Raw genomic sequence first — 115,343 nt, forward strand, 5'->3', positions numbered from 1 at the left:
TCCGCTCGACTTGCATGTATTAGGCACGCCGCCAGCGTTCGTCCTGAGCCAGGATCAAACTCTCCATAAAGGGACTTTCGACGGCAGGGTTTCCGTGAGGAAATCCCGAGAGTCGAAATGTCCAACTGTGAAGAACCTTGAAGGCTCGTTCTGTACTGCTGGTTTGTCTCGCAAGAACCGAAGCTCCGCTCGACGATTTCATTACGCTCGATGTTCAGTTTTCAAGGAACAAGGTCCGAATCTATCGATTCGTTTGACTTGCTTGTCCGCCTCGTGTCCGAAGCAGGAATTCTATCTTACCGCATTCCGCCAGACATTGCAACCCTCAATGTTTTCCGGTTTGTCGTCTTCACGTTCAATCCAGAATCCATATTCTTCATATCGCTATGAAGCGATTCGTGCTCGGCCTCAGCGGCGCGAGAAGTAATGTACCATGAATCGACTGCACATTGCAACAGGTATTATTTTACATTATTAAATTCATTCTGAGCCTCCTCTGTTACGCCTGCAATTAACGCCATAAACAGTTGACTTTTATATTCCGATAGATTAAGTTGGTATTAATCTTATTTCTTTTATACGGAGGTGTTCTCCATGCGCGAGAATCCCATGCCTTATATTAAAGCGAACCAGACCGGAATCGTCCTCTTCGTCATCCTCGCGTTTGCTTTCCGGCAGCCTTGGCTGCTCGCAGCGCTATGGCTGATCGAGGCGGCCGGCTTGGCGACGGGCGGCCGATGGAACCTGTTCGTACGACTAGCCAAGCCTTATCTTCGTACCGAGGGGCGCGAGACGCAGGCGGAGGTATTGACCCGCTTCAACAATTCGCTCGCCGTCCTCTTCCTGACCGTCTCCGTGCTCTCCTTCGCGCTGGGGTGGACAATCGCAGGATACGTATTCGCCGCGTTCCTTCTGGTCGCTGCCGGCGCCGCGCTTCTCGGCTACTGTGTCGGCTGCACGATCTACTTCCAGTACAAGCAATTGCGCCATAAGCTCGGCCACAGCTAATCGGCTAATCCCCGTCGCCAATCCGAGCACAACTCCAAGGCTCTTGCCGCGCCCAAGCGACAAGGGCCTTGTTGCTGCTTGGATGTCCAAGACCAGTAAGCCGCCTCTCCCCGCCGATCCCTCCTGGAGAAGGGACGGCGAGCTCTTCCTGAGCGACAGGGAGAAGCCCCCTAAGCAACACAAACGGGACATACACAGCAAGCACCCCCTCCCCGTCGCTCCCCCATCTCTCTATATAAAAAAGCGCCCCCGGGACATCATTCCCCCGAAGCCGCTTCTCTTCCTCCTATTCCATCCCCAGCAATCGCAGCAGCTCGTCTTCATCCTCGAGCACCGCCACCCCAAGATCCCGCGCCTTCGTCAGCTTGCTGCCGGCAGCCTCGCCGGCGATGACGAGATGCGTCTTCTTGGACACGCTGCCCGCCACCTTCGCACCCAGAGCTTCCAGGCGCTTCGCCGCTTCGTCGCGCGTCAGCTTCGTCAGCGTGCCGGTCAGCACGACCGTCTTGCCGAACAGCGGATGGCTCGCATCCGCGACCTCCACGGCCGGACGCTCCGCTTCCGCCTTCAAGCCGGCCGCTCTCATCCGGGCGATGCTCGCCTGCATAAGCGGATCGCGGAAGAAACTCGCGATGCTCTCCGCGACGATGCCGCCCACATCCGGCAGCGCCGTCAGCTCTTCCGCTTCGGCCGCCATCAGCTTGTCGAGATCGCCGTAATAATCGGACAGCGTCTTCGCCGTCGCCTTGCCGGTATTCGGAATGCCGAGCGCGTTCAGGAACGACGCCAGGTCGCGAGACTTCGACTTCTCGAGCGCCGCGAGCAGATTGGCCGCCTTCTTCTCCCCGAACCGTTCGAGCCCGACCAACTGCTCAAGCGTCAGATCGTACAGATCGGCCGCATCTCGGACCCCGAGCTGGTCGTACAGCTGTTCGGCGGTCTTGCCGCTGAACGTCTCGATGTCCATGCAATCCCGCGACGCGAAGTGCGTGATCTTCCCGACGACCTGCGGCTTGCAGCCGAGCCGGTTGTTGCAGAACAGATGGGCGCCGCGCATCTCGAGCGGAGAGCCGCAGCCTGGGCAGACGGTCGGATAGACGATCTCCTGACCGACCTCCGACTCGTCCGCTTTCCCGAGAATCTCGGGAATGACGTCATTGGAGCGCCGAATGAACACCCTCGTTCCGAGTCCGTGCTTGAGATTCTTCCGTTCGATGTCTCCGATGTTGTTCAGCGTGCAGTTCTGCACCGTGACCCCGGCCAGCTCAACCGCCTCGACTCGCGCGAGAGGCGTAATCTTGCCCGTGCGGCCAACTTCCCAGGATACCGATTCAAGCGTCGTCGTCGTCTCTTCGGCCTCGAACTTGAAGGCGATCGCCCAACGCGGGAACTTATCCGTATAGCCGAGCGCGTCGCGCGTCGCGAAGTCGACAATCTTGACGACCGCGCCGTCGATAAGATAATCGAGGCCGTGCCGGCGTTCGGCGATCTGCTCCAGCTCCGCAGCCAGCTCCGAGAACTCCTTGAAGTACCGGACGTAAGGATTGACCGGGAAGCCGCTCCCGCGCAGAAAGTTCATCATCTCCCGGTGATCCCGGAAGCCGATTCCGTTCGTATAACCCGCATTGTAGAAAAAAGCGTCGAGCTTCCGGGAAGCGGTCACACGAGGATCGAGGTTGCGCAAGGCTCCCGCCGCCGCGTTGCGGGCGTTCTTGAGCGGCTCCGCCGCCGTCAGGTTGTATTGCTCCAGGACGGACAGGCGCATGATCCCTTCGCCCTGCACTTCGACCGTTCCTTCCGTGAACGGAATCGTCAGCGGCACCGAGCGAATCGTCTTCACCTGCGCGAGAATGCCTTCGCCGACGACGCCGTTGCCGCGCGTGGACGCTTGCTCCAGACGGCCGCCCCGGTACGTCAGGTTCAGCGTCAGGCCGTCGAACTTCAGCTCGACGACATATTCCGGGTCCGGCAGCGGGGACTCCGGATTCTTCGCGTTGTAGTCCGCGACAAGCTTCTTCACGCGAGCCTCCCAAGCCGCCAGGTCTTCCGCGTCCTGGGCCTTGTCGAGGCTCCATAAGCGCGTCAGGTGGCGATGGGGCTCGAAGCCCTTCAAGATGTCGCCGCCGACCCGAAGGGTTGGCGAATTCGGAAGCGTCGTTCCGCTCTCCGCTTCCAACGCCGTCAATTCATCGTACAGGAGGTCGTACTCCTTGTCGCTGATCGTCGGCGTATCTTCCGTATAGTAGCGATGACTGTGCTCGTTCAGCACCTTCACCAGCTCCGCCATCCGCTCCGTTATCCGTTGCAGCGAATCCGCCATGTGTCACGGCCCTCTCTTCGATTAAGAATCGACCCTCTTACATCTTCGTCACGGGGGCAAAAGCCGCCAAAAGCCGCTTCACCCCGATCGGAGCATTGAACGCAATCGTCAGCTCCGTGTCGTTGCCGGTTCCCTTCACCGCGACGACCGTACCCACGCCCCACTTGGCGTGCTGCACCTTGTCGCCCGCGGCGACCGCCAGGCCGCCTTCGCCGGCGCTCGCAGGCGAAGGCGCACCCGGCTGCGGGACGACCCGCGCGCCGCCCGCCGAAGCGCCGCTTCCCGGCTTCGCGAAGCGAGGCGCCGCAGACTGCCCGGCTCCGGCTCCGGCCCCTGCGGCAGGCCGGCCGCCGAAGCCGCCGAACCCTCCGCCGGCCGCGCCGCCGTACCCCGGTCTCGCCCCGAAGCCGCTGCCGCCTCCGGCCACTGAACCGCCGCCATAGCTGCTTTTCCCATAGCCACCGCCATAGCCTCCGCCAGCACCGCGCCCCTCGGACAGCTCCTTGAGCTCGTCCGGGATCTCCTGCAGGAAGCGCGACGGCAGGTTGCTGCTCGTGCGTCCGTACAGCAGGCGCATTCGGGCGCACGTCAGGAACAGCTTCTTCTCCGCGCGGGTGATGCCGACATAGGCGAGCCGCCGTTCTTCTTCCATCTCGTCGTTGTCCATGAACGCCCGGCTGCCCGGGAACACGCCTTCCTCCATCCCGATGATGAAGACGACCGGGAACTCCAGCCCCTTCGCGCTGTGCATCGTCATGAGCACGACCGCATCGCCGCTGTCCGCCCCCTCCTCGTTATTCATCGAGTCGATATCGGCGATGAGCGCCAGGTCGGTCAAGAACGCCACAAGCGACTTATCCTCGCTGCGCTTCTCGAATTCCTGCGTAACGGAGAGGAATTCCTCGATATTTTCCAAGCGGGCCTTCGACTCCAGCGTATTCTCCCGAATAAGCTCCATGCGGTACTCGGTCATCTCGAGCATCTTCTCCGTCAGCTCGGTCACCGACAGATACTCCACCATGGCCGTCAGGTTCGCGATCAAGTAGCGGAAGCCCGACAGCGCCGTCTTCGCCCGCCCCTGAATGTCCACATGGAACAGCCCTCCGTCGCCGAGAATGCCTTCCCCTTCGCTGATCAACGAGTAGATGGAGATGCCCCGCCGGGTCGCCTCCTCCTGCACCTTCGCCATCGTCGTGTCGCCGAGCGCGCGCTTCGGCACGTTGACGATTCGATTCAAGCTGATATCGTCGTCCGGATTGGAGATGAGCCGCAAGTAAGCGAGAATGTCCTTGATCTCCTTGCGGTCGTAGAACTTGGTGCCTCCTACGATCTGATAAGGAATCTCCGACTTGATCAGAATTTCTTCCATCACCCGGGACTGCGCGTTCGTCCGATAGAGAATGGCGTGATCGCCGTACCGCTTGCCGCTCTGCCGGCCGCTCTTGATCTGCCTCGCGACGAAGTACCCTTCCTCATGCTCGGAATCTCCCTGGTAAACCGTGATTTTCTCCCCGCCGGCCTGGTCCGTCCACAGATTCTTCGCCTTGCGCCCCATGTTGTTCTTGATGACCTGGTTGGCCGCTTCGAGAATGTTGGAGGTGGAACGGTAATTCTGCTCGAGCAGGATCGACGTCGCCTCCGGGTAATCCTTCTCGAAGTTCAGGATGTTCGTAATGTCCGCGCCGCGCCACCGGTAGATCGACTGGTCGCTGTCGCCGACGACGCAGATGTTGTGGTGCTTGTCCGCGAGCATCCGGCACAGCATATACTGGGCCCGGTTCGTATCCTGGTATTCGTCGACATGGATGTAGCGGAACTTGTTCTGGTAATGCTCGAGCACCTCGGGCTGGTCCTTGAACAGTTGGATCGTCATCATGATGAGGTCGTCGAAGTCGAGAGAATTGTTGCTCTTCAGTCGCTTCTGGTACTGAGTATAAATCTTGGCCACAATTGTTTGAAAATAATCCCCGATCCGAGACTCATACTGCTGAGGAGAGACGAGTTCGTTCTTGGCGGCGCTCATCATCGCCTGGACCGCCTTCGGCTCGAACTTCTTCGTGTCGACATTCTGCTCCTTCATAATCGTCCGGATAACGGACAACTGGTCGCTCGAATCGAGAATGCTGAAGTTCGAGGTGAAGCCGATTCGCTCGATGTCCCGCCGCAGAATGCGCACGCACATCGAGTGGAACGTGCTCACCCAGATGTCGCGCCCTCCCGGGCCGACCAGCTTCGAGACGCGCTCTTGCATCTCGCGGGCCGCCTTGTTCGTGAAGGTAATCGCCAGGATGCTCCACGGAGCGGCGAGCCGCTTGGCGATGATATAGGCAATGCGGTGCGTCAGCACGCGCGTCTTGCCGCTGCCCGCCCCCGCCATGATCAGCAGAGGCCCTTCCGTCGCCACGGCCGCTTCCCTCTGCTTCGGGTTCAGCTTGTTTACCGCATCGTCTATGTTGACCTGCCGATTCTCGGATGGATTCGCCGGTTCAAAAAACATGGTCTTGCTCCTTTGCGCTGATTTTTACCGCTTCGACCGTTGCCAGCGCCGCCTCCAGATCGTCGTAGATCACGTTGCCCACAACGACCGTGTCGGCCGCCTCGCCCGCCTGCCGCGCCTGCTCCAGGGTGCGGATGCCTCCGCCGTAGAACAGCCGCGCCTGCCGAAGCCCGCCGCGAACCTTCCTCGTCAGCGACATGTCGCCGAAGGTCCCGCTGTATTCCAAGTATACGACCGGCACGCGCCACAGTCGATCCGCCAATTGGCCGTATGCCATGACCCGGGACTCGGGAATGGCGCTGTCCGCTCCCGACACCCGCGCCGCCGTCGACTCCCCGTTCAGCACGATGTAGGCTTCGCCCGCGACCGATTCCCACGGCAGCAGGAAGCCGAATTCCTCGATCGCGCTCGTCTGGTGCCCGATCAGCCAGTCCTTGTCCCGCGCGTTCATCACCATCGGGATAAAGTAGCCGTCGAAGCCCGGAACCGCGTTCTCCGGATCGGTCAGCTCCAGCGCGCACGGCGTATCGTGCCTGCGGATGCGGGCGAGCAGCTTCGCCGTGTTGTCGTAGGTCACGCCGCTCGACCCGCCGACGAGAATGGCGTCGGTGCCGGAGCGGCACACGGCGGCCAGCGCCTCGTCCGGAATCGTCCGGTCCGGATCGAGCTTGAACACGTGCCGCCAATCGGCATAGAAAGAAGGAGATGCGATCATGCGTTCCTCCATGGCGTTTACCCCTAGTCTACAGGAATTCGACGAATAGGAAAAGCCGCCCGTACTCGCATAGCGAGAATCAAGCGGCATGGGCTTCATGCTTGGATTCGTTAGTCGATCAAGGCTTCAGGGCGAGGTCGCTCCGCAGCTTCTCGAGCAGGTACGCCCGCACATCCTCCCCGAGGTCCGGCCGGTTCAGCGCGAAGTCGATGATCGTCTTCAGATAGCCGAGCTTCTCGCCGGTATCGTAGCGAGCTCCCTCGAAGGCGTAAGCGTAGATCGGCTCCTGGCCGAGCAAGCGGAAGATCGCGTCCGTCAGTTGAATCTCGCCGCCCGCGCCGGTATTCTGCGTCTCGAGCAGATCGAAGATCGCCGGAGTCAGAATGTAGCGGCCCATAATGGCGATGTTGGACGGCGCGCGCTCCGGAGCCGGCTTCTCGACGACTCCCCGCACCCGCAGCAAGGAGGAGCCGAGATCTTCTCCTTCCGCCGGATCGACGATCCCGTAGCGGGACACTTCGCTCTGCGGAACGCGCTTGACCGCAAGCACGCTGCTCTGCACCTGGCCGAACACATCGATCATCTGCTTGAGGCAGGGATCATGATCGGATTGCACGATATCGTCTCCGAGCAGCACGGCGAACGGCTCGTTGCCGATGAACTTGCGGGCGCACCAGATCGCGTGCCCGAGCCCCTTCGGCTCCTTCTGGCGGATATAGTGAATGTCCGTCAGGTCGGACGCCTTCTGCACCTCGGACAGCAGATCGTACTTGCCCTTCGTGAGCAGGTTCTGCTCCAGCTCGAACGAGCTGTCGAAGTGATCCTCGATCGCCCGCTTGCCCTTGCCCGTCACGATCAGAATATCCTCAATTCCCGACGCGACGGCTTCTTCGACAATATACTGAATCGCCGGCTTGTCGATGATCGGGAGCATCTCCTTCGGCATCGCCTTGGTCGCCGGCAGGAATCTCGTTCCGAGCCCTGCCGCCGGGATAATCGCTTTGCGAATCTTCATGAAGCCCTGCACCCTTTCTATCCTTATCCTGTAGGTTCATTCGTCGCCCTGGGCAGCGCATCCGCAGCCGTCGACATTCCCGCGAACGCTCCCCGCGAATCGGGCAGTCGCCCCGCTCCGATGCAGACGACTCCTTGCGCATTAAGCAAGTCCGCATTCAGCGCGTTCCTTCCGTCCAGCACGATCGGACGCTTCATCCAGCGCTTGAACTGCTCCGCCGTCAGGCAGCGGAACTCCGGCCAATCGGTCACTAGAATCGCCGCATCCGAGCCGCACAGAGCTTCTTCCGCCGAGTCGCACAGCTGCACGGCGCCCGGGAGCGCCTGGCGGGCCGCTTCCCCGGCCGCCGGGTCGTACGCGGCGAGCTGGATGCCGGGATGGCGGCGGAGCAGCTCCGCGGCGAGGCGCACCGAAGGCGCCTCGCTCATCTCGGCGCTGCCCGCCTTATAGGCGAGGCCAAGCAAGGCGATCCGGCGGCGGGACGGGCCGGACAGCGCAGCCTCCAGCTTGCGGACCATCCGCAGCGGCAGCGCCGCATTGGCCCGCATCGCCGCGGCGAGCAGCGTCTGCGGAGCGCCCGCTCCCTCCGCCGTCCGCACAAGAGCACGCGCATCCTTGGGCAGATGGGGGCCGCCGAAGCCAAGCCCGGCTCCCAGATAATAGGAGCCGATCCGCGGATCGAGTCCGAGCATTCGCTCGACCGCCGCATAGTCGGCTCCGGTCTGCTCGGACAAGGCCGCCATCTCGTTCGCGTAAGCCAGCTTCACCGCGAGGAATCCGTTCACGGCCATCTTGCCGAGCTCCGCGCTCCGCCGATCCATCGTCAGAATCGGCGCCGCCAGGCGGCTGTGGAGCGAGCGAAGCTGCTGCTCCGTCGCTTCGTCGCTGGCACCGATTACAATCTGCGACGGCTCGAAGAAGTCGCGGACGGCCGAGCCTTCCCTGGCGAAGTCCGGAACGGATGCTACGGCGACCTCGCCTAGCTCCGGCAGCCGCCGGCGCAGGCGGTTCTCCAGCCGATCCGCCGTCCCGACGGGAACCGAGCTGCGAATGACGACGATCCGCCTGCAGCGCTTCTGCCCAGCCGGGAGCCTGTCCACGAACGTCCAGAGCCGGCCGAGCTGCGGATTGCCATCCTCCCCCGAAGGAGTCCCTTCCGTTAAGAAAATCACTTCCGCCGCACTCTCCGGCAGCTCCTGCCAGCCGCGGAACTTCAGCCTCTCCGCCTTCGCGTTCCGGGCGATCAGCGCCTGGAGCCCGGGTTCCTTGCTATCGACAGCGCCGCTGGCCAATCGTTCGATAAGAAGAGAATCGTCATCGTAACATTCCACTTCGTGCCCGAGCTCCGCAAAGCCCGCTCCTGTCACCAAGCCTGCGATACTCATGCCCACAACCGCCAGCTTCATGCGGCCGCCTCCTCTTTCACACTTGTTATTGTAGATGAAAAACTCCCGAATTGCGACAATTATGGAACCTAATCTTGATTTAAGGCGATTCCCCTCTCCCTGCCGAGGGAAAATCATAGACAAATTGTAGCACCGTCAAGTCGCCGAAGCTGTCGAGTTATGTTATCCAAGCGTTAACTCTTCGGCTCCTTAACGATTCTCATTCCAGCGGAGCTATGCCCGCATAGCCGCAAAAAAAGAGAGCCAAGCCGCAACGCCTTGACTCTCCCCATTCTTCTCCGGCCAACGAATCGCCGCAGTTACCCGAGCTGTACCGAATCGAGCAATCGCGCTACCCGGGCGACGTACGTATGATCTCTCATCGTGCGCAGAAGCGCCCGCCAGGCGATCTGCTGCCGCTCCTCCTCGTGCGTCAAGTAGTAATCGAGCTTGCCGAGCAACTCCTCGACGCTGCGGTACGTGACGATCTCCTCGCCGGGCACGTAGTAGCTGCCGATATCGTCCCGGGCATCCACGATCTGCAGCGTCCCGCAAGCCGAGATCTCGAACGTCCGCGGGTTCGGCGATACCGCGGGCAGAATCAGATCGCTCTCGTTGTGCTCTTCGTCGGGCGGCCGATGAATATTAAGCGAGATTCGGTGGGCGCTGTAGTTCATCGCCGTCTCGGGCGGCTCCATCCATTTGCCCGGCTCGAACGTGCCCGAGAATGAAGCGGGCAGCTCGAGCTGCTCCCACCAGAAGCCCGAGAGATGCAGCTTGCGGTGAGTCAGCGCGGGCAGAATTGCGCGGAGCAGCTCGAGCCGATTGCGGTACGCGCTCCCGATGAAGCAGATATCTCCCCGGCTCTCCAGCCGCGTCTTCTGCGGCCGGAAGGAGTTCGGGTGGACGCCGAGCGGGAGATTGAACACTTGAGCGGCCCCCAATTGCTGATAGACCGACACGCAGTTGCGCTCCGGCGTGAACACATAGTCGAACAAGGGGGCGTAAGCGGAGGTGAAGTTCATGTAATACGGATCGTCCGTCAGCCAGAGTGCCGTCCGGATGCCGTGCATCCTCAGCAGTTGCACATTGTCGGCCGCGAAGCTGGTTCCGTCCAGCACAAGCACCAGGTCCGGCCGTTCGGAGAGCGCGACGGGCACGACCGGATCGGTCGGCTGCATCGTTGTCGTTCTCTCCGCGAGCTCCGCCAGCGCCGCGACGATTCCTTCGTCGATCGGGCTGTAGGGCAGCCCCTTGCCCGAGGCCACATAGAGAATATGGTACGGCCGCCTCTGCGCGGGCGTCGACGTCGCCTGCAGAATCGCTTCGCACAGCCCTTGCCATCTCCCGTCGTTCGTTCCCTGAGCGGCCCCTTGCAGGTAGCCTTCATCGTAGGGATTCGTCGATCGGGAACGTCTTGTTTTGCGAATCGCCATCTTCGTCCCCTCCACCTTTCTCCCGGGTCGCACGGCCGCATGCCGACGCCTGCCATCTTCCGTTGTTACTATATGATGGCCAGCCCTAATAGGCATGGTCAGTTGCCCGTCCGCGAACAACCATTATTGATTTTGCTCATCTCAGCGCACCTTCTGCTCCGTTGCGTTTTGCGATTTTATGCGATTTTTCACATTCGTCGGCTTCAATTTACAGGGAATCGCAGCGTTTTATGCGGTTTTTAGCATACATCCGGCGCCTCGAGCCGGAATTTTCTCCATGTATGCTATTTTTCACATAGAATCGCCCAAAGTGCCTGGTTTCGGGCAGCGCCAATGTGATTTTTCACATAAAATCGGGCCAGCGGCTTCGGTGGAGGATTGGTGGTTGGTTTGTTGGTTGGTGGTCGGCGGGGTGTGGGCGGGTGTGATCTGCAGGCAGGCAATCGGCGATTGGCATGTGGTAGTTGGTTGGTGATCGGCGGGGTGCGGGCGGGTGATCTGCAGGCCGGCGGTCGGCGATTGGCACGTGGTGTATTGATTTTGCTCATCTCACGCGCCTTCTGCGCCGTTTCGTTTTGCGATTTTATGCGATTTTTCACATTCGTCGGCTTCAATTTACAGGGAATCGCAGCGTTTTATGCGGTTTTTAGCATACATCCGGCGCCTCGAGCCGGAATTTTCGCCATGTATGCTATTTTTCACATAGAATCGCCCAAAGTGCCTGGTTTCGGGCAGCGCCAATGTGATTTTTCATATAAAATCGGGGGCCAGCGGCTTCGGTGGAGAACTGGTTGGTGGTCGGCGGGGTGCGGGCGGGTGATCTGCAGGCCGGCGGTCGGCGATCTGGCATGTGGTGGTTAGTTGGTGGCCGGCAGGGGGATAATCGGCGGGTCGTTGGTGGTTGATAGGTGATTAGTGTTCAGTGATGGCTGGCGAGCAGGTTTGGGTGGTTTGGACGGTTTGGACGGTTTGGACGGTTTGGACGGTTTGGACGGTTTGGACGGTTTGGACGGTGATCTGCAGTTTGGGCGATGCGGGCGATGTGGGCGATGTGGGCGATGTGGGCGATGTGGGCGATGTGGCCAGTGTGGAGATGCGGGGAGGCGCGGGCAGCTTCGGCTTCCGGCAGCGGACAGCCGCACAAAAAAATCCCGGCCCAAATGGGCCGGGAATCTCTCCATGCACGATGTTCCATACCGTTATTCTCGGGCTCTCGGCTTAAACAAGTCCGTTCAGCCGCTGCCGCCCTTCCTCCAAGCCTTCGGCGAAGCCCTTCTGATAATTGGGCTCGTAGGCGTCCTGGAAGCCCTGCTGCCGCTGGGCTTCCCGAATATGCGGCGGCAGCGCGAATTGCCGCCGTTGCGCCCGCCGACGAACACGCGGCCTCAGCCTCCTGCGAGCCTTCTTCTTCGCGGAGCCGCCCTTCGCGCCGCTTCTTGCGGACAGGCTTTTCGCCGCCCGGCCTTTCCCGGACACGCTTCTCGAAGCTCCGCCAGTCGCGGATAATCCCTTCGCCGCCCTGCTTCTCGCAGGGATGCTCTTCCCGGATTTTCCTGCTGCGGATATGCCTCTGGCGAGCGTTCCCGCCCCCGGCCCGCTCCCCGCGGAGCCTCCTTGCCCAGTTGGCACACGCCGCTGCCTGCGGACCTTCCCTTCGCCGTGAACGCCAAGATTCTTCTGCGCCACGATGCGAACCCGTCCCTGACGGAGCAGGGGAACGGACGCGCTTATGGCGACTTCCTTCTTCGATGATTGGATCGCGAACGCCTCCCCGCTAAGCTCGACTGTGTTACAGCTTATGACGGAGTTCGGCGAATGTCACATCCGGTTCCTCACTTTACCTGTCCGCTTCTTCAATTTACCAATCCATTCTTCACTTCACCAGTTGGCCGCGGGTGACGCCGAGCTGGTTCGTCGCCTTGAGCTTCTTCCACACCTCGGTTCCGGTCACTCGGCCCTCCAGCGCGTCGCGATACAGCTGGAGCACCTCATGCACCTTCTCGCCCGTCTCCTCGAGGAATTCGATGCGGTACGACGGGACTCCGAGCTCCAGGAAGTTCGTCACGTATTCAGCGCCGGATTGCTCGATCGCGTTGTATACCGTGTTGCGGCAGCCTTCGTCGACGCGCACCGGGTGGTTCATGCCGATCCGATCCTGCAGCGATGCACGCGACTCTTCGCACGGGCGGCCGCAGTTCGTGAAGTTCGTTCCTTCGCTCATGAACGTGCAATAGACGCAATGCTCGGTATGGAACATCGGCATGTGCTGATGCAGAACAAGCTCGAGGCGCGACGTGTCGGCCAGCCGCAGCATGTCGACCATCTGCTGGATGTTCAGATCGTAGGAAGGCGTCACCCAGTCGAGGCCGACGTCGCGGAACAGCTCGACCGTCTTGTGGTTCGAGACGTTCAGCGAGAAGTCGCCGATCAGCGTCGGGTGCTTCTCCCCCGGCCTTCCATCCAACTGTCGAGCGGCTCGTTCCTTCAGGTAATAATAGAGAGCGCCCGTATTGCGCACGAGCACCGCGTCCGGCTTCAGGTTCAGGATGTTGCGGTGGTAGCCGTTCTCGCCCGGCATGTGGATGCGCGGCGTCGCCAGCGCGATCGGCTTGCCCGCCTCGCGGCAGATCGCGATCGCATCCGGGAACTGCTTGATGAACTCGAAGTCGGCGTAGATCATCGCGACATCCGTCTGCACGGCCGCCTTCACCTGCTCCAGCGTGCGGCACAGCGCCGTCATCCGCGGCGAAGCGACGGCGACCGCTTCCGACTCGCGCCCCTCCGATACAACCGCCCCCGCGGTCGCAGCCGCCCTCGCAGGCGCAGCCACGCTCGCCCCGGGCAGCCGGGCATACCGCGGCGGCTGCTCGCGAAGCAGCTCAAGCTGCTCCGCCGCCTCGCGGCGAATCCGGTTCAGCTCGCTCTTGGGCACGATCACATCGCCTTCCAGCGACACCTGGAGCTGCTCCAGCCAGTAGAGCGAGCCGCCGAGACGGCCGAACTGCTCCTCGAGCACCTCTTGCCCAAGCGGGCGCTTCTGCGCCTCTTCGAGCGGCATCGAAGACGAGACGACAACGGTCGTCCCCTTGTCGAGATCGGTCCACAGCGTGCGCAGCGCAGCGCCGACGCGCCCTTCGACCGTAACCGCGACCGGGAACGTCCGGTACGGCTTCTCGGTCTCGAACGTGCTGCGCAGCCGGCGGTCGAGCGCGGGATCGCTCGTCTTCCAGATCCGGTCGCCTTCGTGCAGCCGGGTCAAGTCGACGTCGTTGCGCCCCATCACGATCTCGATCCGATTGCCTTGCTCCACTTCGCCGTCCAGCTTCAGCCCGCCGCGGCGAAGATCGTACACGCGGCCGCCCTCTTCCTTCTTCGTCGGATCTCCGGCGTCGAACACGAGGCCGTCGCCGCGCTTCAGCGGAGCCTCGATGGAGCAGATCACGCCGTCCTTCATAATCTTCTCGACGCGCCCAAGGTACACCCCGCGGCTCTTCGGGAACGTCCCGTCGACGAGCTGCTTGTTGTTCGTGCCTTCCAGGAAGCCGTGCGTGAAGCCGCGCGAGAAGCTCTGCTGCAGCTCGCGAACCTCTTCCTCCGTCGGTCCCTCGTCGTCCCCGGCGAAGTACTTGTCGATCGCCCTGCGGTACTTGCTCACGACGTTGGCGACGTACTCAGGGCTCTTCAGCCGGCCCTCGATCTTGAACGAGGTGACGCCCGCCTCGATGAGCTCCGGCACCAGGTCGATCGCCGCGAGATCCTTCGGCGACAGCAGGTAGGCGATGTCGCCCATCGGCTTGTGAACGCCGTCGACCATCAGATCGTAAGGCAGGCGGCACGCCTGCGCGCATTCGCCGCGATTGGCGGAGCGGCCGCCCCATACTTCCGACGTGAGGCACTGACCCGAGTATGAGACGCACAGCGCACCGTGCACGAACACCTCCATCGGAAGCTTCGCCTGCTCCCCGATCTTCCGGATCTGCTTCAGGTTGTTCTCCCGGCCGAGCACGACTCTCTCCAGGCCGAACGGCTTCGTGAACTCGACCGCCTCCGGAGAAGTGATTGTCATCTGCGTCGAACCGTGGATCGGGAAGTCCGGCGACATCTCGCGGATCATTTTCACCAGGCCGAGGTCTTGAACGATCACCGCGTCCACCCCGGCTTCGATGCAGGCGTCCACGAGAATTCGCGCATCGCGCAGCTCGTCCTCGAACACAAGAATGTTGAACGTCAGGAACCCCTTGACCCCGTAGCGGTGCAGGAACCGCATGATCTCCGGCAGCTCCGCCATCTTGAAGTTGTTCGCCCGCGCCCGCGCGTTGAACTTCTCCACGCCGAAGAAGACCGCGTTCGCGCCATTCGCCACCGCCGCCCTCATGCATTCCCAATCGCCCGCCGGAGCGAGCAATTCGATATCTTCACGCCGTATTCCGGCTGTATCCGTCATTAGCTTCCGTACCTCCATTCCGCCTGCGCGGCGGATCATTAACCCTAGTATAGCAAACCCTATAGCACCGGGACAAAAGAAAAGTCCGGAAGAAGCGCCGCTTGCGCCTCCCCGGACCGATTACTCGGACTCCCGTTATCTATCTTGAAACAACTTTAATTGGAACGATATCATTGGAACGCGAACGATTGAACGACCTTGTTCAGCAGATCGATCGTGTAGGCCGTCCCGCTCGCTACATTATACGCTGTTAGCAGAATATAAACGTTGCCGCCATGCTCGAATACCGTCACGGTGTTGCGATAAGGAACTCCGCTCAACTCCATCTCATACACGATCCGGGTCGCAGACTGGCCGGCAACGGTCGTGCTGCCGTACTCGAGCTGCTTGAAGCCCGTAACCGACTCCTGCTGCTGCTGCTGCTGCATATAGATCTGCGCGATCTGGCTCACGGATGCCGAAGGCTGTTCAATGATGCCGAGGGCAAAGGAAGAGCCGAAGTCCGAATACTGCACGAAATCGCTCTCGAAGTCCTTGGAGATACCCGTCCAATGGCGCGGCAGCGCCAGGCTGTAGCCGTACTTCTTGCTCGTCTTCGTTGTCGTGGCCGTCGCATCGAACAAGTCGGTCGTATCTTCGATGTAGCCGATGTTGTCCTCGATTGCGTCCGAATCGATCCGAATCGAATTCAGAATTCGATCGGCCATCGGCTCGTATATATCCTTCTTGCTCTGAGAATACGAATATTCCGCATAGAAGCGATGCTTGCCGGTCAGAGAGAACAATTGGTACTCATCCGACCAAGTCTTCGTGTCATTGGAGTACGAGATCTTCAGAATGATTGCCGGCTGGCCGTTCCACGTCACGTTCTTGCGTTCGATCTCCTTGAAGTACGGCGTATTGAACAATTGCTTCAACCGTTCCATGCGGCGGTCCGCCCACTTCTCGAGCGTATCCCCCGAGACGAGGGACGTCACTTTGGTGTACAGATACGCATCCTGATCGGCGGAATAATACGACGGATAGCTCACCTCGTCCTCATCCTGCCACCAGTCGACCGGCAGCTTCACGCTCATTCCGAACTCCTCGTGAGCGAACGAGATCTGCCCGTCCTTGACCGCCGTCAGGTCCTTCACCTTCGTATCCTTCGGATCGAACGACGTCTTGAAGCTGTCCAGAATGCCGGCTTCCTTCTCCAGATCGGCGGCCGATGTCGTCTTCTTGCCGAAGACGATCGTGTACAAGCGGTCGTTCGCCAGGTAGCTGCGGTATTGATAGAAGTAGCCGGTGCTTGAGTCCTTCGAGACGGCCTTGCTGTATGCCTTGCCCGTCTGGGTCGCCGGCTCGAAGCTCATGAGAGCCTCCTTCTCGAAGAAGTACGTCTCGATCGTTTCCCGGATCTCGGAAGCGGACAGCTCGTTCGTCTCATCCTCCACCAGAATGGCCAGGTAGTAATCCTTCGAGACATCGCGGAATTCCAGCGAATCCCCATTGGAGGATTGGTAGCTCTTCACCAGGCCCGTCGGATAATTCATCGTCCAGCCGTAGTAGCTGTCCCCGATCTTCGTCTTGCCCGCGTCGGAATCGATGCCGGAGACGCCGGACGAGCCGCTCGAGCCGGAGGAGGCTGCAGTCGCCACAGTAATGACGATCTCCTTCGTCGCGAAGTTCGGCGTCACCTTCGCCCCGAACGCTTCAACGACGCGCAGGGGAACCATCGTGACCCCCTTCACCACAACCGGCGCGGACACGAGCGTCGACTTCACGCCATCCACCCACACGGTCTTGCTGCCGATCGTCAGAACGACCTTGTGCGACAGGTAACCAAGCGTAATGACCTTGTTGTCCTTAAGCTGCAGCGTAGCGCCGAAGCTCTTCGTGATGACGCTGAGCGGAACGAACGTCGTGCCGTCCTTCTGGAACGGAGCCGTAATCGTAATCGGCGAGCCGTTCACCGTCATCTCGGTGCTGCCGACCTTCAGCTTGATCGTAATGCCGCCGCCGGCACTCGCGCTGTCCGCGTCCGCCGCGAGAGCGGGAGCGGTCAGGCCGAGCAGAAGCGCAAGGGATAGCAGAATCGGGAATAATGTCGCAATTTTCTTTAATGCCGTCACTTGGGTGTTCTCCCTTCTTATTTGGCCGAGCTTGTCGTCAATACGACCTTGCGCGTCACGAGATCCCCGTCGGAGAGCGCCGTGACCGTTGCCGTCTGCCCCGGCGTGCTCGCCTTAAGCAGCTCGTGCAGCTCCACCAGGGTGGATACCTGCTTGCCGTTCACCGAGTACAGCTCGTCGCCGACCTGGAAGCCGGCCGCGATCGCTTCCTTCGAGTCGACCGACGTCACGACCATCGGCTCCTCCGTCGGAAGCCCGACGACCGCTTCCCAGCTCTCCTCAAGCTCGACGCCGAGATCCGCCCGCAGCACCTTGCCGAACTTGGCGATCTGATTCACGATGTGCTGAACGGTATCGGCCGGAATCGCGAAGCCCATGCTGTCGATGTCGACGTCCACGAACTTCATCGAGTTGATCCCGACGATCTCGCCCTTCAGGTTGACCAGCGGACCGCCGCTGTTGCCCGGATTGATCGCCGCATCGGTCTGCAGCAGGTTGTAATAGGACGAGACCGAGCGGTTCATGCCGCTGACGACGCCAACCGTCGCCGTGTTCCGCAGCGAGAAGGAGACGGGCGTTCCGATCGCGATAACGGTCTCCCCGACCTCGACCTTAAGCGGAGTCGCGGCGAACGTGGCCGGCTTCAGTCCCGTCGCATTGATCTTGACGAGCGCCAGATCGCTGGACGAATCCATGTACTTGCGCGTCCCTTCGTATTCCTTGCCGTCCGCCGTCACGACGACGATATGGTCCATCTCGCTCACGACGTGGGCGTTCGTCAGAATCAGGCCGTCGGCCTTCAGGATAACCCCGGTGCCGTGCGCCAGGCTGAACCGATTCGACGCGCTTCCGTCCTGCGGCTTGCCGATGATGCCGACGACGGACGGCGATACTTGCTTGATAACGGCCGGCACGGGGTCCGGCGCCGTATACGTATATTTCTTCGTCGCGGCATCGTAGGAGCCCGTTCCCCCCGTCTGCGCGAGCAGCGAAGACGCCTTCACGTACACTTCTCCGTTAATGACAGTGGCATCCAGAGCCACCTTGGCCGGTGCGACGGCCTCCGCGCTGCCCCCGGCGAGCAGCAGCGAGACGACGAGTCCCCCAACCAGCCACTTGCGATTCCAAGCGGAACCCATTCCTCTCACTCCTCAGTCGATATTCCTATATATGGAATTCGACGCATATCAAATAACTTATCATAATTTAAGAGATTTGAGGACATAGGAATGATAGAATTGCAAAAATATTTTGCAGCCGTTCCCCTGCAACGCCAAACAAGCCGAGGGATCGCCCCCGGCTTGCCGTTCCGCTCTTATTTAAAAATACGCTAGGCCCGCTTCGTTACCAGCCGCTGACCATCTTCACGTCCGCGATAAGGAAGACCACCAAGGCCACGAGCGTGAAGCCGATCGCGAATACGTTCTTCTTCCCGCTGGACATAACCAGACGAACGAGTCCGATTACCAGCAATACCGTAAAAATAACCATGAAAACGTCGAACGGAGTGAACGTGCTCGTCGATTCTTCCGCCGCATTCGCCGCCAAGAACATGGGTGCGACCTCCTTTTATTCATAAGCTTCCCATTATCCTATATGTTATATTCCCACAGCCGTCCACGCAAGCCCGAACTCGTCCGCGCAACAGTTTTGTCACAACTTTGTCACGGAATGTCTACAGCCATTTGTCACAATTGGGATTATTTGAAGGGATGCCCGGATCGATAAGATGCCCGAATTCGCCATAATTTATAAGCGTCCGCTCTTCCGCCCGGCGAATTCGATGGAAAAGATTCATTTGACAGCGTCCGGGCCGCCCCCTATTCTACAGGTAATTCCAATGACGGGAGGGTTCCATCCATGAGAGCAAGACCGGGAGCAGACGAGTACGGCGGCCACTTCGGCCATTACATTGCCTTGGCTCCGGAAGGGGACTTGATCGAGGCGTTGAAGCGGCAAGGGGAAGACACCGTGCGGTTCATCGGCGGCTTGACGGAAGAGCAGGCGCTTCATCGGTACGAGCCGGACAAGTGGAGCATCAAGGAGGTGTTCGGGCATATCGCGGATACGGAGAGAGTCATGAGCTACCGGCTGCTGCGGATCGCGCGCGGCGACACGACTCCCCTGCCGGGCTTCGATCAGGAGCTGTTCGTCGCGGGCGAGCACTTCGCATCCCGCACGCTCGAGGAGCTGGCAGCCGATTATGCGGCCGTGCGCCAGGCGACGCTGACGCTGCTGCGCGGTCTGTCCGAGGAGGCGTGGCTGCGCAAGGGAACGGCCAGCAACACGACGATGTCCGCCCGCGCTCTTGCGTGCGTCATCTCGGGCCACGAGCTGCACCACCTTCTTATCGTCAAGGAGCGTTATCTGGCATAACCGGCTCGCGAGACTCGCACCGCTGTCCTCGCGCTTCGGCGCGGGGCAGCACCCGATACTTGAGGTCCTTCAACTGCACAACGATAATGATGCTGATGATGACGAGCAGGAACCACGAGCTCAGCTTCCCCCAGTGCACAACGTTCCAATGCCTCTCCTGATTCGGGTACGTCCACGCCCCGAGGAACGTCGAGATGTTCTCCGCCAGCCAGATGAAGAACGCGATGAGCGCATAGGAGACGAGGGCGTGCATCCGCAGCGTCCGCCCCCCGACCTTGAAGCGAACAACCGTCCGGTAGAAAACAACCAGAAGCCCTGCGAAGATCAGCCAGCGTAAATCCGGAACGTAGTGGTGGGTGAAGAAGTTGGCATAGATGACGACTGCGATCCCGACCGCCCGGATCGCCTTCGGCCAGTTGTCGAACCTGAGGTCGAAGCGCCGCCACGCCTGGCAGATGTAGCTCGCCACGCTCGCGTACATGAAGCCGCTGTACAGCGGCACCCCGCCCAGCTTGGTCCACGCCTCCTCCGGATACGACCAGGACCCCATATTCACCTTGAACAGCTCCAGGCCGAGGCCGATCAAGTGGAACATCGTGATGACCTTGAGCTCATCCGTCGTCTCCAGCTTGAAGGCAACCATCGCGACCTGCATCGCCACGCAGATGAGCAGAATGAGATCGTACCGGTGGATAAACGGAACGTCCACAACCTTGGTAACGGCCATCGCCGAGAAAATCACAACCGGAAACAAGCAGCACAGAGCTTGCGTCCATCCGAACAGCCACAGCGTGCGCAGCCTTAGCCTCATTCTTGGCATCTTCCGCACCGCTCCTTCTTCTTGACGGGCGCTTCGTTCGACGCCCCGAATGCCCCCAGCATAGCACGCCGGCCTCCGGCTCTCAATGACGGGATGGTTATATTTCCCTGAGCTCCGCCGCCTCCGGCTTGCCGTCGCTCGCCCCTCCCCATCTCCCGTTCACCCAACTGATCAGGAATGCAATCGCTCCGAGCGCGAGCAGCACTCCCGCCTTGAACAGGCCGTTCTCTCCGCTCAGATCGAGGAAGATCGCCTTCAGCGCGACAATTCCGAGAATAAACGAGCCGAACCAGCGGAACACCGCTTGCTTCCGGTATGAGCCCCACAGCGTGAGCAGCAGCGCGTACACGCCCCAACTGATCGACAGCGCAAGCTGCTTCGCCGTGTCGCCCGCTTCCGGGGCGTAGATATCGTACACGTTGACGATCTGCAGCGTCAGCAAGCCGCCGACAACCGCATGGGAGAGAATCGCGAACAGGTGCGACGTGCCTTGGCCCCGGCCGTCCGGCAGCGGGCCGGAAGCCGCGCGGGCCGAGAAGTAGAAGCCCATCGCCGCGAGCAGCATCCAGGCGAGCGCGCCGCCGTTCAGGAACGGCACGTAGACGCCGAACCAATCGCCGCGCGGGGTATCCCATGTCACCGCGAACCAGTAGATGCCGACCGCGAACCAGACGATGACGGCCGCCCCTTCCCCGAGCGGCCAGTTCTTGAGCCGGCCGATTACGGCGGCGGCAAGCGCAATGCCGATCCACAGGTATGTGTTAATGAGCGGCTTCGCTTCCCAGCCGTTGCCAAGCTGAGCAAGCGCGATGAGCAGAAGCAGCGCCCCGCCTCCGGCATGGCTCGCGGCATAGGCGGCGAAGCTGCCGGAGAGGCGATGAACGAGCAGTCCGGCCGCAGCATACAAGAGGCCGATCGCGGTCAACGTCACGCCGTACGGCACGTCGCCGTCCCAGATCAGGAGCGCCCAGCAGCCGAAGCCGACGCCATTGACCAGGCTGAGGTAGAGGTTCGCGCCGTCGAAGCAGCGGCCGTTCTTCCAGGAGGCGACCAGGAAGCCCGCCAGGTAGAAGACGAACGCGGCGATCGCGTAGCGGATCGGCTTGCTCCACAGCCCTTCCATCCCCGGGTCGAACGCAAGGAAGTATACCGCATACAAGGTCCACGTTCCGAAGAAGGCGACGACGCGCAGCTCCGTCCACTTCTTGTAGATGCTGAGGAAGAAGAACGCGGCGTTCACGATAAGCAGATAGAGGAACAAGGTGAACACCTGATCCGTCTCCGGACGCATCATCATCGGCGACAGGAGCGCTCCGGCCAGTGCGATGTTCATCAGCAGCCGGGAATCACGGCGCAGCGAGAACAGCACGAGCAGCACCGTGATTGCCGTCATGCCGAGCAGCACGGTCATCGGCGTCCACAGGCCGTAATAGATGCCTGCGAACGAGAACGTCGCGTACAGGATCGACGTGCCGAGACCGATGCCGAGCTCGCCGACGAGTTGGTTGCGGTTCTTCAGCACCCAGGCGTAGCCCCCGAGCGCGATGCCCGCTCCGCTCAGCAGCCCGATGCCGATCTTGAGCGTATCGGTCAGCCAGCCTTGATCGATCGTGTAGCGGAACAACGTAATCGCCGCGGCCAGCACGAGCAGCACTCCGAGCAGCGACGTCCAATGCTTGCTTAGCATCTTCTGATTCATGATCGTTCGACCTCTTCCGAATGGGATGGGACACCGGCGATCCGGTCGATCGCCCTTACAATTCCATACAGCGCCAGACACATCAGGACGGCGACAAGCTCAAGCTGGACGATGTACCACGGCCACGGCCCGAGCAGGTCGAGCAGCGAGCCGCCGGCCGGCTTGCGGGCGAGGAACATGAAGTTCGTTCCCGCCAGCGCATTCGCGATCGCGGCCGGGATCGCCAGCAGGTTCAGCCAGAGCACCGCCCGCAGCGCGGCGCCGATCGTCGGCCGGTACCGCTCGACGGCGGTCATGTAGACGCTTGCCGCCACGATGGCGATGTGGGCGGCGAAGAAGTGGAAGTAGCGGAAGTCCGGGAAGCTCTGCCTCAGATCCGGAGTCAGCAGCGCCTGCAGAGCGCCGAGGATGCCGAGGAAGAACGTCGCCTCGTAGAGCCTTCGGCTTCCGGTCAGCAGCAGCGCGACCGAGAACCAGAGCATCAGGCTGCACAACTGGAAGGGGAGAGCCCCGATCCCCCAGCCGCCCGACAGGCCGTACGACACCTGCAGAGCCAGCTCGCTGCCGACGAGCGTCAGCACGATTCCCCGCTTGAGGGCGCGCCCCGCTCTCGGCTTCCGAAGCCACGCCCGGAACGCGACGATCGCCGCAATCGCGACAACCGCCGCGGCCAGAGCCGCCCAATGCGCCGCATGATAAGCCTGGAATTCCATCGCGCTTCCGCCCCCTCGCTTCGTTAATCGCACTGCTGTTTACAACCCTTATTTTAGAAAAAAGACGCAAAAAAAATAGTACCATCTTCGCCTGGTACCATTCCTTCGCGCCTAGCATTCACCGGTCTCTAACCACTTAAACGTCTAATGCCGCAAAATTGTAACACCGTTAATCTCCGTCCCGCTTCTCCTCGCCGGAACGCTCGAACAAGCCCATCTCCTTCGCCTGCTGCGCCGCTTCCTTGGAGGAACCCGTCTTCAGCTTCCGCAGAATGTTGCCGACGTGGTTCTTGACCGTGCGCAGCGACAGGAACCGCTTCTCGGCGATCTGCGACTGCGAATAGCCCTCGTCGATCAGCTCGAGCAGCTCCAGCTCCGACGGCGTGATGAGGTCGCGCAGCTTCTTGGCCTCGAACTCCCGCTCGATCCCCTTCAGCCGGCGGAATTCCTCGCGCATCCGCTCCGCGGCGGCCGGGCTGATCGGCGACTGGTGGCTCGCGGCCGCCCGCACCGCCGCAGGCAGCGACTCGAAGTCGCTCTTGATCTGGTAGTCGATCGCCCCCGCCTGGAACGAACGGAGAATGAGTTCCTTCTCCTCCATCGAGGTGAGCATGACGACCCGCGCTCCGGTCGCGAGCGCCGCTTCCTCCGCCAGCCGGATTCCTTCGGGGACGCCGTCCAGCATGATGTCCATAAGAACGACGTCCGCCGCCGGGCTGCCGCCTTCCAGCGCCTCCCGAACGGCCGCCGGGTCTCCGGACGAATAGACGACCGCAAGGTCGCTCTCCCGGCTCAGATAGGCCGTCAGCCCTCGAAGCCAATCCCGGTCATCCTCGACGATCCATACCTTGATGCGCTCCAACCCTCTCGCCTCCTCCGGCTGCTGAATGCCCGATTTTCCCCGTTGCCGCAGCCTTCACCGCCTTCGCCGCCTTCTTCGGCAGACTCAGGTACACCGCCGTCCCCTTGCCGGGGCGGCTGTCGAGATGAAGCGAACCGCCGTGCTTGCGCATGACGTGATAGGCATACGGCAGCCCAAGCCCGAAGTTGGCCGCTCCGCCGCGGGTCGTGTAGAACGGCTCCAGCGCCCGCCGCGCCTGCGCCCGGTCCATCCCCGGCCCCGTGTCCCGCACCTCGACGATCAGTTCCCGCTTCGTCGCCGCGAGCCTCACGGTCAGCGCCCCTTCCCCGTTCAGCGCTTCGATTGCGTTCGACAACACGTTGTTCAACGCCTCGGCCACCTGCGCCGCGTCCAGCCGGCAGCGCCAGCCTTCTTCCGCTTCGACGGCCAACCTCGTCCGGCCAAGCCGCGGGACGACCGTCGCCGCCGCTGCCTTGACCAGCTCCCCGAGATCGGCTTCGCCCGGCCGCAGCACGAGCTCCTCCGTCCGGCGGTGCACGCGGGAGATCATCTCCTGCATATGGCTCGATGCACGCAGCACCGTCTCGATATCCTCGAGCAGATCCGGCTGGGAGGTGCTCTGTGCGTAGGCTTTCATTTTCTCCCCGAAGAGCTTGATCTTGCCCGCATCGTTCTTGATCGCATGGTTCAGAATCGCCGTCCCCGACGTCACGACCCGCATCGCGGAATCGAGCCGCCGCCTCTCCACGAGCACGCTCAGCCCCATGAAGCCGTACGTGAACAAGCCGAGCACGAACGCGGCGACGCCAAGGCCGACGAACCAGGTGTTGTACACCCACATCCGCATCATCCCGAGGCTGGGCAGGACGAAGTTCATCACCGCGAAGAAGACGACCGGGGGCAGCACGGATAAGCAGACGATCCAGTAGCCGGACGACCATGCGGCATGGCGGGGCTTGCGCATCAGGACAAGGACGACTCCGACTGCGATATACGGCACCGCCCACCAGACGGCAATCGTATACGAGATGGGCATCCTCTCGGTGTAGCCCGGCGTGAACAGCACGCAATAGACGATCGGCGCGAGCAGCAGAAGCGGAACGGCGATCGACAGCCTCCGGGAGAGCGCCCGCCCGCGATAGGAGATCGCGAACAGCAGGAAGAAGTACGGAACTCCATAGTAGGAGGAGACGGAAGAAGCCGCTTGAACGTGATAGAGCAGCCGGCCCCAGCTCTCGTACCGCCCCAGACCGTCCAGATACGGCAGGAAGCGGCCGTCGAGAACGGCTGCGAGAGCTCCCGTGCCGCCGAAGAAGGCGACTCCGCCGAGCCGGCGCAGGTCCGCCGAACGCCGGTCGGCAAGCAGCATAAACGCCGCGACGGCCCATAATGCGATCCACACGAACAGCATGCCTGCGCTCCTCCCGATCGTTGTCCTCGTACGAGCCTTTCCTTGCTTCTCCGACAATAGTTCGACAATACCTTACTTGTTCGACAATGCAGGCTATTCCCCTTCTTCGCGCAGCCTGGACAAGGCGGCTCCGATTCGGAGCGTGATCTTCGTTCCTTGCCCGCTCGCACTGTCGATCTCCAGCTCCGTCCCGTAGAGCGTCCGCAGCCGGCGCCGCACGTTCGCCAGGCCGACGCCGGTCCGGCGGAGGCGGGCACCTTCCGCACCGGCATCGTTCATCCCGGCAGCGTTATCTCCGGCCTCGTCCCCTCCGGCTTCCTCCGCCTGCGGCATTCCCGGCCCATTGTCCGCCACCTCGACGACGATGCCTCCCGCCCCCTCGCTTCTCGCGACGATGGACACGGTTCCGCCGGACAGCCGCTTCGTTGCGCCGTGTCGGACCGCGTTCTCCACGATCGGCTGCACGATCAGCGGCGGAACGAGCGCGTCCAGGCCATCCTCGATGTCGAACTCCAGCTTCAGCCGCTCGCCGAAGCGGGCCTGTTCGATGAAGAGATAGGACTTCGTCTGCTCGAGCTCCTTCGCGAACGGAATGAGCTCCTCCCGGCTGTCGAAGTCGAAGCTGCCGCGCAGGAACTGGCTCAGCCGGCCCAGCATCTCCCGGGATCGCTCGACGTCCGTGTAGCTTGCCGAGAGGACGGCATTAAGCGCGTTGAACAGGAAGTGCGGCTTGATCTGCGCGCGCAGGAAGTCGAGCTCCGAACGAACAAGCTCCCGTGCCGAGCTCTTCATCTCCAGCAGCGTGCGCACCCGCGCCTTCAGCTCCTCGGCTTCGACGGGCTTGCCCAAGTAATCGTTCGCCCCCGCTTCGAAGCCGAGCAGGCGATCCTCCATCCGGCTGCGCGCCGTCAGAATGAGCACCGGAAGCTCCGACAGCGAGTAGCGCGTGCGGATCGCCCGGCACACCTCGTAGCCGCTCATCCGCGGCATCATGAGGTCCAGGACGACGAGCTCGACGTCCTTGCGCTCCTCCAGAAGCTGCAGCGCCTCTTCGCCGCCGCAGGCCGTCAGCACCGAATAGCTCTCCATCGTGAGCAGATTGATCAACACCTGGCGATTCGCGGCATCGTCGTCGACGACCAGAATCGTCTGCGGATGCCGAGCCAAGACGCGCGGCGCGGCGTCCTGCCGCTCCGGCTGCCGGCCGTCCGGCACCGTCGCCGCCTCCGATCTCTCCAAGGCCGCCGCCACATATTCGGCAGCCGGGGAGGCAGCCGGGGAGGCGGCCGATGAGATGGTCGGGGATGCAGCCGGGGATGCGGTCGGGGAAGTGAGCGGAGATGCGATCGGAAGCGTAAAGGTGAAGGCGGCGCCCTCCCCCGGCTGCGAACGGACGGATATCGATCCTCCGTGCAGCTCGACCAGCTTCTTCGTCACGCTAAGCCCCAGGCCCATGCCGCCGTAGTCTCTCGCGATCGAGCTGTCCGCCTGCTCGAACGACTCGAAGACCGCCTCCTGCCGGTCCTGCGGGATGCCGACTCCCGTATCCGAGACAGTGACGGCCACCCATCCGTTCCTCGCCGAGGCGGAGACGGCGACCTCCCCCTCCGACGTAAACTTGAATGCGTTGCCGATCAGGTTGTGCAAGATTTGCGTCAGCCGATCCTCGTCCCCCCGGACCCTTGGCAGCGTATCCGGCAGCCGGTCGATCGGGCGGACCCGAAGATTGGAACTGACGGCGTGCATCTCCAGCACGACCTTGACGAGCGCCTTCAGATCGACGGAGTCCGCGCGCAGAACGATCTCTCCGTTGTTCAGCTTCGAGAAATCCAGAATGTCGCCGACGAGATGAGACATGCGACGGCCCGAATTGACGATGAGGGACAGGTTGTGCCCTTGGACGGAGCTCATCTTCCCGGCTGCCCCGTCCAGCATCGATTGGGCGATGTTGATCATGGCGTGAAGCGGCGTGCGCAGCTCATGGGACGTATTCGCCATGAATTCGTCCTTCAGCTTGTCGAGAGATTTTAGCTTCTCGGACAGCCGCTCCACCGTCGTGAACGCCCGGGTGAACCGTCGCGACAGGAACAGAAGCTGGCAGAGCATAAAGCCGACGAAGGAGATCGGCTGCAGGGAGTAAGCCGCCATCGCTCCGCCGTTGTACAGGAACGAGCCGAGGTTGATGAGGAAGATGAACAAGGCGCTGAGCGCCATGTACAGCGCGCCTTCATCGCGGCGAACGGCGCTTCTGCCCATAATTCCCATGCAATAGAACATGAGCGCGAAGCTGAGCAAGTAATACAGCCAATCCCAGGAGCTGAATACGGCGGACGGAGCGGCGAGAATGACGAGAAGACGAACCGCCAGCTCCGCTTCGAACGTCCGCACGATCCACCGCTGCGCATAGCGGGGGAAGGAGAGCCGCGTATACATGAGCAAGCTGTATTCCGAGGCAAGTCCCGAGAGGAACTGCAGCTTCGTAAACGCTATGTAAGACATATCCGGGAACATCAGACCGAACAGCTTGTCCCCGTGCGTCATCAGATAGACGAAGTTCGCGATGCACGTCAGCCCGAACCAGAGCAGCGCGTCCTGATTGCCCGATCGCATCCGATAGAGCACGATCATATAAGCGCCGAGCAGCAGTATAATGAAGCCGGTTACAGCATCCAGCGCAACCGTCTTGTCCCGGTAGCCGGCGATCGCCTTCTGTTCGCCGAAGTAGATCGGGTGCGTAATTCCGCCGGTCGTGTAATCGTAATTGGCCACTTGAAGCACGATCTGAAGCTTGCCGCCGCTTGCCTCCAGATAGCTTGCATAAGGGAGGTTTGCCGCTTCCGTGCTCGTCCGGCCCGCGCCGGGGATGCCCCCCGAGCCGATCTCCGCGCCGTCCGCGAACAGCCGATGGGCCGTCTTCACATTGTTGACGATTATCCCGTATCTGCCGTCGCCCGAAGCCGGAAGCCGGATCGTGAGGCGATAGGTTCCATAGCCGAAGGAAGACGGCTCGCCCGCTTCGCCGCCGACCTCCCACGCGGACGGAACGTCCTCGTAGCCGGTCAAGCTCGAAGCGGCTCCGCCGGCCGCGTTCGCCTCCATGAAGTCCTTCGGCTCCAGCAGCCTGCCCTCGTAGAACTCCCACTGCCCATTCAGAGGAACGATGCTCTGACCCTCCCGGTTCCACTCCGTCAGATCCAATACCCCTTGCACCGCTTCCGGAGCTTGTCCGTCAATCGAGCGGTAGGAGAGGAGCAGATACCAGCAGCAGCCCGCAACAAGCAAGCTGAGAAAAACAACAGGGACAACGGCTTGCTTCAAACGGTTCACGATACTCGGTCTCCTTCTGCCCGTTCAGGGCATAAGAACTTCGATGCTTCCATCCTTCCGTGAAGCGACGACGGCGGAAGTCATGCCGATGAAGAGGCCGTTGTCCACGACGGCCGGAATCTGGTTCAGCCGGGCGTTCAAGCTTGCCGGATCGACGATGCGGCCGAAGCGGCAATCCGCGATCCAATTGCCGTTGTCCGTTACGTAGCGATCGCCGCCCGGCGCCAGCCGAATGACGGGATCGCCGCCCAGCTCGCACAGCCGATTCAACGTAAGCCGTTCCGCGAACGGAACGATCTCCACCGGCAGCGGGAACGCCCCAAGCGTCGGAACGAGCTTGGATTCGTCCACGATAACGACGAAGCGATCGCTCGCGGCTGCCAGCACCTTCTCCCTCAGCAGCGCTCCGCCCCCTCCCTTGATCAGATGAAGACGTTCGTCCACCTCGTCCGCCCCGTCGATCGTCAGGTCGATTCGATCGATCTCGTTCAGAGAGACGAAGGGGATGCCCAGCTCGATCGCCAACTGCTCGGAGCGCATCGAACTGGCGACCGCCCGAATGGACAGCCCTTCCTTCACGCGTTCGGCGATCCGCCGAATGGCCCAATAAGCGGTCGACCCCGTTCCGAGTCCGACCGTCATTCCGTCCTCGATCCATTCGGCGGCTCTCTCCGCCGCTCTCCTCTTCAACTCGTCCGCGTTCATCGCATGACAACTCCGATCCCACCGCGTTTTATCGAAAAGTATACTACCAAAGCAACCGAAAGGATAGGGTTCCGGGCGCGCCCATGGCAAACAGAGCCGGTCCCCCCAAGGGACCGGCTCTGCCGCATTCCATTCATTCTATGCGATTCGTTCGCCTAATCTATCAATTCGGCCAACCGCGCGGCCCATCAGCGTCTACGCGCCTATGCCCCGCCTGACTTCACCCCTGCGCCGCCGCCAGCGCCGCTTCCGTCCGGGCGCGATCGCGCTCCAGAACCGGCCCCAAGTAGCGCCCGGTATAGGAGTCAGCGTTCTGCGCAAGCTGCTCCGGCGTGCCGGTGCCGACGATCGTTCCGCCGCCGCTGCCGCCCTCCGGGCCGAGATCGATCAAATAATCAGCCGTCTTGATGACGTCCAGATTGTGCTCGATCACAAGCACGCTCTCGCCCGAATCGACGAGCCGCTGCAGCACTTGCAGCAGACGGTCGATGTCGTCGGCGTGAAGCCCTGTCGTCGGCTCGTCGAGAATATAGAGCGTCTTGCCCGTGCTGCGCCGGTACAGCTCGGCGGCGAGCTTCACGCGCTGGGCTTCGCCGCCCGACATCGTTGTCGACGGCTGGCCGAGCGTCATGTAGCCGAGGCCGACGTCGAGCAGCGTGCTCACCTTGCGATGGATGCGCGGAATATTCTGGAAGAATTCCGTCGCCGCTTCAATCGTCATCTCCAGCACATCTGCAATATTCTTGCCCTTGTACTTGACCTCCAGCGTCTCGCGGTTGTAGCGCTTGCCCTTGCACACCTCGCAAGGCACATAGACGTCCGGCAGGAAGTGCATCTCGATCTTGATGATCCCGTCGCCCTTGCACGCCTCGCAGCGTCCGCCCTTCACGTTGAAGCTGAAGCGCCCCTTCTTGTAGCCGCGAACCTTCGATTCGTTCGTCATCGCGAACACGTCGCGGATGTCGTCGAACAATCCCGTGTAGGTTGCCGGGTTCGACCGCGGCGTCCGTCCGATCGGAGATTGGTCGATGTCGATGACCTTCTCCAGATGCCGGATGCCAAGCATCTCCTTGTACTCGCCGGGACGCATCTTCGCCCGATTCAAGTCGCGCGCAAGCGTCTTGTACACGATCTCGTTGACGAGCGTCGACTTGCCGGAGCCGGACACCCCGGTAACCGCCGCGAAAACCCCAAGAGGAATCTTGACGCTCAAGTTCTTCAGGTTGTTCTCCTTCGCTCCCTTGACCTCGAGCCACTTGCCGTTCAGCTTCCGCCGATCAAGCGGCACCGGAATGAACCTCCGGCCGCTTAAGTAGGCTCCCGTCAGCGAATTCTCGTCCTCCATGACCTCTTCCGGAGTTCCTTGCGACACGACCCTCCCGCCGTGCACGCCCGCTCCGGGGCCGATATCGATCAGATAGTCCGCCGCCCGCATCGTGTCCTCGTCGTGCTCCACAACGATCAGCGTGTTGCCGAGATCGCGCATATGCTCGAGGGTCTGGATAAGCCGGTCGTTGTCCCGCTGATGCAGCCCGATGCTCGGCTCGTCGAGAATGTAGAGAACCCCCATCAAGCTCGAACCGATCTGCGTCGCCAGCCGAATTCGCTGAGCCTCGCCGCCGGACAGCGTGCCCGCCGCCCGCGACATCGTCAGATAGTCCAGCCCGACGTTCACAAGGAATCCGAGGCGATTATTAATCTCCCTAAGAATAAGATTCGAGATTTGCAGCTCCTTCTCGTTCAGCTCGAGCCCGGCGAAGAACCGGCGAGCGTCTCCGATGGACAACGACGTCACATAAGAGATGTTCTCCCCGGCGATCGTCACGGCGAGCGTCTCCGGCTTCAGGCGATGCCCCTTGCACTTGCCGCACGGCCGAGCGCTCATGTACTCCTCGATGAACTCGCGGATGCCGTCGGACGCCGTATCCCGGTATCGGCGCTCCAGATTGTGCACAATGCCCTCGAACGGAACGTGCGCATCCCGGCTATGGCCGAAGTCGTTCTCGTAACGGAAGCGAACCCGCTCCCCGCCCGTCCCGTACAACAAGGTATTCAATTGCTTGTCGCCAAGCTCGGACACCGGCTTGTCCATTGGAATGCCGTAGTGCTCGCACACCGCAGCCAGGAATTGGGGGTAATAGTTCGACGTGCTGCCCGCCCATGCTTCGAACGCCCCTTGCTCGATGCTCCGGTCGCGATCCGGCACCAGCAGCTCGGGATCGATAACCATCTTGGCCCCGAGGCCGTCGCATTCCGGGCAAGCCCCGAACGGCGAATTGAAGGAGAACATCCGCGGCGCCAGCTCCTCGATCGAGAAGCCGCACACCGGACAAGCGAGCTTCGAATTGAACAGCAGCTCCTCCTTGTCGATGATGTCCACAATCACCTGACCGTCGGACAGCTTGAGCGCCGTCTCGAGCGAATCCGCCAGCCGCGTCGCCACGTCGTCCTTCACGACGATCCGGTCCACAACGACCTCGATCGAATGCTTCTTGTTCTTCTCGAGCTCGATCTTCTCCCCGAGATCGCGAATCTCCCCGTTGATTCGAACCCGAACGAAGCCCTGCTTCTGAATGTCGGCGAGCAGCTTGACGTGCTCTCCCTTGCGCCCGGAGACGATCGGAGCCAGAATCTGCAGCCGGGTCCGCTCCGGATACTCCATGATTCGGTCCACCATCTGCTCCACCGTCTGCGAAGTGATCTCCACTCCGTGGTCCGGGCAGTGGGGCCGCCCGATCCGGGCAAACAGAAGACGCAGATAGTCGTAAATCTCGGTCACCGTGCCGACCGTCGAACGGGGGTTGCGGCTTGTCGTCTTCTGATCGATCGAGATCGCAGGCGAGAGACCGTCGATCGAATCGACATCCGGCTTGTCCATCTGGCCGAGAAACTGCCGTGCGTACGCCGAGAGCGACTCCACGTAGCGCCGCTGCCCTTCCGCGTAAATCGTGTCGAACGCCAGCGAAGACTTGCCCGAGCCGCTCAGTCCAGTCAAGACGACGAACTTGTCGCGCGGGATGGTCACGTCGATGTTCTTCAGATTATGGGCGCGCGCGCCCTTGATGACGATGTTCTCATTGGCCAACGGTAAAGCCCCTTTCGTTACGGTCATTGCGAGCCGGCGCCGAGCCGCCGCGATTATCCGTTCATAAGAATATGTGTTCCCATCCATTATAGCGAAGCCCTCTTTAGGTTGCAAATGGCAATCTTCCCCCTCGGTTGTCCCGACCCCAAAACTCGAATACAATCACAGGTAGAGACCAACCTACACGGCACTCGCATTCCACATGAAGGAGCGACATCATCTTGGCTTATGACGAAGAAAGCTTGCTGTTCGCATTCGCCGAACGAGCCGATCTGCCCGCCATCGTCGACATCTATAACGGAACGATCTCCTCCCGCATGGTGACGGCCGACCTCAATCCGGTCACGGCGGAAGAGCGCTTGCCCTGGTTCGAATCCCACACGCCGGACCGCAGGCCGATCTGGGTCGCGAAGCGAGGCGGAGAACTGCTTGCCTGGGCAAGCCTTGGCGATTTCTACGGAAGACCGGCGTACAACGGCACGGCGGAGCTAAGTGTCTACGTTGCGGAGGCGGCCAGGGGAACCGGCGTCGGCACCCGGATCGTGCAGCATGTGTTCGCGGAGTGTCCCCGCCTGCGGGTGAACACGATTCTCGGGTTCGTGTTCGCTCATAACGCCCCGAGCATCGGGCTGCTTCGCAAGCTCGGCTTCGAGCAATGGGGCTACTATCCGGAAGTGGCGGAGCTCGACGGAGTCCTCCGGGATCTTGCCATCCTGGGCATCAAAATCGAAAGCGAGGAGAAGCCGAATGAATCTGGGATTGGAAAATAAATCGGTATTCGTCGCCGCAGCCAGCAAAGGCATCGGCAAAGCGATTGCGTTGGAGTATGCCCGCGAGGGCGCCAGAGTCACGATTGCGAGCCGCGATAAAGATCGGTTGCAGGCCGCTCGGGACGAGATTGCCGCAGCTTCCGGCCTCGTTCCGCACGTCGTGCAGTTGGACGTCAGGAGCCCGGAGGAGGTTCGTGCCGCCATCCAATCGGCCGTCGCCCGTCATGGCGGGCTCGACGTTCTTGTGACGAACGCCGGCGGGCCTCCCCAGGGAGGCTTCGAAGCATTCGACGATGCCGGCTGGCAGGGCGGCTTCGAGCTCACGCTGCTCAGCGTCGTTCGCTTGATCCGCGAGTCCCTGCCCCATCTGCGTGCGGCTTCGGACGGCGGCCGGATCGTGAACATCGCCTCCGTATCCGTCAAGGAGCCGATCCCGAACCTGATCCTGTCGAACGTATTCCGCGCCGGCGTGCAATCGCTCGCCAAGACGCTCTCGCTGGAGCTGGCGCCCGATCGCATCCTGATCAACACCGTCGCCCCCGGACGAATCGGCACCGATCGCATCGCCCAACTCGACAGCTTGCGAGCCGAACGAACGGGTCAGACCGTCGACCAAGTCCGCCAAGCCGCCAACGCAGCCATCCCGCTCGGCCGCGCCGGCATGCCGGAAGAATTCGCCAAGGCGGCCGTCTTCCTCGGCTCCTTCGCCAACAGCTATGTCACCGGCCAAGCCCTCCTCGTCGACGGCGGAACGGTCCGCTCTCTTTGAACCTCACATCGGGGCAGCGCGGCCTGAGCAGCCGTCTCCACCGCTGCCCCGATCCCTTTGACACACAACCCTCGTTCTAATCGATTATGCCTCCTCTCCCCTTCGTTCAGGAACCGTGCAAGGATGTTTGCTTCATAGAAGCCCTGCCGTTCGCCTTTTTTTTCGCCAATTTCCCACTGATAAGATTTGCATTCCTCCCATAAAATGCTATAATAAACAAGAACAAATGTTCTGTTTTTTTGGAGGGGGAAATGTTATGTTCGGTAGCTATGCGGAGTATCTTACGGCGCGCGGCGGCGAAGCGGCTTGTTTGGCTTATTTTATCCATTGCCGGTGGCCGGAAGGATTCCACTGCCCGCTCTGTGGTCATCGCTCAGCCTATACGATCACAACTCGCCGAATGCCTCTCTATGAATGCGTTCGCTGCCGCCTTCAGACTTCCGTGACTTCGGGCACTTGCATGGAAGGCACGCGGACCCCGCTATCGAAGTGGCTGATCGCTATGGAACGAATGGGTGATCCGCAATCTGGCATTAATGCCGTTCAGCTTGCCAAGCTGATTAACGTGACCTACAAGACGGCTTATTCCATGATGAATAAGATTCGCGAGAGTCTGCTTGGCTGCGGGACAACGCTTCTTAGCGGGCGCATCGAAGCTGGCCTGGCTGTATTCGGGACTCCCGGCAAGCTCATCCTGGAAATAGGCGATCGGCAGCAACCGTTAGCCATTGCCACCGAGATTGACGACTCCAACCGTCCTAAGCGCATGACTTGGGTGATGCTGGAACGCGGCCAGATGAATGGCCGCTGTATGATTAGGGACACCTGGCGTGAATTCAAACATCAATGCTTCGCTTCCGATCCCGTCAGCCAAGCCAACGAGGTGCATCGATCCTGGTTTCTGACCGTTCGTCATTGCCGGACGATGACTCCAATTATTCGCAAGGAATTCCAACGAATCCAGACGACCTATCACGGCATCGGACTGGCTTCTTTGCCTAAGTACCTGGCCGAGTCGGTCTTCCGTTGGAATGCTCTGCAGAACGAAGAAGATTTGCTTCGACTTACCGTTCAAGCCTGTCAGTCCAGTTGCCGTGCAGAGCGATCCGATCCCTTCCTCAGGCTTGCCTGCTAATCTAAAGACGAATGCGGAGGCGGGCAAGACTTCCTGCTGCCCCTGATGCGATCAATTATCGTTATATTTGCGTGCGTCGGATTGGCGTACCTTCGATTGGCGTGCGTCGGATTGGCGTACGTTCGATTGGCGCGTTCTCGATTGGTCCGTGCACGATTGGCGTGCCTTAGTTTGGTCTGCGTTGGCGAAGCTTCTTCAAGGTTGGCGAACCTTGGCCTTCCCAATGACGCAAGCGCTTCCTGAGCAAGCGGGAGAGGAGGCATAATGAAAAAAAAAGAGATAGTATTGCTCGGGGACGGAGCGGAGATGGCGACGAGGACGAGGACGAAGACAGAGCCCCTGCAAGCAGGTAAACAAACAACGCCGGAAGGACATTGGTGCAGGCGTCCGGCCGGCGCTTGGGTGCAGCGTCATTTCGCTTGGAGGCTTATTGGCTTACATGCCTGCCTTCAGTTCCAGCAGGGCGTCCCGGAGCTCGGCGGCGCGTTCGAATTGGAGGCTCTTCGCCGCTTCCTTCATCTCGGCTTCGATGCGCTGAATGAGGGACAGGCGATCCTTCTTCGTCAGCTTGTCGACGTTCTCCGCTCCGGTGAGGTACGTGCTCTTCTGCTCGGCGACCTTCGTCGCCTCGATGACGTCGCGCACCTTCTTGCGGATCGTCTGCGGCGTGATGCCGTGCGTCTCGTTGTAGGCAACCTGAATGGCGCGGCGGCGCTCCGTCTCTCCGATCGCCTTCTCCATCGAGTCGGTGATTTTGTCGCCGTACATGATGACGCGGCCTTCCGAGTTGCGCGCCGCCCGGCCGATGGTCTGAATCAGCGAGCGCTCGGAGCGAAGGAAGCCTTCCTTGTCGGCGTCGAGAATGGCGACAAGCGATACTTCCGGCAAGTCGAGTCCTTCGCGAAGCAGGTTGATGCCGACGAGCACGTCGAACGTGCCGAGCCGGAGGTCGCGCAGAATGGCCATCCGCTCCAGCGTCTTGATGTCCGAGTGCAAGTAATTGACCTTGATTCCGACCTCCTTCAGGTAGTCGGTCAGGTCTTCGGACATTTTCTTCGTGAGGGTTGTCACGAGAACCCGCTCGTCCTTCGTGATCCGGTCGCGAATCTCGCCGAGCAGATCGTCGATCTGCCCCTTCGTCGGCCTGACCTCGATGATCGGGTCGACGAGGCCGGTCGGTCGGATGATCTGCTGCACCATCGTCGGGCAATTCTCGATCTCATATGGGCCGGGCGTCGCGGAGACGTAGACGAGTTGCTTGGCCTTCTTCTCGAATTCCTCGAACTTAAGCGGCCGGTTGTCCTTCGCCGACGGGAGCCGGAAGCCGTGATCGACGAGCACGGTCTTCCGGGCTTGGTCCCCGTTGTACATCGCGCGAATCTGCGGCAGCGTCACGTGAGACTCGTCGATGATCGTGATGAAGTCATCCGGGAAGAAGTCCATCAGCGTATACGGAGTTGCTCCTCGTTCGCGGAAGGTCATCGGTCCCGAGTAGTTCTCGATGCCGGAGCAGAAGCCCATCTCCGCCATCATCTCCAGGTCGTAACGGGTGCGCTGCTCCAGCCGCTGCGCCTCCAGCAGCTTGCCGTCCTCGCGAAGCTCGGCCAGCCGCTCCTCGAGCTCGCGCTCGATATTGACCAGCGCAACCTTCATCTTCTCTTCGCCGGTGACGAAGTGAGACGCCGGGAAGATCACGATATGCTCGCGGTCGGCGACGATCTCGCCGGTGAGCGTGTCGATCTCGGCGATTCGCTCGATCTCGTCTCCGAACAGCTCGACGCGAATGGCGCGGTCGCTTCGCGATACGGGGAAGATCTCCAGCACGTCGCCGCGCACGCGGAACGTCCCGCGGACGAAGTTCATGTCGTTGCGTTGATATTGGATATCGACCAATTTATGCAGAATCGCGTTGCGGGACTTCTCCATCCCGACCCGCAGGCTCAGCCGAAGATCGCGGTACTCCTCCGGAGAACCGAGGCCATAGATGCAGGACACGCTGGCGACAATAATGACGTCGCGGCGCTCGAACAGCGACGAGGTCGCGGAGTGGCGCAGCTTGTCGATCTCGTCGTTGATGCTCGAATCCTTCTCGATATAAGTATCCGTCGAAGGAATGTAGGCTTCGGGTTGGTAATAATCGTAGTAGCTGACGAAGTACTCCACCGCGTGGTTCGGGAAGAACTCCTTGAACTCGCTGCATAGCTGGGCCGCGAGCGTCTTATTGTGAGCGATCACGAGCGCCGGGCGGTTCGCCTGGGCGATCGTGTGGGCGATCGTGAACGTCTTCCCCGTCCCGGTCGCGCCGAGCAACGTCTGATGCCGGATGCCTGCGTTCAAGCCGGCGACCAGTTCCTTTATCGCCTCCGGCTGGTCTCCTTGAGGCGTATAGTCCGATTCCACCTTGAAGTTCGCGGGCGCATACTCGTATGACGTCTCCGACATGAATGGTGCACCTCCGTGTTTTGGTTTATTTTCAGCCGATCGAATGTATGTTCCCATCCCATTATAACTATCGTCCGCATTCGCGTCAAAAGCGACCTACTGCAACTCTCCACCGTAAAGTATAATAGATTCAACCAGGTGAATGGAAATTATCCGACGGAGGTAACGCTATGGGACTGTTCTCCTTCTTAAAGGGCCAATTTATCGAGGTGATCGAATGGCTCGGCGACAAAGAATCGATGGTTTACCGCTTCCCGGCTTACGATAACGCGATTAAAATGGGAGCCAAGCTCGTCGTACGCGAATCGCAGACGGCCATCTTCCTGAACGAGGGGCAGATCGCGGACGTGTTCGGCCCCGGAACATACACGCTCAATACGCAAAATATGCCGGTGCTGACCGCCTTGAGATCGTGGAAACACGGGTTCAACTCGCCGTTCAAGGCGGATGTGTTCTTCGTCAGCACCGCAAGCTTCCCGAACCTGAAGTGGGGGACGACGAACCCGGTCATCATGCGCGACACGGAGTTCGGCATGATTCGGCTGCGCGGCTTCGGCAGCTACTCCATCCGGGTCGGCGATCCCGCACTCTTCCTTCGCGAGATTATCGGGACGAGCTCCAGCTTCGCTCCCGAGCAGATTGCCGGGTACTTGAAGTCGATTATCGTGACCGGAGTCAGCGACCGCATCGGGGAATCGAACATTCCGGTGGCCGACCTCGCCTCTTCCTACGAGGAGTTGGGCCGCGATATCTCCAAGCTGCTTCAACCGAAGTTCGGCGCCATGGGACTTGCGCTGACCGGGCTTCAAGTGGAGAACCTGAGTCTGCCGGAGGATGTCGAGAAGATGATCGATCGCAGATCCTCGATGAACATTGCCGGGAATCTCGATCAGTATATGAAGTATCAGGCGGCGGAAGCGCTGCGCGAAGCGGCGAATAATCCCGATTCCGGAGCGGCCGGCACGGGCGCCGGACTCGGGGCGGGCATGGCGATGGGCCAGATGTTCGCCCAGGCGATGAACGGAGGCGGAGCCGCGAATACGGGAGCCTCGTCCGCGGGAGCTGCGAATGCCGGCGCTGCGAATTCGGGCTCCCCTTCGGGCAAGAAGAGCTTCTGCTCGGAATGCGGGCAGTCTCTGGCCGCCGGCGCGAAGTTCTGTTCCGGCTGCGGAACGAAGGTGTAAGGGACGATGACGATGGAAGCGACACCTCCTTCATCCCCGGAACCGATCACCTTCCCCTGCAAGAGCTGCGGGGGGCCGATGCACTTCGACTCCGAAGCGCAAGCGATGAAGTGCCAGTACTGCGGCCGCGAAGAAGCCATCGTCTCCTCGGACGAGCGGCCGGTCGAATACGATCTGGAGCTGGATGCGGAGGCGGACCCGAAGCGCAAGGACTGGGGCATCAAGCAGCAAGCCGTCAAGTGCGAGAACTGCGGAGGGGTGAGCCTGATCCCCCTCCTCCAGACCGCGACGCTCTGCGCGTTCTGCGGCTCGCCCAAGGTGCTCCTGCAAGAGGACGCCGCCGATGCGATCCGTCCGGAGACGATGATTCCGTTCCAGGTGTCCAAGAGTGAAGCCGTGAATGCATTCCGCGCCTGGAAGAAGAAGCGCTGGTTCGTGCCGAACGCGTTCAAGAAAGGGCAGATCGACTCCGCCCTGACCGGAATTTACATTCCCTACTGGACGTTCGATTCCGACACGTATTCGAATTATTCCGCGGAGCGCGGGGATTACCATTACCGGAACGAGACGCGGACAAGGGTCGTGAACGGGAGGCGCGAGACGTATACCGAGAGGGTTCGCTATACGGTCTGGCGGCATGTCTCGGGCGATTACGGACGCTCCTTCGACGATGTGCTCATCCCCGCTTCCGGCCAATACGACGGCGAGCTGCTGCAGAAGCTCGGCAACTTCCGCCTCGAGAAGCTGACCGGCTACCTTCCCGAATACTTAAGCGGCTATGTCGCCGAGAAGTATTCGGTGAACCGAAGCGAAGGCTGGCAGCGGGCAAGGAATCGGATGAGCAGCACGCTGCATAATGAGATCCGGCAACGAATCGGCGGGGACGAGATTCGGGGGCTGCGGGTCGGAACGAACTACTTCAATCGCACCTACAAACACATTCTGCTGCCGGTCTGGAACGCCAATTACAAGTACAGGAACAAGCCTTACCGGTATATGGTGAACGGTCAGACCGGCCTCGTGTCCGGGCTCGTGCCTCGCAGTGCCGTGAAAATCACGTTTTTTGTGCTTTTCTGCCTGGCGGTGGCGATTCCGATTATTTGGTGGTTCATGCAGAACGAATAGCACGGCGAGGGTCCGAAGCGCAGCTTCGGGCCCCTTGCAGCGGCTTCGGGACTCTTGCATAAGAAGCGACAATGCGATACACTTTATTTAGATGATTATCTAAATATCTAATGAAGAGGCGGCTTCCTATGAACGACACGTTCAAAGCGTTGGCCGATCCGACCCGGCGCCAGATTATCCAACTGCTGAAGGAACGGGATCTGACCGCCGGGGAGATCGCCGATCGGTTCTCGATCTCCAAGCCGAGCATCTCCCACCACTTGAGCACCCTGAAGAATGCGGGGCTGATCGATGACACGAGGCAAGGCCAGAACATTATTTATTCCCTGAATATGACCGTCATCCAGGAGACGCTGGGCTGGTTTCTCGGGATGATGGGAACCAAAGGAGACGATTCGCGTGTATGATCAACAAGCCCCTCGGCCGGACACGCCGCGCTGGACTCGCAACGACACCTGGCTGCTTCTCGCCAACGCTATTCTCTGCGCCGCGATGTACCTGATATTCGACGCCAAGCTGCCGAGCGAGGTCGCCGCACATTACAATGTCGCCGGCGAAGTCGACCGAATGATGGCGAAGCGGGACTTCTGGCTGACGTACGGAGCGACCGCCATCCTGTTGCCGGCGTTGATGACCGTGCTGCGCCGCATCGATCCCCGGAGGAGCAACTATTCGCGATTCCAAGGGTACTTCTCCCTTATTCGTTGGGGACTCAGCTTGTTTATCCATGTGATTTTTGTGCTGATGATTGCCGACCAGTTGGGTTATTCCCTCCCGATTCCGAAGCTTATTATCGGAGCGGTCGGAGTGCTGTGGATGGTGCTCGGCAACCGGATGAGCCAGGTGAAGAGCAACTTCTTCGTCGGAATTCGGACGCCTTGGGCGCTCAGCGACGAGACGAACTGGAACCGCACTCATCGCCTGGCCGCCAAGCTGTGGGTCGTCGCCGGTCTGCTCATGTTCGCCGCCGCCTGGGTCGTGCCCAATGCATGGCTTGCGGTTGTCGTGCTTGTCGCCGCCCTCGGAAGCGCGCTCGTGCCGGCCGCATACTCTTATGTGCTGTACGCCAGAGGACCCCGGGCGAATTAAGCGGGCTATTCTACGAGCTTAAGCCCGATGGCGGCGGCAACGACCAACGCCAGGAACAAGATTCTGCGACCGTTGCGCGACTCTCCGAAGAAGATCATTCCGAGCAGAGTCGCGCCGATGGTGCCGATTCCCGTCCAGATCGCGTACGCGGTGCCCATGGAGAGCGACTGCAAGGACGCCGTCAGGAGCGCGAAGCTGGAGAGGAATCCCGCGAGCAGCAGCGCAAGCGAGCTTGCCTGCCGCTTCTGATTCCACCGGTTCAATCCGATCACGCCGACGACCTCTCCAAGTCCCGCCAGAACGAGCATGATCCATGCCATGTTCATTCCCCCCTTTCCTTGTCTTCCGCCTCATGGCCGGCCGTTAACTTCAATCCTGCTATTCCGACGATCATGAGGAGAACGAGCAGCAGCTTGGCCCAACTGAGCGGTTCAGCGAAGAAAATCGATTCTCCCAGCACCGTCCCCGCCGCGCCGATTCCCGTGAACACCGCGTACGTCGTTCCGACGGGCAGAACCTTCGACACCGCGATCAGAACCCAGAAACTCGCCACGATGACCATCGCCGTCAGCGTCCATGTCCACCAACTGTCGGCATGTTTAAGCCCCGACACCCAGCCCACTTCGCTGAGTCCCGCTGCGATCAACAGCAGCCAATATCGATTCATGAGTGCAGCCTCCTTCGCTTGATTGGCTTAACATCGAACGAGGTTGGCAACAGCCGGATGACCGTCCGCAACACCAAAAAAATCCCGGGAGCTCTCCCGAGCCAAGCTGTCCGCGCAATCGCGCGCCAGCCGGCATCGAGCTGCTCCCGGGCTTCTATCCCTCCGTGTGCGCATCCCTATCGGGATCGCGCCTTCCCTCTCGGTCCAGGCCGGCTGCCGCGCAAGGCGGTCGCCGCGGAACCCTAGGGAAGCTTCCGATGTCGTTCCATCCTATCAAGCTTGAATTACTCTGTCAACCAGTTGCCTGTTGACAGTTGTTGCGGCTGTCTTATCACCCCCGCTTATGCAAGATGCTGGGTTGCACCCGTCGAGCGGACGACCGTCGAACGCCCCCCTGTTCGACGTCCCGACTCGCGCAACCGCCAATAGACGAGCAGTATCGCCAATTTACATCATAATGTTTGTCTGTCGGCATCGGTAGTGATCGCTGTCATCAGTTTTGTCATATGACATTTATACATATAATAGTAAAAAGACATTTCCGTTTAAATCAGGAAATGTCTTGATCGATCTTGCTTATTTGCTCCTGGCTCTGCGCGGAGGCAGCGCGTTCGGATCGCTCTTCGTCTCCGGCGAAGCGGCTGGAGCGGTCGCAGGTCCCGCGGGTCCGGTTGCCGGGACGGTTGAGGAAGCCGCGGAGGCGGAATCGCCCGCAGCCTCCGCATTCCTCGCAGCCTCGCCTGCCGCCAGCTCTCCGCTTGCCCCGTTCGCCTCTTCCGCAGCCTTCGCGGCGAGCGCGCCCCTGCGGCTTGGCCGCCTCTTGGCTCCGGCCCGCTGCAAGCCCTGCCAGATCGAGCCGGAACGCGGCGCGGCGACCCAATCGGCGTCCTCATCCGGCGCAAGAATCAGACCGAGCTGATGCGGCTCGCCCGCATAGCGCGCCCGCTGCGCGAACCGGACTTCGCCGTCGCGGTTCGCGATCTCAAGCTTGTAATAAGCCGCTTGAAGCTGCAGCGCTTCATGCAGTTGCTCCTTGTTCCCGATCTTCTGCCCGTTCGCCTTCATGATCTTCTCGCCCGGCAGGAAGCCGAGCTCCGCCGCCGGGGTGCCCGGAAGCACGGCAAGCACCGTCACGCCCCGGCCGTTCTGGGCGAACAGCGGTTCCCTTCCCGCTTCTCCCGACCGTCCCCAGAGCAGAAGCCCCTCGTGCAACGCGAATGCGGCGATCGCCGCAACAATCGCAAGCGGCTGCCAGTACCAGGCTCCCGCAGCAAGTCCGGCGATTACGACGCCGTACACAATAAGCCCCCAGCCGAGCTCGCGAGCCTTGATCTCCGGCCACTTCGTCGTTGTCCGATCCGTGAAGCCGATGAGCACGGGAAAGCCGAGCAGCGCCCAGCTCGCGACGGAGCCGTCCAAGTCGGACAAGGGCGTCCACGGCAGGGAGAAGCCGCCAGCCGTCCCCGTCGCGGGGACGAGCCACAGCAGCGGAACCGGCCACAGGCCCGACAGGGCGAACGCTCCGACCGGCTTGCCGCGCTTCCCCTCCAGGAACAGAGGCACCGCGAACCGGGAGCCCTGCCAACGCACGAGCAGCCCTTCCCCGATATGGAGCAAGCCCGCCAGCACGAGAAGGGCCGGGACGTCGATCCCGAGCAACGCCTTCGCCGCCGCGCCGTCCGCAGCGCTCACTCCGCTCCACTCCAGAATCTGCTGCACAACGCCGAGCGCACCGGCGCCGTAAGCGATGCACACATAGCGCAGCCGAAGCAGCGCCAGCACGGGAAGCGCGATCCAGAGGCAGACAAGCGTCGCCTCGTCCAGCCGGCCGCCCGTCCCCAAGCTGAGAACGGACAGCACAACTCCCGCTCCTATGCCCGCGAGCGTGCGATAGAAGGCGACGGTCAGCGAGCTGTACAGCCTGACGTGGAACATGGCGCGCTGAAGCACGACTTCCTGCTTCGCATGCCACCAAGCCAGCAGAACGGCCAAATATAGAAAGGGAGAGGCAAGCAACGCCGCCAGAGCTTGACCCGCTTCCCCCAACACATCCATAAGAGAGTTCACTTCTCATCCCCCTTTACGCCGCTCTACCACTTCGACAAGAGGGCCGCGAATTCCTTCCGCCTCTATCCGCGGATCTCCTCCAACGCGCGAGCGCGCGCCGCCTGCCAGCCCGGATCGTTCTCCAGCTTCTGCATCCGCAAGCTCAGCGTGTCCTCGAGCTTGTCGGCCGTGGCGGCATCGACGATGCCCGTCTCGGGCAGCTTGGCGTCCTTCTGGAACGCCAGCACCGCCTGCTCCGTCGATTCGCTGTAGTACCCGTCCTTGCGGCCGGGCTCGTAGCCCGCTCCTTCCAGCATGATCTGCAGGCTGCGCACGTCCTCCCCGGTCTCGTCCCGCTTCAGGTCGTGGTCTCTGGACAGCACCGATACCGAATAATAGTCCGGCATCTCGACCTCGATGTCGGGTTCGATTCCCTTCCCGTTCAGCCAGGTCCCGTCGGGCAGCAGCCACTTGGAGACGGTCAGCTTGAGCAGACTTCCGTCGCCGAGCTCGTTCTCGTAGCTGATCTGGACGGTGCCCTTGCCGTAGCTTTGGCTTCCGACCAGCACCGCTCCGGCCGATTGCTTAAGCGCTCCCGCGAGAATCTCCGAGGCGCTGGCACTCCCGCCGTTCATAAGAACGATCAACGGATACTGTCCGCGGCTTGCCGAATCGCTCGCTCCCTCCGACACAATCTTGTTCTGACGGCCGAGGCTGTCTTCCTCGATCACGATTGTCCTCCCCTCCGGAACGAACAGCTTCGCGATGTCCTCGACCGCGGTCAGCACGCCGCCCGGGTTGTCCCGCACATCGATCACGAGCGCCCGGAAGCCGGTATTCTCCAGCGCTTGAAGCTCCGCCTCGACCAGCTTCGGCGTATCGAAGGTGAACTGGCTGATCCACAGGTAAGCGATCCCGTCCGCTCCAACCTCGCTGCCGACCGTCTCCTCCACGATCCGATCCCGGACAAGCTCCAGCTCGAGCAACTCGTCGACCCCGATTCTTTTCACCGTGAGCTTCGCCTTGGTTCCCTTCGGCCCTCGAATCTTGGCGATCGTCTCGCTCAGCGACAGCGACTCCAGGCTCTCCCCGTTCACGGACAAGAGAATATCCCCGACCCGCAGGCCGGCTCTCTCGGCGGGCATGCCCTTGATCACCTTCTCGATCACGACGGCCCCCTCGATCAGGTCCAGCCTCGCTCCGATTCCCGTAAACGTCCCCTGCACCGAATCGGTGAACTTGGAGGCGTCCGCCGCGGAATAATAAGCCGAATACGGATCGCCCAGCGAGGAGACCATCCCCGAGACGGCTCCGTCGAGCAGCTTCTCCCTGTCGATCGGGAGCAGGTACTTCTCCTTGATAAGCTCGAACGCTTCGTTCAGCTTCTTCAGCTCCGCGCGATTCCAGCCTTCGTCCTCCGACGCGGCGGACCCCTTGGACGAACCCGAAGAGAAGCCCGCGCCGAAGCTCCAATTCGTATTCCCCGATAAGCCGATCGCCCCGATTGTCGCAATGACAGTCGCAAGCGCGGTCAGAAGGATAATTGCCAGCACCGTCCGTCCGCGGAACATCATGAAGACTCACCCCAATTGCAATGGATGGTAGACCTGTGGGAAAGGCAAAGCAGCCGCCTCCCCCGCTTGCGCGGGAGATGAGAGCGGCTGCCCCGAGAAGCGGCGCCTCCGCCGTCCTTATGGCGACGAAGAGCCTCGTCTTACTTCAAATAAGGAGCCGGGTCGACCGGTTCTCCGTTCTTCCGCACTTCGAAGTGGAGGTGGTATCCCGTCGCGGTGCCCGTCATGCCGACGAGGCCGATCTTGTCCCCGCGCTTGACCTCCTCGCCCTTCTTGACGAGAATGCCTCCCGAGAGAAGGTGGCCGTACAGCGTCCACAGCCCGCCGCCGTGGTTGATGATGATCGTGTTGCCGTAGCCGCTCCACGACTGGGCGACGATGACGACTCCCGATTCGGCGGCATAGACCGGCGTTCCCTTCGGAACGGCCATGTCGATGCCCGTGTGCAGCTTGTTCTTCTCGCCGGATACCGGGTGGGTCCGATAGCCGAACGGCGAAGAGATTCGATAGGAGGCGCGCAGCGGAACGCCCAGCTTGCCGCCCTTGTAGTAGTTCTTGATCTGGTTCTTCTTCTCGAGCAGCTTGGAGTACTCCTTGCCGAAGTCCATCAGCGCCTTCTCCGCTTCCTCGCTGATGTCCTCGGTCTCCTCGATCTGCTTGTCCAACTGGGAGATAAGCACCTCCTTGGACTGCTCCTTGATCTCCAGACTCTGCTTGCGCTCGGTCATCTCCTGGTACAGCGTCTGGACGGCAGCCAGATCGCTCTCCACCTGCGCCTTCTTGTCCTCGACGAGCGCCTTGTATTCCTCGGTCTGCACAAGCACCTGCTTGTCCTGATTCATGATCGACTTCAGCGCATCGAATCGGGTCAGGAAGTCGCTGAAGCTCGTCGAGCTGAGCAGCACTTCCAGATAGGAGACGGACCCGTTCGTATACATGAGCCGAATCCGGTTCTGGAGCAGCTCGTCGCGGTTCTGCCGCTCGGCTTCGGCCTTCTCCAGCTCCTCCGTCGTCTGAAGCAGCTTCTCCTCCGCGGCGTCGATCTGCGTCTGCGTCTTCTCGATCTCCGCTCCGGCTTGCTCGATCTCGGCGAGGAGGGCGTTGATGTCCTCCTTCGTCGCGTTCTTCTTGGCCGCCAGCTCCTGGGCCTCTTGCTCGGCTTTCTTCTTATCCTGGGTCGCCTGGTTCATCTGATCCTGGAGCTTCTTGATCTCCTTCTCGATCTTCTGAAGCTCGGTCTCCGCATGGCTCTCGTAAGGCTGCGTCAGCATAACAAAGGCGAACATCATGGCGAGCACCGCCAGCAGCTTGCGCTTCACGTTTCCTTCTCCTCCCTATACCTTCAAGTAACGGCGGACGGACACGACGCTTCCCCAGATGCCGAGCAGCGTGCCCAGAATGAGCAGCGTTCCGGTAATGGACCAGCCTACTTCTTGAACGGTGGCCAGCTTGATCAGCATCAGCCCCATATCATATTGAGCGGTATCGATTAATCTGGCGTATCCGTACATGAGAACGCCGCTTGTGATGGCCGCTCCTCCCAAGCCGATGAGCACCCCTTCGACGAAGAACGGCCAGCGGATGAAGTTGTTCGTCGCGCCGACCAGCTTCATGATGCCGATCTCGCGGCGCCGGGCCAGAATCGTCATCTTGATCGTCGTCGAGATCAGGAACATCGCCATGACCGCGAGGCCCGCGACGATGACGAGGCCGATGTTGCGCACCGCGTTCGTGATGCGGAACAGCTTCTCGACCGTGCCTTGGCCATAGTTCACACCCATGATCGGACGATCGGCGTTCGTCTCGTTGATGGCCTGAATCTGCTTGGCGACGTAGGCGACCTTCTGCGGATCGAACACCTCGATATCGAAGCCGTCCGGCAGCGGATTGTTCTCGTTCTCATATCCTTGCAGCGCCGTCTTCGCATTCTCGTCCAGGTTCTCCCTTAAGCGTTCGAGCCCTTCCGCCTTCGAGACGAAGGTCACCTTCTTCACTTCGGGAATGCGCCCGATCGTACGATTGATCTCGTCAATCCTCGCCTGCTCGGTTCCGAGCTGCACGTAGACGCGGATCTCCACCTGACTCTCGATCTGACTGGCCAGCTTATCGACATTCAGGGCAAGAAGCATGAAGACGCCCAATATAAATAAAGAGACGACAATCGAACCAAGCGAGGCGAAGGACATCCAGCCGTTGCGAAGCACGTTCTTGCAGCCTTCCCGCAGATGGCGGAGGAGGGTGCTAAATCTCATAGCCGTACTCCCCTCTCTGCTCGTCCCGCACGATGGCTCCCCGCTCGATTGCGATGACGCGCTTGCGCAAGCTGTTGACGATATCCCTGTTGTGGGTGGCCATGACGATCGTGGTGCCGCGGAAGTTGATCTCCTCCAGAAGCTTCATGATGCCCCATGAGGTCTCCGGGTCGAGATTGCCGGTCGGCTCGTCCGCGACGATTACGGCCGGGCTGTTGACGATGGCGCGCGCGATGGCGACGCGCTGCTGCTCCCCGCCGGACAGTTGCGCGGGCAGGCTGTTCGCCTTGTGCTTCAGGCCGACAAGATCGAGCACCTCCATCGTGCGGCGGCGAATCGAACGCTTCGACGCTTCGATGACTTCCATCGCGAACGCGATGTTCTCGTAAGCCGTCAGCTTCGGCAGCAGCCGGAAGTCCTGGAACACGACGCCGATATTGCGGCGAACGTACGGAATCTTGCGCGGTTTAAGCTTGCCTATATTAAACCCGTTGACGGACAACTGTCCCTTCGTGGGCACTTCCTCCCGATAGATGAGCTTCATGAAGGTGGACTTCCCTGCACCGGAAGGACCGACGATATAAACGAACTCGTTGCGATCGATCACCACGTTGATTCCTTGCAACGCGGATGTTCCATCCGGGTAGGTCTTCCAGATGTCGTGCATCTCTATCACATGATCACTTCCTGTTTGAATTCAGACTTTAGATACTTCGACATCATGCGCGAAAATCCTTCCATTGTCGATCTCCCTCGTCGGCAACCCCCGGGCCCGTTCGACCTGGAAGGCTTGTACCGCTTGCGATTGCGGACTTTTTTAAAAATTTCTCATCTGCACCGACAACAATGGCCTCTGGATAATCGTATATGTGTATGCCAGCATCTTTATGTTCTGGATTCCTGTGGATGAATCGGAGGGAATGCCCATGAGAAAGTGGTGGATTGCCGCAATCGTCGGCGTCATCGTCCTCGGGGTCGGGGCGGGAACGGCGGGAGGCCGCGCGATACGCGAGGGGGACAATGTGCTGCCGCCGAACCTTCGCGTAGGAGGCCTGCAGCTTGGAGGCATGAGCTCGGAGCAGGCGCTCGGCATTCTCGAAGCGCGTATCCGCGAGCTGGAAGGGACGACGGTCGGGCTGAACGGAGCGCTGTCCGACGCGGCTTCTCTGACCTTGGCGGAGCTTGGCATGAGCGTCGGCGCCAAGGAGGCGGCAGCCGATCTGGAGGCGTTCGGCAAGGCCAAGTGGCATCAGCGGGGGAAAATGAAGAAGGAGCTTCGAGCGGACTACGAGATGGAGGCGACCTGGGATGAAGCGGAGCTGCGAAGCGAGACCGCCCGCGCCTGGGGCGAACTCGGAGCGTCGGAGCCGCGCGACGCTTCCCGCACGATCACGGCGCAGGACGAGGTCGTCTACACGCCCGAAGCTGTCGGGACGGAAGCCGATCTTGCCGCTCTCCGGGCCTCGATTGTCGAGCTGACTCCGCAATCGTTGGCCGACTCTCCCTCCGGCGCTTACAAGCTGGCTCTCCCTCTGCAAGGCGTCGCCCCCGCGACGACGGTCGCCAGCCTGAAGGAGGAAGGCCTCTCCCGCAAAATCATGGAGTTTGCAACCTCCTTCGCCACCAGCGGAGAAGGCCGCTCCTACAACGTCGCGGCGGCCGCGGCCGCGCTCGACGGCACGCTGCTGCTGCCGGGAGACGAATTCAGCTACGCCGACATCGTCGCCAAGGCCGAGCAAGATTACGGCTTCCGGGAGGCGCCCGTCATCCAGAACGGCAAGCTTGTCCCCGGCATCGGCGGCGGCATCTGCCAGGTGTCCAGCACGCTGTACAATGCCATCATCCGGGTCGACGGCATCACCGTCACGCAGCGGCGCAACCATTCGATTCCGGTGTCCTACCTCCCGCTCGGGCTCGACGCCACGTTCGCCGACGGCTACATCGACTTCCGCTTCCGCAACGACACGGGCAAGCAGCTCTTGATCCGCACGGTCGTGGAAGATAAGACGCTGACCGTCAAGCTGTTCGGCACGATGGACGAGAACGTCTCCTACGAGATCGAGACCGTGCGGCAGCAAGGCGGCGAGGGCATCGTCATCGAGAGCTACCGGGTGAGAAAAGTAAACGGAGAAGCGACGGAACGAACCAAGCTCGCAACGAGCACCTACAAAACGCAGAACGGGCTCGTCGCCGTGAACCCGGCCGAGCCGGTGTGAGCGGCCATGGACGGTTGACTCCCCGCTGCGATAAAATCACCTTGTGTACCCGCCACTAAAAACGAGGATGCGTCGCCATGAAATCAATCACTTTGCTCGATCTCGCTCCCTGCGTGCGCCTTGTCCAGAGGATCGAAGGGCTCGACGATTATCGGCTGCCGCCCCGAATCATCTACGATTACGAGATGGTCTATGTTCTGGGTGGAATGTGCGACTATCGGATCGAGCAGATGGACGTGCGAATCGAGCCGGGAGACCTGCTGATCGTCCCGCCAAGGGTCCGGCATTCCTGCTCGGTCCCTTCCGGGAAGAGCTTCCATTACTACGCGGTTCACTTCGACCTTGTCTACATGGGGGAGCCGTTCGACTTCTCCGTCGAAGACGTCTACCTGAATCAAGATTATTACGGTGCCGCCATCATTCCGGATAAGCCGCAGCTTGCCGATCGCCCTATGCTTCGGCTGGAAGGCGTGGAGCTTCAGGGAGTCGTCCATTGCTCGAGGCCGGAAGCCTTCGAAGAAGCGTTCGCCGCCCTCTTCGCCGCTCACGAGCGGCCTGTCCACGGCAAGGAATTAAGCTTGCGCGCCGAGATGCTGCGGCTGTTCTCCCTTCTTCTGCAGGAGACGGTCACGTCTGCCGGGGTCAGCCGCAGCCATCCCCAATCGGAACGGATGCATCGAGCGGCCGAGTGGATCAAGGAGCACTACCGCGAGCCGCTTCAACTGGCAGACATGGCGGCCGCCGTCCATCTCTCCCCGGGACACTTCCGCGCCTTGTTCAAGGACTCGACGGGCCGTTCCCCGATCGAATATCTGATGCGCCATCGCATCGATCAAGCCAAGCGGCTGCTGCTCTATTCCGACCGGACGGTGGGCGAGATCGCAGACTTCGTCGGCTACGCGGACATTCATTACTTCAGCCGGATTTTCAAACGAATCGAGGGCATGTCTCCGCTCCATTACCGGGAGTCCCTCGGGCAATTCCATTGAATCGTGCAACCGATCCGGCGTATTGTCCAAATCCTTCGGCTTCCTGTGCGTCTACACTGGACAGGAAGACTATTGGAAGGATGGTGCCGCCATGCCGATCAACCGCAAGCCCGAAGTAGCCGTCTATTATTTCCCCAATTATCATGTCGATCCCCGCAATGAAGCGGTTCATGGACCCGGGTGGACCGAATGGGAGCTTGTCCGGAGAGCGACCCCCAGGTTCCCCGGCCATCGCCAGCCCAAGGTTCCCTTATGGGGTTATCTGGACGAAGCCAAGCCCGAGACGGCCGAGCGGCAGATCGCCGCCGCCGCCGATCACGGGATCGACGCGTTCATTTACGACTGGTACTGGTACGAGGACGGGCCGTTCCTGAACCGCGCGCTCGAGAACGGCTTCCTCGAAGCTCGCAACAACGACAGGCTCAAATTCTCGCTCATGTGGGCGAACCACGATTGGATGAATATTTTCCCCTACAAGAGAGGGACTACGCATACGCAGCTTCATTCGGGACAAGTCGCTCTCGCCGCCTTCGAAGCCGCTGCGCAGCATATGATCGAGCGGTACTTCCCTCACCCCTCCTACTGGCGGGTAGACGGCGGGCTCTACGTCTCCTTCTATGAGCTGATGAGCCTGATCCAAGGTCTCGGAGGCAGAGAAGAGACTCGGCGCGCCCTGGATGGCTTCCGCAGGCGGGTACGCGAAGCGGGACTGGGAGAACTGCACCTGAATGCGGTCGTGTGGGGGATTCAGAACCTGCCCGGCGAGAAGACGCTCGAGAATCCCGAAGCCATGATCCGGGAATTCGGCTTCGACAGCGTCACCTCCTACGTGTGGATTCACAATGTGCCGCTGGACGGGTTCCCGACCGTCGATTATGCGCACGTCGCGCGGGAAGCGGAGAAGGATTGGACGCGCTATCGGAACCGCTTCGGCGTTCCCTACTTCCCGAACGTCTCCATGGGCTGGGATTCCAGTCCCCGCACCGTACAATCCGACGTCTTCGCGCCGCTCGGCTACCCGTTCACGCCCGTTATCGACGGCAACACGCCGGAGCGGTTCGAGGAGGCGCTGCGCGCGGCCCGCCGGTTCATCGAAGACGGCGACACCCCTCCCGTTCTCACGATCAACTCCTGGAACGAATGGACGGAAGGAAGCTACATCGAGCCGGACACCGAGCACGGAATGGCCTATCTGGAAGCGGTCCGCCGCGTCTTCGGCGCCGAATAGCAAGGCAAACGGAAGGAGCTTCGACCGCAATGGCCGAAGCTCCCTCCGCTCTCTCTTGATCTCTTGACTCCCTTAAGAATCTCAGGTTGAATACAACCCGAATTCGTAGATGATCGGCTGCGACGAGCCGCCGGTGAAGATCAGCCGGGCTTTGCTTCCCGTCACCGCAGCGAACGTAACCGTCAACGGAGACGACGCTGCCGGGCCGATAGTCGTTCCGGTGTATGCCGTCTGCCAGGAGGCACCGTTCCACACCTCGATGCGGAACCCGGTCGTTCGATTGCCGTACTCGCTTATGACCGCCTTGTTGAAGGTGAGATTGGTCCCCCAGTCGACCTCAAGCCATTCCCCGGCGAACTGGCCTGCAGCCGCCTGCCAGTTCGTTCGCTCCGAGCCGTCGAACGCCAGCTCCGCGCTCTGCGTCGCTCCGAAGTCGGAGGAGCTCGAGTACGTTCGCCCGTAGGCCAAATTCAAGGGCCCGTCCGTCGCCGCAGACACGATCTCCGACAGCTCCCCTTCGCCCGATGCGAATACCGCAGAGACGGAATAAGAATAGACCGCTCCATCCAGCAAGCCCGTGTCCCGATAATTCGTCGAGGTTGCTTCCGAAGCAATGATGGAGAAGCCCCCCTGCGGGTACAGGCTTCTGCGGACCCGATAGGACAGCGCCCCCTCCACGGGCTGCCATGCAATGTCCACCCGGTTGGGACCGCCCGACGCTTCCAAGCCGGAAGGAACATAATAGAGCTGGAATTCGTAAATAATCGGCTGCGATGTCGTCGAGGTGAAGATCAGCCTGGCCTTGCTCCCCGTCACCTCGGGGAATTCAACCGCCAACGGACTGCTGGCATTCGCCCCGATGACCGTTCCGGTATAGGCCGTTCGCCACAGGCCGCCATCCCAATATTCCACCCGGAAGCCCGTCGTTCGATTGCCGTATTCCGACAGAACGGCTTTATTGAACGTCGTCGCCTGGCCGAAGGCGACCTCGAGCCACTGTCCCGCTCCCGTGCCGACCGCGGCTTGCCAATTCGTGCCGTTCAAGCCGTCGAATGCCTTGTCCGCCGACTGGCCGGCATTGAACTGCGAGGAGCTGGCATAAGTCCCGTCTGCCGCCAAGGACAATGCGGGCAGGGTCGTCGCGGAGGCTTCCGCCGACTGGCCGATCCGCCCTCCCGCCGAATCGATTGCCGTAACCCGGTAGTAATAAATCGTCTTGTTGGCTGCCCCGGCATCCTCGTAAACGCTGGACACGACGCTTGTCGCCAAGGCTCGATAAGGGCCTCCCGAACGCGGGCTGCGCTCGACTCGATAATGATCGGCTCCCGTCACCGGCTCCCAGCTCAATGCCACCGAGCCATGGCCGCCGATGGCTTCCAGGTCGGCGGGAACGTCATAGATGCCGAATTCGTAAATGATCGGCTGAAGCGTTGCCGAGACGATGTAGAGCCTCGCCTTGGAGCCCGTCACTTCGGGGAAGAACACCTCCTTGGCCACAGCGGAATTGGCCCCGATGGTTGCGCCCGCATAGGCCGTCTGCCAGCTTGCTCCGTCCCAATACTCAATCCGGTAAGAGGTGACCCGGTTGCCGTACTCCGACAGCGAGACTTTGTTGAAGGACGTCGCCGACCCGAAGTCGACCTCGAGCCATTGGTTGAATCTCTGGCCGTCCGCCGCTTGCCAATTGGTGGAGGCCGAACCGTCAAAGGCATATTCCGGCGCCTGGGACAAGCTGTATTCGGAAGACGATGCATAGGAACGATTCAAGACCCGATTGTCGGAGAAGCGATAATATTGAACGGTCAATGGAGACTCGATGCCGTTCTCGTCGACCGCAATGGCCTTGAGCGTCGTATCGCTCCCTATCGTCAAAGGTCCCGTGTAGGCTTACCCTTGAGCATGGGGGATCGAGCCATCCAGCGTGAAGTAGACGGAATCGGTTGGCGAGTAGACGGCAAGCTCAACGCTCATCGGTCCGCTGAACGTTCCCCCCGGCAAGCTGACCGTCGGCTGTGCAGGCGCATTCGAGATAGAGCGGATAAGCAACGCCCAGTCCTCCGAGGCCGTTGGCTTGGACGGAATGGCCCACTCCCCGTCGTTGTCCGGCGCGAATCCCGATGCAATCGTCGAATACTGTCCGGTACGCGGATTGTACCATTCCGCTTTGTAAATCCATGCAGGGTTCAATTGCTTGGCCGTCCCCGAGTATGTGCCTCCATTGGAAGGAAGATAAGCAACCACGAGATCCCCTGCCGGATCGGACAATTGATAAGGCGCGGCAGCCGACGTCAGAGCCGGTGCGCCGTCCCACTCGATCGCCTCGGCGTCGGGAGCCAGCGTCCACCAGGGAAGGGAGGTGAAGAAGTCCCGCAAGTACCTCATCTGTTCTCCCGCTTCCTTCCGGATCGCGACGTACCATGGAGTCGGAGCGTCGTTCCATACTTGCCAGCGGTCCTCCTCGTCTCTCGTCGCTTGCCAGATCCCCTCCGCCCCGTACGTAAATCCGGCGCTTCCGGAGATCATCGCATTCCAGGCGGATTCCCGGGTCAAGCGAGAGGGAATTCCGTTAATATTCTCGTAGTTGGCTTCTCCTTCGATAACAACCTTGGTCGGCTGCTCCTCGTATTGATTCAACCAGTACGTCTTGGCCTTCTGGCCTCCATGACCGGCTTGCAAATAATCCATCTGGTACCAGTCTTCGTCCCGGAACTCGTCCGGATTCCAGACCGCGTTATGCAGGAAGTTAAGCCGCTTGTACGGGTCGATATCATAGATGTACGAAGAGACGTCTCCCCAGCACTCCGAGCAGCCGGTCGCATACTCTCCCGCTCCCAGCCAGACCGTCGGATAAGCGCCGTAACGCGCAACGACATAACGCGCCAGACGGAGATAGTCCGCCTCATTCGCTTCCTCCAGGCTTCTTCCCCAATCGAGTCCGAGCGCCGTCACGAATCCGCTATTGGACAGATACTGAATTCTCTCGTCGATGTTGGCCCAGAAGGCCGGATTCATTCGCTTCATCTGCCCCGCGTTGGTCAATGCCCGTCCTTGGTCGTCATAGGGCGTCAGCTCCACGACGCTGGGAACGCTGCCTTGGTCCGCTCCCGTGATGGTCAAGCGCACATAGCGGCTCGAGAGAGCGGCCGTCTCCGCGAATTGCCGCCCTTCCCTTCCGGTCGCGGTTCGATCCGCAATCGTATCGTAATGAATTCGATCCTCCGAGCCCTCAAGCTTATAGAACCATGTATCTTCTTGCCCGAATTCGATCGCGATGTCCCCGATCGTCGCGGCTGAACCGAAGTCAATCTCGATGCTCTGCGGGTAAGTCGCGCTCGACGCTTGCCAGCGCGTTCCCCCGTTGCCGTCGAACGCCTTCTTCGAACCGTAGGAATAACCGCCCGTGCTCGGAGAAGCAAGGCTGGAATGGGCCGTCGCATACCCCGTGCCGTACCAGATCGGCCCGCCTTCATTGTAGGTCCCCTGCGGAGATACGTCGCCCCAATCGCCGCCGAACAGCGTTGTCGCGTATACCGTATATCCCTGCTCTTGCCGGATGTCGATCATTCCTTTGAATTCGGAAGCGAAGCCGGCATCGTTGGAGCCGTTCAGTTGCTCCCTTCCGGACAACCCCATCCAATGCGTATCTCCAAGCCAGAAGAACGGCGTGCCGTCATCGTGGACCAGGTAACGATTGTTGGCCGAGGGCTTGATAAATCCATGCTTGTAGACGGACTGACTCCCTGTGTAGGCCGTCGCGGTGAATGCTCCCGCTTGTCCGTGCAGCCCCGCATTGGAGGCATCCGTGCTGACGGTCTCGTAAGTCCATTCGCCGGCGGGGAGAAGCGGACCTTCCATCGATCCGCCCCGTCCCAATAGCCGGGCATCTCCATGACAATATGATCGGGACCGCTGAAGATAGCGCTTACATCCACGTCCGTATATGGATTGTCATACTCTTGCTCGCTGACAAGCTCGATCTCGATCGGAGTCCACTGGGCAACGGAGGGGACGATCCCCTCCGCCGCCGTTTGACGCCCCGATAGAATGAACGCTCCCAGCACCAGCACAATCCCTGCCGCTCCGCGAAGCAGCGCACTTCCCAATGCGAATGGATGCTTATTCCATGGGCTCATTCCTGTTCATCCTCCCCGGATTTTGAAGACGTATCCTCATTCCTCGAACCGAATCCATAGCGTCTCCTCGTCGCCCGCCCGATTCAGGCGCAGCACGTTCCCCTCGTACGGTCCCGGACTGCCCGGACTGCCCGGAATGCCGTTGCTGACCACGGAACAGGCTCTCCATTCGTCCGGAACCCAGATCGCAACCTCCCCCCGCTGGGAATACTCGCGGTCCCATCGCATGGTCAGCGTCCTCCGGTCCCAGTCCACGCTCGCGAACTCGGCCCAGCCTTGCGTGAAGTGAAGCCGCGTACCGAGCAGTTGCGGTCGATCGGCCTGTCGCGCGCGCAGCGAGACGAGCCTCATCGAACGAGGAGGAAGGCGCTCCAGCTTCATGACGCCGGCGGAGCCGGAAGCGATATAGCTTCCGCTCCAGAAGTCGATGCCGTGCACGGCCTGTTCCTCGGCGAAGCCGATATCCTTCACGGAGACGGAGATATCCGTCGCCTTCTCCCCCCAGTTGAAGATGCCCAGCACCGTCCAGCGCTGCCCGTCCCGCTCCAGCGGCAGCTTCCAGACGGCAGGGATGTCTTCGTTGAAGAAGTCGACCGGAACCGCCGCCGCCGGACCGACGGGGAACAATTGGCTCAGCATCGGACGGCGCTCCGCCTCCAAGGTGCTCAGCCGGTCGTTGCAGAACAGCAGGCCGCCGGATAACGCAACGACTCCCGCCCATACCCTCGCTTCGTCGAGCGTCGGCGCGTAGTCGTCCGACAGGCCCTCCGGCTCATGCCCCCTCACGACAAGCGCATCCGGATCGTTGAACCCGCCCCTTCCGTTCAAGAAGTAACGCGCGGCCATCGCCTTCGCGCAGATTCGAACCAATTCCCACGCGGACGGACGCTCTTGTCCTTGAACGTAATTGCGGCGGGTAATGTCCGGAGTCATCCGGTTCGCGTCGATCAGATGGCCCAGGCTTGCGAACAGCGGCGCCGCACAGCCGAGAATGTAGCAGTCTTCGCCGGCCGCCTCGCGAATGGTGCTCATCGCATTGCGGTACGCCTGAACAGTCGTCATGCCGGGGAAGAACACTTGCTCCCGGTCGACGCTCGAATGGTTGCCTTGATCCGTGAAGAGCGCCCGCACCAGGAAGTCCAGCTTGATGTAGCGATAACCCCACTCGCGGACAACCCTCCGCACAACATCGCCGAGATAGGCCAGAACCTGCGGATGGGTCAAGTCCAGCACGAACTTGATGTTGTTCTTCTCATGAAGCTCCAGAACATCGCTGCCGCTTGGATTCATGCCGGCCACCGGAACGCCGTTCTTGCGCAGAAGCCAGTCCGGATGGTCGCGCACCAGCAAGGAGCCCGCGTCCGCCAGCAAGGGGGACAGCCATAGTCCCGGCTTGAAGCCGAGCTCCCGGATTCGGTCCGCCAGTTCCTTCATGCCGGAGCCGAACTTGGAGTTCGCTTCCCAGTCGCCGAAGCCGGTCTCAAGGAACCAGCCGGAATCGATGACGACATATTCGGGGCGCAGCGCGGCAAGCTCCTTCATCGCTTCCGCGTTCTCAACGATGTCTCTCTCGGTGACGGTGCCGTAATAGTAGTACCAGGACAGCCAGCCGGTCGCCGGCCGGTCGAAGCGGCTGTATGGCTTCATCTCCCCGGCGACCCGGCTCATGTAAGCCTGCAGCAGCCGATCGTGATCCCCATCCCCGACCAGCAGAATCGCCTTCTCGGTATCGAGCGAAGCACCCGGCTGCAGAACGAGACCGTCCATGCTGTTGGCGATCCATATCTCGAACTCATCATCCGCCTTCGCCTTGCTCCCCATTCGCCCCGCAGCTTCGTGCACGTTCTCGTTCTCCTTCTCCTTCTTCCGCACGAGCACCTGGGAGAAATAATCGCCGAACGATACGCAGCCCAACAGCACATTGCGCGAGCCGTCCCCGGCATGAAGGACGGTCATCGAATCGTAATAATGCCGACGGCCTTCCTGCAGACGCTCGACGCCGACATGCATGTCCGTCGACTGCAGCCCGACATTCAGCGCGCTCCAGCCGTTCTCCCGCGAACGGCCTGCCGACCGGAGCTCCCCTCGCGCCAGATGGACGCTCTCCAGCGCGATATCCGCCGCGCCGGCATTCCCGATCCGCAGACGCCACTCCGCCATCGGCAGGTCGCAGAACAGCCGAAGCTCAACCTCGACCCGCAGGCGATCGTTCCCGTACTCCAGGCTCCATTGTTCGCCCTCCCCCGTCCGAGCGCTCAGCCGACAGACCGGAGGAGCGAACGCGGACTCGTCTACCTCCTCTTCCCCTCGCAGCTTTACGGAGAAGCCGAATGAACAGATGAGGCTCTCTTCTCCGGATTCATCGTATTGCAGCAGCAGCCTATTGTCCCTGGCCGGCGTTTGACAGATCAGCATTCGTCTTCCCCCTCTCTTCCAATCGTTCGAGCGCCTTCCCGACCTCGCTCCAGGCGAGCTCGTGCGGAAGCCGGCCGCCCAAGGCAGCCAGCGCCGCCGCCGTTCCGGCCGCTTGTCCCAGAGCGACCGCGTTGCCGGTCACCCGATAGCTGGAATGCGCAACGAAGTCGCCGCTGATGCAGCGTCCCGCCAGGAGCAAGCCGTCCACATCGGCCGCAATCAGAGCGCGCAGCGGAATATCGTACGGCCGACTCCGCTTGCCGTCGTCCCCGAAGCTCTTCCCCTCCTTCGGGTCCGTGGAATGGATATCGACACCGTAGCGAACCCGGCAGACGGCATCCTCGTGACGCCTTCCGTCGGCAAGATCATGCTCGCTCACCCGGTACCTTCCGTGAATTCTTCTCCCTTCCCTGACGCCGATCTGGGCGGCCGTCTGGACAAGCCGCAGCTCCTTCCATACGCCTCCCAGCTTCCGGAGCTCATTCACGAGACGATGCAGCTCTTGCCTGGCTCGTACAGTCGCCGCACTGATCTCGTCCGCGCGGATGGACGAGACACCGTATTCATGGTTGGCCATCAGCGCGAACAGCCGATCCCGAATATGGAACAGAGAAGGCGCGGCATACGAAGGACGCTGACCCGCACGTTCCATCTCCTCCAGAAGCAGGCGCTTGGGCTCTTCGTGCAGGCCGTCCATCGCGAACGCCGCCACGCTCTCCGGGTCGATCCCCGTCACGAGCGCCATCAAGCTCATCGGCTGGGTCTGCCCGGAGTCCGGCCTTCCCCACTCGAAGCCGCAGCCCGCAAGCGCCGCCAGATCGCCGTCGCCGGTCGCGTCGACGAACAGCTTCGCGCCCCAGGCTTCCCTGCCGGACTTCGACTCGGTCAGCACATGCGTCAGCCTCCCGCTCGAATCGACGGCGGCTTGAACGACGGAGGTGTGAAGCCGGACGATGACCCCCGCTTCCGCGCACAGCTCCTCCAGAACGAGCTTCATCGCTTCGGGATCGTAGGTGAAGTCCTCTCCAAGGCTCTGAAGCCGCGCTCCGCTTCGATCCAGCCGACCGACGATCTCGCGCATGATTCCAGGCTTGTTGCCCGCGTCGATAATCCAGGACAGCAGACCGGAGGTCCAGATGCCTCCCAGACACCCGTGCCCTTCGATGAGCATCGTCGCCGCGCCGGCTCTGGCGGACGCGATCGCCGCCGCCGTCCCCGCCGGTCCGCCGCCGCAGACGATCACATCCGCCGTCGCCGCGACGGGAACTTCCCGCGACGGCTCGTGATATCGATTCATAGATAGCTCCTCCTTCCGCCTCATTGGGCTTTCTTTTTCGCTGTTTACATTTTCACAGCGCCGTCCGTCACGCCGCCGAAGAAGTGCTTCTGATTCAGCACGAAGAACACGACCGGAATGAGGAACGCAATCGTCAGAAGCGCATAGATCGCCCCCCAATCGTTCACGTACTCGCTCATATAGGAATAAACCGCCAGCGTGATCGTCTTCTTCGATTCCGTGCGCAGGAACAGAAGCGGCATCAGAAAATCGTTCCACACATTAATCGAAGAGATGACGATGTACGTCATCGTCACCGGACGAAGCAGCGGGAACACGATGCGCAGGAAGAGGCCGATTCGGCCGCAGCCGTCGAGGCTCGCCGACTCCTCCAGGCTTCGCGAGATTCCCTTGATGAATCCGGTGTAGAGCAGAATGCCCATCGGAATCGCACCGGCGGCGCTGATAAGAATAATCGACAATCTCGTATCGACCAGGCCGAGCTTGTTGATCAGCACGTACAAGGGGACCAGGTTCGCCGCAATCGGAATCATCGAGGCGCTGATAAATACGTAGTACAGCACCTGGAATCCGGCCTCCGCCCTTCGCGCCAGCGTATGGGCGGCCATCGAGGTCGCGTAGACGGCAATGGCGATTGCGCTTCCCGTCACGAGGAACGAATTGACGATGTTCATCCACACCGAGGAGGATTGGAACACGCGCCGATAATTGGCGAAGTTGAAGGAGGAAGGCAGCGTAAATACCCGGTTGATCTCCTCATTCGTTTTGAAGCTGCTGAGCACAATGTTGAGCACCGGAATAAGGATCATGGCCGCGGCCGCGCACAGAATCGCATATTGAACGACCCGAAGCGTGCGGGGGGTGCCTGCCGAAGGATGCATGTCAGTATTCGACCTCCAATCGTCTGGTCACCCTGAGCTGAATAAGCGTAATCGCCGCGATAAAGAGGAAGAAGGTCAAGCCGATGCTGCTCGCATACCCGAATTGATTGGACAGGAACGCCGTGTTGTAGATTTGCATCGTCACCGTATTCGTCGAATTCATCGGCCCTCCTCCGGTCAGGACGAACGGCAGCTCGAATACCCGGAGGGCTCCCGTGATCGAGATAAACATGTTGACCGTAACGGCCGGCATGATCAGCGGCAAGGTGATCGAGCGAAGTCTTCGCCAGCCGACAGCCCCGTCCAGTGCGGCCGCCTCGTTCACTTCGGTCGGAATGCCGAGCAGCCCGGTCAAGTAGATAATCATCCCGTACCCCGCCCACTGCCACACGTTGATGCCCACCAGAACGTTCATCGTCAGCTCCGCGTCGGCCAGCCAATTGCGGACAAGCGAGCTCAGCCCGATTCGCTCCAAGGTCTGATTGATAATGCCGTTGTATTGGAAAAAGGAGAGCCAGGTTAGGCCGATAATTAAGGAGCTGATGACCGACGGCGTATACAGAAGAGTCCGGAACAGCCGATTTCCCTTCAGCCGGTTCACCAGAATAAGCGCCAGCCCCAGTTGCACGACGGTTCCTGCGATAATGCTGGCGACGGCGAAGTAGATCGTATTGCGGAACGCCCCGGATATTTTGCTCTCTGTGAAGAGATTCGCGAAATTATCGAACAGCACGAACCGATAATCGCCGCTGAAGCCGTCCCAATCCGTGAAGGAGTAATACAGCGTCATCAACAGCGGATAATACTTGAACGACAGGAACAGGACGATCGCCGGAACGACGAACAGGAGCGCTCCCAGCCGGTCTTGCGTTCTTCTTGTCATCTTCATGTGCGTATAGCTCCATTCGGGAGAGAAGGAGGCGAGCCGCTTCCCCGCGTCCGCCTCCCCCTCTCCGAGTTATTCCTTGATCACCATCTGGCTCTTGGTCTTCTCGAATTCCTCGTTCAGCCGCTTCAGCTCCGTCTCGACGGTCGAGCCGACAAGAATGTTCTGCAGCGCCAGATCCACTTCCTTGTTGAAGGCCGGGGTCAGCGCCGACTTGCTGCCGATCACCACCTCGAAGTCGGACGAGGAGAAGCTGTTCACGTATTCCTGCAGGACGGGAACCGTCTGAACGTCGATGCCCTTCATGACGGTGAACAGCGACTGCGACTCCAGGTACGTCTTCAAGTTGTCCGGCTGCACGAAGAAGTTGAACAGCGCCTTGGCCGCTTCCGGGTTCTTCGTCTTGGAGGAGATGACCAGAATCCGGTCGCCGCTGCTAAGCGCGTACTTCTTGCCGTCCACGACGGGAATCGGAGGGAAGAAGGCGCCCAGCTCGAACCCGGCCGGGTCCGCCCCTACGATCGGGTCGAGCGTCGGAACCCATGTGCCCTGCGGGAACATGGCCGCCTTGCCGTCCGCGAAGTATTGAACCGATTGATCATAGGTAAGCGTGGAGGACGCTTCGGAGATGTAGCCCTTGGCGACCAGATCGCCGATGAATTGCAGCGGATAATCGATCACGTCCGAAGGCTTGACCTCTCCCTTGGCCAATGCATAATAGATATCCTTGTTCGTCTTCGGCAGCGCGTAGGACCGGAACATCGCGGAATAGAGCGTGCCCGACAGCGTCCATGCGTCCTTGGCTCCGAAGACGAGCGGCTCTACGCCGTTCTGCTTCAGCGTCTCGCTGACGGCGAGGAATTCCTCGGCGTTGGTCGGCGGAGTCAAGCCGTACTTCTCGAAGATCTTCTTGTTGTAATAGATCGGATTCACCGGAGCCCCGGAATTGATCATGAAGCCGTAACGCTTCCCGTCGACCTTGAACGCTTCATCCACGGACGGATTGTCCGCAAGTATCGCCATTCCCGGCTCGTCGGTCAAATCCAGGAGATGGCCTTCGTTCGCATACTTGGTATATTGGTCGAACGGAAGCAGGAAGACGTCCGGAGCGTCGTCGGACAAGATCCGGGTCTGCAGGAGCTGGCTGTATTGATTGCCGTCAATGACCTCCTCCACAACCTTGATGTTCGGGTTCTGCTCCATGAAGGCCGCTATCGTCGGTTTGTCTTCCCCCTTGGACATCCAGGACGCGTACTTTAACGTGACCTGCTGCTCTTCGCCGGCGGGAGCGCTCGATTCCGCCGCCTTATTCCCGTTCCCTTCCGCTCCGCAGCCGGAGACCAACGCCGTCGCGACCGCGAGGCTCATCCATCCTGCCATCTTCTTCCTCATCGTTGCCGACACCCTCTTCTTCTCAGGTTGGAGGCTCGCGCCTCGGTTACGAATCTCACTATAACAAGCCTCCCGCAGCCGCAGAAGTCGCACATTTTTCGCATATGGTGCACTTTCTTGTGAACTTCGCCTCAGCCGGCGTTCGGGATATTGCCTAATGGAAGAGCCCCGATGTACAGTGAGTGTAAGAGCACAACTCTCCAAAGGCGGTGCTGCATCTTGCTCGGTTGGATTCGCCGCAAAATTCAATACAAGCTGTTCCTGCTCTATGCGCTCGTCATCTCGATTCCGATCGTCCTGTTCGGCGGCATCTCTTACGGCATGTCCACGCGGATGCTGGAGAAGGAATACCTCAGCTCCCAACAAAAGCTTAATAAACAAATCGTCAAGACGATAGAGGAGAACATCCGCAATCTGACCCGGCAATCCATGGCTCTCTATGCCAATATGGGCGATATCGCTCCGCTTCTGGCCAACAGCCAGAGCGGGAGAAACACCGAGTATGTCGCCCGGTCCAATCAGGTGTCCAACTATTTGTACAGCCTGCTTCAGAGCAACGACAAGCTGTATGCCATCACCTTGCTGACGCTGAAGGGCGATGTCCTGTTCTACGGCAGCAAGCAGGGAGGCTCGCTGAACCTGTTGAATTCGGCCGGCGAGCCCTGGTTCGTCGAGACGCTCGCCCTGCAAGGCATGCCGCTGCTCATCGAGCCTCATACCCAGAAGTATGTCTCAAGCTCATCGGCCAATCCCCCCGTCCTGTCGATCTCGCGCACCGTCATCGATCTGACGACCGGAGTGGAGCTCGGCATGGTCGTATTCGATCAGTTGGCGGATCAATTGTCCTCCGCCGTCGCCGATATCGATTGGGAACCAAATCAGAGCTTCGCCGTCGTCGGCCAATCCGGAGACGTCATCTACTCGTACGGCAGCCTGAAGCCGACTGTCTACGAAGCGCTTGCGGAGAGTTCGCAAGGCGGCCGTTCCGGTTCCTACTCGCACCCATCCGATAGCGGGAACCTGCTCGTCAACTACAGCGAGTCGACCGACTACGGGTGGAAGGTCATCTCCGCGATTCCCATGTCCGAATTGCGGCAGAAAAGCGAGTTCCTTCGGGATATCAACGTCTATCTGCTCATTGTGCTGCTGTCCTTCGCCTTTGTCCTCTCCCTCTGCTTCTCCTACATCGTCATTCGTCCGCTCAAGAAGCTGCTTCGTTCGCTCAGACGATTGGGGCAAGGGGATCTTCGGACTCGAATTGAGATACGAGGGGAAGACGAGCTCGGACAGATAGGAAGAACCTTCAACGATATGGTCGGGAATATCGAGAAGCTGATCGAGCAGAACCTCCGGATCGGCATGCTGAAGAAACAAGCGCAACTGGAAGCTCTGCAGAGCCAGATCAATCCGCACTTCCTCTTCAACACCTTGTCTTCCATTATGGCCGTGCTGGACAAGAAGGAATTCGAGCAGTCGTCCACCATGATCAAGTCCTTGTCCAATCAGCTTCGATACAGCCTGAACAAAGGCAAATTCGTCGTGCCTTTCCGGGAAGAACTCGAGAACATCCGCAATTACCTGTACATTCAGGACTGCCGGTTCGGCAGCAAATATCGGGTTCAATACGACATCGACGAGGATGTGCTCGACTACGGAATCGTGCGTCTCTCCCTTCAGCCATTGGTTGAGAACGCCCTGATCCATGGAATCGAACCGAAGATCGGACAGGCTCTGCTGAAAATTACGGCTCGAACGTTCGGCCAGCTCTTCTATGTCTATATCTCCGACACGGGAGTCGGCATCGATCCGGGGCGGCTGAAGGAGATCAACGACGCTCTTGAGGAATCCGACGAAGACAGCTCATCTGTTCACGACAGAATCGGCATCGTCAACGTGGATCGCCGGATCAGGATGTTTTTCGGTCCGAATTACGGGTTGAAGCTCTATATCGGCAGCCATCGGGAAACGGTCGTTAAACTGACGCTGCCCGCTCATCGACATGTCCCCGGTCTTCATCCACCGCAAGGCAGCCCGGAACCATCGCACCGCTGGGAGGGAACCGCATGAACATCCTTATTGTCGACGACGAACCTCTGATTCGCGAGTCCGCCGCCAACCACTTGAAGAAGGCCGGCGCCCATCGCATATACGAAGCGGCAGACGGGCTGGAAGGCCTGCAGGCGATCGGCGCCTTGCGCCCGGACCTCGTCATTGCGGATATTCGGATGCCGGGAATGGATGGCCTGGAGCTGCTGGCGGCCCTTAAGCAGAGGAACGACGACACGCTGTTTGTCCTGTTGACCGGCTACGATCGGTTCGAATATGTGCAGTCCGCCCTTCACCTTGGCGCCTTCTCGTATCTCTTGAAGCCGTTCGCGGAAGAACAGTTCACGGAGCTTCTGGCCAAGGTCCGGGAGACGCTTGAGCGTCAGAATCGCGCAAGGGAGGCTCAACTGCGCCAATCGATCCGGCTTCACCAAGGAACGGTGTGGATGAGAAGAAGGCTTGCGGAGGATCTCGTCTCCCGCAGATTAGGGAACGAGACGGCCATTCGCAAGCGATTGGCCGAATTGGAGCTGGGCACCCGCTTCGAGCGCGGCGCTCACTGCATCATCATCATCGCCCTGGATCGTTATCGTATACTTAGCGGCAGCCTGCCCTCCGATCAGATCGCCCTGATCCGTTACGGCGTGGAGAATATCGCTATGGAGGTGCTGGAGCGCCGCTCCGTCGATGCTCTGGCCTTCGACACCGAGGATGGCCAGGGGCTTATTCTAAGCTACGCCCCGTCCCCGGGCGGCAAGAGCGCGGATACGGATACGGATGCGGATGCGGATGCGGATGTGAACGCGAACGATGAGATGGCCCGTCTCGCCGCCTGGGCGGCCGACATCCAGGAATGCATTCGCCGCTACTGGCGGCAGGAAGTGACGATCGGCATCAGTCCGCCCTTCAGGGCTTTAACGCAGTCGGCCGAGGCTTGCGAAGCCGCCAAGCAAGCGCTGCTGCAGCGGCTGGTCAGGGGAGGGGCCTCGATCTACCTCAGCGAGCCCGGCGCCATGCCCAAGGAGCCCTTCAAGGGGATTGGCTTCCGGGTCGAGCAGGACATGTTGGCGGCCTTCGAACGGTTCGACACGGAAGCGGCGCAATCCATCATTCAATCTCTGTACGAACCGTTTATCTCCTATGAATACGTAGATCAAGCCAGCCTGCTGAAGCTGAACTTCCAGCTCATTCTGCTGATCTTCAAGATTGTGGAGAGATGGAACCTGGAGCCGACCAAGCTGCTTGGAGACGAACTTGCGCTATACGAAGAAATCAACGGGATGAGCCGAATCGAGACAATCAAACAGACCTTCTCGGAATGGATCGATCGTTGCTTCGAGGCGATACGGAGAGAGAAAGACAAGGGGAGCAATCGAATTATCGACAAAGCGATCTCTTATATCCATGAGCATTACTCGGAGGATGTATCGCTTGAGATGGTAGCGGAGCAGATTCCGGTGTCGCCCACCTACTTAAGCAGCCTGTTCAAACGCGAGCATAACGAGAACTTCGTGGAATACGTCAGCAACTATCGGATCGAGAAGGCAAAGCTGATGCTGCGGGAAGGGCGCCGCAAGATTCATGAAGTCGCCGTCCTGACCGGCTTCGGCAACGTCAAGTACTTCTACAAGGTGTTCAAGAAGAAGACCGGGATGCGTCCAAGCGAGTACAAAGACTTGTAGCCCTGTGCCTGTAATTCTTCCCTTGGCTCAGCTCAGGCTTGTCCCCTAGAGGGAGCCAAGGGGAGAAGCTGCCAGCAGCGATTCCCTACCCGCAATCAAGCCGTGCAGACCGCCGTCTCTGGGCTTCCCCAATGGCTTGCTCCCCCTTATGCCCCTCTCCCGCCGCTTACGTCTCCTCTCTCTTTCGCTCAGGAATCCCCGTTTGCTCCTCACACTCCCAGCCAACCGTCCCCTCTCCCGCCGCTTACGTCTCCTCTCTCTTTCGCTCAGGAATCCTCGTTTGCTCCTCACACTCCCAGCCAACCGTTCCCTCTCCCGCCGCTTACGTCTCCTCTCTCTTTCGCTCAGGAATCCTCGTTTGCTCCTCACACTCCCAGCCAACTGTTCCCTCTCCCGCCGCTTACGTCTCCTCTCTCTTTCGCTCAGGTTCGCTAATTCTGCCGCTTAGGTTGCGCATGTCCGATTCGAGCAGATCAGTCAGCGCGCCATCGTCTTCCTGAGCGAGGGGAAGAAGATACGTAATAGTACAATGGCACAATGGTGCGATGTGATGGTATATTGCGTTGATGCGGTGACGCGGCGCGTTGGTGTGGTGCGTTGGTGTGGTGCGTTGGTACGATGCGGTGCTGCGGTGCCGCATACAGTGCAGCGATGCAGTGATGCAGTGATGCGGCGCGTTGGTTCAGTGAGTTGGTATGGTGCGTTGGTGTATTGGTTCGGGAAACACTGGTATTAACTCAGGGGGCGCCAAGGCATGGTACGGTACGAAGTCGGCGGGGGCGATCCCTGGGGAGGTTCGTAGTAGGACTCGTGTCGGCCAACCTCTTCCTCAGCCTCCCGTGACGCTGCTCGCTCCACTGGTCCGGTGGCTGTTACGATTTTATGCGAATTTTCACATTCGTTGGCTTGAATTGGAACAAATTGAAGCGTTTTATGTGATTTTTCGTTTATATGCGGCAGTTCGAGCCAACAATTTCTCCATGTATGCTATTTTTCACATTTAATTGCTCAAACGGCCTGCTATCGGGGTTTGCGAATATGAATTTTCGCATAAATTCGGGTATCCGGCGTAAGAATGGCGGATGTAACTGTCGGAGTTACTGGGGAGCTGGTATGGTGCTGGTACGATACTGGTACGGGCGCCGGTGCGGGTGCGGGTACTGGGACGGGCGCTGGCGCGGATACTGGGACGGGTACTGGGACGGGTGCGGGTGTCGGTACCGGGGATACGGTGGTATGCGGGGAGAGGGATTGGTGTGCCGAAAATAGTTGTCTGGGCGCGTGACGGCGTTCCTGAGTAAACGGGAGCAGAGGCATAATGCGAGCAGAGGCAGGATGATGTGCTGCGGACACTCCCATCTGCCGCCATGCAAGATAAGAAGAGGCCCGGAGGGCCGCCGGCGCGGCGGTTCCGGGCCTTCTGCATATCTACTTGCGATTATTTGCTCTTCGCCGCGTACTCCTCGGCCCAGGCTTGCACCTTGGCGAGTTCGGCTTCGGCGCGTTCGATGGCGGCCGACACTTGCACGGAGGCGGTGCCGCCGTAGACGTTGCGCGCGTTGACGACGGTCTCCGGCTTCAGCACCTCGTAGATGCGGTCGTCGAACAGCGAGGAGAACTGCTTGAACTCGTCCAGCGTCAGATCGAGCAGGAACTTGTTCTGCTGGATGCAGTACAGCACGGTCTTGCCGATGACTTCGTGCGCCTGGCGGAACGGCATGCCCTTGTTCACGAGGAAGTCGGCAATGTCCGTCGCGTTCGAGAAGTCCTGGTCGACGGCGCGGCGCATCTTGTCCTTGCGCACCTTCATCGTCTCGACCATCGGAGCGAACAGTTGAAGCGCGCCCTGGAGCGTCTTCACCGTGTCGAACATGCCTTCCTTGTCCTCTTGCATGTCCTTGTTGTAGGCCAGAGGCAGAGACTTCAATACGGTCAGCAGGCCGATGAGGTTGCCGTATACGCGCCCCGTCTTGCCGCGGACAAGCTCCGGAACGTCCGGGTTCTTCTTCTGCGGCATGATGCTCGAGCCGGTGCAGAAGGCGTCGTCAAGCTCGACGAACTGGAACTCGGTGCTCGACCACAGGATCAGTTCCTCGCTCAGGCGGGAGAGGTGCGTCATGATCAGCGACGCGCCGGCAAGGAACTCGACGATGAAGTCGCGGTCGCTGACGGCGTCGAGGCTGTTCTCGTAGACGCGGCCGAAGTTCAGCAGCTTCGCCGTGTACAGGCGATCGATGGCGAACGTCGTGCCGGCGAGCGCGCCCGCTCCGAGCGGAAGCGCGTCGATCCGCTTGTAGCTGTCCTGCAGGCGCTCGATGTCGCGGCCGAACATGGACACGTACGCCATCAGGTGATGGGCTAACAGGATCGGCTGCGCGCGCTGCAGGTGGGTGTAGCCCGGCACGATCGTGTCGAGGTTCGCCTTGGCTTGCCCGATCAGCGCCGTCTGGAGCTTGGAGAGCAGGCCGACGAACTCGACGACGCGCTTGCGCAGGTACAGGTGCATGTCGGTCGCAACCTGGTCGTTCCGGCTGCGGCCGGTGTGCAGCTTGCCGCCGACCGGGCCGATCTCGTCGATCAGCGTCTTCTCGATGTTCATGTGAATGTCTTCGTCCGCGATCGCGAATTCGATCTCGCCGCGCTGAATCCGGTTGCGCACCTTCAGCAGCCCTTCCTTGATCGTCTCCACGTCGTCCGCCGGCAGGATGCCGCACTTGCCCAGCATCGTCACGTGCGCCAGGCTGCCTTGGATGTCTTCCTCGGCCAGTTCCTTGTCGAACAGAATCGATGCGGTATATTCTTCGACCAGTTGGTCGGTCTTCTTGGTGAATCGTCCGCCCCACAGCTTGCTCATGATCGTCGCTGGCTCCCTTCGCTTACCCGTTCAGGCCGGAAGCGCCGTTCACTCCGGAGGATACTTTAAGGCGCAGCGCGTTCAGGCGAATGAAGCCGGTCGCGTCGCCTTGGTCGTACGCTTGGGTCGGGTCGGCCTCCATCGTCGCGATATGCGGGTTGTACAGGCTGACCGGGCTCTTCAGGCCGGCGGCCAGGATGTTGCCCTTGTACAGCTTCAGGCGAACGGTGCCCGTGACGTTCTTCTGGCTCTCGTCGACGAGAGCTTGGATGGCCAGACGCTCCGGCGCGAACCAGAAGCCGTTGTACACGAGGGAAGCGTACTTGGAGATAAGCGAGTCGCGCAGGTGCATGACATCGCGGTCCATCGTCAGCGATTCCATCTTGCGGTGAGCGGTGAACAGAATCGTGCCGCCAGGCGTCTCGTATACGCCGCGGCTCTTCATGCCGACGAACCGATTCTCCACCATGTCCACGCGTCCGATCCCGTGCTTGCCGCCGAGCTCGTTCAGCTTCTCCATGACGTCCAGCGGCGACATTTTCTGCCCATTGATTGCCACACAATTGCCGCCCTCGAAGTCCAACTCCACGTACTCCGCCTGATCCGGAGCCTTCTCCGGGGAGACGCTGAGCACATACATGTCCTGCACGTCGTCCGCGCTGGAGTCGAACCACGGGTCCTCGAGCATGCCGCTCTCGAAGCTGATGTGCAGCAGGTTGCGGTCCATCGAATACGGCTTCGCCGCGGACGCCTGAACGTTGATGCCGTGCTTCTCGGCATAAGCGATCATCTCGGCGCGTCCCGGAAACGCGTTGCGGAACGTCTCATCGCGCCAAGGTGCGATCACTTTAATGTCGGGAGCCAGAGCGGCGGCGGTCAGCTCGAAGCGGACCTGGTCGTTGCCCTTGCCGGTTGCGCCGTGGGCGATGGCCGTCGCGCCTTCCGCGCGGGCGATGTCGACCATGCGCTTGGCGATCAGCGGGCGCGCGATCGACGTGCCGAGCAGGTACTGGCCTTCGTACAGCGCGCCGGCCTGGAACATCGGATAGATGAAGTCCTTCGCGAATTCGGCGCGCAGGTCGTCGATGTACACCTTGGAGGCGCCGGTCTTGATCGCCTTCTCTTCGAGGCCGTCCAGCTCGTCCTTCTGGCCGATGTCGGCGGTGAAGGTGATGATCTCGGCGTCGTACGTCTCCTTAAGCCAAGTCAGAATAACGGAAGTGTCGAGGCCGCCGGAGTAGGCGAGCACGATTTTTTCTTTAGCCATGAGGGGATAAACTCTCCTTCGTCACATGAATATCGTACGTAAATTACATAATCGCGGCCATGATGGCCTTCTGCGCGTGCAGGCGGTTCTCCGCTTCGTCGAAGATAACGGAGTTGCGGCCGTCGATGACGCCTTCGCTCACTTCTTCGCCGCGATGCGCCGGCAAGCAGTGCATGAACAGATAGTCCGAATGCGCGTGGCTGACAAGCGCCTCGTTGACCTGGTAGTTCTTGAAGGCGCGCTCGCGCTCCTTCTGCTCCTCCTCGAAGCCCATGCTCGCCCACACGTCCGTGTAGATGACGTCGGCGTTCTCCACGGCTTCGCGCGCATCGCGCAGGATGTCGACCTTGGCACCCGTCTCGGAGGCGAACTGGCGCGCCAGGCGAACCTGCTCGGCGTCCGGGTCGTAGCCTTCCGGAGACGCGCTCGCGAAGTGCATGCCCAGCTTGCTTGCCCCGATCATGAGGGAGTGCAGCATGTTGTTGCCGTCGCCGATGTAGGCGACCTTCAGCCCCTCAAGCTTGCCCTTCTTCTCGAACACCGTCTGGTAATCGGCGAGCGCCTGGCACGGATGCGACAGGTCGGACAGCGCGTTGATGACCGGAACGGTCGCGGAGCGGGCCAGCTCGACGACGTTGCGATGGCCGAACGTGCGGATGATCATGCCGTCCAGGTAGCGGGACATGACCATCGCCGTATCGCGGATCGTCTCCCCGCGGCCCATCTGAATGTCGTTCTTGCTCAGGAACAGCGCGTGTCCGCCGAGCTGGTACATGCCCACCTCGAAGGAGATGCGCGTGCGCGTCGAGGACTTCTCGAAGATCATGCCGAGCGTCTTGCCCTTCAGCGGCTGATAGATCTCGCCGTTCTTCTGCTTGCGCTTCAAGTCGACAGCCAATTCGATCAGGTAACGGATCTCCTCCGGCTTGTAATCCACCAATCCGAGAAAATCGCGGCCCTTAAGGCCCGCAGCAAGCTCCTCCACGTTAGCGGTCGGGAACATGGCGATTCCTCCTTTGCTTCTCTGTATTTTTTAGTTAGCGGCAGCCGTCAGTTGCTCGGACAGGACAGAGGCCAGAATGCTTACCGCCTCGGTAATCTCTTCTTCGGCAATAAGCAGGTTCGGGAGCAGGCGCAGCACGTTCGGCCCCGCCGTGATGACGAGCAGGCCGCGCTCTTGCAGCGCAGCGACGATGTTCGCCACCGGGCCCGTGCATTCGATGCCGACGATCAGGCCGCGGCCGCGCACGTCCACGACGTTCGGCAGCTCGCCCAGCGCCGAGCGCAGGCTGTCGATCAGCAGCTTGCCGGACTCGGCCGCGCGCTGCGGCGCCTGCTCGATCAGCATCGTCTCGATCGTGGCGATGACCGCCGCCGTGGCGATCGGCGTTCCGCTGAACGTCGAGCCGTGCGAGCCGGCGTTGAACGCCGGGATGAGCGGAGCCTTCGCCAGCATGGCGCCGATCGGGAAGCCGCTGCCGATGCCCTTCGCAAGGGTGAAAATATCCGGTTCGACGCCATAGTGCTCATAAGCGAACAGCTTGCCGGTGCGCCCCATTCCCGTCTGGATCTCGTCGAGAATGAGCAGGATGCCCTCGCGGTCGCACAGCTCGCGCACGTCGCGCACAAACTGCGGGTCCGCTTCGATGATGCCGCCTTCGGCCTGAATCAGCTCGAGCATGATCGCGGCCGTCTTGTCGGTGATAACCGCCTTCAGCGCTTCGATGTCGTTAAGCGGCGTATGGACGAAGCCGACCGGCAGCGGCAGGAAGCCTTCCTTCACCTTATCTTGCCCCGTCGCCGTCAGCGTCGCCAGCGTGCGCCCGTGGAACGACTGCGTGAACGTCACAATCTCGTAGCGCCCGTTGCCGAGCACCTTCTGGTGGTAGCGGCGGGCGATCTTGATCGCCGCCTCGTTCGCTTCGGCGCCGCTGTTGCAGAAGAACACGGCGTCGGCGCAACTGTTGTCGGTCAGCAGCTTGGCCGCCTTCTCCTGGTTCGGGGTGTAGAACAGGTTGGACACGTGCCACAGCTCGTCGAGCTGCTCGGCCACGGCGTTCTTGACGCGTTCCGGCACATGGCCGAGGCTGGTGACCGCGATTCCGGTCATGAAGTCCAGGTACTCCTTGCCCTGATCGTCCCACAGACGGCTGCCCTTCCCCTTCACTAAGGTAATCGGATAGCGCGCGAACGTTGGGAACAAACTGCTCATCTCGATCTCTCCTTTCCAACCTGTAATGGGATTAACCTTTAACCTCGCAAAATTCGGGTGCCGATGCCGCCTTCGCGGACGGCCTTGCTGAGCACCTTCGGCACGGAGCCGTCGACGATCAGCACTTCCTTCACGTCGCCGTGCAGACAGCTCATCGCCGCCCGCACCTTCGGGATCATGCCGCCGTAAATCTCGCCGCTTGCGATCATCTCCTCGATGTCCGCGAACGTAACCTCCGGCAGCACTTGCTTCTCTCCGTCTGCGGTTCTCATGATGCCCGGAACGTCCGTCACCACGATCATTCGCTCGACGCCCAGCCCGGAAGCGACCGCTCCCGCCGCCGTGTCGGCGTTGATGTTGTAGCGCTGGCTGCCCCTGTCGATGCCGATCGGCGCGATGACCGGCAGGTAGCCCAGCCTCAGGATGCCCTCGATCAGCTCCGCGTTGACGCCCACGGTGTCGCCGACGAAGCCGAGCTCATCCGCGTTCGCGACCGGCTTCGCTTCGATCAGGAGGCCGTCCGTGCCGGACAGGCCGAGCGCCCTCGCGCCGTTCTGCTGCAGCTTGCGCACGATCTCCTTGTTGATGCGTCCGGCGAGCACCATCTCGACGACCTCAAGGGTCGCCTCGTCGGTCACGCGCAGCCCGTTCACGAATCGGCTCTCGATGCCGAGCTTGCCGAGCGTCTCGTTGATGGCCGGCCCGCCCCCGTGGACGATGACCGTCTCCACTCCGCTCTCCTGCAGTTCCCGTATATCTTGGAAAAAAACGTCCGGAAGGGCAGCCAGCGTGCTGCCCCCGCACTTCATCACGAATCGGTTCATGCGTGCATCCCCCTTACGTCCGGTAGGCGGCATTGATCCGGACGTAGTCGTACGTCAGATCGCAGCCCCAGGCGACCGCTTGCCCGCTGCCGTCGTTCAGGTCGACGCGAATGGCGACCGTGTCGCCCTTCAGGTAGACGAGCGCCGCGTCTTCGTCGAACGGAACCGGCCGCGACTGCTGGAGCACGGAGATGTCGCCGAGCTTGATGTCGACCGTGTGCACGTTGACCGGACGCCCCGCGCGGCCGATCGCCGCGATGATGCGGCCCCAGTTCGCGTCCGCGCCGAACGCGGCCGACTTCACAAGGCTCGAGCCGATGATCGTCTTCGCAATCGCCTGCGCGTCGTCGTCGGACTTGGCGCCGACGATCGTCGTCTCGATCAGCTTCGTCGCGCCTTCGCCGTCGCGGGCGATCGCCTTCGCCAGCACTTCGCACACGTAGCGCAGGCCGTCGGCGAACGCCGCGAAGTCCGGATGCTCGCGCGTCAGCTCCTTGTTGCCCGCGAGGCCGCTCGCCATCGCCACCAGCATGTCGTTCGTGCTCGTGTCGCCGTCGACGGTGATCATGTTGAACGTCACGTTCGTCGCTTCGCGCAGCAGCTCCTGCAGCAGACTCGGCGAGATCTCCGCATCCGTCGTGACGAAGCCGAGCATTGTCGCCATGTTCGGATGGATCATGCCGGAGCCCTTGGCCGCGCCCGCAATCGTTACATCCTGCCCGTCCACCAGGACACGGACGCAGGACGTCTTCTTCACGAGGTCGGTCGTCAGGATCGCCTGGCTGAACTCCTCGGCCCCCCGCTCATCCGCCGCCAGGGCGGACGGAAGCTTGGCGATGCCGGCCGATACCCGGTCCATTCGCAACAATTCGCCGATTACGCCCGTGGAAGCTACCGCAACCTGGTGCTTCGGAACGCCGAGCGCTTCCGCCAGCTCGGACCGCATCGTCCGTGCGTCGTCTTCGCCTTGCTTGCCGGTGCACGCATTGGCGTTGCCGCTGTTGACAAGCATCGCGCGCAGCTTGCCTTCCTCCGCCAGGCTCTCCCGAGTCACCTGAAGCGGAGCCGCCTGGAACAAATTCGTCGTATACACGGCCGCCGCCGCAGCGGGAACGTCGCATACAATAACTCCGAGATCGTTCCTGTCCGTCTTCTTCAGACCGCAATGCAGTCCGCCTGCCTTAAATCCCTTGGGCGTCGTAACGCCTCCCTCGATGATAGCGAATGTCTTCCCCATGGTCGCTCTCGTGCCTCCGTATCGGGTCAATTATGGATATACCGGCGTAAACAGCAAGCCCAGCGTCTCGTCCCAGCCCATCATCAGGTTCAGGTTCTGGATCGCCTGGCCGGCCGCGCCCTTGACGAGGTTGTCGATGACGGAGATGATCGTGATTCTTCCCGTCCTCGCGTCCACGTTCATGCCGATGTCGCAGTAGTTGGAGCCGTACACTTCCTTCGTCGCCGGATACGTCCCGACCGGACGAACCCGCACGAAGCGGCGCCCCTCGTAGAACTGCCGATACAGCTCGTTGAAGTCGGAGCTTGTGCGGCTCTTGTCCGTCAGCGTCGCGTACATCGTGCTCATGATCCCCCGGGTCATCGGGACGAGGTGCGTCGTGAACGTCGTCGTGACCGGCCGCCCGGCCGCGCGCGACAGAATCATCTCGATCTCCGGCGTATGCTGATGCTGTCCGACCTTGTACGCCTTGAAGTTCTCGTTCACCTCGGAGAAGTGGTTCGCCATGCTGAGGCCGCGCCCGCCGCCGGATACGCCCGTCTTCGAGTCGATGATGATCGTGTCCGGATCGATCCAGCCCGCCTTGACGGCCGGGTACAGGCCAAGCGTCGTCGCCGTCGGGAAGCAGCCCGGGTTGGAGATGAAGTCCGCTCCCTTCACTTCGTCCCCGAACAGCTCGCTCATCGCGAACACGGCGCGGTCCAGGTAGCTCGTCTCCGGCGCTTCCTTCTTATACCACTGCGCGTAGACGTCCGTGTCCTTCAGCCGGAAGTCGCCGGACAGGTCGATGACCTTCAGGCCCGCATCCAGCAGGGAAGGCGCGAGCTTCGTGCTGACGCCGTGCGGAGTCGCGAGGAAAACAACGTCCGCCTTGCTCTTAATCAGCTCCGGATCGATGGCGTCCAGCGTGTCCGTGACGATCTCGATCAGATGAGGATATCCTTCCGAATACAGCGTCCCCGCGTTCGACGAGGAGACGACCGAGGTGACCGTCACGTTCGGGTGAGCGGCCAGCAGGCGAATCAGCTCGACCCCGCCGTAGCCGGTGGAGCCGACGATCGCGGCGCGTACTTGAGTTCCGTGTGTCATCGCTATCTCTCCCATTCAGGCAAAGCCTTTTTTTCTACATCATCATCTCTATGGTCATTCCGGCTTATCCGCCGACTAATATCTTCTATGAAGTCCATATTGTTCTTCAGACAAACCTTCCTCATTGTAACGAATTACGGCAGGGAATGAAAGGTCGAATCTGTGTGGTCGTCGCGTCGCTATCGCTCCCAAGCCACGGCTCGGCATCTGCTCGGTCTCTGCATGCCCCCTGTCCCGCTGCCGCTTGGCCTCCGCTCGGTTCGGGTCGGTAATTCTGTATTATTATACATCCGAAAGTGTATTTATACAACGGTTATTCACGGGGGATTCGCAGGAGATTCGCAGGAGATTCGCAGGGGATTCACAGCCTTATCTCGCGTGGGCTCATTGCGTGGGCTCGTTGTGCGGGGCTATGACAAATACGGGGCTGCGGCAAATATATGTTAAAAACCACATTCATTCGCGCCGCTGGCCCCCGAATTGCCGAATGAATACGAAAAACCGCATACATATGCTGCTCGAGCCCCGCCACATGCCCAATGAATGCGAAAAACCGCATACATTCGGCCTCTAGCCCCCTCCAACCGACGCATGAATGCCAAAAATCACATAAAATCCGGCTCCGCCTAACCTCCAGCCTCGAAATCCGCCCATCAACGCGCCAATGGATCATCGCAAACGAGAAATAGCGGCACAGGGATCGCTCCCTTATGCCGCTATTCTCATCTTGCGTTGCTCAGCTTGCATTGCTGTTCGTGCGCTGCTCTCAGCCTAAAGGCGGACGCTCGCCGGCGGTCAGCGGACCAGCTTGAGCAAGCGGTACAGCACAGCCGCGGCTTCGGCACGGGTGGACGTTGCGGTCGGCGCGAAGCTGCCGTCGCCCTTGCCGCCCATCAGCCCGAGCTCGCTGGCCAGCTTCACGGCGGACGCCGCGTAGGCGGAGATGGACGCTGCGTCCTTGAAGCCGGATGCGGCCGAATCGGAAGCCGCGCCGCTTGCGGTTCCGTTCGCAGTTCCGCTTGCCGCGCCGCTCGCATTCAGAACCTTGGCGGCCTTCGCGATCAGAACGGCCATGTCCTGCCGGCTGATCGGGTCCAACACGCCGAACGTGCCGTCGGTGCGGCCGGTGACGATGCCGAGCTTCTGCGCGGAGGCCACCGCCTCCTCGTACCAGGCCCCGGCCTTCACGTCGCTGAAGGTTGCCGTCGCCGACTCGTCCGCGAGATCGAACGCTGCGACCAGCATCGTGACGAATTCCGCGCGCGTCACCTCGCCGGTCGGGTTGAAGCGGCCGTCGCCGACTCCCTGAACTGCCCCGCGCGCAGCGAGCGCCGCGATCGGTTCGGCCGCCCATGCCGCAGTCGGCATGTCGGAGAAGCTGACTTTGTTGTATGCCGCCGCATAGACGCTGAAGTGCTGCGGACGGAAGACGGCGCTGCCGGACGTCTTGTCGTAGTAGCCGTTCTTGACGACGTCAAGGCCGCCGTCATCGTTCAGATAATACACGATAACCTGCTCCGTCTTCTCGTCTGCCTTCGGCGTGTACGGAAGCTTGACGGACAAGTCCCCGCGGGCGCCGAACTCGCCGATCTTCTTGCCGTCGACAAGCAGCTCGAAGTCATATGCTTCGTTGTCGCCCAGAGCGGCCAAGGCTGCCGCCGAGAGCGTCGAACGATCGACCTTGCCGACGGTGAGCTGCAACTGCTCCGGATTCGTCCCGGCCTTCGCGAGAAGGTCCGCGGAGATCGTAATTGTGGCGAAGCCGACGTCGAGCACAAGCCGCTCGATCCCGCTGCCATTGCTGTTGCCGTTCTCGCCGCCGCTGCCATTGCCGTTGCCGCTGCCGTCGGTGCCAGTCAGAATCGCCTTCAGCGGCACGGTTGCCACGACCGTCTTCGTTCCTTCCTCCGGCCGAACGACGATGCCGACGGAGCCGTCCGACGAGCCGCTTATCGCTTGGCTCAGGGCCGCTTCCGTCACGTCCGCCTTAGCGACGCCTTGGGCGTCCGGCTTCGGCTTCGAGGTAATCGTCCCCTTCTCCACCGACTCCCCGCTCGGAGTCGTCACGACTGTCGATCCCGGATCGGTCGTCCCCGGATTGTTCGTGCCGGGGTCCGTCCCGTCGCCCGTGCGGGTAACCGTCAGCACAATCGTCTTCGTCGCCTGGCTGGCGCGGCCGTCGTCGGTGTACCACGACTGGTCGATCGTCGCCTGCGTCGGCTCGATATGAAGCTCGAACTTGTTCGTTCCGACAGCGAGTGGAATGCCCGGCAGATAGACGTTGCCGTAGTCATCCATCGCATCCGACGGGATCGATTCGCCGTTGATCGTGAATGCAACGCCGTACGGAACCGTTGCCTGGAGCGTAAACGAATCGTCATCGGTCGTATACGCGATATTGTCGCCGTAAGAGATTCTCGGCATCGTGACGATCATCGGCATGTCGACCCAACGCAACACATAGTCGTCTACAATCATTTTGTTGCCGCCCTGGTTGCGGATGGTCAGCTTCATGTTCGTATCGGTGGAGCTGTACGCCCAGTTGCCGTAGTCCGCGGTGTCGTTCTCCGTCCGAGTATGGCTGGTGAACGCCTCCGTATTCCAGTCGCCTCTCGTGTACTTGTATTCAATGGACTTGCCCGCCATCATCTTGAACGTATACTCGACGACATTGCGGTCGGTCGCCCCGCTCGGCACGTTCAGCTTGCCGCCGTTCGCGCTCCAGCCGTTGATCGTGCCCGCAATATAGATGCTGTCCGTCGCCGGCGTGTAGCCAGGCAGATGCAAGCGGAGCGTGACATCCACCATAACGAGCTTCGGCGTTACGCTCTGCTCGTCGGAATAAGCCCGGTTGTAGGAGGCGTCGATGGCGGCCACACGGTACGTGTAGCTCGTTCCGTTCGACACGGTATAGTCCGTATAGGTGAGCGCGCTGCGTAGAGTCGCGATCTTCGCATAGGAACCGGTTCCCGACTTGCGATACACCTCGTACGCAACCGCGTCTGAGCTCGATGACGTCCAGCTCAGGTTCGCCTGCCCGGATTCCACCAGAATGGAGGCAAGCTCCGGAGCGGCTGGCGGAATGACGTCGCTCTCGTCGGCCAACGCGTGCATGGTCGTCTCTTCGGACGCCGCGAACGTCTCTTCGTTGTCCGTGGAAGCCATCGCGTAATAATGGTAAGTGCCCGGCGCCGTCGGCTCGAACTTCGCCTTGTACACCTTGGATGCTCCGTCGTCGCGCAGGTACGTCATCGCGTACTCGACCGAATTCTCTTCGTCCCCTTCCTGATAGACAACCAGGTACACCGACAGGTGAGGAGCCTCAATACCGGCCAGCCCGGAATCGTCCGTCAGTCCCGGCACGTTAACCGCTGCCTCAATATCGTCCGTCGCGTTGCCGAAGCCGATGACGAGATCGTTCGCCCGGCTTGGCGCGCCGACGCTGCCGATCGGGAAGAACGGGGTCGCGGAGACCATGTCCTGAAGCAAGCTCTCCCCCGCTCCTTGCGTTGTCGTTACCGCATAGTAGTACTTGATGCCGTTCGTTACGGTCAGGTCGACGTACCCCGGCGTCTCGACGGAACCGAGGAACGAGAGCTCGCCCCCTTCGATCGGAGCGCGGTAGACGCGATAGCCGTCTGCGCCTTCCACCGCATCCCAGCTCAGCGTGACGCTGCCGTTGCCGCCGATCGCCTGCACGTTCGCCGGCGCTTCAACGCTGACGAGTTCACCGTCCGACAGCATCATAAGCCCGGTCAGCGCCGGAACCCTCAGGCTGATCTTGCCGCCGGCGACCGTTCCTTCGATCTCGCCGCCCAGCAGATCCGTCAGCTTCGTCCCGTCCGGCAGATAGCCGGTCACGTCCGCCGAGATGACGGCTGCCTCGCTGCCGCTGTTGATGACGACGAGCGCGCCCTTCGTCTCGTTCTTGCGGGCATAAGCGATCACATTGCCCTGCGCGTAAGCCAGCTTAAGATCGCCGGTACGGAACACGTCGTTGTCGTTCCGCACGGCCGCCGCCGTCTTGTACGTCTCGTACAGATCGGCGTAGCGCCCCTTCGCGCTGTAGTCCCCGTGCGATTCGGAGATTCTCTCCCACGGGAACGTGCGGCGAGAGTCGGGGTCCTTCGTTCCCGTCACGCCGACTTCGTCGCCGTAGTAGACCGTCGGAGCCCCCGGATAGCCCATCTGGAAAATCGCGATCAAAGCCTGCTGCTTCAGGGCTGTGTCCGAAGCTTCCGGCGCGATTTTCATATTCTCCTCTTCCCAGGTCGGGTTGTCGAGCTTCGTCAGCGAGCGCACCGTGTCGTGCGAATCGACGAGGTTCAGCATCGCCAGCCACGCTTCCTCCGGATAATCCTCGCGGATGCGCTCGAGCGCCGCGTTCAGATTCGCCGCGTTGCCCGCGCTTGCGTCCCCCTTCGCTCCGTTAATGATGAAGTCCTGGATCGCTCCGCGGAAGCGGTAATTCATGACCGAGTCGAACTGGTCGCCGAGCAGGTACTTCGTTGCCACGCCCCACTCCTCGCCCAGAATGACCGGCTCGTCGATCGCCTTGCCGTTCGCGTCCGTCCGCCCGGCAACCGACTTGACCGCCTCGCGGAACTTCTGCCACGTGCCGCTCGACACGTCCGGCGCGACATCCAGCCGCCAGCCGCTCGAGCCCATCCACATCCACCGCTGCGACGCCGTCTCTTGCATTGCCGCATCGGCGTCCTCGTCGGACAGCCCCGACAGGTCGTAGCCGATGACGTTGTCCCGATAGTCGATATTGTTCCATTCGTGCTGGCCGTCCAGCGCCTCGGAATCCCCGTCCTGAGGCTCCTTCGCGTCCATCGCCGGCAACGAGTCGTACCCCCACCAAGCGTCGTAGCTGTAATGGGTCGTCGTCGTGCTGTCCTTATCGAAGTCGGTCGTGTCGCCGATCGTGAACCAGGTCGTGAAGCCGAAGTCGTCCGGATAGACGTAATTGCGGCCCGTCGTCGGGTTGATCTGGCTCGTGAACGAAGCGATGACCGATTGCTCCGCCTGCTCCTGCGTCCAGGTCGGATGGGCCTTCTTCGTGTCCCACACCTTCGCCCAGTATTCGTAAGCCCCGATCTCCGGATATTTCTCGTAGCGATCGAAGTAGATCGAATCGTCGCCCACGTGATTGAACACACCATCGTTAATAATGCGAATGCCCGCCTGTGCCGCCGCTTTGGCGAACGTCTCGAAGACGGCGTCCGATTTTTGCCTCGTCTCGTCGTAATTCAATCCCGAAGTCGGATCTCCCGGCGTGTTGTACACCGGCTCTCCGAACATCGGATCAAGATGCTTGTAGTCGGTCGCGTCATACTTGTGGTTGGAGGATGCCCAAGCGACCGGATTCAGGTAAATCGCCGTGACGCCGAGCTGCTTCAGGTAATCGAGCTTCTGCTGCACGCCCTGAATGTCCCCGCCGTAGAACTCGTTGCCCCACACGCCGTCCGTCTTCGCATCCGGATAATAAGGAGCGTTCACGGCCGTGCTGCGGTCCGGACGCTCCGGCACGTCGCTCCAGTCACCCCACACCTGGTCCGGAGCCGGGTCGTTCGTCACTCCCCCGTCGTAGTATTGCAGCGGATTCACCGTGATTTGCCCCGCGTTGTCCCCCGTCTCCGAACGAACCCCGCGAGAGCCGTCCACCAGCTTCGCCCGGTTGTTGCTCTCCTCGCCATCGAAGAACCGGTCCGGGAAAATCTGATAAACAACCGAGTTCTTCATCCAGTCCGGAGTCCGATAGTCCGCCGCGTAGACGGTCAGGTTAAACGGCACCGCACCGTCCGATACGACCGTTCCCGTTCCGCCGCTGTCGTTGTCGTCCCCGTATTCCAGCTTGGCCGAGCCGTCGACCAAGATGAACTTGTACCCCCAGATCCCAATCTCGTCGAAAATCCCGCTGTCCAGCACGACCTCATAGTAGTCGAGATCCCCTACTGTTGTTGTCCGGCGCATGGGGTAGGTGGAAGCAAGTCCCTCTCCGTTCGTCAGTTCGACCCGCGCGACCTGCACGTCGTCATGGCCGACCGCGATGCGCAGCGTCAGGTTCTCTTCGCCTTGCTTGATCGCTCCGAACGGCTTCTTGAACGTTACCGACCAACTGTCGAAGGCGATCTTCGACGCGTCGAGCTTGCCGTCGTACTTGCCGCTGCCGATCGTGTAATCCGCCGCAAGCAGCTTCGGATCGTCCGTCTGGCTGAAGGAGAACGTCACGTCCGCCGCGTCCGCGAGCTTGAAGACGTAGTTGCCTCCGGACGCTCCGAAGTTCTCGTCGTCCCAGGTCGCGCCCATGACGACCTTGGCTTCATAGCCGCCTGCAGGCAGCGTGCGCTGCAGCATGTAGACCGTGTTGTCGAAGTAATAGTCGACGAACATCTGGGTCGCGAGCTCCGGCTTCCAGTCCTCCGCATCCCCCATCTCCGTCTGCAGGTCGCCGACGAGTCTCGGCCACTTGTCTGCAGCGACCGCCGGCGCGTAACGCTGAATCCCCGTCAGCGTTGCGCTGTCGGGAGCCTCGAGCCTGACCTGATTCGTCTCCCCATTCAGGTAGAAGTTGATCTTGGCCGCCTTGGTCAGCGTAAGCCCAATATTGTTGCCGTCCACAGAGCTGGCGATTGCGTCCGCCCAATCCCCGTTCTTCGTGATCTTGAACTCGTAGCTCCCCGCCTCCAGCACCGCCGAGTAGGCGTAATATTCGCCGACCAGGTGCTTCATGCGGGTAACGGTTCCGCTCGGCGTCCAATCGCCGGACTCCCCGAGCGCCGCCTGGAAGTTGCCCGCGAGAACCCACTTCGTCTTGCCGCCTGGCTGCTCGACGATCGTATCCGCCACCGGAAGCGCTTCCGGTTCGCCGGTGTACAGCTTCTTCGGTTCGGCCCCCTGGTCGAAGGTGAACGTCACCTCCTCGGAAACGCCCGCCACCTCGAAGGCATAATTGCCGCTCGAGCTTGTCGTTCCGAAGCTCTCGTCGTCGTCCCAGCTCGTCCCCATGATAACCTTGGCCTCGTAGCTGCCTGCAGGCAGCGTGCGCTGCAGCTTGTAGACCGTGTTGTCGAAGTTGTAATCGACGAACAACAACGTGGAGAGCTCCGGCTTCCAATTATCCGCCTCGCCGAGCGCCGTCTGCAGGCTGCCGACCAGCCTCGGCCACTGCTCCTCCGCGATCGCCGGAGCATACCGCTCGATTCCGGACACCGTCGCATCGTCCGGAGCCGAGATCCGCGCCTGCCTCGTCTCCCCGTTCACATAAATATTGACCTTGGCCGCCTCCGGCAACGCGAGCTCAATGTTGTTCTCATTGTTCTCCGTGCTGCCGATGGCTCCGGTCCAGCTTCCTCCCTGGGCCAGCTTAAATTCATAGTCCCCCGCGTCCAGCACGGCGGAGAACGCATAATACTCGCCGACCAGATGCGTCATCCGCGTCGCCGTGCCGTCCGTCTTCCAATCGTCGGACTCCCCGAGCGCCTTCTGGAGATTGCCCGCAACGACCCATGTCGCCTGGCCCCCCGGTTGCTCCAGGAAGCTGTCGGCGACAAGTGTGCCAACGTTTGCATAAACGGCGCTGCCAACCGAACCCTCGCCGTCTCCCTCTCCGGCATCTGCCGCCGATGCCATCCCGGCGAATAGCTGGAACACCAACGCCACGCTAAGCAGCACACTCCAGCCCCGCCGAACTCGTCTCCTCTTCGCCCTCTTGCCCTCCTGCATCCCCATGCTCATCCTCCTTCTGTCATTAACCAACCCGTGCCCAACTGCCTTGCGTGATTTGCTGTCTGTCGTGTGCACCTTGCCGATCTCTGCGACATGCTGATTTCTGCGACTTGCTGCCACGTGCGTCCTGCTGCCTACCTCTTGCTGTCTGTCTCCTGGCACCTTGCGTACCTTGCCGTCTTCCGCGTCTTGCCGCCGGTCTCTTGGCGCCTTGTGCGACTTGCCATCTTTACGCCTTGCCGCCTGGTGTGACTTGCTGCTCTGTGCAAGTCTCCGAATTAAACTGTGCAATCGTTTGTGCAATCGTTTGCACAAACACGGTGACACCGCTCTGTAAGCGGTTACCGTATCTCCTTTATCCTAGCACCGCTCTCATCCAATCGTCAACTAGACATTTCCAATCGAATAGGATTGCTCGGTCTCTTTACGAGTCCATTCGCCTCTCCGGCCCGCTGTCTTTTGCTATTTGCAGCCTGTGCTTTACGATTTTATATGGTTTTTCACATTCATCCGCTTGGATCGGGAGGGAATCGAAGCGTTTTATGTGATTTTTAGCATATATGCGGAAATTCATCTCGTATTTCTCTCCATATATGCTATTTTTCACATAAAATCGCCCAAATTGCCCATTATCGAGCCGCATGAATGTGAAATTTCGCATAAATTCCTGACATCCAGCAGTGGCGAGATATCGGGGAGGCACGGAGGCATCGGGGAAACACATGAGCATCAAGAACGGGGAGCAGCGGCTTCTAGCATGGAGACATCGAATAAGGACGGGACATCCAGCATGTGAGATCGGAGGCTTCCAGCACGGAGATATCGAGGGCACGAGGCATCCAGCGGCAGCGAGGCATCGGAGGGCACGGAACTGCCCAGCACCGGAGGGAATTCGAGGGCATCGGAGGCCGATGCTCAAGAAGAGCCTTCCCGATCGCCGGGGAGGCTCCCATCCTGCTTGCTATTCTCAATCGCCGTCCTGGTCTTACTTTGTTTCGCTATACCGGTCCCGCTTTGTTTCGCTATATCGGTCCCGCTTTGTTTCGCTATACCGGTCCCGCTATGTTCCGTTCTCTGCCCCTACTTTGTTTCGCCCTACCAGTCACCCTTCGTTCCGCTCGCCTACTCCTGGGCTTCCGGCTGCTTGATCTGGCCGCGCAGATAACCGTCGATGAACGGATCGAGGTCGCCGTCCATGACTGCCTGCACGTTGCCTGTCTCGACGCCGGTGCGGTGGTCCTTGACCATGCTGTACGGATGGAACACGTACGAGCGAATCTGGCTGCCCCACGCGATATCCTTCTGCTCGCCGCGGATGGCCGCCAGCTCCTGCTGCTGCTCCTGAATCTTCAGCTCGTAGAGCTTGGATTGGAGCATCTTCAGCGCCTGCTCGCGGTTCTGGATCTGCGAACGCTGCGTCTGGCACGCCACGACGATGCCAGTCGGGATGTGCGTCATCCGGATCGCGGAATCGGTCTTGTTGATGTGCTGACCGCCCGCGCCGCTGGCCCGGTAGGTGTCGACCCTGACGTCCTCCATCCGGATCTCGATCTGCACATCGTCCGGAATCTCGGGCACGACATCGCACGAGACGAACGACGTATGACGGCGGCCCGAAGCGTCGAACGGAGAGATTCGCACGAGGCGGTGAACGCCCTTCTCCGCCTTCAGGTAGCCGTAGGCGTTGTAGCCGCGCACCATGATCGTGACGCTCTTGATGCCCGCCTCGTCGCCCGGCAGGTAGTCGAGCAGCTCGACCTTGAAGCCGCGCTTCTCCGCCCAGCGGGTGTACATGCGGTACAGCATGGACGCCCAGTCCTGCGACTCGGTGCCGCCTGCGCCCGGATGAAGCTCCAGAATCGCGTGGGACTTGTCATACGGCTGGTTCAGCAGCAGGGTCAGCTCGAACGCGTCCACCTTGCTCGCCAGCCCGTTGACGTTCGAAGCCCATTCGGCCTCGAGCTCCGGGTCGCTCTCTTCCTCCAGAATCTCGAGCATCGCTTCGAGATCGTCAAGCTCGCCCGTCAGCGTGCCGAACTGATCGACGACGCTCTTGACGGCGTTCATCTCGGCGATGACGCCCTGCGCCTTGTCATTGTCGTCCCAGAAGTTCGGGTCCGACATCTTCACCTCATAATTCGCGATCATCTCCAGCTTGAGATCTAAGTCAAAGAGACCCCCTAAGTTGCTGGAGTCGCTTCGCGTTCTCGCGAAGATCTTGCTTAACCGACGTATCGGCGATTGCCATGTTGAACCACCTCTTGAGGGTAATGGGAGCGAACGCGGCGGAACGGCGCCGCCCGCTCGTTACACGAGCGTCGCGGCACCGTCCCGCCGTCATTCGGCATTATTGTGCGCGGCCAGGAAGCCGCGTTGTTGCTCTATTAGCTTATGCGTCCGTGGCACAGTTTGTACTTCTTGCCGCTGCCGCAAGGGCACGGATCGTTCCGGCCGATGTTCTCGACCTTCTTCGTCGGGCGCTTCGGACCGGCCTCCGCCTTCGTGTCGACGGCTTGGCCTTCCGCAACCGCTTCGCGCTTCACATTGCTCTCGACCTGCGCCTTCATGATGTAGAGCGTGATCTCTTCTTCGATCCGCTCGATCATGGAGAGGAACATGTTATGGCCTTCGAACTGATATTCGCGCAGCGGATCGTTGCCGCCGTATGCGCGCAGATGGATGCCTTGACGCAGGTGATCCATCGCGTCGATGTGGTCCATCCACTTGCTGTCGACCGCGCGCAGCACGACGACCTTCTCGAATTCGCGCATCGTCTCGGTGCCGATGCTCTCTTCCCGCTCATCGTAAAGCTTGTTGACGCGCTCAAGCAGCCACTCCACGAGCTCTTCCTTCTCCTTGCCCCAGATCTCTTCCTTCGAGACGCTCTCGGTCGGCAGGAAGTTCGTGTGAGCGTAAGCGACCAGCCCTTCCAGATCCCAATCCTCCGGAACGTCCTCGCCCGGACAGTGACGATCGACCGCCCGTTCGACGACGGACTTGATCATGCCGTTCACGATGTCGCGGATGTTCTCCGCATGGAGAATCTGACGGCGGTCGCCGTAGATCTTCTCGCGCTGCAGATTAATGACGTCGTCGTACTGGAGAACGACGCGGCGGGCGTCGAAGTTGCTGCCTTCGACCCGCTTCTGCGCGGACTCGATGGCGCGCGTGATGAGCTTGCTCTCGATCGGCGAGCTCTCGTCGAAGCCAAGCCGCTCCATCATGCCCATGATATTGTCGGCGCCGAACCGGCGCATCAATTCGTCTTCCATCGACAGATAGAACTGCGACGAGCCCGGGTCGCCTTGACGGCCCGCGCGTCCGCGCAACTGATTGTCGATCCGGCGGCTCTCATGGCGCTCGGTGCCGATAATATGAAGCCCGCCAAGCTCCGCGACGCCTTCGCCGAGGATGATGTCCGTACCGCGGCCCGCCATGTTCGTGGCGATCGTCACGGTTCCGTGCTGTCCCGCGCTGGAGATAATGGCCGCTTCCTCGGCATGATACTTGGCGTTCAGCACCTGGTGCTTGATGCCCTTCTTCTTCAGAATCTCCGAGACGCGCTCCGAATTCTCGATCGACACCGTGCCGACGAGGACCGGCTGGCCGGTCTGGTGCCGCTCCACGATCTCGTCGACAACCGCCTTGAACTTGCCGTTCTCCGACTTGTAGACGACGTCCGGGGAGTCCTGGCGGATGTTCGGCCGATTCGTCGGCACCTGAACAACCTCAAGGCCATAAATCCGCTTGAACTCTTCTTCCTCCGTCTTCGCCGTACCGGTCATGCCGGCCAGCTTGCGGTACATCCGGAAGTAGTTCTGGAACGTAATCGTGGCGAGGGTCATGCTCTCGTTCTGAACCTCGAGCCCTTCCTTCGCTTCGATCGCCTGATGCAGCCCGTCGCTGTAGCGGCGGCCGGCCATCAGACGCCCGGTGAACTCGTCGACGATGACGACGTCGTCTTCCTGAACGACATAGTCGACGTCCCGCTTCATAATGAAGCGGGCGCGGAGCGCCTGACTGATATGATGGTTCAGCGTCACGTTATCGTGGCCGAACAAATTCTCGATATTGAACGCACTCTCGGCCTTGCTGACCCCTTGGTCCGTGAGCGCTATGCTGCGCATTTTCACATCGATGGTAAAGTCCTCCGTCTCCTCCAGCTTCGCCACGAAGCGATCCGCCGCATAGTACAGCTGTGTGGACTTCTGGGCTTGTCCGGAGATAATAAGAGGAGTCCGCGCTTCGTCGATGAGGATGGAGTCCACTTCGTCGATGATCGCGAACTGAAGCGGGCGCTGCACCATCTGCTCCTTGTAGAGCACCATGTTGTCGCGCAGGTAGTCGAAGCCATATTCGTTGTTCGTGCCGTACGTAATATCGCAAGCGTAAGCCGCCTGCTTCTCTTCGTGGCTGAGTCCGTGAAGATTGCAGCCGACGGTCATGCCGAGGAAGTTGTACAACTGCCCCATCAACTGGCTGTCGCGCTGCGCCAGATAATCGTTGACGGTGACGACGTGCACGCCCTTGCCGGCGAGCGCGTTCAGATAGACCGGAAGCGTACCGACGAGCGTCTTGCCCTCGCCTGTCTTCATCTCGGCGATCTTGCCGGAATGAAGCACCATGCCGCCCAGCATCTGAACGTCGAAGTGACGCATCTTGAGCACACGCTTGGACGCCTCGCGAACGACCGCGAACGCCTCCGGCAGCAGATCGTCGAGATCCTCGTCCTTCTCCAGGCGGGCCCGGAATTCCTCCGTCTTGTCGCGGAGCTGCTCATCGGTCAATCCCGTTAAAGAAGATTCCAAACCGTTGATCTGTTCGACGGTCTTCATAAGCCGCTTGACTTCACGTTCGTTGGGATCTCCGAAAATTTTCTTCACTAATCCGAGCATAGTCTACCCCTTCCCTCTGTGCGGGTAAAGCCGTATCTACTTATTTTAACAGTAATATAGGGGGTGGGCAAGAAAGGCCGAGCGGCTGCCGGATATAGGCAATCGACCGGGGCCGCGCAAGGCAAAGGCCTGCGCCCGCAAGCCCCTCGCGGGAACTCGTCGGTTGCAGGCCTTGCTTCATCGCTATGGCGCCGGCAGGTGCCGGCAATCTATTCGGCGGACTCGATCAGCCCGTATCTTCCATCGCCGCGGCGGTAAACCACGTTCACCTCTTGAGTATCGACATTGGAGAAGACGTAGAAGTTATGTCCAACCATGTTCATCTGAAGAATCGCTTCCTCGACGTCCATGGGCTTCAGGTTAAATCGCTTCGTACGAACCAGTTCGTACTCGTCTTCCTCCTCGAAAGTGGCGAGCGCCGTGGCGCCTCGCGTTCCCGCTTCGGCTTCCTCCTTGAACAGGGCCCGGGAAGAACCGTCCTGACGGAACTTGCGGTTGACCTTCGTCTTGTGCTTGCGAATCTGCCGTTCCAGCTTGTCGGTGACCAGATCGATCGAGGCGTACATGTCCTCGCTCTTCACTTCGGCCCTCAGCAGAACGTTAGTCAAAGGAATCGTGACCTCGACGGCATGCATGCCCTTGATGGCGCTTAGCGTTACCTGCACGTCGGATAAGGGAGGTGCATCCAAATACCGATCCAGCCTGCTCAGCTTCTTCTCGACGTATTCCCGAAGAGCAAGAGTGACTTCCATGCGCTGACCACGAATGTTGTATTTCATAGGCTTAAACCTCCTTTGCTGAGTTCATCATACCACATCCGCTCAGGCCGAACCATTACATTCAGCTAATAAATTTGAATTATTTGAAAACTTGGCTCGAAAAGTGCAAATGCGAGAGAAAGCGGTTTCAGAGGCTAGGTCCAACGCGGGACAAAGAGGAAATGAGGAACAGGGAGCAGAGTCCTGCTCCTCTCCTGCGAATTAGACCGGAACAGCCAACAGCTCGCGAATATCCTCTTCCGACAGCGAAGACAACGAAGCCTCTCCCGATTGAATGACCTCGTTCGCGATATCCTTTTTCCTCTGCTGCAGCTCGTATATTTTCTCCTCGATTGTCCCTTGAGTTACCAACCGCATCACCTGCACGACCTTCTTCTGCCCGATTCGGTAGGCCCGATCCGCTGCCTGCTGCTCGACAGCCGGATTCCACCACAGATCGAACAGAATGACCGTGTCCGCGCCCGTCAGGTTGAGTCCGGTTCCGCCCGCCTTGAGCGAGATGAGGAAAATATCGTTCTCCCCCGAATTGAACCGGTCGCACAGTTGAAGCCGTTCCGCGGACGGCGTGCTGCCATCGAGGTAGAAGCATGGTCGGCCCGCTGCGGCCAGCTCGCCGCGAATCATCTCCAGCATGCTCGTGAACTGGGAGAAGATCAACAGCCTCCTGCCGTTGTCCAAGCACTCCTCGACCGTCTCGAGCAATTGCTCCAGCTTGCCGGACTCGCCCTTGTAATCCTCTACGAACAACGCCGGGTGACAGCAGATCTGACGCAGGCGGGTCAAGCCGGCGAGAATCTTCATTCGGCCTTGCTGGAAGCCGTTCGCCTGCAGCGTCTCCTCCGTCTCGGAGCGAAGCTTCTCCAGATAAGCCGCATAGATCTTCTTCTGAGAGACGGCAAGCTCGGAGTACAGAACGGATTCGATCTTCTCCGGAAGCTCCGTCAGCACCTCGCTCTTCATTCTTCTCAAGACGAAGGGACGAATAATTCTTGCTATCTTGTCGGGGGCCATCGCCGTGAACGCCTTCTCGCTCTCGAACAGCCCAGGGAATACGACGTCGAAGATCGACCACAGCTCCCCCAGCCGATTCTCGATCGGCGTGCCGGTCAGGGCGAAACGGCGCCCGGCGGTGACCCGTTTGAGCGTCTGGGCGGTCTGCGACGAGCGGTTCTTGAATGCCTGCGCCTCGTCCAGAATGAGGATGCCGAACGGCTTGCCCTCGTAGAATTCGATGTCCCGCCGAAGCAGCGGATACGAGGTGATGATCACATCGACAGCCGAATCGATGTCCTGCTCCAGCATCCCCTCCCGCTCCGCCTTCGCTCCCGCAACGACCGACGTCCGCAACTGCGGAGCGAACTTGCGAATCTCGCTCTCCCAGTTGTAGACGAGGGACGCCGGACAGACGACCAGAGACGGCCTTCGTTCGCCGGCTGCCGCTTGCTGCTCCTCCCTCTCCGACACCATGTAGGCAATGCTCTGAAGTGTTTTGCCCAAGCCCATGTCATCAGCCAGAATGCCCCCGAATCGGTAGAACGACAGCGTCTTGAGCCACTGGAAGCCTTCCTTCTGATAGTCGCGCAGAATCGCGCCGAGCGAATCCGGCAGCGGATGCTCGAGATCCGCCGGGTTCCGCATCCTCTCCAGCAATTGCCGGAGCTTGCTCCCCCACTTGATTCGCAAGGAACCGTGCCCCGGCTCCGTCCGATCCGACATTCGCAGTCCGCGGACGGCCGGAAGCTGGATGCGGCTTCCCTTGATCTCGGACTTGCGGATATCCATATCGCTCATCATACTGGCCGCTTCCCGGAATTCCTCCTGTTCCAGAGAGAGGAAGGCTCCGCTTGGCAGCCGGTAATACCGCCGCTTCTCCACCAGCGACTGCAGAATTCGGCGAATCTCCCGTTCATCGATTCCTTCCATGTCGAAGCGAATCTCGAGCCAATCATAGCTCGAATCCACATCCACGGAAGCTCGAGGACGTTGGCTCATCGGCTGAAGCAGCGTTCGTACGGCCGTCGTCGCGAACACCTCGGCCTGCTTCTCCCAGACGGGGATGCGGTTGTAGAGGAAGTCGTAGATATCGTCTTCGTTCGCCAATACGCGGTCGTCTGCCTCTCCTGCCCATGGACTCGCGTCAAGCAAAGCCGTCAGTTGCGCTTCCCGCTCCAGATTCCTCACCAGAACGATGTCCGAGGCTTCCGACGGCTCCTTCCTCCTCGTCCCCTTGCGGGTCTGAACAAGAATCTGCCCCCCGTAGTCGAACTCCAGTCTGGTATGCAGCGATTCGTCCTTATAGTCCAGATACAGCTTGGCCTTCAGCTCAGGCTGCACGATCCGTTCTTCCAGCGACTTCTCGATATGGACACGGCCCAGCTTCCGCAGGGAAGGAAGAGCCCGTTCCAGGAAGTCGCTCAGCTTGGCAGGCGGGATTACCACATCGGAACGCCGCTCCATCTCGAACCAGCTCTTGACCGCAGACAGATGGCGAAGCTCATCCGGGTTAACGGATACCAGCTTACCGTTCTCTACGGCCAGTCCGTATTCCGAGAGAAGCCCGATTCTATCGAGCCCTCTGGGCTTCACGGAATAGGCTTTCTTATTGGGTGCCTGCCCCACATCGAACGACAGGGAGAGCATCGACGGTTCTATTGACGGCAGGGGACCGCAGGATTGCCCGTCAATCTCAAGGGTGGCATTCACTTGGCCAAGCTTGTCCCGAAGCGCCTCCCACGAGCCCGGCGGCACGCGCAACACCCGGTGATTCTTGTTCGGGTCGTAGTAGTAAGATGCCCTTCCCCCGGTGAAGAACTCCTCACTGTGCCGTATCTGCGCGAGTGCCCGCAACACTTCTTCATCCTCTTCCCTGAACCGATGAAGGTTCGGGTTGAACGTGAACGACTTCGAGAACGGGTTAATCTCGCATTGCTCCATATTGTCCAGAAACTCCCGAATCTTCGGAACGACGTACAGCCGCTTCGGCCCCACCTTCAGCTCAATCTCAATCAGCGACGCATAGCGGTGCGACTCCAGAGTCGCCTTCACAATAAACTCGACCCCGATCACGGCCAACTCGTCTCCGTTCGCCGCAGTGGGCACCGCCCTCAAGCCACGTCCTCCGGAGGGGGCGAACAGTTGCAGGAACTGATTGGCATAGCGATTCTCCAGTTCCGCAGACCCCGGTATGGCCGACGCCGGCATTCCGCCGAACATGGGCATCGACAAAAAGCTGGACGATCGGCCAGCCTTCTTCTGAGACATCGTTTCACTGGCCAAGCCCGTATCCTGGTCAATCAGAGCCAGCATAACCGTCACGATGTGCGTGCATTCCGAGTCAACGTCGAACGCTGGACAGTTGCAATAGGTATCCACATACTCACCGTATTCGTCCCAATCCAGTTGTACATCGTACTTCTCTCCCAGGCTGCCCCGAACGATCGCTTCGCAATGACCGGAGTCCGTGGATCGTTCAAGCTTCAGGACATACCTGGCGTTGAAGTAGGCCCTCGCTTGCTGATAATCTTGATTATCGAACCGCTCTCTGACATCGGCTTGATCGAGGGGGAATTCGTAAACCATTCTGCTCATTCCTTTACGCAAGCTCTCTTATGCACCATTATAACAGGCTGCTTGTCGGAATGCAGACAAAATAAGCCCCGGATCGCTCCGAGGCTTGGGTGGCCGGCAAATCGTTACGTTAACCGGTTCTCTCTATTCCTTTATGACAAGGAGGCGCGATCGCGCCGATGATTACGATTACGCTCTAACGACGTTCGCTGCTTGCGGGCCTCTGGCGCCTTGCACAATGTCAAACTCAACGGATTGGCCCTCTTCGAGAGACTTGTATCCGTCCATCTGGATTGCGGAGAAGTGAACGAACACGTCGCCGCCTTGCTCAGTCTCAATGAATCCATAACCCTTCTCTGCATTGAACCATTTAACTTTACCTTGCATGTGCTGAACATTCCCTTCATTTTCAATTGACATAGGCGATTTGGCCTGGCCCACACCCCGAATATACCATTAGGGAAAGTTTGGTGTCAATGGGGAATTGTAAGCGGTGTCATTGAGCTTCGATTATTTGTCGAGTGTTCCTAATAGGACTGCAGTCTCCCTGACGGATCGGACAACGTATTCGACATCATCATTCGACATGGCTGGGAAAATAGGCAGAGACAACGCGGTACGGTAGTATCGTTCGGACTCCGGATACGCTTGCTCCGAGTAGCCTCGCTCGCTGTAATACGGCTGACGATAGATCGGGATATAATGAACCTGCACGCCGAGGTTGCGGTCCCGCAGCTCTGCGAACGCCCGGTCGCGTCCGCCCTCCAGGACCTCCCCGTCCCAGCGAAGGACGTACAGGTGCCAACTGGACTCCGCTGCGGCATGCTGCTTCGGGACGATCAATCCCGGAATATCCCGGAACGCAGCCGTATAGGCTTGGGCAATCTCCCGCCTGCGCTCGACGAAGCGATCCAGCTTGCCCATCTGGGAAGCGCCGAGCGCCGCCTGCAGATCGGTCATCCGGTAATTGTAGCCGAGCTCCTGCATCTCGTAATACCACGGACCATCGCAACGAGTCAGCTTCTCCGGATCGCGGGTCGTCCCGTGACTCCGGAACGCCTGCAGCCGGTCGCGATATTCCTCGCTGTCCGTCGCGATAACGCCGCCTTCTCCTGTCGTCACGTGCTTCACGGGGTGGAAGCTGAACATGGTCATGTCCGCCCAAGCCCCGACTTTTCTCCCGGCATAAGAAGCTCCCAGAGAGTGCGCCGCATCTTCGATCAAGACGAGACCGCGATCGCGCGCCAGCATGGAGAATCGCTCCATCTCGGCGGGCTGCCCTGTCAGATCGACAGGGATGATCGCCTTCGTCCGCGAAGTGATCGCCTTCTCGGCCGCATCCGGGTCCATGTTGTACGTATCCGGATCGATGTCCGCGAACACCGGAGTCCCGCCCTGGTAGAGAACACAGTTGCTGCTCGCCAGGAACGTCACCGGAGTCGTGATGACCTCATCGCCAGGCCCGATGCCCGCCGCGTAGCAAGCGCCATGCAGCGCAGCCGTGCCATTGCAGAATGCGACCGCGTATTTCGCTCCGACATAATCCGCTATTTTCCGCTCGAATCGCTCGATGGCCGGCCCTTGGGTTATATAGTCGCTCCGCAGAACGCTCACGACCGCCTGGATGTCATCTTCGTCAATGGACTGCTTGCCGTAAGGGAGCAGCGTCTCCCGCTTCGAAGTCGTCATGCACCGCACCTCAAATCAAGTTAGTCGTCCGAATCCAATCCTCGGTTCTCCGAATGCCTTCCTCCAGCGTCACTTGCGGCGCCCAGCCAAGCAATCTGTTCGCCTTCGAGGAATCGCACAGCAGCTTCGCAATCTCGCTCTGAGGGTGAATATGCTCGACATGCTCGATTCGGGATTGGTCTTCCATAATAAGTCCCGCCAACTCGTTGATGGAGATGTCGCGACCGAGTCCGGCATTGACGATATGACCGTTCACGGCATCCGAGTATCCGGCTTGAACGACAAAATTCGCGCAATCTTCGACATACAGCAAGTCCCGGGTCTGGGTTCCGTCTCCGTAGATTTTGACCCCTTGCCCATTGACCTTATTCTTGAGGAAAATCGCAACAACGCCGCCCTCGCCCCCTGTCTTCTGATAAGGACCGTACGTGTTGAAGGGGCGGATGACCACGGCAGGCAGACCGTACGCATAATAATAGGAGAGAACGATATTCTCTGCGGCGATCTTGCTCCCTGCATATGGCGAGGCCGGCTTGATCGGGTGGTGTTCCGCGATGCCGCCCTCCTCCGTGCAACGATCGTACACCATGCAGGTGCTCATAAACACGACCTTCGCGTTATGCTTGCGGCACTGTTCCATGATATAGAAGGTACCGACCGTGTCGTTGTTGAACGTCGTTCGGGGATCGTCGATGGAGTCCTGCACGTTGATCGAAGCTCCGAGGTGGTAGCAGATGTTAAACGAATGTTGGGTGAAAAGAGTATCGAGCAGCGGCTCGTCCAGGATCGATCCATGGATAAAGGAACGGAGGCCGGGGTGGCTTTGGAGCTCTTCGAGGTTCGCCTCTCGCCCATTGGACAAGTCATCGAGAATCCAGACGGCGTGTCCGTCGTTCAGCAGCTTCTTCGCCACCCAGCGGCCGATAAAACCTGCTCCTCCGGTAAGTAAGATGTTCATGTAGGTAGGTCTCTCCTTCATTATTCGCTCTGAATGTTCCGCATGGCTTCCAGAATCGGGTCGGAACGGTGAGCGGCATCCTGGCTGCGTGTTACTCGTTGCGCCTGCTCCGCCATTCGAATCAAATCGCCTGGGGAAGCTTGAGCTCTTCTTAGCAGGCCGGTATACGTCGCCGCATCGATGTTCCCGTGATGCCCGGCGTTCCATACCGCTCCGAGCCGTGCCGCCTCCTCCACGCTATCCCGTTGATTGTCCGCCGCGATGGCAACGGCGGAAGGCAGACCAAGGAAGCAGCGTTCCCACATCGCCACTCCGCCCGCCCCGAGAGCGAAGTCCGCCTCCGCGATCCGCTCCGCCATGTTCTCGACTTGAACGTGCAGCTTCAGGTTATGGAGCGCCTCGCATCGATTGCGAAGAGAAGCCAGCCGTGGATTCGATGCGCCGACGATCACCTCGACGTGGAACAGTCGGTCATCACCCATGCACTCGATCGCGGATAACGCCTTGCTCGTCTCTTCCGTCGGATCGGAGCCCCCGAAGAAGACAAGCAGCCGCCCCAGCTTCCCGTCCCGTTCGCGCCGATGCCGGGGCTCGTAGAAGTCCGGCCTGAGAAGCAGATAACGGGGGCCGAGCAGCTTAACGCACCTCTCCGGAACCAGACCGTCGTAACGGCTCTCCAGGTTGGGCAACACATTCTGGTCAAGAAGAAGATCGGCTTCGTGGCAACGGTTGGCCAGGTCGTCGATAACGAGCAAGCGCGGGCGTCCGCAACCTTCAAGAACGGCTTCTTCCCAGCGATAATCGAGGCCGTAATGATCGATTACAAGCCAATCCGGCGCGACTCCTTCCTCTTCCAGCACCGTTCGACAGTCCTCCGCATCCTTTTCCCAACTTGCTTCGGTTGTGGGTTCGTCCCCTGCCAGCCAGAGAACTCGATATCCTCGGGAAGCCAAGTAGCCGCCCATATGGCCTGCCAGAGGCTTGCAGAGGAAGAAGCATTCCGCCCCCTCCTTCGAGAGCCGGTCCGCAACAATCAAGCACCGCATCGTATGGCCGCTGCCGATCTCGCTCGAGGCGTCCGCCCGGAACACCACTCTTGGTACGCCCATATGCTAGACCACCGGCTTCTGTTCGATATGAGAATTCAGCTTGGCAACCTCGGGATGGCGATTCAAGTAGTCCACGACCGCCTGCGAAGGAACGAGCTTGTCCCCGGAGAAGGCTTCCGCCACGGCTTGGCATAACGCATAGTCTTCCTCGGTATCCAACGTGATTCTTAGCTCAGGATATTGAAGCGCCTTGGGAACAGGCACCTCTGTCGTCGGATAGCCCTCCGGGAACTCCTTCGCATAATAGGTCACATGCTCGCGGTGCCTCGGTTCCTGCCCCTCCGCATCCATTCGAAGCAGGGCATCGTAGGAGACGAGCTCGACAACCAGCCCTCTGGGGATATCCCCCGACCACACGATGGCGTCGGACGGCTGATTAGCCATCGCCGACAGGAATTTGTCCGCAAGATGATAATCGACGAAGGGGCAATCTCCGGTTACCCGCATGACATAGTCGGGCTTATACGGCTTCGCGGCCTCCACGTACCGACTCAGCACGTCATCCTCGGAGCCCCGGTAACAGGACACTCCCTGCTCCGCACACCAATGTTCAATTGGATCGTCCTGAGGCAGACGCGACGTCGCCACAACGACATCCAGCGTAGCCTGAACTTGGCGGCAACGTGAGACGACGTAATCCATTACCGTCGAGTCGCCCAAGGGCATCAGCACCTTGCCGGGCAGACGCGAGGAGCCCATTCGGGCTTGTATGATGATTAGGGTGGTCATGGGGGTTCACCTGATCTTGTGTTATTTCACTAATCAAACAAACTGGTTTCCTTCCAATACGTACGGTTCCCTATATACTCGGAATGGAGAAATGAATAGGGGAATGTCTTTCCAACGTGTGCTTTATCCCATGCAATATCCTTCTTGATCATTTTCGCTGGCGTTCCAACTGCTATACAATTATTGGGAATATTCCCCTTTACCAAACTGCTGTGCCCAATAACGCTTCCCTCGCCAATTGAGCATCCGGACAATAAGGTAACCGAGTAGGCTAACCACACATGATGGCCAATTTCTATGGACCTGGCTGGATTTATTCGCTGCCCATCATGAACACTGAAGATAGGATGGCTATCGTGAGTTCGAATTTGAACGCCTGTGGCGAACATGCAATCGTCCCCGATTGTTACCTTTGTTTCTTCTGCGGTCATAATCAAACAATCGGCTGTTACAAAAAGATCACATCCGATTCTGACTTCACACCCGTTCCCAATATTAATTAACCCTCGGTATAGAGACCTCGGCCCAATTGATAAGTATCCATTATTTGCTTCAAATCGAATCGTGCATTTCTCTAATTTCACCCCATTCGCTATTTCTAATCGATTGTTTTTGCCTTTAAAAATAACCTTGCTATCTGCTCCTTGAAATTTCCCTGAAATGGAGTTGTTTAATTCATCCGAGTAATCTTCAGCAGAGGAGAGTGAGATTATAGGGAATTTACAGAAATAATAATAGTTCTCGTCACTGTCATATCCGAATTGCTGCAACTTCTTCTCAATCCTCGAGTCAAACTTCGTCGTTGCTACAAAAATAAAATAATCACTACTATTGTTTAATAAAGTGTCCGGCAAAAAAATAGGAATTCCTTCGTATGCCTGTCCCGCCTTTTCATTATCTGAATCTAGAAAATAGGAGACACGAAACCCGAGTTCCTCTATTATTAACGACAGTTGTTTACCATGTGTTCCAACACCCCAAATGACAATCCGCTTATCACTTAGTTTATTCTCATTCTTCATACTTAAAATTTTATTTATCATTTGGTTTCTATTCACATTTAATATCCTCCCGATGATTTGGCAATCGCAACATCATTGCGAGCAGATAAGTGCGATCACACATACATTCTAGAGCATGTACCAATCGAGGGCCGTTCCCGCCTTTATATCACATGAAGCCTCCCGCCCTAACACAAGTTCATAGTACTTGGGAGCCAGACCCGATCCGGGACGAATAGCGCGAACATTATCTGGCGTAAATGCCTCCCCTTTATTGACATCCTTCACAACATAAAGGGATCGGCGATGCTTCATGGATGGCTTCTCATCGTTGGTAGGTCCATACTGCACCTTCCCCAAGCTCTGCCAAGCCTTCTCCGACTCCTCCACCAGCAGCTTCATCTCCTGAGGCTCCATCGAGAATACGGAGTCCACTCCGCCTTCCGCACGAGAGAGAGTGAAGTGCTTCTCGATGACGGTGCCTCCGAGAGCGACACTGGCTATACTCACGCCGATCCCCATCGTGTGATCCGAGATGCCTACTTGGCAGTCGAAAAGCTGGCTAAGATGAGGCATTGTGTGCAGATTCGAATTGGCTGGAGATGCCGGGTACGTACTCGTACACTTGAGCAACACCAGATTCTCGCAACCGGCTTCGCGTGCCGCTCGTACAGTCTCATCCAACTCGGCAATGGACGCCATCCCCGTGGAGATGATGAGGGGCTTCCCTGTGCGCGCAGCCTTGCGAATCAAAGGAAGGTCTGTGTTCTCGAACGAAGCTATCTTGTACGCCGGCGCATCCAACGACTCCAGGAAGTCCACCGCCGTCTCATCAAACGGCGTGCTGAACGGAATGATCCCTCTCTCCCGGCACCGCTTGAAGATCGCCTCATGCCACTCCCAAGGCGTATATGCCAACTGATAGAGCTTGTATAAGGAAGCTCCCTTCCACAGGTTCGAAGGGTCATCGATGAAGAAGTCTCCCTCGTCAATATCGAGCGTCATCGTATCCGCGGTATACGTCTGCAGCTTCAGCGCATCCACGCCCGCATCCGCCGCCACATCGACAATCGCCAGCGCTCGTTCAAGGGATTGATTGTGATTGCCGGACATCTCGGCGATTATGAAGGGCTTGTGAGCGGGGCCGATCCATCGACCGGAGATTTGAAATTTTTGAGACATGATTGTTCTCCTCTCAGGATTAACGCTTTACCGCGAACATGAAGACGGAACGGCCCATTTCGATTTCAGCAAGTGACTCATACAGCTTGGTCAATTTGTTCCAGCGCCCGGTCTTCGCGAACGCCTGTTGGAACTGCTTTACGAATGGGTTAACAAGTTTCTTCGCATCCTCATCCGCATAATAATTCTGCCCTCCAAGGAGCAAGAACTCCAGAGGAAAATTAGTGGTCCGATACTTTTCTTCGAACCCACATCTGCGAAGTAAACCGCTCAACGAAGAGAAAGAAAAATAATTGATATGATCTGGGCGAACTACCCAGCGGAGCTTCTCCTGATAATATTCCTGATAGGCCATTTGGCCAGCGCTGAAGTCATTGGGAACGCAAACTCGGATAATTCCTCCGGGAGCCATTGCCTCATAGACTTGCGTGAGAAGATCGATTGGATTGGCAATATGCTCGAGAACAAACTGAATGTTTACGAATGAGATATCTCTTAAGCCAATTCCCTTAAGCTCATCGGCAAATCTTTCATAAACTGTAATACCGAACTTTCGAAGATAGGCTGCCGCATCTTGATTCGGCTCTATCACGTTAGCTTGCCAGTTATGGTTGGCGAAAAAACGACTAAGCAAATCATTGCCGCAGCCGATATCCAGCATGCTTAGCGGTTCGGCATTCCCTTGCGGCAGCAGCTTGGAGACACGGTTATAAATTCCTCTGTAAGTACCGTTCTTCGGAATGCGGCCTAACTTCTCAGCCACGAACTGCTCGTCAACCGCCTCATAACGGAATGGCTTAACCTCCGTAAAATACTTCTTGCTGTAAAAGTCCAGCAAGTCCTCCTTGGTCGGAATCGGATCGACATGAATAAACCCGCAACTCTTGCAGTCGATAATCCGGGTCCCTTCCTCTTCCCAGAAGCGTTCATATTCATGGCTGACTCGGACTTCGCTCATCGCTTATAATCTCCAATCTATCAGGCACTCTACCGCGCTCACTTCGAAAGTTGGAATACCAATATTCTCAGCAACGCTTCTCCTCTCGGAGTAAGCATCGTCGATGAAGATAGCCCTCTCCTTCTTCATATATCGGAATTTCTCATCGGAATGTTTGAGCCAAATGATGGAGTCGAACAACGAAGATAATTTGAATTTCTCCAAGGTGGTGTGCAAATCGTGACGATGCTTTGTAATGAGGTGTACCCTCTTCCCCCGATTGCGGCACTGGAAGAGAAAGGACATCATCATCTCGTTCACTTGGTCCCTAATGATAATCGTCTCGTCCAAATCGAAATAAACATCATCGTAGTCGTAATGTACCTGGCATCTCAGTTGTTGAACCGAATAGGAGCTTATATCGATATCCGTCTCCCTGACTTCAATGTCATGCCCCATATGATCGAATAAGCTAAGAGCGGCTAGATTAACCCCCTTGCTACGGCAAACAGCCATTTGTGGGGAGATGCCTAGAGTGATATGCACTTCCCCCATTTTAATAGAAAAAGACCAAACACCTCTAAGGGCAATCTTTGAGTTAATGATAGTTGCCAATTCAGTCACTAATTCTGGTGAAGAGAAATTATCGTCGCGTGCAAATTTTAAACAGCCATGTCTATCGCTCAAACAAGAAGCCGAAAGAATCTCGACATCGGGATTCTCCTCCAATATATTTTTAACTATGTCGAATATTTGAATTGGAGAACGGCAAAGTTTAATTACATCTTCTGGCGAGCTTACAACAATAGCCGGAATTGAACATTGATGATGGGCAAAGCAACTCATTGCTTCCATGCTAGCAGGATAAATCATATCGATCTCGTAACGGTCAATTGCCTGCTTTATTTTCTCAATATCTTCTTCGTTATATAAATTAAATTCTCCGAGATAATTTTTATAAATGAGATCCCCTTGAGATCGCATTCCTAATTCATCCGCGCCCCACAGCCGAAAGTGCACAATACGCCCGAGAGCTCTATTTAACTCAATGCCTCCTCTCCCGCTGCAGGGAATTACCAATACATTCTTCATATGTTGCCCATTCCTTTGTCGCTTACGAAGATAGCGTCATCGTATCTAAGCATTTTTAATCCGACCTGATACGGATGCAGAACTTCCAATTGTTGCTCATAGTCTCCTCCTAGAAAATCCGCATAGGGGATTCCCGCTTCCATCGTAAGAGGTACCCCCCCACCAAATCTTGGGTTAATCTCAATAAAGTAGAATTGTCCCGTTACATTATCTTTTATCCCCTGAATAGTCGCAGGACCGTTAATCCTCAACTTATTAAGCAACTTAATTGTAAGTCTTGTAATTGCTTCATCCTTAACCGTTACCGACTTGCTAACCTCCCCTGAACGAACTTCAAGGCGTAGTCGAGGCACCACAGAGAGAACCCGACCTTCTTTCGTAATAAAGACATCAATGCTGTATTCTTGGCCTGGAATATACCTCTGATAAATAGGATTGGATACCTTGTTCGAAAAATAATGAACCTCGTTGGAATCGACAATGTGGACATCCTTGCCTCCCATTCCAGTACGCGGCTTAATGACCCACTTTGTCTTTGCATCGATTTGCTCTAGTTTTTTAAATGTCTCCGGAGTAGGAATCCCGGCCTTTATGAAAAATTGAGCCAGTTTATATTTGTCGAGACAAATATTCAATGATTCCTCGTCTGACAAAACTAAATTTGCTCCATATTGAGCAAATTCCTCTTTTCGTTTAGCAAGTTCGAGCATCTCAGGCTCGAATAGCGGAATGACATAGTTAACAACATTCGTTCGGCAAATAGTAATCAAGCTGTCATAATAATTGGGCTCATCACACCGCGGAACCTTGAAAAGAGAGTTAATGACTCCCTGCCCGGCACAATCCTCTGGATTAGAATCAGTGCCGTATACTATCCATCCATTGTCAATAAAGTGTCTTGCAAGCTGGACTCTTCTACCTATTGTTGTAAAAAGAACACTTGGGGCCATGGCATCCCATCCTAATTTTTAGTTTGAACTTGATTTCAGGCAATCTAATACTTGGCGAAACTTCACGATGCTATTTTGAGTCCTGTTTGTTAAGCTTAAACTTTCTTCGATCTTGTTCCAGTCCTCCTCATCGATTCCATAATCCCCATAACGATGAGAAACTCCAATTTCATTTAACATGCCTCTTAATACATTCGACGGCGCTTCTCCGAATATATCCAATAGATCGTTATCCACTTCTTCACTTCGTCCCTTAACAGCATCTGCTATGGCTGGCAAAGTAAAGCTGCTTGCGATCCCGTGCGGAATCCCCCGCTCTAGAGTCATGTAATAGGACATTGCATGTGCAATTGAAGTTTGAGTATTAGAAAAAGCAAGCGCCGCTTGCATAGAGGCAAACATCATTTCCTGCCGATAAAATGAATCATTGTTGTATCGGATAAGTTTGGGGAGCGTGACAATTATTCGCTTAGCCGCTGAAACTGCATATTGTCTGGTTATAGGATTCGCATTGATGTTCCAGATCGACTCTAGCGCATGCGATAATGCATCCAATCCTGATTGAATAGTAATATTCATTGGAATGGAATAGGTCATCTCAGGATCGCAAATACAAGTTTTGAACCATAAGTTTTTTAAGTGAAGGGAATACTTTTTTCTGTTTGCATCATCCCAGACAGTGGCCCACGGGGTCAATTCGCTCCCGGAACCAGCAGTTGTTGGCACGCCTATTATAGGAGTGATTTTGTCGTCTGCAACCTTCCCCGAAGCATATTTAATTAGATCCTCCGTGTATTCCCACCCCTTCGTTTGAAGGGATAATACTTTTGCGGTATCCATAACACTCCCTCCGCCAAGGGCAACAATTAGATCAAAATCAACATTTTTTATTGTCTCGTACTGATAGTTCAGTTGTGACAGTGTAGGATTGGGACGTACATTATCCAGAATGTATTCAAACTGGTTAGTCTCGCCAAGCTTATCAATAATCCCCCGCTCTCTAAAACCATGAGAGGTTATTAACAACACCTTTTTATCTTTTGTATAGCGATTCAGTTCACCGATTCTTCCGTTTCCAAAAACAATTTCAACAGGATTGCTGTAATTAAAGGTTTTCGTCATAAAACATTTCCTTCGCTTTTTCGTAATCGCTTAAAAAATCAATTTCGATCCATGGTTGACCTTTAGTGGGAGTACAATGTACAGAATAACCATTTAAGACCATTTTGGTAAATGCATGAGTATCATAGTAACTTATGCCTTCTGTATACATGATGCCCTCGATAACATTAAAGAGAGCATTAACATTTCTTATATAAGCAATCCCAGTCCATTCTCCTGCTGATTCCGACTGAACAATTTGTTTATTGGATTCAATTAAACAATTGTCGCTGTTGACTTTCACTTTCATAGCTTCTTCATCAACAGGACCGTAATCTGTTACAAGATCGATATCATACTGTGTTTCTCGATAAGAATTAAGTACGTTTTTTATAATGCTCTCATCGTAAACAATATCGCCATGTAAATATAAAAAAGGATCATTATCAATAAAAGCAGATGCAAACCATAAAGACCCCATATTGTTACACTCTCTATAGAAAGGATTAAATATATAGTCAATGTCTGCTCCCAAGGACTTAATTATTTGTTCCTTTTTATACCCCACAACTACCGCTATCTTCGTTATTCCATTTCTTTTCAGTATGTCTATTGATCGCTCAAGAAGTGCTTCGCCATTTAAAGAGAGCAGACCTTTAGGCTGCTCCAATGTAAGGGGATATAAACGACTGGATAGACCAGCAGCAACAATCACGGCTTTCCTTATCATTGCTATCATTCCTCTATCGTTATTGTAGATGTTTCATTAATCGTTCCTTGACCTGGAATGGTTTAATCTTCGGTCTTCCTAAGTTCCCCTTCGTTCCAAGTGCTGTGCTAATGTAAACAAAACTCAACATCGGCTCGGAAGTCCACGCTTCAATCTTCTTTTCCAATTCCTCTATGCTTCCAATGTTCGTTACATCAGAATAGCCTGAAGATCTGGCCAATTGGGCGAAGTCAACAATTGAAGATACTGTAAATTGCCCCCCTGTGGATTCGTGCACCCCATTATCCAATAATACATGTAACAAGTTGACTGGTCGATAATAAGCCGTTGTCGCTAAAGAGCCCATTCTCATTAATAACGAGCCATCTCCGTCTATACATATTATCTTCTTATCCGGACGCGCTATTGCCAATCCCAAGCTTAAGGCTCCTATGCACCCCATTGAACCAACCATATAGAATTGATTAGGGCTGTCTTCCAGTTCATAAAGTTCACGGCCGGTTACTCCTGTGGTCGCCAGCAATACTGTATCTTCGTTGCAAGTATTCTGTAGCGTTGACAGAATGTCCATTCTTTGCGGATAAAACGCAGTAGGTGCATTCTCATGCCCAGTTATAGATCTAGTTCTCGGTACTGAATCTTGTCTTTCCTTTAACACGACGGAATTAAACGTATTTTTGCGAACCACGAAAAAAAAGGAACGATTTTGGTCAATAATCCGGTTTGCATGCTGTAGCTGTTCTAGTGCTTCTTCTTCATTCGAAGACAGATATGCCCATTCAATTTGCATCATTTCAATCATATCTGTCGTTATCTTACCTAACAGTTCATGTTGCGGTTCATCGTTCAGTCCCTCTTCCCCACGCAAACTCACAAAACCGAGAACAGGTATTTTAAAGGTATAGTTAAGAGAGGTGAGTGGTGACACTGCATTAGTCAGACCCGAATTCTGACATAGAAACACAGACTTCCTCCCACCAATAAATGCTCCTGCACATGTGGCCACCGCATCGCCTTCATTGGCTGCCATAACATAATCACATTCATTTACGGCATAATTAATCAAATCCTTCAGGAAAGAACATGGTACTCCACTGTAAAAATCAAATCCTTTATTTCTTAACCCTTCCCCAAACGTATACGTATTAATTGACATACAAATCCCCCGCCTTCTGCAAATCAACCACATTATCAACATCAAGCCATGAACCTCTAATATAAAGAACGGATACGTTGGTTCGGGCTTTTAAATCATTAAACAAATCGCTCATTCTAAGTTGTTCAATATTCTCTCTCTGAGCCAAATTCGTAAGAGCATCCCTTAGAACAACTGCCCCATTCTCGCTTACCTTCCATAAACCAATGAACTCGCCCATTACTTCGGAAGGGATAATATGTGTTCCCATCTCGACCAACTCCACCCGATCGGAGAAAACATTGTTTGAATACTTCTTATTTGTCTTTACATAATCACGATATTGACCATCTTTATTGTCGCTATCTGCATCCACAACAATCGTAATCTCGTTAGAATCATTTAATAGTTCATTTAGAATATAAGATTTATAAATAATATCGCCATAACTAATAACCGTGTTTTCTTTCACGGCCTCAATGGCAACCAATAAGGAATATAATTCTTTAGTGGTCTCATATTTATCGTTATCTATTGCAGTAATGTTAGTGAATTGAATCGAATCTTTCGCAAATCCCCTCACAACCGAAACATCTTTAATTCCAATTTGATTTAAATTGTCAATTTGCGTTTGGAGCAAGGACCTCCCGTTAACCTTTAGCAGAGCTTTAGGTACTTGATTAGTCAGACCTTCAAGACCCTCCCCTTTAGAAGCCGCGAGAATGATTGAATTCACATTTTTCCCACTTGTAGGTAGATACTTCTTCTCTGCGATCTTCAATTCTTCTGCTCCCTGTAATCGGAAGATATCCGCCACCGAACTAATGGTACCTTCAATGTTTCTTAGGCTCTGATCCTTAAATATAGTTCGAGTGGTATGCTCCATTGCCGTGATGACCGAACGGACGTTATGATTGGCCCATATTATCATGCTTATGTCCAGTTCTCTAAATCGCTCGGTAGGTGTAGAATAATATTTAGTCGGAACAATCACCAAAGGATGTCTATTTCCCCACTCTTGCACAAATGCTTCAATATCGGACGGGTTAGATTTTTTACTGTGTACCAGAATAGCATCCGCACCTGCATTCCGATAAGCTTCCGCTCGTTTAAGGGCCTCTTCTAATCCCCAGCCCGCTATGAAAGCTTCAATTCTAGCGACCACGACAAAATCATCATCCTGTTGCTCATCCTTAGCTGCCTTAATCTTCCCGCAGAATTCATCGATATCTGCCAGCGGTTGGGCTTCCCCATTGATAAATGAGTTTGTCTTCGGAAATAGTTTATCTTCAATACAAACTCCCCCAATGTTTCTTTGTTCCAATTTCCGAACCAATCTGCGCATGTTGTTAAAGTTCCCATATCCGGTGTCTCCATCCAGCAAAATCGGGATGGTTGTCGCGTCACTCATAAATTCCAGCACCTCAAGAACCTGGGTCCACGATGCCTCATTGTTATCTCTCACACCTAATGCCGCAGAGATGGACAACCCACTTCCCCATATCCCTTTAAACCCCGCTTCTTCTACTATTTTCGCGGACAAGCCATTATGAGCTTCCATGATAAACTCCAGTTCATTGGAGCGGAGCATATTCATCAGTTTCGTTGTTTTTTTCATAACATCCACACCTCTGTTAATATCCTATTTCGATATTTTTATTATTTTCTCAACTTATTTTGATAGATGACATCCATCACTTGATCAATACAGTCATCCAATAATCGTTCCGATGTTCTCAACACGAGATCGGGAGTTTGCGGGATTTCAAATACGTCGTCAATGCCAACTACATTATTCACCCTGCCCTCATAATAATTCTTGTATAATCCCTTGACATCCCGTGCAATACATACTTCTAAGGGGCAATCAATGAACGCTTCTATATAGTTGTTTAACTCTCGACGATAATTGTCCCTCATTTCCTGATACGGTGTTAATGCAGCTATGATGACGGATATTCCATTTCTATTAAGTGTTTTGGCCAACAACTTCAATATATGACTTACTTTTATTCTCTCTTCTCTTGAATATCCAAACATCTGACCAATTTCATGTCTTATGACATCTCCATCAAGCAGTTCAAACTGGATCTGATGGCTTCTCAAGCGTCTCGCAATTCCTTCGGCTATTGTGGTCTTTCCAGCCCCACTGAGGCCTGTCAATAACAATGTGAATGCTTCTTGCAAGAATATTCCCCCACTATAAAAAGTTCTCGTCATAATTGCCACACAAAACTTCCTAATCAAAGCGAGCTCATGATACCCCGAAGTCCTATAACTAAAAGGAAAATTAATCGAATAATGTAGTGGGCAATTGCATCAATCTACTACATAAGGAAAATAATCAGATACTTTCTTCCGCAAATCCTCTAAAGCTCCGAGATATTCAACATTATTGATCTCATTGTTTTTCTCATTCGGCAGGTTAAAGAACCATTCTTCTCCATCTTGGAATAAAATATATTTAAAACTATCGTTTCTGACCATTTTAAATGCTTTCATCCATGACCCTGCATTAGCTGAGAAGTTTGGATCGTTGGAATACATCTCAAAGTAAATCGGCCCGCGCTCAACTACGACATGATCAGAGAATAACTCTTCTTCTATTTGATTATCCTGCAACAATCCTTTAATTAAGTCACATAACCTCTTTAAGCTGAACAAAGAAGTAATTATTTCCGGTTCCGTGTTTGGGGAATTTATTATGAGGGGGACGTGAATGATGTCCTCTTCACAGGTAACAACATGACCAACTGGTCCTCCTACTTTCGTTCCGTGATCACTGCAAAAAACAAGAGTGGTATTCGAAGCGAAATACTGGCTAATTCTATTTAGTTGATGATTTATGAAGGAGATCGACTCGTCAAGTTGTCTAATACTCCCACTCACATCTCTTGTCGGATCATTGTAGCTGTAATACACATTGTAAGTGAGATTGAGAGTTGGAGAATCGTTACAGCACATAAATGGAAAGTGTGCTTCACTAATATTGATTATATGTGCTTGTGGATCTTCACAATCAACCAGCTGACAGAACGCATCCCACCAACGAAACGTCATAGGATGCATTATATTCCCCGGGTAAGCTACATTAATAAAATTCTCAACACCGGATATCTTCACTCCCCCATGTGTAAATGTCTTATAATTATGATCATTCAACCACGAAAGAAGGCTTGATGTGCTCCCGTCGATTTCTTTATAAGAGTAGTCATTACCGTCGTGCAACGTCTCGGAAAACATACCTCTGTAGGAAGCACTAGTATAGGTTGATACACTATAGGCCCGATTAAATTGAATCGAGTGCTGTCTCAAATCCTTTAGATAGGACAGTTTATCCACATCTTCGTATCTTAACGAATCAATCACAAATAAAAGCAAATCTTTTGTAGTCCTATTCGCCGCTCTCTTGTTGGCATTATGTAGCATATCCTTAATTTCATCTATTATTTTCAAAAATCTTCGGGCGTCTTCTTTATCCACCATTTCGTAGCGATGAACATACATTTCAAATCTCTCAAAATCTTTAATATGCAACAGGAAGGCCAGAAGTTGACAATATGTATATTGCAATATTTTTTTCTCTAATCCTGGCTGGTTAATCTGACTCACCAGCATCTTCATTTCGATGTATGGCTGATAACGCGTTTGCAACCATGAATGGAATGGTTCTTTAAATTCAACGACACCTTCAAATATATCGTATATATCCAAACAATCAATATTACTGAAGTTGGTCCTTATGTATTCCTTTATCCGTTGCCTATCTTCATAGGACGAGATCAGAACAACATCGGGCGCCTCTTCAATTAGAGCGTTAACCGATTTCACTTCAATTCCGCCTATTGGATCAAGATTCTGATAATCGGGATCAACAATCAAGTTAATATTCAAATTCTCCAGGGAAGCAAATATCCGTTGCGTATGTTCGCTCCCTCCCCATATAGCTACCTTTTGGTGTTTCCCTTCAAACTTCAAATATCTATACAAATATTTTACATAATAACTTTTATTGGTGTATTCTAACCCATTCGTCACGGCAATGTATTTCAAATATCCGTTCAATGTTGTTAGGTGTTTATATGAAATAAAATCAATATTTTCACAGAATCCTATTTCCGACAGCTGCTTCGCCATCTCAGCATAGTACATGCTTGCGATAATAATAAGCATTCTTTTCTCTTTGTTATTTTTCAGCCATTCAACTGATTGAATTTGAATTCCCTCGATGTTGCCGCCCCATTTTTGAGGATCATTATCTATGCAACATTGGGGGATCCATCCAGCTGCAACCAATTCCATTATTGTTTCTGTAGATGCCCTGCCCGCACCGAATACAACAATAATTTTGTTCTCTAATAATGCAGTATTATAAATCATTCATTTCTCCTCAACTTCCAGACGAATATTGTTTGCGATCTTTATACAAAGAGATTACAACGATACTGTCTTGTCTTCAACTACTACAGAATGGGGTATGACTCCTCCACTCAGCTGCGCGGCTTTTATCTTCACCTTAATTACACAATCAATGGTACCAACGACAATTTTATTCTTCCTTACTCATATATCGGAAAATTATTTCGAAATGTTTGATTAAACTGTTGTTTGTTCCATAAACGGCGAAAAGCAACTAAATATTATTTGTACAGCTTCCGATTAATATATAAAATACAGCTATGGGGTGAAACCAAATGTACGCCGTAATTCTGGCAGCAGGAATCGGTTCTAGACTAAGACCTCTTACTTATGAAGCTCCAAAATGCATGACCGAGGTTTATGGAGTAAGCATTTTAGAAAGACAGGTTCAAGCCTTTGAACGTATAGGTATTCAAGACATCATCATTATCACAGGTTATCGTTCCACTGATATTGAATCCCTGAACCTTCCTATCCGATATAACCAAGTTAATTTTACCTTTATCGAGAATAGTGATTATGAGTCCACAAACAATATGTACTCTTTATACTTGGGTCGATCAAAGGTTGACGGTTCTCCCTTTTATCTGTGCAATGGCGATGTCTTTTTTGACCCGCAGATTGTTCAAGAAATGAATCAAGATCCAGCCCTCTCTTTGGTCGCTGTCGATAGCCAGAATTATTTTGAAGAATCCATGAAAGTTACGGTCAACCAATCGGGTGTAATAACAGACATCTCCAAGGGCATCAAAAAAGAAAGTGCGTTCGCTTGCTCAATTGACCTTTATAAATTTTCAGCAGAAAGCTCTTCCATCCTCTTCAAAGAACTACGGCATCTAATCGAGACGGAACAAAGACTCAAAGATTGGACTGAAGTGGCACTCCAAGGCTTGTTCAGGACTTCTCGGTTAACAATGTACCCTTATCAGATTGGAGATCGCAATTGGGTAGAAATCGATGATTTCAATGATCTTCTACTCGCCGATCTCAAGTTTGCACGTCTTCGTCCTGAACAACTTCGAGATAAAACGTTACTGATCGATTTGGACGGAACATTATTTATTGGCGATCAGTTGATTCCACAAGCAGATTCCTTCATTCGTAAGCTTGAGGCCATCGGGATTCCTTATTTCCTATTTTCCAATAATTCATCCTACTCCAAAGCTAGTCTCGTTGATAAACTAGCCCATATTGGCATAGAAGTAACAGAAGAACGAATTATCTTATCTACTGACGGCGTGATTCACTTCCTGAACAACAAACGTATTTCGAAAATACATGTCGTGGGAACTGCTCGCATGAGAGATGAGTTTACCAAACAAGGATTCTGCTTGACGTCCGAAGCGCCCGACTTTGTCGTTCTCGGTTATGATACGGAACTGAATTACGACAAAATTAAAACAGCAAGTTACTATCTGAACAAAGGAATTCCTTTGCTTGCGACTCATTGCGATGTTAATTGCCCAACGGCTACTGGACCTATTCCGGATATCGGAAGTATGCTCGCCATGTTTGAAGCTGCCCTTCAAGTCACCCCTTACAAAATCTTTGGGAAACCAAATGCTGAGATGGTATCTCCCCTATTCGACCAACTCCATTTAACTCCTGACAAAATGGTCGTTATAGGTGATCGACTGTATACCGATATGAAGTTGGCCAGAAATGTTGGTGCCCATTTCATTTGCGTACTAAGCGGAGAAACGAATCGTGCCGATCTGCAGGATAAAAAAGATTATCCTGACTTAATCATTCAAAGTGTCGAAAAGCTGTTGGAGTATTTATAAAGTCTATCCAATCTAGAATGACGAATATAGCGATGGTTTCCCCCTTTCATAACAAAACCAAAAAGCGCTTCGTTTTCCTGGAGCTCTTTTTGGTTTTGATTTTCCTATTTGTCATCATTGGTACTCATTTAAAATCTTCCTCAGCGTTCGTTGCGTGAGCCTTATAGAATGACATCCTTTTTCTAGTTCAGTGATGTTCCTCTTTGCATCCAAATAATTAGCTCTTATGGTTAACGCCGTTCGAAAACGAACTTCTGCCTCCTCGATTCGACCAAGCCGTACCAGACAACAACCGGAATTATTGTAGGCTTCTGCCATGTTCATATCCAATGCGCTCGCAGCATCGAAATGCGCATATGAGTTGTTAAAATCGTTTAAGTTATAGTGACAGACCCCTAGCATATAATGAGTAAGGGAACTTTCGTCTGCCTTTTTCAATATTTGTATTGCGGCTTGGAACTCAGAAATTTTGACCAAAATTTGTGCTAATAACATCTCTTTCGCTGACGTCTCAAAAAAACTGCGATTCACCATTCGTTGAATTTCTTCCATTCCTAACCTCTTCACAACGTCAACTTCCGCTTTTAACTGATTGTGATGTTGATTGGTTAGGTTGCCTTCATGCCTTCGATACAAGTACAAAGGCTCCTTGATATAATGAAACTTGAAAAGCTTTGCCATCTCTATAGATAACCAATAATCTTCTGCATGTTTAAGATGTTCAGGATAAGGCACTTGCAAAAAACACTCTCGCCTCCCCATAATGGCAGGCATGCAGGGGATAATTTGTCTATTAAGGAGTGTAACAGCGAAATCCTCCTGCCTTTGATGGATCTCTTCGCTCTCAACCTTATTCAGGATGGACTCCTCTGCATCCACGATGAAAGCGTCACAGTAAACGATTCCGACCGTGACATTCCTGTCCAGTACCTCAAGTTGAGTAGCAATTCTAGGATAAAGGCTTACATCATCGGCATCTTGGATCGCAATATAATCCCCTGTTGCCTCCCCAATCGCCCGGTTTCGCGCTTTAGAAGGGCCATGGTTATTCTGGTAAATATATTTGACATTGGGGAATGACTGAACAATCCGTGCTGTTTGATCTGTTGATCCGTCGTCAACAACAATAATTTCATCGGGCCTGGTTGATTGCTCCTCAAGACTTCTCAGTGCTCTTGCAAGATAGTTTTCTCCATTATGTACAGCCATGACCACACTTACGGTAGAACGGGGCTCGCCCATAATTCACCGCCTTATAAAAATTGTTCAATCATGGACCAAATTCGTTCGCTGGATTTCGCATCCTGATACGTATGAATCATAGGCAACAACGCGGCTCTTTCACTCTCATAAGGGTCTCTGTCTAAACTGTTTATTATTTCCATCTCAAGAAACGATTGCGAGTTTACCTTCGGACCAGGCGTCCAGCTGTCGTAGGGACTTAACAAGAACCCCCTGTCCGCTTGATACTCCGTTAAATCATTTGTAACAAAAACAATAGGACGGTTCAGCAATAAGTAGTCAAAAAAAACGGAGGAGTAATCCGTCAATAATAGATCAACACCATTAATTAGTTCATACAAGTCCAAGCCTTCTTGAACCAGATAACCCGATTTAAGGAGGAACACATGCTCTGATTGAAACTTTTCCAGATTGTTTTGAATATGCTTCTCAAATTCGTGGAGCTTAACAATCAAGAATAAGTTATGTTCCTGCAAATAAGCATGAAATGCCTCCTCCTGAAAATCTGAAAACCCAAATAGATTGTCGAGATTTCGTTTACCTTCTACTGCTTCTCTGGAGGAAAACACTCGAAACGTCGGCATATAAAGAAGCAGCTTTTTATGTTCCAACGACTTCCCGACAATCCGCTCAAGATTGGAGCGACCATCACTGCCCAGCAAGAGATCATTCCGAGGCATACCGGTTATTTGATACTGACGAACAGTGGTTGGGAAACAAGCACTCATTAAAGTCGAATACAATGGGGAATAGGAGGCAATAGCATCTGCCTCTTGCCAAACCTCTGCTGAAGCCATATCCTTGCTCGCAGAACTTCTGTGCATCCTCCCCATAGCTTTTAAGGGAAAACCATGCCACAATTCAATATTTTTTGCCCTTCCCAAGGAATGATTGCGATGAGTAGATACAAAGACATCAAAGCTTTCCGTATCGCCTTCATCGTTTTCACTCGTAATCAACCGAACATCATACTTCTCTCGGATCGCGCAAGGCATGCCTTTGAATAAAGCAATGCAGTTGCATCCAGAATTGCTGGTTGATAATAATCCAATCGCCTTCTTCTTCTTAGAGTGGGGGGGGAGCAACAATGTTCCCAAAGTGGCTTTGTAACGTTCATGTAAATATTGCGTAAAATAATAAGGATACAACGGAACAATTCGTTCGAAAGGAACCCCCAATTCCATTAACTGCTGAAAAATCGGTTCAACAAATTGGCTTGCAATAACAATATGATCAAACTCTATCTTGCAGATATAATGAACTTCGCGCACGGGTATTCCAAACTTCGTTGTCGTCCATTTGGCACTATCATTGTCCAAAAATGCGGCTACTTTAACATTGCTTGCATTTAAATTTCGATAAAAGGATTCTGCGCTGCTGCCTGTTCCGAATATAATGATCGTTTGTTGCTTCATAAACGTTTCTTCCTTGTTTGAAACAAACTTCTCAGCGGCACAAGCTTTTCACTATTCGACTCAAAGAGTTCTTCCCTTAACCGTAGTCTCCAATCCTTATACTCATCGACTCCATTAATTAGCACCTCATGGATGGCATTCATTAATTGCTCCTCATTAAACACCTTGATACCGGGCGTATATTGATCATAGTCCATCGCAAAGCCTCTCTCATGATCACGATATTCTTCATAATCATAGGGATAAAACAAAAGTGGCTTTTGGTAAATTAAAAAATCAAAAGCAATTGAAGAATAATCGGTAACAACGAGATCAAATAAACTCAGAAACGGATACAAATCAACCTGTTTTGGCAAACGAACGACGTCATCAGTTTTACTATTCGTATGGCTGATTTTGCTATTAAAGTGCTCCTTGACCACCATAATCAAATTACGACTACGCAGAAAAGCGTGGAATGTCGGGCTATCTAGAATATCCATCTTGACCCGACTTTTCTCCCTAAATGTTGGGAAGTAGCCGATTATCTTTTTTCCTTTTGCTTTATAATCATTGATAAGTTCGATGCATCGAGTCTCATCCGGCAGCGAAACATCTAGTAGGCTCTTAAGAGTCAGCACCTGATTACGTGGCACTTCCGAAATCGTTATGAGCGACTTCGGTACTTCCATCTCTTGCGACAAAATATCAGCAACTTTAGCGGATGAAGCCAACAGCGAGAAATCATTCCATAGACCGATATCAGGGTCCGCACTACCAAGATAGCTTTTGCCATTCAACTTTTTGATCGGAATACCATGCCATAACTGCAGTCTCACAGCTCCTGCAGAATATAATGGATTAATATCATGCCTTTGCTGATCAATAATATGATACTTTGCCCTTAAGGATGCCCACACAGTTCCCCAAGAATCCTTCAACCGCACGTTAAACTTGTTGCTTTTTAAGAAAGCATAAACTTCATTACTTTGGGTAATCCAGGTAATCTTCTTTATGCCAAACTCGTGCTTGTATTGATTGATCATAATAAACAAGTAACGCGAATTGTCTGCAAAACGCAAGCCATGCCAGCCTCCGATAATCACTTGCCGTTTAGACCTTGGAAACCAGCGTGATAATCGATTCATAGCCTTTACGAACAAGGGAGAGTAGGCATGATTAATATCCCCATATAGAGGGAAGTAATCAACGTAACGCTCAAGCCCATTTTCATTCAACTGAATGGAAATCTCTTTTACAAAACTGCTTGCAATCAGAATGAGGCT

At 57.5% G+C, this 115,343-nt stretch carries 81 protein-coding genes, 1 rRNA gene, 1 pseudogene and 1 riboswitch (1 of these 84 running past the window's edge); of the genes and pseudogenes, 16 read left to right on the plus strand and 67 right to left on the minus strand.

The window, feature by feature from the left end; genetic code table 11:
- Window positions 1-70: ribosomal RNA gene (locus E6C55_RS09520) — 16S ribosomal RNA — on the minus strand; the annotation flags it as partial.
- Window positions 71-594: 524 nt separating this feature from the next.
- Between E6C55_RS09520 and E6C55_RS09525 the strand changes: the two genes are divergently transcribed.
- Window positions 595-1,008: a DUF4395 domain-containing protein gene (locus tag E6C55_RS09525; RefSeq protein WP_136369558.1), complete on the plus strand. Its 414-nt coding sequence runs from the start codon at window positions 595-597 to the stop codon at window positions 1,006-1,008.
- A 286-nt stretch (window positions 1,009-1,294) separates the two neighbouring features.
- Here E6C55_RS09525 and ligA read toward each other — a convergent pair whose 3' ends face one another.
- The 6 genes from ligA to E6C55_RS09555 form a co-directional block, all read right to left on the minus strand.
- On the minus strand, window positions 1,295-3,328 hold the full coding sequence (gene ligA / locus E6C55_RS09530) for an NAD-dependent DNA ligase LigA (protein ID WP_136369559.1): 2,034 nt from the start codon (window positions 3,326-3,328) through the stop codon (window positions 1,295-1,297).
- Window positions 3,329-3,365: 37 nt separating this feature from the next.
- The gene (pcrA, locus tag E6C55_RS09535; protein WP_136369560.1) at window positions 3,366-5,825 is read right to left on the minus strand and encodes a DNA helicase PcrA; all 2,460 of its coding nucleotides are present in this window, start codon (window positions 5,823-5,825) and stop codon (window positions 3,366-3,368) included.
- Window positions 5,815-6,552: a heptaprenylglyceryl phosphate synthase gene (pcrB, locus tag E6C55_RS09540; RefSeq protein ID WP_136369561.1), complete on the minus strand. Its 738-nt coding sequence runs from the start codon at window positions 6,550-6,552 to the stop codon at window positions 5,815-5,817. The genes pcrA and pcrB overlap by 11 nt, the downstream gene beginning before the upstream one ends.
- 106 nt (window positions 6,553-6,658) lie before the next feature.
- Window positions 6,659-7,555 (minus strand): UTP--glucose-1-phosphate uridylyltransferase GalU, encoded by an 897-nt coding sequence (gene galU / locus E6C55_RS09545; RefSeq protein WP_136369562.1) that lies wholly within the window; start codon window positions 7,553-7,555, stop codon window positions 6,659-6,661.
- A 23-nt stretch (window positions 7,556-7,578) separates the two neighbouring features.
- On the minus strand, window positions 7,579-8,961 hold the full coding sequence (locus E6C55_RS09550) for a UDP-glucose dehydrogenase family protein (RefSeq protein WP_168735552.1): 1,383 nt from the start codon (window positions 8,959-8,961) through the stop codon (window positions 7,579-7,581).
- 299 nt (window positions 8,962-9,260) lie between these two features.
- Window positions 9,261-10,376, minus strand: coding sequence for a CgeB family protein (locus E6C55_RS09555; protein ID WP_136369564.1), 1,116 nt, complete (start codon window positions 10,374-10,376; stop codon window positions 9,261-9,263).
- A gap of 1,012 nt (window positions 10,377-11,388) precedes the next feature.
- On the opposite strand from E6C55_RS09555, the gene E6C55_RS33755 reads away from it, so the two are divergent.
- Window positions 11,389-11,598 (plus strand): hypothetical protein, encoded by a 210-nt coding sequence (locus E6C55_RS33755; RefSeq protein ID WP_168735553.1) that lies wholly within the window; start codon window positions 11,389-11,391, stop codon window positions 11,596-11,598.
- Here the strand turns inward: E6C55_RS33755 and E6C55_RS33760 are convergent.
- The 5 genes from E6C55_RS33760 to E6C55_RS09580 form a co-directional block, all read right to left on the minus strand.
- Window positions 11,595-12,062 (minus strand): hypothetical protein, encoded by a 468-nt coding sequence (locus tag E6C55_RS33760; protein ID WP_168735554.1) that lies wholly within the window; start codon window positions 12,060-12,062, stop codon window positions 11,595-11,597. The genes E6C55_RS33755 and E6C55_RS33760 overlap by 4 nt on opposite strands.
- Before the next feature lie 187 nt (window positions 12,063-12,249).
- Window positions 12,250-14,820: a U32 family peptidase gene (locus E6C55_RS09565; RefSeq protein WP_136369565.1), complete on the minus strand. Its 2,571-nt coding sequence runs from the start codon at window positions 14,818-14,820 to the stop codon at window positions 12,250-12,252.
- 170 nt (window positions 14,821-14,990) lie between these two features.
- The gene (locus tag E6C55_RS09570) at window positions 14,991-16,934 is read right to left on the minus strand and encodes a stalk domain-containing protein (protein ID WP_136369566.1); all 1,944 of its coding nucleotides are present in this window, start codon (window positions 16,932-16,934) and stop codon (window positions 14,991-14,993) included.
- Between the two features lie 17 nt (window positions 16,935-16,951).
- Window positions 16,952-18,073, minus strand: a complete 1,122-nt coding sequence (locus E6C55_RS09575; protein WP_136369567.1) for a S1C family serine protease — start codon at window positions 18,071-18,073, stop codon at window positions 16,952-16,954.
- 205 nt (window positions 18,074-18,278) lie between these two features.
- Entirely contained in the window at window positions 18,279-18,488 is a 210-nt protein-coding gene (locus tag E6C55_RS09580) for a hypothetical protein (RefSeq protein WP_136369568.1), read from the minus strand.
- A 306-nt stretch (window positions 18,489-18,794) separates the two neighbouring features.
- Here E6C55_RS09580 and E6C55_RS09585 point away from each other — a divergent pair, with 306 nt between their 5' ends.
- Entirely contained in the window at window positions 18,795-19,310 is a 516-nt protein-coding gene (locus E6C55_RS09585) for a DinB family protein (protein WP_136369569.1), read from the plus strand.
- Here the strand turns inward: E6C55_RS09585 and E6C55_RS09590 are convergent.
- The 8 genes from E6C55_RS09590 to uvrA form a co-directional block, all read right to left on the minus strand.
- Window positions 19,288-20,121 (minus strand): DUF817 domain-containing protein, encoded by an 834-nt coding sequence (locus E6C55_RS09590; RefSeq protein WP_136369701.1) that lies wholly within the window; start codon window positions 20,119-20,121, stop codon window positions 19,288-19,290. The two genes, E6C55_RS09585 and E6C55_RS09590, sit on opposite strands and share 23 nt — an antisense overlap.
- A 106-nt stretch (window positions 20,122-20,227) precedes the next feature.
- Window positions 20,228-21,829: a DUF2339 domain-containing protein gene (locus E6C55_RS09595; RefSeq protein ID WP_136369570.1), complete on the minus strand. Its 1,602-nt coding sequence runs from the start codon at window positions 21,827-21,829 to the stop codon at window positions 20,228-20,230.
- Window positions 21,826-22,542 (minus strand): YwaF family protein, encoded by a 717-nt coding sequence (locus E6C55_RS09600; protein WP_136369571.1) that lies wholly within the window; start codon window positions 22,540-22,542, stop codon window positions 21,826-21,828. The genes E6C55_RS09595 and E6C55_RS09600 overlap by 4 nt, the downstream gene beginning before the upstream one ends.
- 169 nt (window positions 22,543-22,711) lie before the next feature.
- Entirely contained in the window at window positions 22,712-23,404 is a 693-nt protein-coding gene (locus E6C55_RS09605) for a response regulator transcription factor (RefSeq protein WP_136369572.1), read from the minus strand.
- Window positions 23,370-24,815, minus strand: a complete 1,446-nt coding sequence (locus E6C55_RS09610) for a sensor histidine kinase (protein ID WP_136369573.1) — start codon at window positions 24,813-24,815, stop codon at window positions 23,370-23,372. The genes E6C55_RS09605 and E6C55_RS09610 overlap by 35 nt, the downstream gene beginning before the upstream one ends.
- Before the next feature lie 93 nt (window positions 24,816-24,908).
- A complete protein-coding gene (locus E6C55_RS09615) occupies window positions 24,909-28,142 on the minus strand; it encodes an ATP-binding protein (protein ID WP_136369574.1) in 3,234 nt (1,077 codons plus the stop codon).
- Between the two features lie 24 nt (window positions 28,143-28,166).
- Complete coding sequence (rpiA, locus tag E6C55_RS09620) at window positions 28,167-28,847, minus strand: ribose-5-phosphate isomerase RpiA (protein WP_136369575.1); 681 nt, start codon at window positions 28,845-28,847, stop codon at window positions 28,167-28,169.
- Window positions 28,848-29,067: 220 nt separating this feature from the next.
- On the minus strand, window positions 29,068-31,932 hold the full coding sequence (gene uvrA / locus E6C55_RS09625; RefSeq protein ID WP_136369576.1) for an excinuclease ABC subunit UvrA: 2,865 nt from the start codon (window positions 31,930-31,932) through the stop codon (window positions 29,068-29,070).
- 221 nt (window positions 31,933-32,153) lie between these two features.
- Between uvrA and E6C55_RS09630 the strand changes: the two genes are divergently transcribed.
- From E6C55_RS09630 to E6C55_RS09640, 3 genes are all read left to right on the plus strand, one after another.
- On the plus strand, window positions 32,154-32,702 hold the full coding sequence (locus E6C55_RS09630) for a GNAT family N-acetyltransferase (RefSeq protein ID WP_230986620.1): 549 nt from the start codon (window positions 32,154-32,156) through the stop codon (window positions 32,700-32,702).
- Window positions 32,680-33,471: an SDR family oxidoreductase gene (locus E6C55_RS09635; protein ID WP_136369577.1), complete on the plus strand. Its 792-nt coding sequence runs from the start codon at window positions 32,680-32,682 to the stop codon at window positions 33,469-33,471. Before E6C55_RS09630 ends, E6C55_RS09635 begins: the two co-directional genes overlap by 23 nt.
- A 256-nt stretch (window positions 33,472-33,727) precedes the next feature.
- Window positions 33,728-34,606: a transposase gene (locus tag E6C55_RS09640; protein ID WP_168735555.1), complete on the plus strand. Its 879-nt coding sequence runs from the start codon at window positions 33,728-33,730 to the stop codon at window positions 34,604-34,606.
- Between the two features lie 435 nt (window positions 34,607-35,041).
- On the opposite strand, the gene uvrB is transcribed toward E6C55_RS09640, so the two are convergent.
- A complete protein-coding gene (uvrB, locus tag E6C55_RS09645; protein WP_136369579.1) occupies window positions 35,042-37,048 on the minus strand; it encodes an excinuclease ABC subunit UvrB in 2,007 nt (668 codons plus the stop codon).
- A gap of 170 nt (window positions 37,049-37,218) precedes the next feature.
- On the opposite strand from uvrB, the gene E6C55_RS09650 reads away from it, so the two are divergent.
- From E6C55_RS09650 to E6C55_RS09665, 4 genes are all read left to right on the plus strand, one after another.
- The gene (locus tag E6C55_RS09650) at window positions 37,219-38,232 is read left to right on the plus strand and encodes an SPFH domain-containing protein (RefSeq protein ID WP_136369580.1); all 1,014 of its coding nucleotides are present in this window, start codon (window positions 37,219-37,221) and stop codon (window positions 38,230-38,232) included.
- Between the two features lie 6 nt (window positions 38,233-38,238).
- On the plus strand, window positions 38,239-39,357 hold the full coding sequence (locus E6C55_RS09655) for a hypothetical protein (RefSeq protein WP_136369581.1): 1,119 nt from the start codon (window positions 38,239-38,241) through the stop codon (window positions 39,355-39,357).
- A 128-nt stretch (window positions 39,358-39,485) separates the two neighbouring features.
- Window positions 39,486-39,764, plus strand: a complete 279-nt coding sequence (locus E6C55_RS09660; protein ID WP_136369582.1) for an autorepressor SdpR family transcription factor — start codon at window positions 39,486-39,488, stop codon at window positions 39,762-39,764.
- Window positions 39,757-40,446 (plus strand): SdpI family protein, encoded by a 690-nt coding sequence (locus E6C55_RS09665; RefSeq protein WP_230986621.1) that lies wholly within the window; start codon window positions 39,757-39,759, stop codon window positions 40,444-40,446. The genes E6C55_RS09660 and E6C55_RS09665 overlap by 8 nt, the downstream gene beginning before the upstream one ends.
- A 5-nt stretch (window positions 40,447-40,451) precedes the next feature.
- Here the strand turns inward: E6C55_RS09665 and E6C55_RS09670 are convergent, their stop codons facing one another.
- From E6C55_RS09670 to ftsE, 7 genes are all read right to left on the minus strand, one after another.
- A complete protein-coding gene (locus E6C55_RS09670) occupies window positions 40,452-40,766 on the minus strand; it encodes a DMT family transporter (RefSeq protein ID WP_136369583.1) in 315 nt (104 codons plus the stop codon).
- A gap of 2 nt (window positions 40,767-40,768) precedes the next feature.
- Window positions 40,769-41,113: a DMT family transporter gene (locus E6C55_RS09675; RefSeq protein ID WP_136369584.1), complete on the minus strand. Its 345-nt coding sequence runs from the start codon at window positions 41,111-41,113 to the stop codon at window positions 40,769-40,771.
- Between the two features lie 141 nt (window positions 41,114-41,254).
- A riboswitch (guanidine-I (ykkC/yxkD leader) is annotated at window positions 41,255-41,370 on the minus strand.
- Window positions 41,371-41,689: 319 nt separating this feature from the next.
- Window positions 41,690-43,180 carry a PDZ domain-containing protein gene (locus E6C55_RS09680; RefSeq protein WP_136369585.1) on the minus strand — a complete coding sequence of 497 codons (1,491 nt, stop codon included), beginning with the start codon at window positions 43,178-43,180 and terminating at the stop codon, window positions 41,690-41,692.
- Between the two features lie 62 nt (window positions 43,181-43,242).
- Window positions 43,243-44,733, minus strand: a complete 1,491-nt coding sequence (locus E6C55_RS09685; RefSeq protein ID WP_136369586.1) for a S41 family peptidase — start codon at window positions 44,731-44,733, stop codon at window positions 43,243-43,245.
- A 140-nt stretch (window positions 44,734-44,873) separates the two neighbouring features.
- Window positions 44,874-46,052: a murein hydrolase activator EnvC family protein gene (locus tag E6C55_RS09690; RefSeq protein ID WP_136369587.1), complete on the minus strand. Its 1,179-nt coding sequence runs from the start codon at window positions 46,050-46,052 to the stop codon at window positions 44,874-44,876.
- Window positions 46,053-46,067: 15 nt separating this feature from the next.
- Window positions 46,068-46,985, minus strand: coding sequence for a permease-like cell division protein FtsX (ftsX, locus tag E6C55_RS09695; protein ID WP_136369588.1), 918 nt, complete (start codon window positions 46,983-46,985; stop codon window positions 46,068-46,070).
- Window positions 46,975-47,661 carry a cell division ATP-binding protein FtsE gene (gene ftsE, locus E6C55_RS09700; protein WP_330999615.1) on the minus strand — a complete coding sequence of 229 codons (687 nt, stop codon included), beginning with the start codon at window positions 47,659-47,661 and terminating at the stop codon, window positions 46,975-46,977. The genes ftsX and ftsE overlap by 11 nt, the downstream gene beginning before the upstream one ends.
- A gap of 250 nt (window positions 47,662-47,911) precedes the next feature.
- Between ftsE and E6C55_RS09705 the strand changes: the two genes are divergently transcribed.
- The 3 genes from E6C55_RS09705 (at window position 47,912) to E6C55_RS09715 (ending at window position 51,418) form a co-directional block, all read left to right on the plus strand.
- A complete protein-coding gene (locus E6C55_RS09705) occupies window positions 47,912-49,201 on the plus strand; it encodes a VanW family protein (protein WP_168735556.1) in 1,290 nt (429 codons plus the stop codon).
- A 77-nt stretch (window positions 49,202-49,278) separates the two neighbouring features.
- Window positions 49,279-50,190, plus strand: coding sequence for an AraC family transcriptional regulator (locus E6C55_RS09710; RefSeq protein WP_136369590.1), 912 nt, complete (start codon window positions 49,279-49,281; stop codon window positions 50,188-50,190).
- 91 nt (window positions 50,191-50,281) lie between these two features.
- Window positions 50,282-51,418: a glycosyltransferase WbsX family protein gene (locus E6C55_RS09715; protein WP_136369591.1), complete on the plus strand. Its 1,137-nt coding sequence runs from the start codon at window positions 50,282-50,284 to the stop codon at window positions 51,416-51,418.
- A gap of 81 nt (window positions 51,419-51,499) precedes the next feature.
- On the opposite strand, the gene E6C55_RS09720 is transcribed toward E6C55_RS09715, so the two are convergent.
- From E6C55_RS09720 to E6C55_RS09755, 8 genes and pseudogenes are all read right to left on the minus strand, one after another.
- Complete coding sequence (locus tag E6C55_RS09720) at window positions 51,500-53,290, minus strand: discoidin domain-containing protein (RefSeq protein WP_136369592.1); 1,791 nt, start codon at window positions 53,288-53,290, stop codon at window positions 51,500-51,502.
- A gap of 15 nt (window positions 53,291-53,305) precedes the next feature.
- Window positions 53,306-55,273 (minus strand): apiosidase-like domain-containing protein, encoded by a 1,968-nt coding sequence (locus tag E6C55_RS09725; RefSeq protein ID WP_136369593.1) that lies wholly within the window; start codon window positions 55,271-55,273, stop codon window positions 53,306-53,308.
- A 26-nt stretch (window positions 55,274-55,299) separates the two neighbouring features.
- Window positions 55,300-55,551 (minus strand): annotated as a pseudogene (locus E6C55_RS35360) (DUF5060 domain-containing protein); the annotation flags it as partial.
- Between the two features lie 36 nt (window positions 55,552-55,587).
- Window positions 55,588-57,966 (minus strand): alpha-galactosidase, encoded by a 2,379-nt coding sequence (locus tag E6C55_RS09735; protein WP_136369595.1) that lies wholly within the window; start codon window positions 57,964-57,966, stop codon window positions 55,588-55,590.
- Complete coding sequence (locus tag E6C55_RS09740) at window positions 57,932-59,263, minus strand: FAD-dependent oxidoreductase (protein ID WP_211093554.1); 1,332 nt, start codon at window positions 59,261-59,263, stop codon at window positions 57,932-57,934. The genes E6C55_RS09735 and E6C55_RS09740 overlap by 35 nt, the downstream gene beginning before the upstream one ends.
- A gap of 44 nt (window positions 59,264-59,307) precedes the next feature.
- Window positions 59,308-60,144, minus strand: a complete 837-nt coding sequence (locus E6C55_RS09745) for a carbohydrate ABC transporter permease (RefSeq protein WP_136369597.1) — start codon at window positions 60,142-60,144, stop codon at window positions 59,308-59,310.
- A 1-nt stretch (window position 60,145) separates the two neighbouring features.
- The gene (locus E6C55_RS09750) at window positions 60,146-61,033 is read right to left on the minus strand and encodes a carbohydrate ABC transporter permease (RefSeq protein WP_136369598.1); all 888 of its coding nucleotides are present in this window, start codon (window positions 61,031-61,033) and stop codon (window positions 60,146-60,148) included.
- A 69-nt stretch (window positions 61,034-61,102) separates the two neighbouring features.
- Window positions 61,103-62,422 (minus strand): ABC transporter substrate-binding protein, encoded by a 1,320-nt coding sequence (locus E6C55_RS09755; RefSeq protein WP_136369599.1) that lies wholly within the window; start codon window positions 62,420-62,422, stop codon window positions 61,103-61,105.
- A gap of 219 nt (window positions 62,423-62,641) precedes the next feature.
- On the opposite strand from E6C55_RS09755, the gene E6C55_RS09760 reads away from it, so the two are divergent.
- Both E6C55_RS09760 and E6C55_RS09765 read left to right on the plus strand, forming a co-directional pair.
- Window positions 62,642-64,489 (plus strand): cache domain-containing sensor histidine kinase, encoded by a 1,848-nt coding sequence (locus E6C55_RS09760; protein WP_168735557.1) that lies wholly within the window; start codon window positions 62,642-62,644, stop codon window positions 64,487-64,489.
- The gene (locus tag E6C55_RS09765) at window positions 64,486-66,150 is read left to right on the plus strand and encodes a response regulator transcription factor (RefSeq protein WP_136369601.1); all 1,665 of its coding nucleotides are present in this window, start codon (window positions 64,486-64,488) and stop codon (window positions 66,148-66,150) included. The genes E6C55_RS09760 and E6C55_RS09765 overlap by 4 nt, the downstream gene beginning before the upstream one ends.
- A 1,438-nt stretch (window positions 66,151-67,588) precedes the next feature.
- On the opposite strand, the gene argH is transcribed toward E6C55_RS09765, so the two are convergent.
- From argH to E6C55_RS09910, 28 genes are all read right to left on the minus strand, one after another.
- Complete coding sequence (gene argH, locus E6C55_RS09775) at window positions 67,589-69,004, minus strand: argininosuccinate lyase (protein ID WP_136369603.1); 1,416 nt, start codon at window positions 69,002-69,004, stop codon at window positions 67,589-67,591.
- 22 nt (window positions 69,005-69,026) lie between these two features.
- Window positions 69,027-70,271 carry an argininosuccinate synthase gene (locus E6C55_RS09780; protein ID WP_136369604.1) on the minus strand — a complete coding sequence of 415 codons (1,245 nt, stop codon included), beginning with the start codon at window positions 70,269-70,271 and terminating at the stop codon, window positions 69,027-69,029.
- Between the two features lie 43 nt (window positions 70,272-70,314).
- The gene (argF, locus tag E6C55_RS09785; protein WP_136369605.1) at window positions 70,315-71,274 is read right to left on the minus strand and encodes an ornithine carbamoyltransferase; all 960 of its coding nucleotides are present in this window, start codon (window positions 71,272-71,274) and stop codon (window positions 70,315-70,317) included.
- Window positions 71,275-71,304: 30 nt separating this feature from the next.
- On the minus strand, window positions 71,305-72,483 hold the full coding sequence (locus tag E6C55_RS09790) for an acetylornithine transaminase (RefSeq protein WP_136369606.1): 1,179 nt from the start codon (window positions 72,481-72,483) through the stop codon (window positions 71,305-71,307).
- 38 nt (window positions 72,484-72,521) lie between these two features.
- A complete protein-coding gene (gene argB / locus E6C55_RS09795; protein ID WP_136369607.1) occupies window positions 72,522-73,307 on the minus strand; it encodes an acetylglutamate kinase in 786 nt (261 codons plus the stop codon).
- A 13-nt stretch (window positions 73,308-73,320) separates the two neighbouring features.
- A complete protein-coding gene (gene argJ, locus E6C55_RS09800) occupies window positions 73,321-74,544 on the minus strand; it encodes a bifunctional glutamate N-acetyltransferase/amino-acid acetyltransferase ArgJ (protein ID WP_136369608.1) in 1,224 nt (407 codons plus the stop codon).
- A gap of 30 nt (window positions 74,545-74,574) precedes the next feature.
- Entirely contained in the window at window positions 74,575-75,633 is a 1,059-nt protein-coding gene (gene argC, locus E6C55_RS09805) for an N-acetyl-gamma-glutamyl-phosphate reductase (RefSeq protein WP_136369609.1), read from the minus strand.
- 795 nt (window positions 75,634-76,428) lie between these two features.
- Window positions 76,429-83,367 (minus strand): pullulanase X25 domain-containing protein, encoded by a 6,939-nt coding sequence (locus tag E6C55_RS09810; RefSeq protein WP_230986622.1) that lies wholly within the window; start codon window positions 83,365-83,367, stop codon window positions 76,429-76,431.
- Window positions 83,368-84,486: 1,119 nt separating this feature from the next.
- Window positions 84,487-85,612, minus strand: a protein-coding gene (gene prfB, locus E6C55_RS09815; protein ID WP_230986623.1) for a peptide chain release factor 2 whose coding sequence is annotated in 2 segments (ribosomal slippage) — window positions 84,487-85,533 and window positions 85,535-85,612 — 1,125 coding nt in all. Because the reading frame shifts where the segments join, the coding sequence is not laid out codon by codon here.
- A gap of 136 nt (window positions 85,613-85,748) precedes the next feature.
- On the minus strand, window positions 85,749-88,259 hold the full coding sequence (gene secA / locus E6C55_RS09820; protein WP_136369611.1) for a preprotein translocase subunit SecA: 2,511 nt from the start codon (window positions 88,257-88,259) through the stop codon (window positions 85,749-85,751).
- Window positions 88,260-88,468: 209 nt separating this feature from the next.
- Complete coding sequence (gene hpf, locus E6C55_RS09825) at window positions 88,469-89,038, minus strand: ribosome hibernation-promoting factor, HPF/YfiA family (protein WP_136369612.1); 570 nt, start codon at window positions 89,036-89,038, stop codon at window positions 88,469-88,471.
- Between the two features lie 201 nt (window positions 89,039-89,239).
- Entirely contained in the window at window positions 89,240-92,626 is a 3,387-nt protein-coding gene (locus E6C55_RS09830) for a DEAD/DEAH box helicase (RefSeq protein WP_136369613.1), read from the minus strand.
- Window positions 92,627-92,794: 168 nt separating this feature from the next.
- Window positions 92,795-92,992: a cold shock domain-containing protein gene (locus tag E6C55_RS09835; protein ID WP_136369614.1), complete on the minus strand. Its 198-nt coding sequence runs from the start codon at window positions 92,990-92,992 to the stop codon at window positions 92,795-92,797.
- A 123-nt stretch (window positions 92,993-93,115) separates the two neighbouring features.
- Entirely contained in the window at window positions 93,116-94,294 is a 1,179-nt protein-coding gene (gene pseC, locus E6C55_RS09840) for a UDP-4-amino-4,6-dideoxy-N-acetyl-beta-L-altrosamine transaminase (RefSeq protein WP_136369615.1), read from the minus strand.
- Between the two features lie 10 nt (window positions 94,295-94,304).
- Complete coding sequence (locus E6C55_RS09845; RefSeq protein WP_136369616.1) at window positions 94,305-95,252, minus strand: dTDP-glucose 4,6-dehydratase; 948 nt, start codon at window positions 95,250-95,252, stop codon at window positions 94,305-94,307.
- 20 nt (window positions 95,253-95,272) lie between these two features.
- A complete protein-coding gene (pseG, locus tag E6C55_RS09850; protein ID WP_136369617.1) occupies window positions 95,273-96,361 on the minus strand; it encodes a UDP-2,4-diacetamido-2,4,6-trideoxy-beta-L-altropyranose hydrolase in 1,089 nt (362 codons plus the stop codon).
- 3 nt (window positions 96,362-96,364) lie between these two features.
- Window positions 96,365-97,090, minus strand: a complete 726-nt coding sequence (locus tag E6C55_RS09855) for a cytidylyltransferase domain-containing protein (RefSeq protein ID WP_136369618.1) — start codon at window positions 97,088-97,090, stop codon at window positions 96,365-96,367.
- A 29-nt stretch (window positions 97,091-97,119) separates the two neighbouring features.
- Window positions 97,120-98,148, minus strand: a complete 1,029-nt coding sequence (locus E6C55_RS09860) for an acyltransferase (RefSeq protein ID WP_136369619.1) — start codon at window positions 98,146-98,148, stop codon at window positions 97,120-97,122.
- Window positions 98,149-98,220: 72 nt separating this feature from the next.
- Entirely contained in the window at window positions 98,221-99,273 is a 1,053-nt protein-coding gene (pseI, locus tag E6C55_RS09865) for a pseudaminic acid synthase (RefSeq protein WP_136369620.1), read from the minus strand.
- Between the two features lie 19 nt (window positions 99,274-99,292).
- A complete protein-coding gene (locus E6C55_RS09870; protein WP_136369621.1) occupies window positions 99,293-100,231 on the minus strand; it encodes a class I SAM-dependent methyltransferase in 939 nt (312 codons plus the stop codon).
- A gap of 3 nt (window positions 100,232-100,234) precedes the next feature.
- Window positions 100,235-101,302: an HAD family hydrolase gene (locus tag E6C55_RS09875; RefSeq protein WP_136369622.1), complete on the minus strand. Its 1,068-nt coding sequence runs from the start codon at window positions 101,300-101,302 to the stop codon at window positions 100,235-100,237.
- The gene (locus tag E6C55_RS09880) at window positions 101,299-102,252 is read right to left on the minus strand and encodes an ATP-grasp domain-containing protein (RefSeq protein ID WP_136369623.1); all 954 of its coding nucleotides are present in this window, start codon (window positions 102,250-102,252) and stop codon (window positions 101,299-101,301) included. Before E6C55_RS09880 ends, E6C55_RS09875 begins: the two co-directional genes overlap by 4 nt.
- An 18-nt stretch (window positions 102,253-102,270) precedes the next feature.
- Window positions 102,271-103,374, minus strand: coding sequence for a phosphonoacetaldehyde reductase (locus E6C55_RS09885; protein ID WP_136369624.1), 1,104 nt, complete (start codon window positions 103,372-103,374; stop codon window positions 102,271-102,273).
- Window positions 103,358-104,083 carry a phosphocholine cytidylyltransferase family protein gene (locus tag E6C55_RS09890; protein ID WP_168735558.1) on the minus strand — a complete coding sequence of 242 codons (726 nt, stop codon included), beginning with the start codon at window positions 104,081-104,083 and terminating at the stop codon, window positions 103,358-103,360. Before E6C55_RS09890 ends, E6C55_RS09885 begins: the two co-directional genes overlap by 17 nt.
- Before the next feature lie 19 nt (window positions 104,084-104,102).
- Entirely contained in the window at window positions 104,103-105,239 is a 1,137-nt protein-coding gene (aepY, locus tag E6C55_RS09895) for a phosphonopyruvate decarboxylase (RefSeq protein ID WP_211093555.1), read from the minus strand.
- Window positions 105,229-106,836 carry a phosphoenolpyruvate mutase gene (aepX, locus tag E6C55_RS09900; RefSeq protein WP_136369626.1) on the minus strand — a complete coding sequence of 536 codons (1,608 nt, stop codon included), beginning with the start codon at window positions 106,834-106,836 and terminating at the stop codon, window positions 105,229-105,231. The genes aepY and aepX overlap by 11 nt, the downstream gene beginning before the upstream one ends.
- 41 nt (window positions 106,837-106,877) lie before the next feature.
- On the minus strand, window positions 106,878-107,438 hold the full coding sequence (gene cysC, locus E6C55_RS09905) for an adenylyl-sulfate kinase (RefSeq protein ID WP_230986632.1): 561 nt from the start codon (window positions 107,436-107,438) through the stop codon (window positions 106,878-106,880).
- A gap of 99 nt (window positions 107,439-107,537) precedes the next feature.
- A complete protein-coding gene (locus tag E6C55_RS09910) occupies window positions 107,538-109,598 on the minus strand; it encodes a sulfatase-like hydrolase/transferase (RefSeq protein WP_136369628.1) in 2,061 nt (686 codons plus the stop codon).
- Between the two features lie 314 nt (window positions 109,599-109,912).
- On the opposite strand from E6C55_RS09910, the gene E6C55_RS09915 reads away from it, so the two are divergent.
- A complete protein-coding gene (locus E6C55_RS09915; RefSeq protein WP_136369629.1) occupies window positions 109,913-111,421 on the plus strand; it encodes an HAD-IIA family hydrolase in 1,509 nt (502 codons plus the stop codon).
- Between the two features lie 114 nt (window positions 111,422-111,535).
- On the opposite strand, the gene E6C55_RS09920 is transcribed toward E6C55_RS09915, so the two are convergent.
- The 3 genes in view from E6C55_RS09920 to E6C55_RS09930 are tightly spaced (at most 11 nt apart) and all read right to left on the minus strand, a layout consistent with a single transcriptional unit that may run on beyond the window.
- On the minus strand, window positions 111,536-112,663 hold the full coding sequence (locus E6C55_RS09920) for a glycosyltransferase (protein ID WP_136369630.1): 1,128 nt from the start codon (window positions 112,661-112,663) through the stop codon (window positions 111,536-111,538).
- A gap of 11 nt (window positions 112,664-112,674) precedes the next feature.
- On the minus strand, window positions 112,675-114,078 hold the full coding sequence (locus tag E6C55_RS09925; protein ID WP_136369631.1) for a CDP-glycerol glycerophosphotransferase family protein: 1,404 nt from the start codon (window positions 114,076-114,078) through the stop codon (window positions 112,675-112,677).
- Window positions 114,075-115,343, minus strand: partial view of a CDP-glycerol glycerophosphotransferase family protein gene (locus tag E6C55_RS09930; RefSeq protein ID WP_136369632.1) — the 3' portion only. 240 nt of this gene lie beyond the right edge of the window; 1,269 of the gene's 1,509 nt are visible here — the last part of the coding sequence; the start codon falls outside the window, past its right edge; its stop codon occupies window positions 114,075-114,077. The genes E6C55_RS09925 and E6C55_RS09930 overlap by 4 nt, the downstream gene beginning before the upstream one ends.

Origin of the sequence: Cohnella fermenti (assembly GCF_004801405.1) — a bacterium.
Classification (GTDB): domain Bacteria; phylum Bacillota; class Bacilli; order Paenibacillales; family Paenibacillaceae; genus Cohnella; species Cohnella fermenti.

What these genes read in the sequence shown, in the direction of transcription:
- E6C55_RS09725 (WP_136369593.1), bottom strand. Translation starts at nt 55,273, where the DNA reads ATGGAAGGTCCGCTTCTCCCCGCCGGCGAATGGACTTACGAGACCGTC.
- E6C55_RS09745 (WP_136369597.1), bottom strand. Translation starts at nt 60,144, where the DNA reads ATGCATCCTTCGGCAGGCACCCCCCGCACGCTTCGGGTCGTTCAATAT.
- E6C55_RS09845 (WP_136369616.1), bottom strand. Translation starts at nt 95,252, where the DNA reads ATGAACATCTTACTTACCGGAGGAGCAGGTTTTATCGGCCGCTGGGTG.
- pcrA (WP_136369560.1), bottom strand. Translation starts at nt 5,825, where the DNA reads ATGTTTTTTGAACCGGCGAATCCATCCGAGAATCGGCAGGTCAACATA.
- E6C55_RS09675 (WP_136369584.1), bottom strand. Translation starts at nt 41,113, where the DNA reads ATGAATCGATATTGGCTGCTGTTGATCGCAGCGGGACTCAGCGAAGTG.
- E6C55_RS09655 (WP_136369581.1), top strand. Translation starts at nt 38,239, where the DNA reads ATGACGATGGAAGCGACACCTCCTTCATCCCCGGAACCGATCACCTTC.
- pseC (WP_136369615.1), bottom strand. Translation starts at nt 94,294, where the DNA reads ATGACGACTTCGAAGCGGGAGACGCTGCTCCCTTACGGCAAGCAGTCC.
- E6C55_RS09910 (WP_136369628.1), bottom strand. Translation starts at nt 109,598, where the DNA reads ATGATTTATAATACTGCATTATTAGAGAACAAAATTATTGTTGTATTC.
- E6C55_RS09705 (WP_168735556.1), top strand. Translation starts at nt 47,912, where the DNA reads ATGAGAAAGTGGTGGATTGCCGCAATCGTCGGCGTCATCGTCCTCGGG.
- E6C55_RS09575 (WP_136369567.1), bottom strand. Translation starts at nt 18,073, where the DNA reads ATGGGTTCCGCTTGGAATCGCAAGTGGCTGGTTGGGGGACTCGTCGTC.
- E6C55_RS09755 (WP_136369599.1), bottom strand. Translation starts at nt 62,422, where the DNA reads ATGAGGAAGAAGATGGCAGGATGGATGAGCCTCGCGGTCGCGACGGCG.
- E6C55_RS09925 (WP_136369631.1), bottom strand. Translation starts at nt 114,078, where the DNA reads ATGAAGCAACAAACGATCATTATATTCGGAACAGGCAGCAGCGCAGAA.
- E6C55_RS09595 (WP_136369570.1), bottom strand. Translation starts at nt 21,829, where the DNA reads ATGAATCAGAAGATGCTAAGCAAGCATTGGACGTCGCTGCTCGGAGTG.
- E6C55_RS09715 (WP_136369591.1), top strand. Translation starts at nt 50,282, where the DNA reads ATGCCGATCAACCGCAAGCCCGAAGTAGCCGTCTATTATTTCCCCAAT.
- E6C55_RS09790 (WP_136369606.1), bottom strand. Translation starts at nt 72,483, where the DNA reads ATGAGCAGTTTGTTCCCAACGTTCGCGCGCTATCCGATTACCTTAGTG.
- E6C55_RS09875 (WP_136369622.1), bottom strand. Translation starts at nt 101,302, where the DNA reads ATGAAGAATGTATTGGTAATTCCCTGCAGCGGGAGAGGAGGCATTGAG.
- aepY (WP_211093555.1), bottom strand. Translation starts at nt 105,239, where the DNA reads ATGTCAATTAATACGTATACGTTTGGGGAAGGGTTAAGAAATAAAGGA.
- pseI (WP_136369620.1), bottom strand. Translation starts at nt 99,273, where the DNA reads ATGTCTCAAAAATTTCAAATCTCCGGTCGATGGATCGGCCCCGCTCAC.
- E6C55_RS09660 (WP_136369582.1), top strand. Translation starts at nt 39,486, where the DNA reads ATGAACGACACGTTCAAAGCGTTGGCCGATCCGACCCGGCGCCAGATT.
- E6C55_RS09870 (WP_136369621.1), bottom strand. Translation starts at nt 100,231, where the DNA reads ATGAGCGAAGTCCGAGTCAGCCATGAATATGAACGCTTCTGGGAAGAG.
- E6C55_RS09565 (WP_136369565.1), bottom strand. Translation starts at nt 14,820, where the DNA reads ATGACGGATACAGCCGGAATACGGCGTGAAGATATCGAATTGCTCGCT.
- E6C55_RS09810 (WP_230986622.1), bottom strand. Translation starts at nt 83,367, where the DNA reads ATGGGGATGCAGGAGGGCAAGAGGGCGAAGAGGAGACGAGTTCGGCGG.
- E6C55_RS09610 (WP_136369573.1), bottom strand. Translation starts at nt 24,815, where the DNA reads ATGCTGTTCGTGTGGATCGCATTATGGGCCGTCGCGGCGTTTATGCTG.
- E6C55_RS09580 (WP_136369568.1), bottom strand. Translation starts at nt 18,488, where the DNA reads ATGTTCTTGGCGGCGAATGCGGCGGAAGAATCGACGAGCACGTTCACT.
- E6C55_RS09685 (WP_136369586.1), bottom strand. Translation starts at nt 44,733, where the DNA reads ATGATGTTCCGCGGACGGACGGTGCTGGCAATTATCCTTCTGACCGCG.
- argB (WP_136369607.1), bottom strand. Translation starts at nt 73,307, where the DNA reads ATGAACCGATTCGTGATGAAGTGCGGGGGCAGCACGCTGGCTGCCCTT.
- uvrB (WP_136369579.1), bottom strand. Translation starts at nt 37,048, where the DNA reads ATGTCGGAGACGTCATACGAGTATGCGCCCGCGAACTTCAAGGTGGAA.
- E6C55_RS09735 (WP_136369595.1), bottom strand. Translation starts at nt 57,966, where the DNA reads ATGCTGATCTGTCAAACGCCGGCCAGGGACAATAGGCTGCTGCTGCAA.
- E6C55_RS09550 (WP_168735552.1), bottom strand. Translation starts at nt 8,961, where the DNA reads ATGAAGCTGGCGGTTGTGGGCATGAGTATCGCAGGCTTGGTGACAGGA.
- E6C55_RS09855 (WP_136369618.1), bottom strand. Translation starts at nt 97,090, where the DNA reads ATGACCACCCTAATCATCATACAAGCCCGAATGGGCTCCTCGCGTCTG.
- E6C55_RS09835 (WP_136369614.1), bottom strand. Translation starts at nt 92,992, where the DNA reads ATGCAAGGTAAAGTTAAATGGTTCAATGCAGAGAAGGGTTATGGATTC.
- secA (WP_136369611.1), bottom strand. Translation starts at nt 88,259, where the DNA reads ATGCTCGGATTAGTGAAGAAAATTTTCGGAGATCCCAACGAACGTGAA.
- E6C55_RS09885 (WP_136369624.1), bottom strand. Translation starts at nt 103,374, where the DNA reads ATGACGAAAACCTTTAATTACAGCAATCCTGTTGAAATTGTTTTTGGA.
- hpf (WP_136369612.1), bottom strand. Translation starts at nt 89,038, where the DNA reads ATGAAATACAACATTCGTGGTCAGCGCATGGAAGTCACTCTTGCTCTT.
- E6C55_RS09640 (WP_168735555.1), top strand. Translation starts at nt 33,728, where the DNA reads ATGTTCGGTAGCTATGCGGAGTATCTTACGGCGCGCGGCGGCGAAGCG.
- E6C55_RS09590 (WP_136369701.1), bottom strand. Translation starts at nt 20,121, where the DNA reads ATGAGGCTAAGGCTGCGCACGCTGTGGCTGTTCGGATGGACGCAAGCT.
- ligA (WP_136369559.1), bottom strand. Translation starts at nt 3,328, where the DNA reads ATGGCGGATTCGCTGCAACGGATAACGGAGCGGATGGCGGAGCTGGTG.
- E6C55_RS09555 (WP_136369564.1), bottom strand. Translation starts at nt 10,376, where the DNA reads ATGGCGATTCGCAAAACAAGACGTTCCCGATCGACGAATCCCTACGAT.
- pseG (WP_136369617.1), bottom strand. Translation starts at nt 96,361, where the DNA reads ATGGGCGTACCAAGAGTGGTGTTCCGGGCGGACGCCTCGAGCGAGATC.
- E6C55_RS09915 (WP_136369629.1), top strand. Translation starts at nt 109,913, where the DNA reads ATGTACGCCGTAATTCTGGCAGCAGGAATCGGTTCTAGACTAAGACCT.
- aepX (WP_136369626.1), bottom strand. Translation starts at nt 106,836, where the DNA reads ATGAAAAAAACAACGAAACTGATGAATATGCTCCGCTCCAATGAACTG.
- E6C55_RS09670 (WP_136369583.1), bottom strand. Translation starts at nt 40,766, where the DNA reads ATGGCATGGATCATGCTCGTTCTGGCGGGACTTGGAGAGGTCGTCGGC.
- E6C55_RS09880 (WP_136369623.1), bottom strand. Translation starts at nt 102,252, where the DNA reads ATGGCCCCAAGTGTTCTTTTTACAACAATAGGTAGAAGAGTCCAGCTT.
- E6C55_RS09525 (WP_136369558.1), top strand. Translation starts at nt 595, where the DNA reads ATGCGCGAGAATCCCATGCCTTATATTAAAGCGAACCAGACCGGAATC.
- E6C55_RS09740 (WP_211093554.1), bottom strand. Translation starts at nt 59,263, where the DNA reads ATGAATCGATATCACGAGCCGTCGCGGGAAGTTCCCGTCGCGGCGACG.
- E6C55_RS09585 (WP_136369569.1), top strand. Translation starts at nt 18,795, where the DNA reads ATGAGAGCAAGACCGGGAGCAGACGAGTACGGCGGCCACTTCGGCCAT.
- ftsX (WP_136369588.1), bottom strand. Translation starts at nt 46,985, where the DNA reads ATGAGATTTAGCACCCTCCTCCGCCATCTGCGGGAAGGCTGCAAGAAC.
- cysC (WP_230986632.1), bottom strand. Translation starts at nt 107,438, where the DNA reads ATGACGAGAACTTTTTATAGTGGGGGAATATTCTTGCAAGAAGCATTC.
- argF (WP_136369605.1), bottom strand. Translation starts at nt 71,274, where the DNA reads ATGTTCCCGACCGCTAACGTGGAGGAGCTTGCTGCGGGCCTTAAGGGC.
- argC (WP_136369609.1), bottom strand. Translation starts at nt 75,633, where the DNA reads ATGACACACGGAACTCAAGTACGCGCCGCGATCGTCGGCTCCACCGGC.
- pcrB (WP_136369561.1), bottom strand. Translation starts at nt 6,552, where the DNA reads ATGGAGGAACGCATGATCGCATCTCCTTCTTTCTATGCCGATTGGCGG.
- E6C55_RS09635 (WP_136369577.1), top strand. Translation starts at nt 32,680, where the DNA reads ATGAATCTGGGATTGGAAAATAAATCGGTATTCGTCGCCGCAGCCAGC.
- E6C55_RS09890 (WP_168735558.1), bottom strand. Translation starts at nt 104,083, where the DNA reads ATGATAAGGAAAGCCGTGATTGTTGCTGCTGGTCTATCCAGTCGTTTA.
- rpiA (WP_136369575.1), bottom strand. Translation starts at nt 28,847, where the DNA reads ATGAACGCGGACGAGTTGAAGAGGAGAGCGGCGGAGAGAGCCGCCGAA.
- argJ (WP_136369608.1), bottom strand. Translation starts at nt 74,544, where the DNA reads ATGGGGAAGACATTCGCTATCATCGAGGGAGGCGTTACGACGCCCAAG.
- E6C55_RS09650 (WP_136369580.1), top strand. Translation starts at nt 37,219, where the DNA reads ATGGGACTGTTCTCCTTCTTAAAGGGCCAATTTATCGAGGTGATCGAA.
- argH (WP_136369603.1), bottom strand. Translation starts at nt 69,004, where the DNA reads ATGAGCAAGCTGTGGGGCGGACGATTCACCAAGAAGACCGACCAACTG.
- E6C55_RS09920 (WP_136369630.1), bottom strand. Translation starts at nt 112,663, where the DNA reads ATGGGCGAGCCCCGTTCTACCGTAAGTGTGGTCATGGCTGTACATAAT.
- E6C55_RS09710 (WP_136369590.1), top strand. Translation starts at nt 49,279, where the DNA reads ATGAAATCAATCACTTTGCTCGATCTCGCTCCCTGCGTGCGCCTTGTC.
- E6C55_RS09830 (WP_136369613.1), bottom strand. Translation starts at nt 92,626, where the DNA reads ATGAGCAGAATGGTTTACGAATTCCCCCTCGATCAAGCCGATGTCAGA.
- galU (WP_136369562.1), bottom strand. Translation starts at nt 7,555, where the DNA reads ATGAAGATTCGCAAAGCGATTATCCCGGCGGCAGGGCTCGGAACGAGA.
- E6C55_RS09780 (WP_136369604.1), bottom strand. Translation starts at nt 70,271, where the DNA reads ATGGCTAAAGAAAAAATCGTGCTCGCCTACTCCGGCGGCCTCGACACT.
- E6C55_RS09765 (WP_136369601.1), top strand. Translation starts at nt 64,486, where the DNA reads ATGAACATCCTTATTGTCGACGACGAACCTCTGATTCGCGAGTCCGCC.
- E6C55_RS09750 (WP_136369598.1), bottom strand. Translation starts at nt 61,033, where the DNA reads ATGAAGATGACAAGAAGAACGCAAGACCGGCTGGGAGCGCTCCTGTTC.
- E6C55_RS09600 (WP_136369571.1), bottom strand. Translation starts at nt 22,542, where the DNA reads ATGGAATTCCAGGCTTATCATGCGGCGCATTGGGCGGCTCTGGCCGCG.